Source organism: Undibacterium umbellatum (genome assembly GCF_014284125.1).
In the GTDB taxonomy this organism is placed as follows: Bacteria; Pseudomonadota; Gammaproteobacteria; order Burkholderiales; family Burkholderiaceae_D; genus Undibacterium; species Undibacterium umbellatum.
Window position 1 is genome coordinate 57,672 of record NZ_JACOFX010000005.1, and the last position, 115,343, is coordinate 173,014.

The window sequence follows — 115,343 nt, forward strand, 5'->3', positions numbered from 1 at the left end:
TTATCGACGGCAAACTGGATGCGACTATCTCCATCGTCAGCGATGGTGAAAAAATTCTTGATCTTTACACTATCCGCAATCCTGATAAATTGCAGGCTTATCAAGGTATGACGATACCTCTGCAAAATACTTAAGAAATTATTCAAGCAGACTGTCACAAAATGATTTTCTCCAGCGTCTTATGGATGAAGAAAGCAATCTCGCTGACTCATTTTAAAACTGGAGAATTATCATGACACTCAAACTCAATTTCCCTGGCCTGGCACCTGCTATTTATCAAGCCCTCGCAAGTGTAAATAGCGCGCTGGATGCTAGCAGTCTGGGCAAGTCCCTCATCGATCTGGTTTTTTTACGGATTTCGCAAATCAATGGCTGCGCTTTTTGCGTAGACAAACATGCGCATGACTTGCTGGAGCTTGGCGATAATTTCCAGCGCCTCAATAGCCTGGTGTGCTGGCGCGAAGCACCTTGTTTCAGTGAGCGTGAAAGAGCAGCACTGGCATGGAGCGAAGCCATGACTGGCATAGCAGGCAAGCATGTGGATGAAGGGCTGCAACAGAAATTGCCCATGTATTTCACGGAAATAGAACTGGTAGACCTGGCATTTGCCATTGGTCTCATGAATGCCTGGAACCGGGTGGCAATAGCTTGTGGAAAAAGTTTTAGCATGCGCAACTGATCTGTGTTTTCAGCGACTGTGAAATGCGGAATACAAAGCCAGGGATAATATTGACATTTATATAAAATTAACTATCCTTGGCAAAGCTTGCATCAAACAAACAATAGCCCAATAGATTTATTTCCTATGACCACTGTTCCTGAGTTGCAAATCCTTCCTTATCTTTTCTTGTATGCAGCTATCGCAGCCGCATGGCTACCCAAAGTAGCTGTGGCTGGCCCACTAAAAAACCTGGTTCCTGGACATTTGCTGGCAATTTTTGCGGTGCTCTCGGCTTTGTTCAGTGGCCTCATCACACCGATGGCAGTAGCTGTGCTTGCTGTGCTGCCACTTTTGCTATGGGCAAGCGTCAGAAATAACTTGCCCCTCGCCCTGCGCATACTGGCAGGTGTCTTGGCGCTGGTGGTGGCGCTGATACTTGCCATGCATAAAGCACCGGGTTTTCACAATATGCTGCTACTTGATAAAGTCAGGTTCAGCGATGATGCCATTCCTTTTACCCTGTATGCCAATTTCGACAAGGGTATGGCAGGTTATCTGATGCTGAGCCTGTTTTGCTCACGCGCAAGCAGTTTCAAGCAATTCCTGGCTGATGGCAAGCGCATTGCCTTGCCTGCCTTGCTGACTATCGTGGTCTTGACCGGTTTGGGGCTGGCGACACAGTTCTTCCGCTTTCATCCAAAACTGCCGGAAGCGACTTTGTTGTTCCTGGCCGTGAATCTGGTATTGACTTGCGTTGCAGAAGAAGCTTTTTTTCGGGGACTGATACAGGAAACGATCTATCGCCTGGGTAACAAGCCTGTCTTTGGTTATCTGGCGATTGCTGTGTCGGCAGTCTTGTTTGGTCTTGCACATCTGGGTGGAGGGACCCAGTATGCTGCCCTGGCGACAGTTGCCGGGCTGGGTTATGCCATTGTCTATCATCGGACACGCAGGCTGGAGTGGGTGATACTCACGCACGCAGCATTTAATTTATGTCATTTCATCTTGTTCACGTATCCTCGATTGGCTTGATTTTTTGGATAGTCATGAGGTGCTTGAATGATGTCGCTAAATGATGTTGCTAAATGAGGCAGGCGGCAGTATTGCCATGCAAAAAAGTCGGCGTGATACCGCGCAGTTTTCTTATCCAGTGATTTGAGCACGAGTGCTGGTGAGCAGCCTGAAACGTTGGATGAAAGCTAGAAGATAGTCGTATGCGATTCCGGGTGTCACCAGCAATTCTTGCAGGCGGTCATCCTGATAGAACATGGTGACGGTACTGCCATCAAGGGTAGATTCCCAGATCGACGTATCAGTCGTGAAATTCATGTAATGCCATGCGCCATCCGCTTCCGACAAACCATCCCAGATCAGTTGAGACAGTTCATCGGCTTCGGCAAAATCAGCCCAGCTTGTGCTTGGCTTGATTTCTAAAGTAGCTGTCATCAGCCCCGGCTTTGATAAACCACTTTATCCAGGCTGGCTTCCCCAAAGGCATCGGCATTGCTGAGATAGTCATCAAAAGGTCCAAGTTTGCTGATTTCTGCACCATTACGGAATACCAGTTGCAAGCCGTTTTCTTCATCCCAGTCGCAATCACATTCCAGTGAGACATAGATGGTCTTGTCACCACCCGGGCGCTGGCATACCAGGGCTTCGTAGCCATATTGTATGTGTTGCCAGACGTCGGCTGGCTGGGCTATCTGTACCACATCCAGTTTTTCAGATTTGCGGTAGTTTGCCACGTCCTGATAATAGGCAAAGATGTCTGCTTCTGCTTTGACCAGTACGGCTGGGTCCAGTTTGATGAAGTTGGCAATGGCATCGTGAAAATCAGCCTTGCTGGCTTCGTCGGCTTCATCATAGCCTTCCAGCAAGAATTCATATTCTTGCTCTTGTAAGGCAGGGATGAGTATGGGTTGGCTTATATACCAGCCATTTTCATCATCTTTTTCTACTAGCCCAAGTCCGGGGATATTCATGGTGAGTTTTCTTTAGTGGGTGGGGCAGTATTTGCCGTAACCCCTATTGTCCCACACTACATGCTTAAGTTTGCGCTTCAGGATGTTGTTGCACTCCTGTCGTGTCATATAACTGGATTTCATTCAACAAATCAAAGCAACTGACTTCAGCCGGGTTCAGGCCCAGCCTGAGTTTTTTATCGCTGCTATTCAATTGACTGTGATTGACCAGCAAGCGCATCTTGGCAATCAGGTCGGCGGTATGCAGCAAATGGCCTAGCGGGCTCCATTCTATGGCTTTGCGGCCACCAGCTTGCTGTTGCAAGGCCAGGATCACATGTTCAGGGAATTCCCAGCGCTGGGCGATGCGGTAAGACAGGGTCGCAGCGACGGAAGAGAAGATAGGCTGGAACGCGGGCGAATACTTGAATTTGCCATGCTCGCAAGTCTGGTCCAGCAAACGGAAAGCGATAATGAGACCAACATTTTTCATCAGGCCAGTCAAAAATGCGTGGAAAGGGTCCATATCGCGTGCCAGAGTATGGCAGGCAACCGCGCATTTTTCTGACTGGGCCCAGATATGCGGCGCGGCGCGGCGGGTGAACTGCCCGGCATTGAGGTTGATAATGGGGCGGAAAGCAACCTTGGCGATCACCAGGCGCAGACCTTCTTCGCCCAGTATCATAACGGCTTTTTCCAGACTGTTGATACGATCAGCCGGGTTGTACAGGGCGCTGTTGACGGTGTTGATGACTTCTCCAACTAGGACCACATCTTTGACGATCTGGCGCGACAAATCACCGGCAGAAATGGTTTTACTGCGCAGGCTGTTCAGCAATTGCGGGATGACACTGGGCACGCGTGGCACGATAACGGCGTCATTCAGATCAGACGCCAGCAATTTGTACAGTGCTTGCATGACAGTCTGTTCGGTTTCAACATTACCGCCTTCACCTGGGTAACCCATTATCCAGTCAAAGAACAAGCTTTCGACAGGCAGGACCGGTTTCCAGGCGATGAGTTTTTCTGTATTGGCAGTGTTGTTTGCGGGGGTATCTGGCGCGAGAACTGGTTCAGCCTGGTGTACTGCGATCAGTGGTTCGGAGGCGGCCTTTTCTACAGGTTCAGCCGCTTTGGGCGCTGCCACAATTTCAGGTGCAGCTTGGGGTGGGCTGATCACGGGCGTGCCCTGCTCAGCACCGAACAGGCGGTTAAAGAACTTGCTCAGGGTATTCGCCACGGCTGACCTTTCGGTTCAAACTGAAATAGCGCATCTTGATGCTCCAGATGCTCATTATGTGCCAGAAGTTTCAGTGTGTATATTTGCAGCTGGCATGTCAATCCCGGGCCTGAACTATAGACAGTTTGTTGCCCGTTTTTAACTTAAGTTGTCATTCATCGGCTGCCAGCTGGGCATTCAAGATGGCAATTTCTGCCATGATTTCGGCAGGAAATTCTTCTCTGGCCCATTCTCTATATTCACCCCGCGCATAAGCCAGGCCATTCTTGTAATACATGTAGGCATTCAGGCGGTTGCGCACATAATTGTTTTGCGAACGTATGACCTTGCCGGGTGTACCCATGACGATGGAATTGTCAGGAATGATAGTGCCTTCCTTGAGGAAAGTATGCCCGGCAATAATGCAGTTATTGCCTATCACACAGCCATCCATGATGGTGGAATTGATGCCTATCAGGCAGTTGTCACCTATGGTGCAGCCATGGATGGTGCAATGATGGGTGATGGAGCAATGGCTGCCTATGATGGTCGGGGTCTGGTCACCTATGTGCAGCATGACAAAGTCCTGGATATTGGTATAGGCACCAATGATGATTTCCTTATGCTCAGACCTGGCCACCACATTCATCCAGATTGAGGCATGTTGCCCCACGCTGATCTTGCCATAGAGTTGCGCCGTGTCATGGATATACGCAGGATGATCAAGTTTGACATCTGGACCGATGAAAGCCATTTACTCCCCCGAGGCAGGTAAAAATAACAGAATACTGCTTTATAGATGGATTTGCAGGAATATTCTGTAGGCTATCTCCCAGCATATGGCCATGCCTGACAAGTACAGGATTGTACGCAAGGGTTGCATGCCACGCAGGTAAATCAGGGTATGCAAATAGCGTATTACTACATAACTGCCAAACAGCCAGTTGGCTGCCGACTGTTCTGCACCCAGCAAGACATAGCAAATGGCCAGCGCCAGGAACAGTGGCAGGTTTTCCACGTCATTGCGCCAGACACGGGCGCAGCGTTGTACCAGATCAGATTCTGATTCAACCGGGCGTACTCCAGCCAGGGCTGCATCTTCTGGCAAGAGATAACGACGGCTGCGTATACGGCTGATAACCTGGAATACACTTAGCACGCTGGCTTTCAGGAACAGCGCCAGCAAGGCCAGTACAAAACTGGACAGGGCAGGGTAGTTCATCATGCTGGCACCTCGTTGTTTTGTGCACTGGGACGTGCATCTCTGACCGCCGTAAATTGCGCGATTTGCTGGCTCGATGGGCGTAGGCCACTCATGGACCAGCCTTCTGCCTCGCTTTCCTGGATATTGATCCAAATGGATTTCTTGAATTCCGGGTTACTGCCTCCTTCAACTTCTACTAGTGCATCGGCAATTTTTTCCAGCAAGCGCTGTTTTTGCTCGGTGTTTAACATTCCTTGAATCGTATTGATTTGAACGTAGGGCATGTCGTACTCCTTATGTGAATGCTTGTGAGAGACTTCATTGTGCAGCTAATGAAAAAGCAGTACCATTGGCTGAATCGACAAAAAAAGGTGTTAAATGGACGGGACGGCCAAGTGACGATGAAGTTGACGACAAAGGATGGAATCATACGCATCGGCATACTGGTTTATCCCGGTTGCCTGCGTAGTGGGGCGGTGTTGCCGCTGGATGTCTTCACCATTGCCAATACTTTGGCAGGGATACGTCCTGCGGGTAGCAAACCTGTGCAGTTTGAAGCTTTCTGGGTCAGTGCCCGTGGCGACATCATGCAAGAAGTGAGTGGACTACATTTTCAGGCGCGTGACATATACACGCAAATGCATACTCAGGAACTCGATGCACTTATGGTTCCTGGTGTTGATCATAAAGACAACCAGCAACTTGATGATTTGCTCAATGCACTGGCACCTGAACAAGCCTTGATGGAAAGTTATATTCAGCAAGACAGACTGTTGATCTCCAGTTGTTCCAGCACCAGCCTGCTGGCGCGTACCGGCAAGCTTGATGGCCGGCGCGCCACCACCAGTTGGTGGCTGAGTGCTTACTTCCGCAAGAATTTCCCTCAGGTTTTATTGGAAGCTGATGAGCTCATCGTGCAGGATGGCAAGCTGGTGTCATCTGGTGGCGTGACTTCTTATATCGATCTGTCGCTTTGGCTGGTGGGGCATTTCGCCGGAGAAGAATTGCGTCAGATGACGGCCAAGATACTGGTGGTTGATGCGAATAGAAACAGCCAGGCACCCTATGTCGCCAAGGCCATCATGCAGGATCAGGGTCATGCCGTAATTGAACGTGCGCGGCGCTGGCTGAACAAGCGCCTGGACCAGCACTGGGTAATGGCTGACCTGGCCAGCTATTGCAATGTCAGCCAGCGCACCCTGCTCAGGCGCTTCCAGGAGTCAATGAATCTCAGCCCCATCCATTATGTGCAACAATTAAGGGTGGAGCGCGCCAAGGCCTTGCTGGAAACTACCCGTTTGTCGCTGGAAGATATCACTACTCGTTGCGGTTATGAAGACGTCTCCAGTTTCAGTAAAATCTTCAAGCAGTGGGCGCAAGTGACGCCCAAGGATTACCGGCGCAGGTTTGGATTACGGTTTTAAGGACTGAAATGGATAACAGGCATGTAGTGATAGTAGGCGGTGGCGTCATCGGCAGTGCGGTGGCTTATTTTCTGGCAGCACATCCACGCTTTCAAGGCCGGGTCACGGTGCTGGAGCGTGACCCCAGCTATACCCATGCCTCGTCGGCCCTGTCGGCCAGCTCCATACGCCAGCAATTCAGTACGCCGTTGAATATACAGATGTCGCAATTCGGCATCGCTTTCTTGCGCGACCTGCATCAGCACCTCGCTGTTGACGGTGAGTTGCCGGAACTGGCGCTCAGCGAACATGGCTACCTGTATCTGGCCACCGATGGCGGTGCTGCCACTTTGCGTGAAAATCATGAGATACAAAGAGCAGCGCAGGTAGATGTTGCCCTGTTAAATCAAGATGCACTGAAACAGAAATTCCCCTGGCAGAATGTTGATGACCTTGCCATAGGTTCGCTAGGTCTTAGTGGTGAAGGCTGGTTTGATGGCTATGCCTTGTTGATGGCATTTCGCCGCAAGGCACGTAGCCAGGGCGTCACTTATCTGCAGGCAGATGCACAAGGTTTTGAGCATGAGAAGGGCAGAGTAACTGGCGTACGTTTGCAGAATGGCACAGTCATTAAATGTGATGTTGCCGTCAATGCAGCCGGTGCCTGGGCGCGGCCCTTATTGGCTGGCACTGGTTTTGATTTGCCGGTAGTTGGGCGTGTACGCACGGTGTTTGTCGTATCCAGCCCTGCGCAAACGCCTGCTTGTCCGCTCATCATTGATCCATCCGGTTTGTGGTTTCGGCCAGAAGGCCAGCACTGGATATGCGGTTTGCCACCGGACAATGATCCCGATGACGCAGCGCTGGAAGCAGACTATGAACAGTTCGATACGGCATGGCAAATCATGGCCAATCGCGTTCCAGCTTTTGAAGCCCTGCGCATGCAAAGAGCCTGGGCTGGCTATTATGAATATAATGTATTTGACCAGAATGCCGTCATTGGCCCACACCCACAACTGCCGAACCTGATGCTGGCGAATGGCTTCAGTGGCCACGGCATGCAACACGCACCCGCTACCGGGCGCGGTATTGCAGAATTACTGGTGGATGGTGCTTACAGCAGCCTGGATTTGTCGCCATTGTCAGCCCAGCGACTACTTGATGGCAGGCCGTTGCTGGAAAAGAATGTGATTTAATTCAGATTGCTCAGGCGGCTTTGGCAGCATAAGCATCCAGCTCATCCAGCCATATTTGTTTTTGCTCAGGCGTGACAAACGAGGCTTCAAAAGCATTGCGGGCCAGTTGCAGCAATTCTTCCTTGCCCAGTTCCAGCGCATCGGCAGTGGCGATGTAATTCGCGTTCATATAGCCACCAAAATAAGCCGGGTCATCTGAATTGATGGTCACGCACAAACCTGCGCGCAGCATGCGTGCCAGGTTATGTTCACGCATATCCTTGACCACGCACAGCTTTAAATTCGACAAGGGGCAGACTGTCAGCGGCATGCGGCTTTGCTGCAGCCTTGTCATCAGGGCAGGGTCTTCCTCTGCACGTACGCCATGGTCTATGCGTTCGACTTGCAAGACATCCAGTGCGCTATGGATATAGGCTGGCGGGCCCTCTTCACCCGCATGTGCAACCAGCCGAAAACCCATGGCCTGTGCAATCGTGAAGACATGCGCGAATTTTTCTGGCGGGTTGCCGACTTCTGCTGAATCCAGACCGACACCTGTCCACAGGTCTGCATATTCATCGCGCAAGGGTAGGGCAGCTTCCAGCGTGGCAATGGCATCTTCTTCACTGAGGTGACGCAGGAAGCACAGTATCATTGCACCAGAAAACCCTTGTTTGGCACGCGCTTCGCGCAAGGCGCGGGCGATACCAGAGAATACGGTAGTGATATGTATGCCGCGTGCTGTATGGGTTTGCGGGTCAAAGAACAATTCTACATGGCGCACATTGTCAGCCTGGGCGCGTTCTATATAGGCATGGGTCAGGTCAAAAAAATCCTGCTCGGTTTGCAGCACGGCAGCACCGGCATAGTACAGGTCCAGGAAAGACTGCAAATCTGCAAAATCATAGGCAGCGCGTACTTCTTCAACGCTGGCGTATGGCAATTGCACACCATTTTTTTGCGCGAGGGCAAACATCAACTCAGGTTCCAGTGAACCTTCTATATGCAAATGCAATTCTGCCTTGGGCAGGCCACGGATAAAGTCGTGCAGTTGAGTACTCATAGTTTTGAACCTGATAGGGATAGTGCTGAATAATAGAATGGCAATGGTCTGGCGAAGATATCACCCTGTCCCTGTCAGCATATCAAAATCAGGTGATGTTCTGTATAGATGGTCACATATTGATACGAACCAGCGCTGGATTTGTTTGGGATCTGTTTGGAATTTGCAAAGTCAGTATGAAGATGACCGCACAGCGGTACAGACGAGGGCCAAAGCCATCGTCCATACTTATCGCTGTTTCGCTGTCATTGCCTGAGCTGTGATGCAGTGATGCCTGTTCAATGCGGATTAATGCAGTAAAACGCTTTGACCCATATAGCCATCAAACTGACCAAGGAAGTCATCGATTTCTTCTATGCTGGGTTCACTGGCGATGAGGTCAGTCACGTCCTTGCGGAAATTGATGGCCAGCGGGCCACCAATAAACCATTCACGGCGTACGGCCTTGTCGGTAATTTCATAGCCGCCAAAGCGCAGGGCTTCGTGGTCAGTATCTGCGCCATATTCGATGACGCTATATTGCTCGCTGTTATAGATGAGATTCATTTTATGCATCCTTTCTGGCTGGAGGATATTTCCTCGGGTTACCGTTCATGGTGCTTACATGATGTTGCATACAGCGAATTTCAAGCAATTGCCGCTGATGAAGCTACTGCACGACTCTTCCTCAACGACAATTGCCAGCTCGTTACTGTGCTGTTACTAAGTATTACGGCATGGCAACGTCTGGACTTTAGCGACTTAACATTGGTTCACAAGCTAGTGTCCTGAATTATTGATTCTCGCCGGATTTACTCAGCGAATTAATAACTCAGGACACTTGTACTGTTGATCTCAAGTAGATTGGTGTAGGCAGGTCCCTGAAGTGTTAGCAGGAGTTTATCCAGATGGGCATCACTGGCAATGCCTAGATATATATTAGCGGGTTTTTGCCTGAGGGCGCGGTTTAGTGTTACGCGCAGGCTGAGGTTACCTATGCAGCAAAAGCAGCCGGGTGCAATCCGGCTAATGTGTAACAGGTCGGTGGCTTGCAGGATATCTTGCCCATCAGGCAAGCCTTCGAGGATGACGACATTCTTGTCAGTCGCAGCGCTATTGCCATCTAAACGGGCAAGGGAGGCTGCAATTGCCGCCTCCCTCTGGGTATAACTTGCGCCGTGTACCAGGTGTAATTGCGCTTTTGCTGCACTCACATGGTACTCACATTGCGCTGTGCTGCAATATTACTCGCCACGCTTTGCGTACTTCATGGACTCAACGCCCAGTTGCTTCAGTTTGCGGTATAGGTGCGTGCGTTCAAGGCCGGTTTTTTCTGCCACCCTGGTCATGCTGCCACCTTCGCGGTTCAAGTGGTATTCAAAGTAGATGCGCTCGAAGGCATCTCTGGCTTCACGCAGGGGCAAGTCAAACGACAGGCTGGCAAACTGATTATTTGGCGCCGCAGCGACAGGCTGGGCAGCAGAAAAATGTCTGGCTTCGTAAGACGGTGCAGTATTGCCAAAACTGCCGGATGTATTGGCGCTGACGGAATTGTCATTGCTGATCACGCGCAAGGCCGGGGCAGCCGGTTTTGGTGCCTCCGTGCTGCGTGTCAGGCCCTGCTGTACTGCTTTCAGCAATTTTTGCAGGGCGATGGGTTTTTCCAGGAAATTCAAGGCACCTATCCGGGTCGCTTCGACCGCAGTATCTATCGTGGCATGACCTGACATCATGATCACGGGCATGGTCAGCAAACCATCGCGCTGCCATTCTTTAAGCAAAGTAACGCCATCTGTGTCCGGCATCCAGATGTCGAGCAAGACCAGGTCTGGCCTGGCTTCTTGCCTGGACTGACGCGCCTGCTGAGCATTTTCAGCGAGCTGAACGACATGACCTTCATCGCCGAGAATTTCTGACAACAATTCCCGGATACCCATTTCATCATCTACGACCAATATATTTGCCATAAATCTACCCTATTACCGCCTCTATGTTTTTTTGGGTGCTTCTTACCGTTCGATGTTCAAGCTGGCTTATTGCTTACTCCAGTCTGGCTGGTGAAAACGATATGCTTGTGCTGAATGACAATTTCAAAGTGCCCCTTCTGCTTTTATCCGTATTCCTCTTTTGGGAACATCAGAACAACTACCTGCTACAGAACTACTACCGCAAGTACGGCGAACTTATACCGTATTTGCATCCGGTGCTAACTTTAACAGCAAAATCGCTACTTTTGCACCGTTTGTATCGCTGCGATTTTGAATATCTATCCTGCCACCATGTTCATCAATGATTTTCTTTACCATTGCCAGTCCCAGACCTGTACCACGTGGCTTGGAAGTGGCATAGGGTTCAAAGGCGCGTGCCAGGATTTTGCTGGAAAATCCCGGGCCGTTATCGATAATTGACAGGCGTACCGCAGAGTGAGCAATCTGGTCAGTGCCAGTGTAGCGCACGACATCAGTGATGACATCAATTCGTGGCACAAAACCGGCAGTGGTATTGTCAGCCACGGCATCCTGGGCGTTTTGTAAAAGATTGTGAATTACCTGGCGCATCTGGGTGGCGTCACCCATGACCTTGGGTAAATCTGCCGCCATGGTCAGCTTGATGGCATCCCTGCCATCACCGGCAATATACAAATGCAGCACTTCATCAATCAGGCCAGCCAGATTCAATGGCATCAATACAGCAGGCGGTGTACGCGCATAATCGCGGAAATCATCGACCATGCGTTTCATCGACGTCACCTGGTTGACGATGGTGGTCGTACTTTTATTGAGTATCAGCACATCGGTTTCGCTGAGCTTGTCCTGCAACTTCATTTGCAGGCGCTCTGCTGACAATTGTATAGGTGTCAGCGGGTTCTTGATTTCATGTGCCAGGCGGCGCGCCACTTCACCCCAGGCGATAGAGCGTTGGGCGGAAATGATATTGCTGATGTCATCGAACACCACCACATAGCCGCTGCCTGAGGCCACCGGCAAGTGCGAGCCACGCGCCAGCAGGGTAATACTCTGTTCATCTTCAGCGACCACCACTTCGCCAGGAGTTGCAGAGGTGACGCCTTTTTTACCGACATTTGGACGAGGCACTTCAATTTGCTGTTGCCAGTGTTGTTCGCGTTCGTTTTCACCACCAGCAGCTGACTGCGCATGCTGCTCTGAAAAAGCTTTGGAAATAGCAAAGGCAAAAGCCTGCATGCCATCAATATCTGCCAGGGGTTTATTGATTTCGCTTTCCAGCCTGCGCTGCAAGATACGTTCTACCGACTCATTACAGGTCACCAGATTGCCATTTTGATCCAGCACCATCACTCCAGCTGACATGTTGGCCAGCACTGATTCCAGATAGGCTTTGGCGTTTTCCAGTTCATTGCGGTTTTTCTCCACTGCAGCACGGGCGTCAAATAACTGCCTGGTCATGGTATTGAAAGACTTGGTCAGGCTACCGAGCTCATCAGTGCTAGTAACGATAGGGCGAGGCGAGAAATTACCTTCGGTCACGGCCTTGGTACCTTCTGCCAGCAGCAGCAATGGTCTCGCCAGTTCGCCCGAAATCAAAAAGGCACTGGTGATGGCGGCGACAATTGCCAGCAACAGCGTCAGTGTCAGGGTGATGATGTACATCTTTTTTAGGTTCACGCGGCCTATCGAGCGCACCTGGTATTCTCGCGATGCATTGCTCAGTGCTTCAGCATGCATGGCCAGGTTGATGGGGACGGGTTGTATCAATTGCAGGTACAAAGCTTCATTTTGCAGGGATATCCAGCCTGTGCTCATACGCAAAGGCACGATCACGCGGGAACGCAGTATGCGAGCAGGTTCTGGTGCCAGTGCCGGACGGGTTGCTCCACGGGTTTCAGGGATACCGCTGCCTGTACTTGCTGCACTGGTGCTACTTGCTGAAGCAGTAGCCGGGTCGCCATCACTGCCAGGAGCAGGGACGAGTTTTTCATCCCTGGCGGCATAAAAACGTGACAACTTGACTTGCCTCAGCATGTCCGGGGTTGGCAACTCTGGCAGCAGGCTATTGACGTTTTCATTGGCAGAAGCAATCAGGCGGCCTTTGCTATTGACGATGGTGGCTTCCTGTACCTGCATACGTTCGCGCAGGCGTGACAGGTGGATGGACATCGAGCTTTCAGACGGATCAGACAATTCCGAAGCCATGTCCTTGGCCTTGGACTGTAAATCTGCCAGCAAGAAATCCAGTGCGGTCAGGCCCATGTTCTTGCCGGAATCGAGGGCAGATTCAACCTTGACATCAAACCAGGATTCGATAGAAAGGGAAACAAAGCGAACCGACACCACATAAATCACCGTTCCTGGCAAGATGCCTACCAAGGCAAACAGCACCACCAGACGGGTCATCAGTTTGGAGCCAAATTCCCTGGCACGGTAGCGGCGGAACAGCCGCCACACCAGGGTCAGTACCAGGATCAGCAGGGCCAGGGCGACAATGGCATTGGCATCCAGCAGCCATTCGTAATAACGCTCAAAGCGCGAAGAGTTTTCGGAGACTGTAGTCAGGAAAAACAGCAGGATGCTCATCAGAGCACCACCGATAATCAGTGCATACCGCAAAAATCTTGTCACTTGTCTTCAGCCTTGAAGGAAAAACGCTTCCACTCGGTTTTCTGACTCCAGTGACTGTCGTTGAAGCTGGGTATTTGCAAATGCATGGAGATCTTGCTCAAACCCATGCGCAATTGCACTGCTGCGTTGTAGGTGGCTCCGGCAGTTAACTGGGATTTATCTGCTATCAGCCAGCGATTTGGCCGTGTCACCAGATTGAGCGCGGTATCGAGAGAGGCAAAATTCTGTTGCAAGCCATTATTAATAGTGACGTTGTATTGCTGCGTCCATTCATTATAAGAAATTCTGACCAGATATTCACTACGCACCACCTTTTCGTCTACCCAATACCAGCGTGAGCGGGTCAGTTCTACTTCTGTGGTGAATGAGACCGGGATGCCATCCCGGATAGCCTTGCGCAAGCTGTCACTGAGGTCCAGGGAAAAAGTGGCAGCCAGGCGGTAGCCTTCGTCGCTGGCTTCTATCCTGGCCGTTTTGACTTCCACGTCGGCGGCCTGAACTACAGGTGCCGCCGCCATTGCCAGCAGCACCAACATCAAAGTCAGCGATATCTGGCGCAGCAGGGAGGTAAAACGTCTGAACATGCAATCAATACGAAATCAAAAGTCTGCTAATGATAGCTTGAACTTGTTGGCATTCGTTAATTTTGCATTGGTTTTTGAAACAAAGCATAGAACAAACCGTCATGTTCGTTGTTGCTTTCGGACGTCTTGGTCAAGCTGGGCAGTAATTGCCCCGGTGCATCAAGGCGTTGCGCGCCATTACGTGTAGCAAAAGCGGCAGCCTGAGCTTCGGATTCCAGCGGCCAGATCGAGCAGGTGACCATCAGCATCTTGCCACCCGGTTTCAGCATACGCCACAGATTATCGAGTATGCGGGCTGACAAGGCCGCCAACTGGGCAGCATCGGTCTTGCGGCGCAACCAGCGGCTGTCCGGGTGACGTCTGACCACGCCAGAGGCAGTGCAGGGCACATCTGCCAGGATGCGGTCATAGGGCTGGCTATCCCACCAGTTGTTGCGGCAGGCATCGCCTTCCTTGATTGTCGCAAATAACTTCAAACGCGCCAGATTTTCATGGATACGCTGGATACGGGCCGGGTCAGTATCAACCGCAGTCAGTTCGATATCAGCCAGTTCCAGCAAATGGCCAGTCTTGCCACCGGGGGCGGCGCAAGCATCCAATACCCGCATGCCTGTCTGTACATCCAGTAAAGGCGCTGCCAATTGGGCGGCGGCATCCTGCACCGACACAACACCCGCTTCAAAGCCGGGGATGCTGAACACTGGCAGTGGCCGGTCCAGGCGCACAGCAAACGGGCCTATCTGGCTGGCACCGATCTGCTGGCTGGCCAATAACTCCAGATAAGCAGCGACCGTGCTGACACGTTGATTCACACGCAAAGTCAAAGGCGGGGCATGGTTGCCGCAGCTCAGTATCGCTTGCCAGTCTTGTGGATAAGCTGTTTTGCACTGGTCTACCCACCATTGCGGATAATTCCAGGCAGCTGCCGGCTGTTTCATGACCAGTTTTAACAATTCTTCTTTTTCACGCAGATAGCGGCGCAGCACGGCATTCACCATACCTTTGGCAAAAACCATATGCGGGCTGGAAGTGGCGGCTGTCACTGCCTGGTCCACCACGACAAACTCTTCATAGGCCTTTTCATCATCACCTTCATTACCAACCAGCAGGGTAAGTGCACAGCACAGCAAGCCATATAACAAGGCTGGTTCCGGCGTCTTGTTGGTCATGATTTTGAGCAGGGCATCCACCCGGCCAACCTGGCGCATGGTGCGGTAGGCAATATCCTGGATTGCCCCGCGCGCCTGTGGCAAGGCATTGGTTTGCGTAAATACCCTGGTCAGCGCTTGCGGCAAGGCTGTACCTTCCAGCACATAGGCGACAGCCTGTGCTGCACCTACAAGGCTGAATGCCAGGGAATCTGCCTTGATTTCTATGGTTTCAAACTCCACCTGTGGCTTGCTGAGGACGTGGGATGTGCTGCCCGTAGTGGCGCTGCGGGCAGGTTTGGCTGGTCGGCCCAGGGTTTTTCTTGGTTGATCTTGCATATTTCCGGATAATTTTGCTTATTGCAGTAAATTGCATTTTCAGCAATTTAACATGGTCAGCCTGATAAGGCGAGAGGGCGCTAGTGTAACAGCCTTGCTGGCTGCTTCCGCTTTCTGTAGCACGCCACCACTTCAGACTATGCTGTTTTATTCTATCCAACTTCAGAAAATTTGCTGTTTCAGGCCGCTTCTTGTATCTGTTCCAAAGGGGTGAATTGCTGGAGTTCCAGCCAGGTTCGCAAGTCATCGAATACCCTGGTGGCATCCAGTTCATTGAATATTTCGTGATAAAAGTCGGCATAAAAATGCGCGCTAAGCTGGTCATTTCCCAGCTTTTCCAGGAAGCGGCGGCTACCTGCCGGGTCGACCAGATGATCGTCATCCGCCACCATCATCAACAGGGGCATGCTTAATTCTGCGGCATGTGCATGGCAATAATCCATGGCCTGCAACATACTGGTCAGCAGGCGCGCACTCAGGCGTGAGTGCACCAGGGCATCATTTTCATAGGCGAGTACCACTTCGCCATCGTGAGACAGATAGCGAGTTTGCAAGCCGTTCGGCAAACCCACACCAGGTATCAGGTTGGATGCAACCTTCAACAAACCATGCTGCAAGCTGGACATGCGTATTGCCAGCGCGGGGGAAGACAAGATCAGGGCGCGCAGCGGTGTCAATTGCTCAAGTGCATAGCGGGCAGCAAACAAGCCACCCATGCTATGTCCTAGTAATATGGGCGGCCCCGCCAGTTGCTGGCTAAAGTCGCTAATGACCATCTGCGCATCACGCAAGATGCACATGGAGTCTGGAACATCACCGCTGCCACCGTCAGATTGTCCATGGCCGCGATGGTCATAGGTGCGCACGACAAAACCCAGGGCGTTGAAGAACCTGGCGACATGGGCATACCGCCCGCAGTGCTCACCCAGACCATGCATGATGACTATACCTTGCTGTGGTTGAGCCATGACTGCATCCGCCAGCGGCCAGTCGCGCACAAAAATTGCCTTGCCATCTGCGGTCCGGAGTTCGAATTCCCTGGTATTTTCTACGTGGGAGGTCATGGTTTTATACGCCCCACATGACTTCGCGCTGCATCTTGTGGGCGGCGTGCAACATTTCAAGCACGGGGAAAGCTCTGGTAGCAAAGCTTACTGGCTCTGGTGTTTCGTGCTCATTATCATCACCATTTTCATTGTGATGGGCGTTCACATCGCGGCTGACTTCTTCAGAAATTGGGTGAGCCTTGCTTTCGGCAACCGCAGCTTCGATTTTTTGTATGGCTTGTGGCAATTCGGGAGGGGTAATGATGCCGCGCTCCACATCCTTGTGCAGCAGTTCCAGGATGCGGCGTGCATGCTCTTTGTACATGGTTATTTCTGTAGCCGCTTTGGACTTGAATGTGATCAGCATGGACACGTCTCCTATTTTTCTATGATGTGCGAAGATAAAGCGGCTAAACACCAGAAGTGCGCTAGCGTCACTGATCTGGCCGCGCTCACTCATATAATAATCCCAAATTGGCCGATTGTCGTTTCAGATTGTTTTCAGATTGTTGCTTCAGTTGGATTTGAAAGACGTCATATAGGTGTCGATGACCTCCTGCTTCATGTCTTTTTCCTGCCCCAGCATGATAATTTGATACACCCAGGGGCCGCGTATCAAAAAGCGGGCCAGCATCACGATGGGTTGGCCATTGCGCAATTTGCCACGCACTTCCAGCATATCTGCGCCTTTACTGGTGGTGGTTTCCGGCGTTCCCTGAATATTCATGAGCATGCCTTTTTTCATGGCTTCCATGACCAGCCCGGTCTTGCCGGGATCGTCTACTTTGGTGCTGCCAACGGCAAAACTGATGCCGCCAGCTTCCCCGGCCAGCATGTCCATTTTTACAGTGATGCCTTCCAGCTGCATGTCCTTGCTGTCACCCAATGGTTTGCCCGGCATTAATATGGAGAACGGTGCATTACTGCCGCGCGCATCGCGCCAGTCAAATTTAGGGCTGCATGCAATCAGCAGTATCAGAGAGGCAAGCAGTAAAAAGCGATGGATGGTGGATTTCATGGAAATTGAATCGATAAGATTGCGGAATAGCATTCATGTTTACGGCTTTCTTGCCGTCAACAATACGCATGGACAAGTGCTACATGATAAGTCCTTTGGTCAAATTGCGTCTGTTTTTGCACTAGAACGCCCCTTGCCTGGAAAATAGGCTGGTGTTTCCATCTCCGTCCAGAGCAACAAGGCATTTTGTCCAGCCACACACTGGGTTATCATAAACAGATCTACCTGAACGTTTTCACTTATTTTTTTTTGGTGCTGTGATGTCACTTTCCAAGTTTTCCGGGATTTTTTTGCTGATGCTGACGTCCTTGACTGCCTGCGACCGCCTGGGTCTGCCTGATCCAGCCAAGGACGCAGCAGCGCGCGAATCGGATGCCCGTGCGACTGGCAGTGCCTGCCGCCACGCTGGCCGCGCCATTGAAGACTGCTATGCCCTCAATCCCGATGCTGCCAGGGCGGCAGTGTATGCGGGGTGGAAGGAAATGAATGACTATATGCGTGAAAACAAGATCGACGTCGTCAAGCCAGAGCTGGCAAAGCCAGACGCGTCGGCCAGTGCCGAAGAAGGCAGCGCCAGTGCCAAGGCCACGAAATAGCTGTATATGACAGTGTTGCTGCGTGCCATGCAGACAGCGGATCTGGCGGCGGTTTATCAGATACAGGCCAAGGCTTATGTGGCTGAGATGGTGGAGGCACCAGCCTTGCTGGCAGCCCGCCTGGCCACCGCACCCGATTGCGCCTGGGTTGCGGCGCAGGATCGTCAGGTGCTTGCCTATCTGGCCGCTTATCCTACGGTCAAAGGACGAATTTCTGCTTTGGGACAGGACTTTCAAGTAGCTGAGCCTGCCAATGCCCTGTATCTGCATGACATGGCAGTTGCACCGGATCACACTGGCAAGGGTTTGGCGCGAGCCATGCTTGAATTCGCCCTGGCACATGCCAGGCGACAGGGCTGGCAATATGCCTGCCTGGTGTCAGTGCAAAGTACCAGGTCATACTGGCAGGGTCTGGGTTTTATTGAGCAGACTGATTTGAGTGCGGAGCAAAAAGCCAAATTGGCAAGTTATGCTGGACAGGCTCATTACATGCTGATGAACTTGTAAGAACCAGTTCACGATCTTACTGCGCGTGCGCAACCTGAGTACCCGCGGGGCTCATGTGCTGCTCAAATTGCTCATGTACTCAAGTACATTCCGCTTTTTGCGCTGCTCCTCTCCTCCGCTGACACCCGCTCTCTACAGGTCGTGACCAGACTCTAGGCGGCAAAAAGAAAAGCGAATCTTGCCTGATTTTTGCATGCAGGCAGATCCGCTTTGCAGTGTAGTAGCAGGCTTATTCTTCAGCCTTGCTGCTCGCCTTTTCTTTTTTGTAAATGATCTTTTTCTTGCCACCTTCGCAGCTACCGACGACTCTGTACTTGGTTTCGGTATCCCTGGAAACGACTTGCAAGCTGTAATTGTTGACTCCTTTGCGTTCCAGTTTTGCTGCTACTTTGTCTTTAATGGTTTCACAAGACGTTATCTCGGCCCACGCCGGGGCGCTGCTGAGCAAGAAACTGATGACCAAACCTTTGACCAAAACGCTTTTACTCATTTTGTTTGCTCCCTTTCTGTTTTAGCTTGGTTACTAATTGATGGCAAGCTTGTCGTCACATGGACACTCACTTAGCTGTATAAAACCGTAACATCCCCCCGGTATTTTTGATAGAAATAAATAGTTACTTCCATGAAAGCGTGGTAAATCGTCTGCAAACTTGCTGTCTTCAGAGTAATTCTTTCGATTTTTCCTAGTTGGCCAACGCTAGGATAGAATGTGTTTTAGTTTGCTTTACTTTATCATTCTGGTAAGTTTGCTATATCTGACAATACGACTTTAAATTCGGGCGACATGCAGTTGCAATCAACTTGCCAGACTTGAGCACAAGGATGAGCTTTGAGCAAGACCGGACCAAATGAAATGAAGCCAGCAGGATTGCCTACCAGTCGTTTAGCTATTGCGCTGGCAGCCAGCCTGGTGCTGGCCATTATCGTCGGTGCCGCGACGGCGATCTGGATGCTGCGTATCCAGGAAATTGGCAAGTGGGAAAAGCAGACTGAAACCTTCAGCATCGTGCTGGCCGAAACCGTCAGCCAGCAAATGGACTTTGCCTACACGGCACTCGACAGCATTGCCGAGCGCATACAAGACCGCTGGAGTGTCAGCGCCGAATACCTGAGTGGTAAATTATCTACGCATGATTTTCATCAGTTCCTGCGAGAAAAGGCTTCGCTGTCACCTGCTGTAGAAGTGATTTCCGTGCTCGATGTCGATGGCAATGTCATTAATACATCGCGTAATTTTCCCGCGCCTACCTACAGCCTGGCAGACCGCGACTACTTCATTGCGCAACGCGATAATCCAGTACAAGGTATTTACCTGAGCTCTTCCGTGCGCAGTAAGACCACGGGGAAATGGATGTTTTTCCTCAGCCACAGGCTGACAGGCAGTGACGGGGAGTTCATTGGCGTCGTCATACTAGGTATGTCTCCCTCGTTTTATTCTCAGTTTTATGAAAAACTCAGTGCCGACGGCCATGCCTCTATAGGCTTACTGCGCAATGATTTCACTTATTTGGCACGCTGGCCAGAACGCGGCGATGTCATGGGCAAGCGTAACCTGACAGGAAGCACCTATGAACTGGTGCACAGGCACAATAAAAAATCAGGCGTCATCATTGGCAATAATCCGCGCATGGCCGAGGGTGGCAAACAAATCACCCGCATGGCCGCCATACAGTCGCTGGAAAAATACCCGCTGATCGTCAATTTTTCTGTGGATGAAGACTTGTATCTGGCTGACTGGCGCAAAATCAGTACCGGCATCGTCGTTATCGCCATGAGTGGTATCCTTGCTATCGTGGCGGCTTTTAGCGTGTTGGTTAATTTGCTGGAAAGACGAGAGCAGGATTTGCTGGTGACCACTGAGCTCAAGCAACAGGCAGAAGTCATCAACCGCAATCAGGCCCACTTGCTGAAAAACCTGACGGAGCAGCAGATCGCTTTGAAAGATTCTTCAGACAGACTGCAGGCCATTTTCCAGAACGCGGCGGACGGCATCATCATGATCGATGACACTGGCAAGATTGAGGCACTGAATCCGGCTGCCGTGGCCATTTATGGTCATCCAGCCAATGAAGTGGTGGGCAAGAATGGTAAATTTTTCTCCCCGCCAGGACAACCCGATTTGCTGGGGCTGGCCATGAGCCGCAGGGAGTTTCTGGAAACCGGTTGCCTGCGCACTGAGGCCGAGCGCATGCGCAAGGATGGCAGCCTGTTCCCCGCAGAGCTGGCGATTACCGAGTATTATCATGCTGGAAGGCGCAAACTTATCGTCATCGTGCGCGATATTTCAGAGCGGCGCAGGATGGAACGCATGAAGAGTGAATTCATCTCCACCGTCAGCCACGAATTGCGCACGCCATTGACAGCCATCCGTGGTGCCCTGGGGCTGGTGGTCGGCGGGGCCATGGGCCTGGTGCCGGAAAAAATCTCTGCCCTGCTGGGCATGGCGCACAAGAATAGTGAAAGCCTGACCCGCCTCATCAATGACTTGCTGGATATTCAAAAAATAGAAGCCGGCAAGATGGATTTTGTTTTTGAGCGACTGAATTTGCAAAGCCTCTTGCAGACGGCAGTGAATAATAATCAGGCTTTCGCGCAAAGCATGGATACTGAAATCGCGATGGGCAAACTGGCAGATCAGACAGAAGTCATGGTCGATGCCGGACGTTTCCAGCAAGTCATGGCTAATCTCTTGTCGAATGCCTGCAAGTATACGCCCGGAGGGGAGACCGTCAGGGTTATCAGCGCGGTCAGGGACGAAAACATGGTGCGTGTAGAAGTGATCGATCAGGGCACAGGCATACCGGAAAGTTTCCGTGAACGTCTGTTCCAGAAGTTTTCCCAGGCAGATTCTTCAGACACACGTGCCAAAGGTGGTACTGGCCTGGGTTTGGCAATATCGCAGGCCATCATCCGGCAAATGCATGGCGACATTGGTTATTATATGAGTGAAGATCCGGCGCAACCAGGTACACATTTCTATATAGACCTGCCTTTGCACCGGGAAGGCCAGACTGGTCTGGAAGCGATTACAGCAAGGCCAGATCACGTGCTTTGACACCAGCAAACACCTGTTCTACCTCGCCAGCATTCAAACCATATAGACGGCTGAACAAGCCACCGAGCACTGCGCGATATTCGTTCAGCACCGGGTAGTCACGGTTCTGGAATAATTTGCCAGCTTCCAGCGCAATTTGTTCCCCGACGATTTGCCCGCCTTTTATACCGCCACCCAAGACCCAGTACACCGTGCCATGGCCATGGTCAGTACCGCGTTTGCCATTTTCGCGAAAGGTACGGCCAAATTCACTGATCACCACCACCGTGGTATTGCGCCAGGCACTGCCCATTTCAGTACGATAAGCGGCCAGCCCGCGACCGAGTTCTTCAAACTTGACGGCCAGTGTGCCTGTTGCCCCGCCCTGGTTAACATGTGTGTCCCAGCCACCGACATCAATAAAACCCAGTGCGTATTTATCGCGCATGAGTTTGGCGATACGTTGGGCTTCCAGCTCAAAACCTTTGGTCGAGATCGCATTGCGATTGGCACTATTCATTTCTTCTGCCATTTCACGCGCCACTTCATCGCGCATGGCAAAGCCATCCTTGACGGCTTGCGACAGATTTGTATTGGCATACATTTGCATGATCAACTCACGCTGGCGCTGATCAACATTGGCCTTGCTGACATTGCGCAATGCGGTGTTGGCAATGTGGGCCTGGCCCTGCATGGCCAGTGGTAACTGGTCAGTAAAGGACATGGCACTGACTTTGCCGTTATTCCCCAACACTTTCGCCAGGCGATTCAAGAAACCAGAATGGAAATCCCGGCTGGCATTCAGGGGCTGGCCCATTTCTATACTGTCCTGGGTTTCAAAATGGCTACGCGATAAATCATCTGTTCCAGCAAAGGGGATGAATGCTGCTTCACCCTGCTGGAACATGGGATAAATCGTGTCACGCAAGGCCGGATGAAGGCCCCAGTCTGCATTCAGTGCCAGTGCCGCATCCGGTATGGAACCCGGTCTGGCAATGGCAATATTTGGCCTGGTTTCATAATAGAAGTTGCTGTAAGTAGGCACCAGTAAATTGCTGGCATCATAGCCGCCGCGCAAAAACACCAGCAGCAAACGATTTTGAGTGGCTGGTGCCGCCATCACCTGGCTGCTCATTCCCAGCAAGGCAGACGATGGCAGCAGGGCCATTGCTTTCAATAAGTCTCTACGGTTCATGGTAGACCTTTCCGTAATAATTGGCAGACGTTCAGTTAGCGACGCATCATTTCAGGCGAGGCCAGGAACAAAGTGTTCCATTCCTGTGGCGTGCGTGTTTGATTCAAGACGGTCTGGGTAGCAGGGCTGAATTGTGTACTCCATTTTTTTACATAGGGCGATGCAGCCAGTGCAGGTGGCTGCGGCTTTTCTTGTGTGCCTGGCAATGTTGCGGGTGTAGTCTGCGCTGGCACGGAAGTTTGCATGCCTTGCATGGCTTGCGCAGCTTGTGGAGTTTGATTCTCCGCCCGAAACAGGGCCGGGTTGCCACCCGCAATTGACCGGGCAATATCAAAGCGCACCGTCATCTGACCAGAACTGGCCCATGAACTTTCATTGAGTGCATAACCATCCGGTGTCTGGCGACCATTCAATTGCTGGCCCATCATGTTCAGCCAGTTCAGCATGGGGCCGGTATTGACAATGGTATTGCCGTCATACGCCAGGCGTACCGAAGCCAGCATAAAGTGCAACGGATCTTTGAATTTTTTTCCCAGCGAAGCAATAAATTCCTGGCTATTAAACATGGTACGCAAAGTGGCTGCGATATCGCCATCGGTTTGCAGGAAACGCTGCGCCATTTTATCGGTCAGGTCTTTTGAGGGCGTATCAGAGACAAAAAAAGTCGCCAGCTTCTGGCTGACAAAACTGGCTGTAGCCGGTTGTCGGGACAGCAGTACCAGCACCTCATCGAGTTCGGCCATACCTCGGCCCTTGATGGTCTTGCCCAACACCAGCTTGTCACCAAAATCATGACGTTGCGGGTTGAATTCAAACAAGCCTTGCCTGAGATAAATTTTCTCCAGCTCAGGCTTCATGCGCGGCGCATCCTTGCTCAAATTAATGCCCACGCCGGTCAGCACCCTTGCCAGTTCCTGTACATCTTTCTGGCTATAGCCGCCATTCACCCCCATGGTATGTAATTCCATCAACTCACGCGCATAGTTCTCATTGATGCGGTTGGCTGCATTATGTTCATTATCCAGATACCTGAGCATGGCAGGGTGCGTCACAGTGGCACGCAGCAAGTCACGGAAATTGCCCAGGGCATATGGGCGTATTGCGTGTTCTTCAAAATCTCCCAGCATGGCACGTACATTGGCTTTGCCATTATGGATATTGAAGTGATTCATCCAGAACCAGCTCATTTGCTCCTGCAACTGATTCGGCGAATAAATGTCACGCAAAAGTGCGCGGGTAGACGCTTCCCTGGCCAGGCGTGTCAATTCTTGCTGATATTCCTTGCGTAGCGTGTCATCTGTGCCTTTTTGCTGCTCAGAGGCAAGGCGGCGAGCTTCAAGGTCACGCATGAGTTCAGGCAATGGCTGGCGCGAAATGGTCATCGCATCAATCTGGCTTTGTATCGCTGGTGGCAAGACGGTACTACGCGCGCGCAATTGCTGGTCCAGGTAGCGGTCTGGGCCAACGGCTTGCAAGACCTGCAGGCTGGAGGGATTGCTACCCCAGGTCAAACGGTTCAGCAATTGCTCTGGCACTAGCGCAGCCTGTGCCAGCGTCTTGCCTGGCTGGCTGCTGTTATCTGCATGTTGCTGGGGTAGGTTGCTGCATGCTGCCAGCAAGACCAGCAGGCTGGCACCCAGCACTTGCTGCAGCTTGGATTGAATTTTCATGCTCGCCCTCACTTGTGTATCTGTCTAGAAGGTTTCTGACAGTGGATTGTGATAGCAAGTTTAGGCTTATTTTGCGAAATTTTCGTAACGTGCTGTAACAGTGAGGAAAAACTATGTAACTGCTTCCAAGCTAAAAAAACAGCAAGTGTCTTCACTGGTCTCTGAGCGCCCGCCTGTACTGTATGGCTTCCGCCACGTGTGGCGTCGCTATGTGTGCTGAACCAGCCAGGTCAGCTATGGTACGGGCGACTTTTAATACGCGATGGTAGGCACGGGCTGACCAGTTGAGCTTGTTCATGGCATTGCGCAAGAGCAGCCCTGCCTGTTCATCCGGTTTGCAGTGCAGATCAATTTCAGTCGTGGACAAGAGATTGTTCGCCTTGCCCTGACGCTGCTGTTGCCGCTCAAAGGCAGCTTCTACTCGCGCATGGATAGCGGTGCTGCGTTCACCATCGGCCTGCTTGAGCAAATCGGTATGTGGCAAGGCCCCCACCTGTATCTGCATGTCTATGCGGTCCAGCAAAGGGCCGGATATCTTGTCCTGATAGCGGGCGATAATGTCTGGTGTGCAGCGGCATTTGCCATTGGAGTGACCAAAATAGCCGCAAGGACAGGGATTCATCGCAGCAATTAGCTGGAAGCGCGCCGGGAAATCAGCCTGCCTTGCCGCCCGTGAGATGGTAATGTGACCCGATTCCAGCGGTTCACGTAACACCTCCAGAACTTTGCGGTCAAATTCTGGCAATTCGTCGAGGAACAGGACACCTCTATGTGCCAGGGAAATTTCGCCTGGCCTTGGCGTGCCTCCACCACCCACCAGAGCCACCGCAGAAGCTGTGTGATGAGGTGAGCGGTAAGGTCGTAGCTTCCACTTCTCTATGGAAAAGCCGGAAGTAAGTGATTGTACGGCTGCTGATTCCAGTGCTTCCTGGTCGGTCATGGTGGGCAAAATGCCAGGGAAGCGGGCGGCCAGCATGGATTTTCCGGTACCTGGAGGCCCGATTAATATCACGGAATGCGAGCCTGCCGCTGCCACTTCCAGTGCGCGTTTGGCCTGGATCTGGCCTTTGACTTCGGCAAAGTCAGCATAATGCGGACGGGCCGCTTGCGATGCTGGCTTGTGGCGCACCAGTTTTTGTTCAGCATCTACGCCAGCGAAGTGGGCACATACTTGTAACAGCGAATCTGCCGGATAAATGGCGGCCTCGCTGACCAGGGCAGCTTCATCGGCATTGGCTCGCGGCAAGATGAAGGCAGGTTCCTGTTGTGAATGCTGCTGGCTTTTGCAAATTGCAAAAGTCATGGCCAGGGCACCGCGTATCGGGCGCAATTCGCCAGACAGTGACAATTCACCGGCAAATTCATACTGCTCAAGCGCATCTGCCGGTATTTGCCCGGATGCCGCCAAAATGCCCAGGGCGATAGGTAAATCAAAGCGGCCAGATTCCTTGGGCAAATCAGCCGGGGCCAGATTCACGGTAATGCGCTTGGCCGGGAATTCAAACCTGGCATTTTGCAAGGCAGCCCTGACCCTGTCCTTGGATTCCTTGACCTCGGTTTCAGGAAGTCCAACGATAGTGAAAGCGGGCAGGCCATTTGCCAGATGCACTTCCACCGTGACCTGCGGTGCATCCATGCCATTCAAGGCGCGGCTTTTGAGGACGGCTAATGACATGCGTACTACTTAAGCGTCTTTTTGCGGTGCTTCCAGAGCGGCTACCCTGGCTTCCAGGGCTTCCAGTTTGGCGCGGGTCTTGGCCAGGACTTGTGCTTGTATATCAAATTCTTCGCGCGTTACCAGGTCCAGCTTGGAAAAGCCCTGGCTCATCATGGCTTTGACATTTTTTTCGATATCTTTGGCGGGTGAGTTTTCCAGTGCCTGGCTGATTTTGACTTGCATGTCATTAAAGAAATTTTGCTTATCCATATTTATCCTCTATTTTGTAGTTGCACGCTTATGGTGCAAATTAGGTTCTGCCACTTATTTGTGCAAAATCTGATACTGCTCTTTATTGGTGCGCAAACTTGATTATTCGCTTGCAATTTTACCTATGGAGCAATGATAGCGCATCTTACCCAGGCAGCCACTGGTATTGCGCTGCAATATTAATACTGGGCCGTAGCCTTAGCTTGTCTGACTGTATGCGTATGTATACAGCGATCTACGACAGCTTATACCAGGTTAAATGAATAGATGTTCATGGTTGGCACGACTCCTGCTAACAGGTAAGGGAAAGAAGAATTTAAGTGTCCTTCAGATGTAATTCATGACCTTAAGAAGTCACTGATGCGCAAAAAGTGGATGCTGTCCCGGTTTCAATCAAATCAAATCTTAATTCAATAGGGGGAAGCGCAATGAAAAAATTAGTAATCGCCGCTGCTGTAGCCACAACATTCCTGAGTGGTTTTGTCCACGCAGCAGATGCCAAGCCAGACAATGAAGTCAGCTTCAATATTGGCGCCGTCAGTGAATACCGTTATCGCGCCATTTCACAATCGCGCCTTGATCCGGCTTTGCAGGGTGGTGCTGACTACGTGCATAACCCTAGCGGCTTCTACGCTGGAACCTGGCTCTCCACGATCAAGTGGACCAAGGATGCCGGTGGTAGCGGAGATATTGAATGGGATATCTATGCCGGAAAAAAAGGCGAGATCGTCAAGGATGTTTCGTATGACGTTGGTGTATTGACCTATGTTTATCCATCCAATGGCTTGAACAAGGTACCAGGTTTTGCGGATGCCAACACCACAGAAATCTATGGTCAGGTAGGCATGGGACCTTTCTATGCCAAGTATTCGCATTCTGTGACTAATCTGTTCGGCTTTGTCGATAGTAAAAATAGCGGCTATCTGGATCTGGGCGCGAATGTGGAACTGCCAGACGGTTATAACCTGGCGTTGCATGTAGGCCGCCAGACCGTCAAGAACAATGGTGCCTATTCTTATTCCGACTGGAAAATCGGTGTGACCAAAGAATTCTTTGGCGTCAATTTTGGCCTTGCAGCCCTGGGCACCAATGCCGAGAGCAAACTGTATGTGACACCGAGCGGCAAATTCACTGGCAAGACGACTTTGCTGCTGTCTGCAGTTAAAACATTTTAATTATCCGAGGTCAGCATGAAACTGATTACAGCAATTATCAAACCCTTCAAGCTCGATGAAGTACGCGAAGCCTTGTCTGCCATCGGTGTGCAAGGGATTACCGTGACTGAAGTCAAGGGCTTTGGCCGTCAGAAAGGTCATACCGAGTTGTATCGTGGTGCTGAATATGTGGTCGATTTTTTGCCGAAAACAAAGATCGAAGCAGCGGTGGATGATGCGATCGTTGACCGTGCCATTGAAGCGATAGAAACTGCGGCCCGCACCGGCAAGATTGGTGACGGCAAGATCTTTGTCTATGACTTGCAACAAGTAGTGCGTATTCGTACCGGTGAAACCGGCAACGACGCACTCTGATAGCCTACCAGGGAGTTCACATGAAAAAACTGTTGAAGAACATACTGGCAGGGGCGGCCTTGATGGTCACTGTTGGTTTTACCTCTGTGGCATCAGCCCAGGACGCGTCAGCCAAAGCTGAGCCTGTGGCAGCCTCGGCCGCAGTGGCGACTGCATCCGCACCAGCGGCTGCTGTAGCGGTAGTCACCCCGGCATCTGCTCCAGCCGCAGCAGCAGAACCTGCTGCTGCCAGTGCCGCAGCGCCAGCACCGGCACCTACACCCAATAAAGGCGACACCGCCTGGATGATGGTTGCCACCTTGCTGGTTATCTTGATGACCATACCTGGCCTGGCCTTGTTCTATGGTGGTCTGGTGCGCTCCAAAAACATGCTGTCGATACTCATGCAAGTCTTCATGATCTTTGCCGTGATTATTGTATTGTGGTGTATCTATGGTTACTCGCTGGCCTTTACTGAAGGCAGCAAGTTCATCGGTTCGTTTGACCGCATGTTCCTGAATGGTATCTGGGATCCGGCCAAGGCCAGTTTCAGTGTGGCAGCAACCTTCAGCAAAGGCGTGGTGATTCCTGAGTTTATCTACGTGGCCTTCCAGGCGACATTTGCAGCCATCACTTGCGGCCTGATTATCGGCGCATTTGCAGAACGTGCCAAGTTCACTGCCGTACTCTTGTTTGTAGTTCTGTGGTTCACTTTCAGCTACCTGCCTGTTGCTCATATGGTCTGGTTCTGGACTGGTCCTGATGCGATCAAGGATGCAGCAACGCTGGCAACCGAGTCTGCCAAGGCTGGTTTCCTGTTCCAAAAAGGCGCGCTCGACTTCGCTGGTGGTACTGTCGTACACATCAATGCAGCGGTGGCTGGCCTGGTGGGTGCTTACCTGATCGGCAAACGCGTGGGCTACGGTAAAGAATCCATGGCACCGCACTCCCTGACGATGACGATGATAGGTGCGTCCCTGTTGTGGGTGGGCTGGTTTGGTTTCAATGCCGGTTCTGCTCTGGAAGCAGGTGATATTGCCGCACTGGCCTTCATCAATACATTGCTGGCAACGGCGGCAGCTACTGTGTCATGGGTATTTGGTGAGTGGATGTCGAAAGGCAAACCTTCCATGTTGGGTGGTGCATCCGGTGCGGTAGCTGGTCTGGTAGCAATTACTCCTGCTTGCGGCTTCGTCGGCCCCATGGGCGCCCTGATCATCGGCTTGCTGGCAGGTATCATCTGCCTGTGGGGTGTGAATGGCCTCAAGCGTTTGCTGGGGGCGGATGATTCCCTCGACGTCTTCGGTGTGCATGGCGTGGGCGGTATCCTCGGTGCCTTGTTGACAGGTGTATTTGCTGCACCATCCCTTGGTGGTCAGGGTATATTCGACTACGTCACCAACAAAATGTCGGCTGATCCCTACGACATTTTCGGCCAGGTCATGACGCAGGCAACAGCGGTAGGCACAACCATCATCTGGTCAGGCGTGGTGTCCTTCGTGGCATACAAGTTGGTTGATCTGGTGGTAGGTCTGCGTGTGCCGGAAGATGAAGAACGTGAAGGTCTGGACATCACCAGCCATGGTGAGTCTGCTTACCACTCTTGATTCGATTCTTGATTCGATTCATGATGGTGTTTGAAAGTTTTTGCCCGGCTTTTCATTGAGGCCGGGGCAGTAAGAGTATCCAAAGGAGTACCGTCAGTACCGTAATCAGAGCTTGCGGTCCTGAACTTGACAGGCTGTTTTGCATTGCGCAAAACAGCCTTTTTTTATCCCGTTGCATCTTTAATGCAGAGGCAAAGATTTACGCCACCCGCAGGTGGCGTAAATCTTTGCACTGATGAGCTATCAGCCAGTTTATTTTGCCGCAGGTGCGAATTTATCAGCAGGGACCAGCAACCACAAACGCGCCAGGTCAGCAGAACCATCACGGCCTTGTACTGATTTCAGGGTTTCAACGGCTTTGTCGCGCTTGCCCGCTTTCAGGTACGCCATGCCCAGATGCAGTTTTGCTTCATCTGGGGATTTCAAGCCACCTTTTGCGATACCTTGTTCCAGTAAGGCCAAGCCCTTGTCGTACTGGCCGTTGATCACATAGTTGTAACCAATGTTGACCATACCGATACCAGTCTTGGCATTTTTTGCGGCTGCTTCGCCTGCATCCAGATTCTTGACGTCATCAGCTGCCTGCTTATTGACGCGATCGCGCAATTGCTTGTGTTTGGTGGCTTCCTTGCCGGCACCCAGCAGGTTTGCAGCATAACCTGCATCAATTGCGGTTTTGGCTTCGACTGGCAAGCCTGACAACAAGGCCAGTTCTGCCATATCGACAAACTGAGCGCCATCTTCAAATTTGTCAGTGACGATCAGCAGGCGATAGTAGTCCAGCAGCAAGCGATCAGAAAAACCGGGCTTCTTGGTGACGCGATACAGCAGGTCAGCCCAGAATTCTGGTTTTGGGTAATGTGCCACCATGCGTTCCAGTGCCACTGTATAACCATCCCAGTCTTTCAGTTGTTGATAGCTGCTGGTCAGTAAGCGCAAATTCTCTTCTGTAGACTTGCGCTGAGCTTTCTCATCTTCTGCAACTTGCGCATTCAATACCTTGATGGTATTGGCGTAATCGTTTTCCAGGTAATAGGTGCGGGCGACCAGATTGGTCATGCCTGGATTGCCTGGGTCTTTCGCCAGTTTGCGGTTCGCCCATTCACGTGACTGTGCATACTTCTTTTCATTGAACAAAGTACCGGCAACTGCTTCCATGAAATGCTGTTTTTCGGACTCTTTCAAGAATTCTGTGGCAATCATGGCATCCATTGCCTTGACCATCATGGCAGAGTCATTGGTACTGGAACCAATGACTGCACGTATGCGATTCAGTGCAAAATTTTCAAAAGGAGTTTTTTTCTCCATTGCTTCCAGAACGACCAGCTTTTCCAGTGCCTGTGAAAATTGCTTGGCAGTCACCAACTCCATGACTTCATTGATTGGCTTGCCCATTTCTGCGCGTACAGTTGGCTGCTTTGCAGGATCAGCCGCTTCTTGTGCCAGAGCGGTATTCACAGTCACGGGAGAGAAGCCAGATCCAAGTGCTGCCATCAGCATGGCGGCGAACAGGTAAGAAGTTTTTTTCATGAATGGTCCAGGTAAAAAATGAAAATTGTCGTGTTGATATTAAATATGCAACAGGCGTCAATATGTCAACAACAAATCAACAACACAAAAGAGCAGCATGATTAATGGGGAGCTGGTAATTCTTCCCCATGCCCTGTCCAAGCAAGATAGCCTTGGTCTTTCCGTGCCAGCTTTGTTCACATTGTGGAATCCGGCATTATAGCCGAGCTGGTAACAGCATTACCATTTGCATCCAGTATCCACAACGGTGCTGACTGCCAATGGGATGACAGCCAGCAAACCTATGCCGGAATACGCCTTGAGGCATTCCTTCTTTTCTGCTCTTTTCGTGCCTTCAGCAAGGCGCTTTTCCAGGCTCTCAGCCTGTCGGTGGCTGGCCTGTATTTGTTCGATTTCTGTGGGTTTGCGCTGTTTTTCTATCGCCAGGGCAGAGCTACGCAAAGCGTCCAGGTCCAGCCCTTGCCTGGCGACTGGTTGTTCACTGATTGTTGGTGGCGCCGGCGGGCTGATCACATCTGCTGTCGCAGGCGGCTGTACTGACATTGCCGTGGTCGTGCGCTGACGCTTGCTCACCGTGTTTGGCAGTGCGCGTTCAGGCTTCACCTGCGGCGGGGCAGTTGGCTGGGTTTCAAGAACTGGCGGTGGCGGCACTATCTGTAAAAATTGCAGATAATGCACCACAGGATTATCACTTGCATGACGTGGAATACCGTTTTGCTGGTGCAATAATTGCCAGAAAAGAATATGAGCAACAATAACCAACATGATCGCCAAGAGCGGGCGACCTGGTTTGTTAGCCGGTGTCAGTGAAAAGTGCATCTTGGCTTTCCAAAGCGAAATCTCTGGTTCTGACCAATGGGGCTTGTGAAAAGTTCAAGGGCGTTGAGGAAGCTCGCTTGCTCCTTATGCTACCGTTCCTGTACCAGTATCCAGGGCTTGACGACTACGGTCCAGTGCTGCGCGTCCTGTTCCAGCCAGGCCTGGGCTTGTTCATCGCTGACCTTGGCCAGGTAACCTTCTCCAAGCAAGGCAGCAATTTCATCTGCATGATCTTGCGCCATCAGTAAGGCCACCTCCACCAGATCCAGCCCTGGCTGGACCACCAGTACTGCACCGCTGGCAAAGTGGCGCAATAATTCACTCCATGGGTAAGCCGCCGTCTCCAGATTGATCCTGGTGCGCAAAATATCGGTATTGGACATATGAAATTTATTAAAATACATTGAAAGAAATAAAACCCGGTGAAAACTCACCCTAAACACGATTTTAAGTAAAACTTGAAATAAAGTAGAAGAAATAAGCGATAAAACCTATTTTCTTGTTAAAGTCACCATGGGCAAGTAAAACACTGCAATTAAATAGACTTACCCAACATGGCCCCATTGTGGTGCTAGTGACGAGACAATTCTTTAGTCGCGGCTCCTGTGAGAGACGCTGCAAGGCAGTCGGGGTGGTTTTACGCAAGTCTTAATACAAACAGAGGCAGAGTCAGGGAATGAAAACATACAAAGAGACGCTATGACACTGAGACGACAACTCCTGCTTGCCATATCCATTATCTTTTTTGCCGTGTTCCTTGGCTTGCAGACTTTGTCGGTGCTGACCACACGGGATTATCTGCAACAGCAACTGGCCTCGCACGCACAGGATGCCGCCACGGCCTTGTCGCGGCCACTGGAAGAAGCCTTGGTCAAAAACGACCAGACCCTGGCCAATATACAAATCTCCACCCTGTTTGACCGCGGCTATTATAAGAAAATCGTGGTTCTTGATCCAGCCGGCAAAGTTATCATCAATAAGGAGCTGGCTGGCAGCAAAGACAATGTACCGACATGGATGCCCGCGCTGTTTGATTTGCAGACACCGGCGGGGGAAGCCTTTATCTCATCAGGCTGGCGGCAGTTGGGCAAGCTCATCGTCATCAGCCATCCGGCTTATGCCTATGAGTATCTGTGGCGTTCGATGAAAGAAATGGCCTTGTGGATGTTTGCCATGTACCTTGTCGTCCTGGGTTTAACCGTTGTCTTGTTGAGAATCATACTCGGCCCGCTTGAAAAAATTGAAGAAGTCGCCATCGCCATACAGGCCAAGCGTTTTCAACGCATAGAAGTGGTGCCACAAACCCGTGAGCTAAAACGTGTGGTCGTCGCCATGAACCATATGACAGAACGCATCTCCAGCATGCTGGATGCAGAAATCAGCCGGGCCGACAATTTCAGACGTGAAGCCTTCATCGACAAAGTCAGTGGCCTGGAAAACCGCCATGGTTTTGACCTGCGCTTTAATCATTTGCTGTCAGAAGACGGGCGCTTTGAAAGCGCCGTCATTTTTGTTTTCGAATTCGATGGCTTGAAAGAATACAATCGCCACTACGGCTATCAGCAGGGCGATGCCTTGCTGGCCGATGTCGCCACTGTGCTGACGGAAGTGGCGAGCAAATACAGCCATATGCTTGGCCGCATAGGTGGCAGTTCCATGGCCCTGGTTTGTATTGATGTCGATCAGGCAGCCATGAACCTGTTGATTGATGCCCTGCAATACAGATTGAATCAAGTCCTGCTGCGCGCAACCCGGCAAGTCAGCCTGGCGGCGGGTGCCGTGGTGTTTGGTCCGGCACAACAGCGTGGTGATATTTTTTCCCATGCCGACCTGGCCATAGAAACCATGCGCCAGTCCGGCAATGGACAAATCACGCTTACCCACATGGAAGACAGTGAGGCAGCGATGGCAGGTTCACATGGCTGGCGCACCATGATCAGCGATGCCCTGGCAGAAAACCGCTGGGTCCTGTTTGCCCAGCCTGTCATGCGTCTGCAATTGCGTCAGCTGGTGCATCATGAAGTATTCTCGCGCCTGCTTGATAGCCAGGGCAATCTGGTGCCTGCCAATCAATTCCTGCCCATGGCCTTGCGCCATCAGTTGATGCCAGAGATAGACCAGGCCGTGGTCACTCTCATCCTGGACCTGTTGCAAAAAAATCGTGGCAGCTACAAAAGTATCGCCGTCAATGTTTCGCTGCAATCCATGGAAAGCAAGGAATTCTGTGAATGGCTAATGGCACGCCTGAAATACTCCCCAGAACTGGCAGCCCGCTTGTCAGTAGAGATCAGCGAATCTGCCTGCGCCAAGGACCATGCCGTGACCAGGAAATTTTTCAACACCTTGCGTACTGCCGGTGTACGCTTTGGCGTCGATCATTTTGGTCTGGACCCGCATGCCCTGAACTTCATCCGCGAAGTGCCGCCGGACTACATCAAGCTTGATGGCGGTCTGGTGCAAGAAGTGGCTGAGAACGAAAACAGCCACGCCCATTTACGCGCCATCGTCAAATTCGCGCAATCCCTGGGCATATCCCTGGTGGCACAAAATGTAGAGACAGAAGCCAGCCTGCAATTATTGATAGCCGACCAGATAGAATGCGGGCAGGGCTTCTATTTTGGCGCGCCCGAAAAAGTCATCATGGCTGCGGTAGAGTGAGGCATAAAAGGGCTTACGGAAAATTGTTCCAGCAAGGCTATCGCCTCGGGAAACCACCCTTGCAAGGGTGGTTCGCTACGTCGGCAGACAACATCTTGTCCGAAACCCCGACTACACCGTAGCGACGAAGACAGTACTTTAGTACCGAATCTTGTTAAATACAGAAGCTGCAACGCAACTGGAGCAATTTTCCGTAAGCCCGTCACATGCGTTTTTCCTTGGCCATCTTCTCTATCAAATCCTTCCACAAGCGCACCGTTGATGCGCCGCCCTTGCGGGTATTGCCGCTGGCCAGCCATAAGTCATCATCGTTGAAACTGTAGACAGGCACCAGATCAGTCCGGGCTGAGGCGGGCTGTATGTCATCTTCCAGATTGTCCATGATCCACGGTTCTGCCGCCGGGCTGGGATAATACGCCAGTACCATATGGGTTTCACCTATGCGCGTCGCCCTGACATAAGTGATGCGCAAACGCTCGGCTGGTATGCCCAGATCCTTCAGCGTCATGTACTTGGCCACGGCATAGTCTTCGCAATCAGCGCCCCATGAAGCAATCATTTCTACAGGCGTAGCCCAATAGTCGTTGACACCCCAGTGTTCCTGATCTGTCAGATACGGCACACGATTATAAAAGTCATTCACTTGCCGCAGTACTGCCATCTCATATTGCCCATCGCTAGAACGCGCAACATTCCTGGCAAAGTCCTTGCCAGCGGCGGCCTTGATCTTGTTGATGGCAACCTGCATTTGCGCCAGGCGGCGCGGCCCCTCCACACCAAAGCGCTTGCCCGCGGACTCAATCAAGCCAGGCGAAAAATCCACCAGGCCAGATATCACCACCGGGCTGATAAAGCCCAGCAGCACAAACAGACTGGCAGCGAATTTGGCCGTGCGACTGCGCATGAGTGGTTGATCTGGTAAGCATGAACAAGAGCAACAGTGTAGCGGTTTATGCTGCACAGATAGGCGCATTTTTGCTTTTAAAAATTGTCAGATGAAAATTGCTAAAATGCATGCACTTAGCCAGATTAGAGGAAAACCAATGTCAAAAAGTCAAAGCAACTGGATAGATTTGCGCAGTGACACCGTCACCCGTCCCAGCCCGGCCATGCGTGCCGCCATGCAGGCTGCCGACCTGGGTGATGATGTCTATGGCGATGACCCCAGCGTCAACCGCCTGCAAGACTATGCTGCCGACTTGTTTGGCTACGAGGCCGCCCTGTTTGCCCCCTCCGGGACACAAAGCAATTTGCTGGCCCTGCTCAGCCATTGCGGGCGCGGCGATGAATATATTGCCGGGCAAGAGGCCCATACCTATAAATACGAAGGCGGTGGTGCCGCCGTGCTCGGCAGCATACAACCGCAGCCCTTGCAAAACCAGGCCGATGGTACGATAGCACTGGAAGACATTGCCGCCGCCATCAAGCCTGATGATTTTCATTTTGCCCGCAGCCGTTTGCTGGCGCTGGAAAACACCATAGGTGGCAAGGTCTTGCCGATGGAATACACGCGGGCCGCCACCAGCCTGGCCCATCAGCGTGGCCTGGCTACTCACCTGGATGGGGCGCGTATCTGCAATGCCATCGTCAAGCTCGGCATCAGTCCCAGAGAGGCGGTCAGGGGTTTTGACAGTGTCTCGGTGTGCCTGTCCAAAGGACTGGGCGCGCCAGTAGGGTCCGTACTCTGTGGCGACAAGTCACTCATCGCGCAAGCAAGACGCTGGCGCAAGATGCTCGGTGGTGGCATGCGCCAGGCCGGTGGCCTGGCTGCCGCAGCCCAGTATGCGCTTGAACATAACGTGGCACGCCTGGCAGAAGACCATGCCCATGCCGAACGCCTGGCGCATGGCCTGCGCCAAATCGAGCTTCTCAAAGTACAAACACCGCAAACCAATATCGTCTATGCCGACATGCCTGCCGCAGCTTGCGCTGGCCTTGACGGTTTGCTGCGCGAGCACGGCATTCTGGCCAGGGTGACACCCCATATGCGCATGGTCACCCACCTGGATGTCAGCGCTGCCGACATCGACAAAGTGCTCACAGTGTTCCAGACATTCTTCAATACCTGGAATGCGCCGACCAGCGAGGGCGCAGCATAAGCTGCTCACTCCCCTGCATGCATCATGGGGTTGTACAAAACGATGCGCCCTATGTGCAGGCAGGTCTGGTCATCACTGAGCCTGGCGTTGTCTATGTAGGGCAATTGGTTCAGGTCTTGCCCCAGCTGACTTTGCGGATAGGTGAGCCTGGCAATGACATTGAACAGACTCAGGCATTGATGCAGAAGCCGACTGTGCTCATGCCGGGCTGGCAGCAATTTTTCCAGGCAAAATCCCAGCATGTTTTTCTCAAGCGCCTGCCCGGTTTTTTGTTTTGCATTCATCGGGAAAATGACACTATCCTTGTTGCTGCAATTGGTAATCGTTTGCAGCCAACTGTGATTGGCGGCATCATAGACAATGCGGCAGCTTAGTATGTCGCCAGGCGCGACTGCCATATACGGGCCACCAAAGCAGGTTTGCTCTGCCTGTAGTTTTCCACCCGCATGAACATATTGCCCGCACACCCACCAACCCCCTTGCGCAAACGGGTGTTCAGAAACTTCATCGGTGACCTCATGGGGCGGACAATAACAAAGCACAGCCTGCAAACCGCCACCTTGCAATTCAGCGCCATGCGCCTGGCCAGGCAGAAGGCAAGGCCAGAGATAAGCATGGGCTTGTGTACTGCTCAAAAAAGGCACCTGCATATGCGCCTGTATGCTGACCCAATGATTGCCCGGCGCGGCGGTGATGCTAAAACGGCTGCCCGGTGCAGCAGGTTTTTCAAAACTGTCTGCCCCGGCTTCTGCCACCAGAACAGGCGTGCCAGAAAAAAACACCACATCACCCGCATGCAAGACCTGGTGACGGCACATGATGGCGTAATGTTTGACATAAAAGAAAAAAGTGATACGGTCATCCGCCGCTGCAAAAGACTTGGCTTCTGCCAGCGTCATGCAAGTCTTGCGACAAATTTCCAGTTCCCAGTTGGCATCACCATGCACAGCCATGCCCATGATCCTTTGCCATTGCAGTCCAGGTTCTTCTGGCGCAAATGCAAGCAGAGGATCTTCTTCATGCGGAACGAGCAGCGTTTGTTCTTTCATCATAGGTGATCCTGAATTCTCATGGCTCTGGGTTGTGTGTGCTGCTGTGTGCTGTAATGTGTGTGGTGTGCAGTTATATGCCGTTATTACGATCGTCACCCTTACGGCGCTGGTAGTTTGCTGCCCTGGCCAGCCTGGCCGGGTCCAGTCGCCTGTCTGTCTTGCGCCTGTCAAAACCATTTCTGGCCATACCATACAAAGTACGAAAAGTATCCAGTGCTGCCGCCTCTTCTGCCTCAGTCGGTATGCGTTCGCCAAACAGATTGGCTTGCAATCTCAGCATGGGTGGCAGGCAATCCTGGTACAAATCAAAGTCACCAACCGGGTCAAGCTTCAATAACATGTCTGCAGTCGTGTATGGCTGTGCGGGCTTCATAGATAACTCCTGAAATACGGTTGGCATGCTTCAGTGCTCCAGATATTTAAAAGGCAGCGCGCTGCATCATCCCCATTTCCAGCAAGTCTTGCGCAGTCTTGCCAGGCTTGAGTACCAGTTTGCGTGCAGGTTTTTCTTTGACCACGTCCACAGCCACTACCGCAGTCGCTTCTACTGCAACTTCTACTGCAACTTCTGCCGCAGCTTCAGGCTGCGTTTCCTGCTTCAGGCTTACTGTGGTAGACCAGGGTGTGTCTTTCGAAGCCCAGGTCGTGGCCCATAAGGCATACGGCACTTCCAGCACCGACGGTGCGGCTTCTGGCAAAGGGCGCAGGCGCATGTGGGTAGATGTGTGGACTGCCGCAAACCAGGCCACTTGCGGGTCTTGCTTGCGTGTTGCAGGGATTTTGGCGATGCTGCTGATCCGGACGCGGCCGCAAGACAATTTGGCGCTCTCCATATTTTTTTGTATCAGCACGCCACGGGTTTCATGGTAATACACGTCATCGGTCAGCAAACGCATGGCTATGTTGCGGGCCAGCCTGGCTTTCAGCGCCATTTTGCTGAGCAGCATGAACAACAGCAGATTAAGTACAGCAAGCAAGATTTGAGTGGTTGGCATGATTCTCTCCTTCAGATGGCAAGCAGGTTCACTTGCGCTATGCATGTCTATTTGCAAAGCCCGTGCCAGCATCGTTTCCCTAGGGAGAGAAGGTTTTTTCGACCACAATTGACATGTAAAGCATACAAATTTACATTGGCGCTTTACACTGTCGCTTACATTCAAGTACCAGCTAAGTTTCAGCTAAGTTCCAGCTTCACCGCAAACACAATGACCGATACCGACTACACCCTGACCTCACCCCTGGCCAAGCTGGCCGACAATGCCTCGGCCCTGCTGGGCCTGACCATCATCTGGCATCCAGACAGCCAGCGCATAGGTGAACAGTTCATGGCCAGCAACCCTGATGGCCAGGTTGAGATCAATCGCTTCTTGCCGCTGTTCCGTCACCCCGGCAAAGACGGCCTGCCGCTGGGCTATGGCGGCATCTCGCGTGACCCCGTTCGTATCAGCCGCGATGGGTATGACAATATCCTCATCACGCCACCAACCAGCCGCATGGTGGTCGAGGTCAATGGGGAAGAGATCAATGCACCTGTGGCCTTAAACCGTGAACAACTGGAAGCAGGCGTCATCCTTGGCCTGGGCCGCGCCATCATCATCTGCCTGCACTGGATGCGCTGCCTGCCTAAGCACAATCCTGCCCTTGGTTTCATCGGCGTAGGCAGTGCCGCCATCGTCGCCCGCGACCAGATACGCCAGGTCGCCGGGACTGAGCTGCCGGTCCTGCTGCTGGGTGAAACTGGCACAGGCAAAGAAATCGCCGCCCGCGCCATTCATGCCTATAGCAAGCGAGCTAGTGCAGAGCTGGTCAGTGTCAACATGGCCGCTTTGAATGAAGCCCTGGCGGCGGCTGATTTGTTTGGTGCCGTCAAAGGTGCCTACACAGGCGCACAAAACGCCCGCAAAGGCCTGTTCGCCGAGGCAGAAGGCGCAACGCTTTTCCTTGATGAGATAGGCAATACCCCGGGCAGCATACAACCCATGCTCTTGCGCGTACTGGAGAGTGGCGATTACCGCCCGCTCGGTGCTCAGCAAGACCAGAAATCCAGCGCCCGCCTGATAGCCGCGACTGACCAGGATTTATATAGCGAAGGCTTCAACCAGGCCCTGCTGCGTCGCCTGGAAAGCTTCATCATCCACCTGCCACCGTTACGCGCCCGCCGTGAAGATATAGGCGTCTTGCTGCTGCACCTGCTCAGCACCAGCAAACTGTCGAACGAAATAGGCACCAGCCTGCCAGTGGCACTGGTCAGCGAATTTGCCAATTACGACTGGCCAGGCAATATCCGCCAGTTGGCCCACGTCCTGCGCCGCGCTCTGCTGGCCCTGCAACTGGGTGAAGTGCCACAACTCGCCAGCCTGGTCAAAACCACGCACAAAGCTCCATCCAGCGTGGCACAAGCCAGCATAGTCACAGACAGCAAATTTCCGCAGCCAGCCAGCCCCCGCAAAAAACTGGCCGAGCTCAGTGACGACGATGTTTTACGCGCGATGGAAAACAATGACTGGTACATACAGGGCGCAGCGCAAGAGCTTGGTGTCTCGCGCCCATCCATGTACAAGCTGCTCGACAACCACAGCCAGATACGCCGCGCCGAACAGATACCCACAGAAGAAATTCGCCAGTCACTGGAAACCAGTGCTGGCGATGTAGAGGCTTGCGCCGCCTTATTAAAAACGCCTAGTGAGGCTTTGAGGCGGTATTTGAAGTTGGTAGAGATTAAGAAGGATTAGCCTCCGGACCCTACGTCGCATTCAGGATCCCATTTGACCACCACACCTGGGTTTGTTAATGAAGATATGAAGGAACCTTGAATTCTCCATTTTTCAGTCTGTGTTGTCGTATTACCCAAAGCCACTGTGAAATTGTTAGTGTTGTCTAAGTTGTAAGTGTAAGCACCATCAGGAAATGGACCTCCACCATTTTGAACAGGACTTGCTGAAATCTGGCTATTGTTTATTACGGATGAATTTTCACCTTGTGCAATACCGTGACTGACAAAATTATATTGATAACTAATTGAATCACCATCAGCAAAATCTGGTACGCCATTTAAAGTCAGAGGTGGAATTGGACTAAGAAACTCACCAACGGCATTGCCCCGGCGGTCATAATTGATCATAAAAACGTAAGTTGCCAAGTTTTTTCTCCTTGTTGATTAGAAGGTGCAAGTTGCTTAGCTTGCACCTTTCATGGGTAAAATGCTTATTTCGAAATTCACGATCTTCTACAATAGAAAATCACGCAAGCAATCCTCTACTTTTTTTTGTAGAGAGCGTCACGCCTTAAAGCAAGTAAATCAGGTTCTGCTTCAATTAACTTCACCGGATATCCTAATTCCAGAGCTTTGTGTATAGCATCCAGCGCCAGTGGTCTGTTGTCTAGCAATTCATATGCCAGACCAGCCCGAAAATGAATGTCGCCACTTTTAGGAGCTAACTCAATTGAATGTTTTATCAATTCTTCCGATTTACTTTTATTCCCAACTCTTGCTGAATAAAGGCCCATACGTGACATCAATGTGACATCGTTTGGAGAACGGTCCAATCTAGGTTGCAGGAGTTCTATTGCTTTGGCATAGGCAGTTTGCGCTTCAACTTTCCGACTTGGAATCCATAGGAGGGTATCTGCTAAATTAGCCCAACCAAAGTAATTGTTTGGGTTCCCTTTATCGTTAGATACAGCTTGTTGGAAGGCTTCTACGGCTGCTAAATAATCTCCTTTTATGAACAGAGCATTTCCAAGATTTGTGTACAAAGCAGCGCTTGGTCGTATTTGTAATCCTTGCTGCAGAATTGTCAGTGCCTCATCATTGCGATTTAATCTTAGAAGTGCAGCATTTAGATTTGCGTATGGTTGTACTGCATCAGGTTCCATCTTTATTCCTAATCGGAATACCTTTTCCGCACCCTCGTAATCACCTTTTAGATACTTTGCAGTGCCTAGTTCACTGGCGAATACTGAATTATGCGGAAATTTTTGAATCCCAAGCTCTGCGAAATTTATTGCCTCATCGAATCGACGAGCTTTTCTTAGTACGGTAGTCTTTATGAACCAGGCGAAGTAGTTTTCTGGATCTAATACCAGTGCCCGTTCTAAATCAGCAAAGGCTTGATCGTGGGCATCCTTTCTCGAAGTTGCTGCCCCCCGGGCGACATAGCTCAATGCTAATTGCCCATTCATTTTGACGGCTTGCTGAGCACTTGCATCTGCTTTTTGCAACCAAATTTCGTCTTGCCCGTCTGTGGTATAGCGAAAACTGTACACCAGCGATAAACCTGCTACTGCTGCTGCGCTATTTGCATCGTGCTTTAAGATCGTTTCAAAATACTGTGTAGCCTTGTCCAGACTGCCAGGCCTATCAAACTGCTTTAATGCTTCCAAGCCTTGCTTCATAGTCAATGATTCGGAGTAAGGCTTCAACGACATTTTGTCAATTTCAAGATAAGGCGTAGCCTGCCAGGCGACATATCCCAGAGCGATAATGGCAGCAATGACGATGGCAAAGCGTTTCGGCTTGCTCAGCGCCTTCCATCCTTTGCCTGAAATGCTGCTTACATTCCCAGCAACACCTGTTGCCACTAGTGCTGGCACACTCATCAACCCACGCAATTGTTCATGCACTTGCTGCATACTGTTCAGACGTTTCTCAGTCTGCCGCGCCGTCATTGCCAGCACCAGCTTGATCAGTTCTGGCTTACATCCTGCCGGAAATTCCCAGGTGTCGGAATTCGATTGCATGAGGGCGGCGGCCAGGGCCAGGCCGCTGGCGTTGGCGAAGGGACGTTGGCCCGTCAGGGTTTCGTAGAGGATGACGCCGAGGGCGTAGATGTCGCTCTGGGCGTTGGCCGGGCTGCCCATCATGCGTTCCGGGGCCATGTAGGCTATGGTGCCTTGCGGGTCGAGCTGGCTCATGGACGTGGTGGCCTGGGCATCGGTTTGGGATGCCAGGCCAAAGTCGAGTATGCGTACTTTGCCGTTGGGTTCCACCATGAGGTTGGATGGTTTCAGGTCGCCGTGAATGAGGCCGCTGGCATGGGCCTCTTGCATGGCTTCGGCGACCTGGCTGATGATGTTGATGGCTTGCTGTTCTGGCAATGGCTGCTGCGGGTGTTGTTGCAGCAGTTGTTTTAGTGTCAGGCCGGGCACCAGTTCCATGACGATGGAATGGCTATTGTCTTCTTCTTCAATGGCGAATATCTTGACGAAGGCGGGGTGCTTCAATGATGCCGCCAAGCGGGCTTCCTTGAGCAGGCTGGTGGTCTGGATTGTGCTTCCTGAGCTTTCCGTGCCCGCTATGACTTTGAGCTGTTTGATGGCGACAGGGCGGCAGAGTTTGCTGTCCCAGGCTTCATGGACTTGCCCAAAGCCACCTTCACCCAGACGCTTTTTGAATTCGTAATGTCTGAGACTGACGCTTTCTTCTTCTGTTTTTGTATTGTCGTTGCTAGCCAGATTGGTATTTTGCATTGGTTTCTTGCATGGTTATTATTTTTTATGCCGCATTGGGTTACACGCAGCTATCTGTCCACGCAAGATAGTTGCTGGTCGTAACAAGATGTAACGGCAATAATATAGCGAACTTTATTACAAAACTGTGTACTCACAGTGACAAGCCAAGCTATTTTATATGTAAATGACATGTCAATTGACAGTAATTTACATGTAAAAAGCTGCTAGGTCCAAATGGGCTGGCGAGCGGGAAGATGAAGGCTTTTAGTCAGGTTTGATGATGCTGACTTGCCCTTTTAGCATTTCTATCAATTCGGCTTCAAAATTGCTGGCGAGTTTTTGCTTGATGCTGATGCTGATGGTGGTGGATTCTGTATAGGCCAGCTCGGTGACGCTGGCGGCAAACTTGTCGCACAGGCGGCGTACATGGGATTCGTCGGCATAGGCGCAGGTGATGTCCCAGTCAACCATGTATTCCACTTCTGTCAGTTCGGCCACCTTGAAGGCATCTGAAATGGCCTGGCCATAGGCGCGCGTCAGGCCGCCTGCACCGAGCTTGGTGCCGCCCCAGTAGCGCACAACCACGGCCAGCACATTGGTCACGTCCTTGTGTACCAGCACGTTGTACATGGGCTTGGCAGCGGTGCCTGAAGGTTCGCCATCGTCATCCAGGCCAGAGTCGCCAGTGCAGATCAGCGCCCAGCAGACGTGGACGGCATCCGGGTGCTGCGCCCGTATCTGTGCCAGTTGCTGGCGTGCTTCGGCGCGGCTGTTGAGTGGGTATAGCTGGCCCAGGAAACGGCTTTTCTTGATTTCTATTTCGGCAAAAGCAGGGGCGACAAGCTGGTACATGGGGTGCTGGATGGGGCAAAACCGCTATTTTGGCGGCTAATTGGGTCTGGGTATACATAAACTGTATTGCCCGTATTCTGAGCATAGTCTTGATGTCTGATGTATATCAAGCATTGCCATCCACATGCGCCGTATCTTTAACGTTTGTTTTTACCGGAGCAAGTACCATGTCTTCTACCCCAGATACGGCTTTGAAGCAGGCTGCCAGCCGCGCTCTGCGCCTGATGGATTTGACCAGCCTGAATGAGGATGACAGCAGGGAAAAGATCACGGCCTTGTGTAATGCTGCCAGCAGTGAGCAAGGGCAGGTGGCGGCGCTGTGCATTTACCCGCGCTTCATTCCGCATGCAAAAAAGATACTGCTTGAATTTGGTACGCCAGCCATCAAAGTGGCGACGGTGGTTAATTTTCCGTATGGTGAGGCAGACGTAGAGGTCGCAGTGGCCGAGACCAGGGCAGCCATTGCCTATGGTGCAGACGAGGTGGACCTGGTTTTCCCTTATGCCGCGCTGATGGCGGGTGACACCAGCACCGGGGCAGAGATGGTCAGGGCTTGCAAGACAGCTTGCGGCGACAAGCTCTTGAAGGTGATCATAGAAAGTGGCGAGCTAAAGACGGATGCCTTTATCCGCGCCGCCAGCTTGATAGCAATCACGGCAGGGGCAGACTTTATCAAGACTTCTACCGGCAAGGTGGCAGTCAATGCCACGCTGGCAGCGGCAGAAACCATGCTGACAGTGATCAAGGAAACCGGTGGTCATTGTGGCTTCAAGGCCGCAGGCGGGGTCAGGACGGCGGCAGAAGCCGCAGCCTATCTGGCACTGGCGGATAACATCATGGGGCCAGATTGGGTGAGCCCTGCGCATTTTCGTTTTGGTGCTTCCAGCCTCTTGAGTAATTTGCAGGCTTGCCTGCGCGATGTACCGGCACAGATCAAGGCAGGCTACTGAGATGCTGCTGGCGCAAGAGCTGATACGCAAGAAGCGCGCAGGCCTCGCTCTGGATCAGGCAGAGATACAGGCGCTAGTCGCTGGCATGGTGGATGGCGGCATATCAGACGCGCAACTCGGAGCGTTTTGCATGGCAACCTGCTTCCAGGGCATGACAGCGGCGGAGGGAGCTGCACTGACGCTGGCGATGCGTGATTCTGGCACGGTCTTGCGCTGGGATGATCTGGATTTGCCTGGCCCGGTCGTGGACAAGCATTCCACAGGTGGGGTGGGTGACCTGGTGTCGCTGGTGCTGGCCCCGATGGTGGTGGCTTGCGGCGGTTTTGTCCCCATGATCAGTGGCCGTGGCCTTGGTCATACTGGCGGTACGCAAGACAAGCTGGAAGCCATACCAGGTTATTGCACAACGCCTGATCTGGCGCGCTTTCGCCGTGTGGTCAGGGATTGCGGCATGGCCATCATCGGCCAGACTGCTGATCTGGCCCCGGCAGACAAACGACTGTATGCGATACGCGACGTGACAGCTACGGTGGATAGCCTGCCTTTGATTACGGCATCCATCCTGTCTAAAAAATTTGCCGCCGGGCTGGATGCGCTGGTCATGGATATCAAATGTGGCAATGGCGCGCAGACACCAGAGCTGGCGCAGGCGCAGGCATTGGCAAAAAACATCATAGACACTGCCAATGCAGCGGGCATGGCTTGCTCAGCCCTGATTACCGACATGAGCCAGCCGCTGGCACCGAGCGTTGGCAATGCGCTGGAAATACGCGAGGCGCTGGCGTATCTGCGCACCGATACTTGCCCGCAGCGCCTGCACCAGACCGTGTTGGCGCTAGGGACAGAGATGCTGCTACTGGCGGGCCTGGCTGACAATACCCTGGAGGCGCAGGTGCGCTTGCTGGATGCTCTGCACAGCGGCAAGGCGGCACAGGTGTTTGAGCGGTCTTGTGCGGCGCTGGGTGGCCCGCTTGATCTGCTCGCCAAATTTGACGACTACTTGCCTGGCGCGGCCTTGCAACAAGCAGTCTTTGCGCCCGCTGGCTTCTATCTGAACAAGATGGATACCCGCGCCATTGGTTTGCTGGCCTTGCAATTGAGTACTACAGGCCAGGGGCAACGGGATACCAGCACAGGCTTGAGCCAATTGGCGGAACTGGGCCAACTCATGGAGGGCGACACTCCACTGGCCATCATCCATGCCGTTGATGCAGATAGTCTGGCTCTTGCCAGCAAGAGCCTGCTGGCAGCATGCACATTTGGCGAAACAGCCGCACCACGACCACAACAATTACGGCAAAGCATGCGCGGTGGCTTGCGCCCAACTGCGCCAGCCCTCACGACAGAAACAGTATGACTACTCCCCATATCAATGCCGCCCCCGGTGAATTTGCTGACACCGTGCTCATGCCGGGCGACCCCTTGCGCGCCAAGATGATCGCTGAACAATGGCTCAGCGATGTCCAACTGGTGAATACCGTACGCAATATGCTGGGCTACACTGGCTGGTATCGTGGGCAGAAGATATCTGTGCTGGCGCATGGCATGGGTATACCTTCGATCAGCATTTATGCGACAGAATTGATACGCGAATACGGCGTGAAAAAACTCATCAGGCTGGGTTCTTGCGGCGCTTTGCGGGACGACCTGCAAATGGGGGATGTGATCATCGCGATGGGGGCCAGCACCGACAGTAAGGTCAACCGCATGCGTTTCATGGATCATGATTTTGCAGCGATTGCAGACTATGCCTTGCTGGCAAAAGCGGTGGACACGGCCAACAGTTTGCGCAAGCCTGTCAGGATAGGCAATGTGTTTTCTGCCGACCTGTTTTATAGCGTGCAGCCGCAGCTTTTCGATATCATGGAAAAAATGCAGATACTGGCGGTGGAAATGGAACTGGCAGGTTTGTATTCTGTGGCAGCCGAACATGACGTGCAGGCACTGGGTTTGCTGACGGTGGCCGACCATCTGCGCAGCGGGGCCAGCATGACGGCTGAACAAAGGCAAAACAGCTTTGGCGATATGGTGGAAATCGCGCTGGAAAGCTGTTGTGGAGGTATTGATTGCCGCTCTAAAATTACTGGATAACGAAGTTTTCAAAGAAGACATCGGTCACGCCATCGCGCTCTTTCAGCTCCAGCGTCTTGTTGACGCCGCTCTTGATCTCTTCCATCAACTGATGTTTGCCATCCAGGCTTTGCAATTGTTCACTGTCCTTGCTACTCAATAACAGGATCAGGGTATGCCTGACCTTGGGCATGAACATTTTTATCTTGTCGTTGACTTCTGCGCTGGCAATTTGCAGCGCCATGCTGAGTTGCAGGTAGCGCTCTGTACTGGAAAGATTAACCACAAAAGCTTCCAGTTTGGCAGTCGGTGCACCTGCGCTGGCTGAAGCACTGGCAGCTTTGTTTTCAGGAGCCGCCAGGAGCAATCCTGATTGCAGACTCAGAGCCAGGCAAAGCAGAACAGGGGAAAAATGTTTTTTCAGTATCATATTTTGCCTTTTGCTCATGTTTACTCAAGAAAAACCTATATTTTTCAGAAGCTTATCGCATAGCAACAAAACACACTGTTAAACAAATTTACAACGGCATGCCTGGTATTCTGCATTCACCCGTGAAACGACACAGGTGAATGCCTTGAACGCCAGGCAGGGGGGCTTACACAGTCAAAGGCTTGTAACGGATACGCTTGGGCTTGGCACCTTCTTCGCCCAGACGTTTTTTCTTGTCGGCTTCATATTCCTGATAGTTGCCGTCAAAGAAACTGACTTGTGAATTGCCTTCGAACGCCAGGATGTGGGTGGCGATACGGTCAAGGAACCAGCGGTCATGGGAAATGACCATGACGCTGCCGGCAAATTCCAGCAAGGCATCTTCCAGCGCACGCAGGGTTTCCACGTCCAGATCATTGGATGGTTCATCCAGCAGCAGGACATTGCCGCCTTGCAGCAGAGTCTTTGCCAGATGCAAACGGCCACGCTCACCACCAGAGAGGTTGCCAACGATCTTTTGCTGGTCACCGCCCTTGAAGTTGAAGCGACCCAGATAAGCGCGGGAAGGCATTTCAAAACGGCCTACTGTCAAAATGTCGGCACCGTTTGCCACATCTTCAAATACCGTCTTGGTGTTGCCCAGGTCTTCACGTGACTGGTCAACCAGAGAAATCTTTGCAGTCTGGCCCAGCACTACTTCGCCGCTGTCCGGTGTTTCCAGACCCTTGATCATCTTGAACAAGGTCGATTTACCGGCACCGTTAGGGCCGATGATGCCGACAATCGCGCCAGGCGGGATCTTGAAGCTCAGGTTGTCGATGAGCAGGCGGTCACCAAAGGCTTTGCTGACGTTTTTGAATTCGATAACTTCATTACCCAGACGTTCGGCCACAGGGATGAAAATCTCCTGGGTCTCATTGCGCTTCTGGTATTCATGCTCGCTCATCTCATTGAAGCGGGCCAGACGCGCCTTGCTCTTGGCCTGACGTGCTTTCGGATTCTGGCGTGACCATTCCAGTTCTTTTTGCAGGGCTTTCTGGCGGGCGGACTCGGTTGCTTCTTCCTGCTTCAAACGGGCTTGTTTCTGATCCAGCCAGGAAGAGTAATTGCCTTTCCATGGAATACCATGGCCACGATCCAACTCCAAAATCCATTCAGCAGCATTGTCAAGGAAGTAGCGATCATGGGTAATCGCCACGACGGTGCCAGGAAAGCGCAGCAGGAATTGTTCCAGCCAATCAACAGATTCAGCATCCAGATGGTTGGTTGGTTCATCAAGCAAGAGCATATCAGGCTTGGACAGCAGCAATTTGCACAGGGCGACGCGGCGTTTTTCACCACCGGACAAGACGCCTATCTTGGCATCCCATGGTGGCAGGCGCAACGCATCGGCAGCCATTTCCAGTTGCAGTTCTACATTGTCGCCAGAGGAGGTGGAGATAATCGCTTCCAGACGTGCCTGTTCATTCGCCAGCGCATCAAAGTCAGCATTTTCTTCAGCATAGGCGGCATACACTTCTTCCAGTTTGGCCTTGGCTGCAAACACTTCACCCAGCGCAGATTCAACCGCCTGACGCACAGTTTGTTCCGGGTCGAGTTGCGGTTCTTGCGGCAGGTAACCGATGTTCAGGTTAGGCATGGGCACGGCTTCGCCCTGTATGTCCTTGTCTAAGCCTGCCATGATTTTCAGCAGGGAAGACTTGCCTGAACCATTCACACCCAGCACGCCAATCTTGGCACCAGGGAAGAAGGACAGGGAAATATCTTTCAGAATTTGACGCTTCGGTGGGACGATTTTGCCGACGCGATTCATGGTGTAGACGTAATTGGCCATTTTTCTTGAATTTTCATAGGGAATAAGAATGTTTGCAAGGATACCTCAAGCCAGCACGGGACGGAATATTTCACCTGAAAATCTGAGGTATACGGCAAAGTTCAGACATTGCCATAGCGCATGTAGCGAGTTGGAATGCGTGCAATTTCAATGACAAGAACGCATATTTGGTGCCCTGCACCAAAGTTGATGTAGCTCAAGACCCTGCTACTAGTGTGGATTTACACTTTCTTCATCACTGTTGACTGATGAGAAAAGGAAATGAAAATGAAAAAGCTTGTAATCGCACTCTCCCTGGCCGCTATTGGTTTCACAGCAACCCAGGCAATGGCTCAAGAACAGAGCCCATGGCAAGTGCGCGCCCGTGTCGTCAATATCAGTACTGCAAATGGCTCTGATCCTGTGGGTGGCGCTGGTGCCGCTGACCGTATTACAGTCGATAACAAGGTAATTCCTGAAGTGGATATTACTTACTTCTTCACGCCTAACTGGTCGGCAGAATTGATTTTGACTTACCCTCAAAAACATGATGTCAAACTTGATGGCGCCGTTATCGGCAGCTTCAAACATTTGCCACCAACCTTGACTGCGCAATACCATTTTGCACCTGGTTCCCAAGTCAGTCCTTATGTTGGCGCTGGTCTTAACTACACCCGCATTTCAGATGTGAACCTGCTCAAAGGTGCAGGCGGTCTGGAAAGCAGCAGTTTTGGTCTGGCGATACAGGCTGGCGTCGATTTCAAACTCGACAAAAACTGGTCTTTGAATCTGGATGTCAAAAAAGTACAGATTCGTAGCGATGTCACTATCTCTGGCGCTAAAGTCAGTGCAGTCAAGGTTGATCCTTGGCTGGTAGGTGTAGGCGTAGGCTATCGCTTCTAAGAACCTGCTTCCGATCTTACTGCGCGAACGTGATCGGGGCTCATGCGCTGCTCAAAATGCTCATGTACTAAAGTACATTCCGCTTTTTGCGCTGCTCTTCACCCCGCTGACGCTCGCTCGCTACAGATCGTAAACAGGTTCTAAGCGGACATACGAAAACCGTCCCAGCTGCGTTGCAGCACCTTGCTGGGGCTGCTTTGCGTAAGTTCTGAGTCCTAAGCTCAAAAAGAATAAGCATCATGTTTTCCCCTTCCTTACAGAAAGGGGATTTTTATTTGGGCAATAGATTTGCTCTGCAATCACTGTGCTAATTCGCACACCAGCGTTCGCTGACGAACGGAATGTCTATATTTTTCTCCCTTCCCTTAATCCTTGAAGCTGATTAAGTATTTGATTTTAAATAGTTAAATCAAAATCTATGGGGCAGGCACGGTGCTTGCAAACCTGATCTGATAATTACTTACATCAGGTTTCAACATGGATCAGGCTCTCAGCCAGGACACACTTAAAAAGCGCAGGCGCAAGACTATCTTGCTGCTTGCCGTCATTGCCATTTCTGTCACGGGGGCAGCATGGGCGGTGAACCGCATCATCAGTCCCGGCGTCACTCTGGGCGAAATTCGTGTCGGCCAGGTGCGTGTGGGTGCCATCGACAATACCATCAATGCTGCAGGGGTCGTCATACCTGTACGTGAAGAGCAATTGTCCAGCCCTAATCAATCGCGCATCAGCAAAGTCATTGCCAAGGCGGGCCAGACCGTGCATGCCGGTGAATTGCTGATGGTGCTGGATGATCACACCATACGGTTGGCAATCGACAATTTGCGTGAACAGATTTCCCAGCAAGACATCAAGAGTCAGGTACTGGCGATGGAGATGGATGCCAATCTGAAAAAAATTGCCAGTGAAATTGAATTGCTGGAACTGGATTTGCAAAGCAATAAAGTCAAGCTGTCCCGTTATCAAAAACTGGGGGCGATAGGCATTACTTCTGCGGTTGATCTTCAGGCAGCAGAACTGGCCGTCAAACGCAATGAAGTGCAACTGCGCCAGCACAAAGAATCCCTGACAGATACCCGCCGCACTACCCTCAGCAATATCGAAGCTGCACGTTTGCAAAAATCCATCTTCCAGAAACAGATGGAATTGCAGCAAAGACTGCTGGAGCAAACCCAGGTCAAAGCACCTTTTGATGGTTTGCTGAGCTGGATGCTGGCGGAGGAAGGTGCCAGCCTGAATACCGGACAATTGATCGCCAAGGTATCTGAGCTGAATAACTTCAAGGTAGAAGCCACAGTCTCCGACTTTTATGCACGCTACCTCAATCCCGGTCAAAAAGTGCGTGTCGAATATAGCGGGCAAATCATGCCGGGTGAAGTGCAAACCATTTTGCCTGAGATACAAAATGGCACAGTGAAACTCATCGTGGTGCTGGATAAGGCGAACCACCCTTCACTGCGGCATAAACTCAGGGTGGAAGTGAATATCATCACAGAACAAAAAGCACGCAGCCTGATTGTTGAAAATGGACCAGCGATCAGCGGCAAGGGCAGGCAGGATGTGTATGTGCTGGAAGATGGCCGGGCAGTCAAACGCAGTGTGCAAATTGGTCTGGGTGACAGCAAGATGGTGGAAATCTTGCAAGGTGCAAAAGAAGGGGACAGGCTGGTGATTTCAGATATCAGCAACCTCAGGCATTTGAGCAGTTTCAGGGTGTCTCAGTAGACCTCAATAATAATTCAATGAAGGAAGCAATCATGATCAAGCTGGAAAACGTCAGCAAAACCTACCAGACCGATAAGGTTGAAACCCTGGCTTTGCGGGATATCAATCTGCATGTCAAAAAGGGCGAATTTGTCTCCATCATGGGACCCAGCGGCTGTGGCAAAAGCACGCTGTTGAATTTGATCGGTCTGCTCGACAGACCAGGCAAGGGCAAGATTGCGGTTGATGGTACAGAGATGAAAGTCTGGCGCGACAAAGAGCTTGCCAGCATGCGCAACCGTACTTTTGGTTTCATCTTTCAAAGCTTCCATCTGATCAATGATTTGCGTGTTATCGATAATGTCGAGTTGCCCTTGTTGTATCGCTCCTGCAGTGGCAAGGAGCGCCGCCGGCTGGCGGAAGAAGCATTGGCCAGAGTGGGCCTCTCTGCACGCATGGACCATTACCCCAATCAGTTATCCGGCGGTCAGCAACAAAGGGTGGCCATCGCCCGCGCCATGGTGGGACGCCCCAGTGTATTGCTGGCGGATGAGCCGACCGGTAATCTGGATAGCCAGATGGGGGCTGAGGTCATGGATATCTTGCTCAAGCTCAGTCATGAAGGCACGACCGTGATCATGGTCACCCATGACGAGCGCCAGGCCAAACAGGGTGGCCGCATAGTCCGGGTATTTGACGGCCAACTGGTCGTTTAGGAGCTATGCCATGTTAAAAAATTACTTCCAGATTGCCTGCAAGGTATATATGCGGCGCAAACTCTTCACCGCAATCAACCTGCTGTGCATTGTGCTGACCATGGTGGTATTGCTGACGGTGACGGCTATCTTGCAAACGACTTTCTATCCTACGGGTGTGGAAGGCAAGAGTGAGCGGTTCTTGCAAATTACTACTATCACACAGGCCAGTAACAACAACACGAGCAGAAGTCCATTAGGCTATAAGACGATTGATCAATATTTGCGCAAAATGAAGACTGTGGAAAAGGTAGCTGCAGTGACTGGGCCGGAGTCTGTTTCCGTCTATCAAAAAGAAAGTGTTAATGAAATCATGATGCGTCGCGCTGATGCAGAGTATTGGCAGATACTGGATTTCAAGCTCTTGTCCGGGCGCGTGCCTTCTGAAGATGACGTCAGGCAAGGTCGTTTTGTGGCAGTTGTCAATGAAAACACGGCGAAAAAATTATTTGGAACCGAATCCGCCGTAGGTAAGAAAATCAACACTGGTGGCCAGCAGTTTGAAATCATTGGCGTAGTCGAAGACGTCATCCATCTCAACGCTTATGCTGATATGTGGGTACCTGTAACAACTTTCCCTTCTTCACAATATCGTGAACAATATACGGGGGACTTCACAGCCTTGTTAATGGGTAAGAGCGCTGCAGACTTGCCTCTGATTAAAGATGAGCTCCTACAGATCGTCAAACAAGTAAATGCCGATGAACCCAACCATTGGGATCATACCTATATGTGGGCGGACGGCAAACTGGATTTCTTTGCAAGAGGCATACTGAATAACGATGAAGTTGCCGGTTCAGGCGCTGCCCAGCTACTGGCAGGAATCGTTTTTGCCATGTTGCTCTTTATGCTTTTACCTGCCCTGAATCTGATCAATCTGAATTCTGGCCGCATCATGGAAAGGGCAGCAGAGATTGGTGTACGCAAAGCCTTTGGTGCCAGCAATAGCGAACTGGTCAAGCAATTCGTCATGGAAAATATCTTGCTCTGCCTGTTTGGTGGCGCACTGGGATTGATATTCACCAAATTGACTTTGATCTGGCTCAGCAATATAAATCTGGTGCCGTACATGAAAGTGGATCTGAGCTTCGCGGTGTTTGCCTATAGCTTTGTAATGGCCATCGTGTTTGGTGTTTTGTCTGGCGTCATCCCTGCATGGAAAATGTCACGCCTTGACCCCGTGCTTGCACTGAAAGGAGCTGCATAATGTTTTTCCATATACTCAAACCTATCTGGAAGCGCAAGTTCAAGAATTTGTTGTTGAGCCTGGAAATTCTTTTGGCGTTTTGTGTCGTTTTCGGGTTGGCACTGATGAGTGCCCGTTATTTTCAGTTGTACCATTTACCCACGGGATTTGAATATCAGGATGTGTGGTCAATCAGGATGTTGAGTACAGGTCCGTTAGATGCAAAAAACGATTCCATTGTGACAGAAAATTTCCAGCGCAGTCTGGCAGCCTTGCCAGAGGTGGAGCAAGTTGGTTTTATTAATTATTCTCCTTATAGCAATTCCACCTGGCGCTCGGATTTGTATTTGCCTGACAGTCAATTCAGATATTCGGTCAACATGGCGGAAATGGCAGACGAAACCCCTGCGCTCTTGAAAATGAAGTTGCTGGATGGACGCTGGTTCTCAGCTGAAGATGAAGGCAGACCGGAGAGGGCCATCATGATTAATAAAAAACTGGCAGACAGCATGTTCCCTGGCAAGAGTGCAGTGGGGCAATTGGTCACTGATACTGAGCCAGACTCGAAAAAAGTCAAATTATTGCGCATCACAGGCGTTGTTGAGGATTTCCGTAATAAAGGCGAATTCATGGCGCCGACAAATTTTTCCATCATGCGTTTTTCCAAAACAACCGGGGCTAAGCGCATGGAAGTTGTCCTGATCAAAGTCAAACCGGGTACATCGCGGGCCTTTGAAGAAAAACTGAATCAGCAATTGAAACTCATACGCAGTGACTGGGGTTACAGAATTTCACCCTTGGTCGACATGCGCAAATCCAAAATGACCGAAGACACCATTCCTCTGATGATACTGGCTGTCATTGCCGTCTTCTTGCTTATCATGGTCGGTTTTGGTTTGTTTGGTGTGCTCTGGCAAAATACCACGCAACGTATTCCTGAGATAGGTTTGCGCCGTGCCGTTGGTGCCAGCAGCGGACATATCTATCAGCAAATCGTCAGCGAGCAATTATTGTTGAGTTCCATTGCCATGCTGGCAGGGATGGTAATCCTGATACAACTGCCACTGACCGGAGTTTTGGGAGATGCCATCAACTGGACAGTCTTCATTACCGCTACCGTAATCTCTATGGCGGTGATATATGTTATCTCTACGCTTTGCTCGCTCTACCCAGCCTGGCGCGCTAGCCGCCTGAGCCCGACGGAAGCTTTGCATTACGAATAAAATTATTCTTGATCACAGACCAAAACGTTTAAGATAGGTAGACGCAATCACACTCAAGGGTGTGAAGGCTGCATTCCTGTTTTCACCCATATGCAATAGATAAGGCCATGCCAGTAGCATTAACAAACCAACGTATCCTGATCATAGATGATGACAGCTCAGTGCTGGTGTCGCTGGCCTTGCTGTTGAAGCAAGCTGGTTATGCCAGCGTCAGTTGTGATGACCCGCAACAGGCCATGCAAGTACTGGCAACGCAGGAAATACACCTGGTTTTACAGGACATGAATTTTTCTTTGCAGACCACGGGTGAAGAAGGCCTGGCTTTATTGGCCGATATCAAACGCCTTTATCCAGCCTTGCCAGTGTTGCTGATGACGGCCTGGGGCTCGATTGCCCTGGCCGTGCGCGGCGTCAAACTGGGGGCAGCAGATTTTTTTACCAAACCCTGGAATAACACATCTTTGCTGGAGCTGATACGCGCTACGCTGGATATGGCGCAAGTCGCCATGCCTGCAAATACAAACCGTCAGGCGCTGGACCAGCAGTTCAATTTCAGTGACATTATCGGCGAACATTCAGAATTGCTAAAGGTATTGGCGACCATAGGCCGGGTCGCCAGAACCAATGCCTCGGTACTGATTTTGGGTGAGAGTGGCACAGGCAAGGAATTGATCGCCGATGCCATTCATCGCAACAGCCCGCGCGCCAGCAAGCCCATCGTCAAGGTAAATATGGGAGCGGTGACGACAAGCTTGTTTGAAAGTGAAATGTTTGGTCATGTCCGCGGTGCATTTACCGACGCCAAGAGTGATCGTAAAGGGCATTTTGCCATGGCCAGCCAGGGTAGTTTATTCCTGGATGAAATCGGTGAATTGAACCGCAATGACCAGGTGAAATTACTGCGGGTATTGCAAAACCAAAGCTATCAGGCGGTGGGTGCCAGCAAGACTGAGCATGCCGATGTACGCATCATCTCGGCCACCAACTGCGAACTGGCAGAACTGGTCGCCAGCAATGAATTTCGCGAAGACCTGTATTACCGTCTGAACCTGATCACCATACGTCTGCCGCCTTTGCGTGAACGCCGTTGTGATATTCCCTTGCTGGCAAACCGCCTGGTGGCTGCACTGGTGAATAGCTACGGCATGGAGCCAGTCAGTCTTGCCCCTTCTGCATTGCAATGGCTGGGCAGCAGGACCTGGCCCGGCAATATACGCCAGCTCAAACAATGTCTGGAACGCACTCTGCTCCTGGTGGGCAAGCCTGTACTGGAGCAAAACGATTTCCTGTTTGCCGAGCAGCACGAAGAAGCGCAAGGGCAGGGTATGAGCATCGCTGGCATGACGCTCGACCAGGTAGAAAAGTTGATGATAGAAAAAGCCATGGAGCAATATCAGGGCAATATCACCCGCGTGGCCAAGGCTTTGGGCCTCAGTAGATTTTCCCTGTATCGCAGGCTGGAAAAACATCAGATTAACATCAATGAACTGGATGATGGGGAGCAGCGATGAGCCTGAAGCGGCGCTTGCTGGTTTATCTGTTCCTTATCCACGGTATCTTTCTGGTGCTGGCTTTCAGTTTTTATCTTAGCCAGCCCTTGCTTATCGTCTGTCTTGAACTGGGCCTGGCTTGCAGCCTGGCCCTGGGGATCTACCTGGTTAACAAAGTCTTGCAACCACTGGATTTCGCCCAGCAATTTCATGACCTCTTGCAAGATGAAAATTATGCCAGCCGCATCAAGCCAGACAGCAACCAGGAAATCAATGAATTGGTGCTCTTGTTCAACCGCATGCTGGAAGCCCTGTATAAGGAAAGACTGGAATTGGGTGAGCAGCGCGGTTTTCTGGATCGCTTGCTGGAGGCGACACCGACTGCAGTCATTGTGTTTGATTTCGATGGCAAGATCAGTTTGCTGAATGCCAGCGCCCAGAATTTGTTGGACGTAACGGAAACTGCAGGATTGAGTTTGCCGCAGTTGATCCAGAAGTATGAAGCCACCAGTAACACTGAATTGCTGCAGCAACTGCAACAGTTATTGCCAGGTGAGAGCGCAGTGTATGGCGACACTGAAGGCAGGCGTTACCGCTGCCAGAGAAATCAATTCACAGACCGTGGCTTCAAACGTGATTTCGTATTGATCGATGAAATCACTGCAGAACTTGCCAGCTCAGAAAAAGCCACTTATGAAAAACTCATACGGGTACTCGCGCATGAAGTAAATAATACCGTCGCCGCCACAGGTTCTGTGCTCGAATCACTGCTGTTCTACAGCGGGCAATTGCAGGCTGAAGACAGCCACGATTTTGTCACCGCCATCGCCGCAGTCAGGAAGCGCAACGGCAACCTGGGTGAATTCATAGAAAGATTCACCCGTGTCGTCAAAATGCCAGAACCTGAATTGAAAGCGCATGACCTGGCTGCCATGCTCGATGGCATCATTTATCTGTATCGCCAGCAATGCAATGAACTGGGTATCAGCTTCAACTGGGTAGTGCGTGAAGACTTGCCCCTGCAAATGCTGGATGCACCTTTGATGGAGCAGGCATTATTAAATATCGTCAAGAATGCTATTGAAGCTGTAGAAACGTCCATCAAACTTGGCCTTCAACAGGCTGGCTATGTCAAACTCGAACTCAGGCGGGATGCAGACACGCGGGCCATACTTTTATCCATCAGGGACTCTGCCAATCTTTTATCAAATGTGCCGCATGGGCAATTGTTCACGCCTTTCTTCACGACCAAGAAAGGTGGTCAGGGCATAGGCCTGATGTTTGTGCGCGAAGTCTTGAACCGGCATGGCTATAGCCATAAACTCATGGCGAATGGTGAGGGGGAGACCAGTTTTGATATCCTTATCGAAGGCTGATTCATAAAACTTCCAGCCTCATACGCAAATTTTCTATACACCCTATAATGCAGCTCCATTCGGCTCTTTCTGCCAACTATTTAGGAGATTTCCATGTCTGTTTCCATGTACGCTGCCTCTGTTCCCGTCTTTAACCAGATGCTTGATAGCCTGAGCGATGTCCTGAAAAAAGCTGAAGCGCATGCGACAGCCAAGAATATCCCGGCGGAAAATTTCTTGCAGGCACGTTTGTTCCCTGACATGCTGGCGCTGACACGCCAGGTTCAGATCGCTGCAGATTTCGCCAAGGGCGTGACCGGCCGCTTGGCCCAGGTGGAATTGCCAGTATATGAAGATACTGAGCAGAGTTTTGCAGATTTGCAGGAACGCATCGCCAAAACCAAGGCTTTCATTGCGACTCTTGATGCATCCAAGTTTGAAGGCAGCGAAACCCGCAACATCGTCCTGCGCCCAGGTACACCGAAAGAACAGACTTTCTCAGGCCAGGCTTATTTGTTGAACTATGGCTTGCCGCAGTTCTTTTTCCATGTAACGACGGCGTATGCATTGTTCCGTCATAACGGTGTGGAAATTGGTAAAAAAGATTTTATGGGCCTGCGTTAATATTTTTTTCTCCGTAGGTTGGGCCGGGCCTCGCTAGGCTACGCTTCATCAGCCCATCCTATGACGACATAGCCAGCATGCGTGATTCACGCATGCTGGTTCTTTTATGCAGCCACAGTAAAACTCTGCACCGTCTTCAGCCTCAAATTAAACACCAGCAGTGCGACAGAAGTAATCACACCTATCCCGCCAAACAAACTCCACATCAGCATGGGCTGGTGCATTTGCCGTGCCAGCACGGTGTACGACCAGCCAGACAAAAGCCCGGCAAACAAATTGCCGAGTGCCATGGAGACGAAGTAATAACCCATGAACATGGCGGTTTTGCGTTTCGGTGCAATGGCCGCTACATATTCCTGGCTCTTGGGTGAGGCGATCATTTCCCCCAGGGCAAATACAAAGACTGCCATACTGACGCTGACACCGCCAAACAGCAAGGCATTCGACAGGCCCGCCATCCACAGGCTGAGGCTCAATACCAGCGTACCTATGACCAGGACGGGTAAGGCTTTCCAGCGTTGCACATAAGTGCTGATGGCAATTTGCAGGACCACGACTACGCCAAAATCCAGATTGACGATGTATTCAGGATTGACCTGCCGGTAAGCCTGGCTCCAGTTGGCGGCTAATTGTGAGGCACTGATTTGACCCGCATGCAATGCCTGCAAGCCAGATTGCAATTGCTCCAGCGGCGGCATGACTTTGTAGTTCACCAGTTCCAGTCGTAATTGTTCCAGCAACTTGGTATCCGCAAATGGCCCCAGCTTGGCGGCCAGGCCAGGCAAGACGGTCGTCAATTGTTCTACATTCACCGAGGCTAAAAAATTGACGGCCGAGGGGCTGAGTTTGCCTATCAACAGGACCAGGTCGGTGGTATCGACAAAGTCACGTATGTACAAGGGTAGAGTGATGAAGAGCTGGTTATAGATAGTCCAGAAGCCTGTCATGATCAGCAGGTAAATGACGAATTGCGCATTCCCTATGCATATGCCTTGCTGGTACCAGTGTTGTTGGCGACCAGATTTGTTTAGCGCACTCCATACCAGGTTGATGCCTAGCCAGCCCGCCATTGTCATGAAATATTGGGAGTAACTGATGCCACCTTTGGCGGCGATCATGATGCCGATGATGGCCGGCACCACCAACAGGGCCAGCCTGCCATTGCCCAATACTTCCTGGGTTTCCAGCAAGACCTGGCGCAAGCCGCGTTGGTCGGCTCCGCCTTCGTGATGGTCACCATCCTTGTACAGGAAAATCGCCGGTATGAAGTTCAATAAGATCCAGAATGAGGACATGATGAAAACCATGTCCCAACTGATGGCGCGCACATAACCGGCCACCAGTGGCCCAAGGAAACCACCTACATTCACCATGGTATAAAACACGCCAAAACCCAGGCCGCGATTGCTGTCATCAGTCGTGCGGCCTATGGTGCCGACTACCACGGGTTTGAAGCAGGCTGCTCCTATGGCCACAGCCAGGAAGGCGGCACAGAAGCTCCAGAAACCATGCACCTGACCCAGCAGGAAGTAAGCCGGGCACATGATGCAAAACGCAATCAGGAACATGCGCCGGTAACCATAGCGGTCTGCCAGTGCACCGGTAATCACCGGTAGCAGATATAGCAGGAAGGGGATCATGCCCTGCAAGAAGCCGCGTTCCTGATCATTCAAACCAAGACCACCTTGCGATACCGGGCTGGTCATATAGAGGGATGACAGGGTAAAGAAGCCATACCAGGCCAGGCGTTCAAAAATTTCCATGGTATTAGCGACATAGAAATTTTTATGGAAGGGGCTGCGGCCCGAAGAAAGTGGAGTAGTGGACATGAGTAAATGAGTTTCTTAAATTTCCAGCTCAAAATTCTTTGGTGCATGGCTGATAAAACTATAGCCATCTGACTGGATGACGACATCGTCTTCTATGCGCACGCCACCATAGCCAGGGATGTAGATACCGGGTTCTATGGTCACTACATAATTGGCTTGCAGAGTGTCCTGGCAAACCGGGCTGATAAAAGGCTGCTCATGCAACTGGATTCCTACACCATGGCCCAGGCCTGTGCTGGTATAGGCAGCAAATTCCGAAGCTTGCAGAATATCGCTGGCAGCGGCACTGGTGACGGTGGCTAACTGGCCTGCATGCAGACTTTGTAATGCGGCCTGTTGCGCGCGTTGCGCAGTGTCGAATATATTTCTTTGTCGTGTACTGGCCTTGCCTGCAACAAAGCTGCGTGTCATGTCCGAACGGTAGCCATTCACAACTGCACCAAAATCGATGACGACGAGATCACCTTCAGCCAGAGTCTTGCCTGAGGGGATGCAATGCGGCAGGGCAGAACGCGGGCCAAAGCCGACTATGCTGGGGAAGGACAGGCCCTCGGCCCCCAGTTTTTGCATACGGTATTCAAGTTCCAGCGCGAAGTCGCGTTCGCTGACGCCTATGCATAGCATTGGCATACAGTCATGCAAGGCCTGGTCGGCAATTGCTGCTGCCTTGCGGATTTGCGCTATCTCCCACTCATCCTTGATCTTGCGCAATTCTTCCACCAGACCTGTACTAGCCGTACATGTAATGCCGTTCAACTCTTGTGCAATTTCTGACCACATCTGCAGATGGATATGTCCGGCTTCAAACAGCAGGCTGGTGATGTGTGTTTCATCCAGCACTTGCCGTATCGCTTGCCCCAGGCTTTGCCGGTCGCGGTTGCGACATATTAACTGGCAACCAAAACACTCTTCTTCCGCCTGTTCGATAAAACGATAGTCGGTCATCAAATAGACTTGGTCCAGTGTGACGATGCCATACGCGGCTTCACCAGAATAGTTGGCTAGATAACGCAGATTGTCGAGTGAGAATATCAGCAGGGCTTGTTGTCCATCCACAGCCATGCGCTGGCGCAGTTTGTTCAGTCTTTGTGTGAATTCTGGCTTCATCGGAATATGAATCCTTGTATCAGTGGATCTTGTGGATCCAGATAAAAAGTGCTGCGTCCTGTGATGTGGGCACTGCCTTCGACGCGGGGAATGATGGCGCTATGGTAGCCATAGCTGTGCGGATGATAGGCAGCCACCTTGAACTGGCTGCCCAATATGCTTTCTATCGTAATGCTTTCACCCAGGCGCAATTGTCCGCGCGCATACAGGATGGCTGCCTGGCCAGAGACCCCGCTGCCAGTGGGGCTGCGGTCCAGCTCGCCATCGGCAAAGATGCAGACATTGCGACTATGTACGCCAGGTGTTAGGGATGGTGCAGAAAAAATGCAGCCATACAGAAAACCGAGTTCAGCATCATTGGGATGGTGTATGGCGATCTGTGCCTGCACTGCTGCCTTGATGTCACATCCCATGCGGATGATTTGGCGGTGATTGTCAGCCGCCAGTGACAAGCCCAGGCTTGGCGCATCGACATAGGCGTAGTAGGCACCGCCATAGGCCAGCGTGACATTCACCTTGCCCAGATTGGGTACCTCGACCTTGACATCCATGGCAGCGACAAATGACGGCACATTGTCAAAATAAGTGCGTGTGACCTTGCCATTGTCCATTTCGGCATAGGCAGTGATTTGCCCGGCAGGCACATCGATCTTGATGGTTGTCATGGGGCCGCTGCTGGCAACCACGCCAGCTTCCAGTGCCACGCGTGTGAGTGCAATGATGGCATGACCGCACATGGTGCTATAGCCCTCGTTGTGCAGGAACAGGGCACCAAAATCACTGTCTTCGCGTTCCGCCGCAACGATGAGGCAGCCATACATATCGGCATGACCACGCGGCTCAAACATCAGGGCGGTGCGCAAATGATCGTAGTGGGTATGGCAGTAAGCACGTTTTTCCAGTATGCGTTTGCCTGGCAAGACAGGAAAGCCACTGGTGATGATGCGCAGAGGTTCGCCACCGGTATGGCAATCCAGGCTGCTGATTTGCAAAACTTCAGGCGATGGTCTCCAGCTGGAAAAAGCCCTGGCTTGTGTTGCACTCGACATGTGCATGCTCCTGCTCTAAAAGCGTCAGCTTAAAGCGCATGAGAAAGCCTGTCTTGACGTTTTGCATGCCCCCTTTTGTGGAAATTGGCACAACAAAAAACTATTTGAAATTGCTTAAAATTTCCGCAAAAGTTTACGTATATTTAAAATATATTCGTGATATATTAAAAAACGGCATAGCGATTTTGTAACAACGCAGTGTAACGATGTCCATGAATTGGCAAGCCACTAGCGCTGATTGATGAAAGCTGGTAGCCACGCAGAAAGCAGGCAGCTAGTGATCTGGTCTTTCTGTCATTTGCATCAAGTGATTCATATGCTGAGCAGAGCAAATACGGAAACAGGCAGTTTTGCGTGTTTTCCTTGTTCAGCAAAAAACAGTCCAGGTTTTTCCGGATAAGTAACAAGCCAATCACAGGCCAGTACCAAGGCAACAATTAATACGCAAGACCCTTAGCAAGCAACAAGAAAATCAAAAAATATTTTTCAAATCCGGAGCAGACAAAATGAAAGAAAAAGTACTATCCCATTCGCTGAGACTGATGTTCGCCAGCGGACTAGGCTTGAGCATGATCGCCGGTAGCACGCAGGCGCAAGATGCTGGCCCAGCCATGCAGCGCGTTGAAGTGACGGGTTCGTCGATCAAACGCATCAATCAGGAAACCGCATTGCCTGTGCAAACCTTGTCGCGCGCCGATATAGAAAAAAGTGGTGCAACCAATGTGGAAAGCCTGATTGCGGCGCTCCCCAGCATGCAGGGCTTCAGCACCGCCAACCAGACGATCAATGGCGGCGGTGGTGGTTTGCAAACTGCTTCCATCCACAATATCGGCGCTGCATATACCCTGGTTTTGTTGAATGGACACCGACTGGCGTCCTATGGTGCGGGCAGTACAGTCAACCTGGCCAGCATTCCCTTGTCTGCAGTTGAGCGGGTAGAGATATTGACTGACGGTGCATCGACCTTGTATGGCTCGGATGCGATTGCCGGTGTCGTCAATTTCATCTTGCGCAAGAACCAGACGGAAGCTGCGGTTGACTTCAGTTACACTCATCCACAGCAATCTGGTGGCAAATCTTATCGTCTTGGTATTTCCAAAGGTTTTGGCGACCTGGAAAAAGATGGCTACAACGTCCTGGTGTCCTATAGCCATGACGAGCAAAGCATGCTGAACTCTTCCCAGCGTTCATTTGCTGATACCGGTGTCAGGAGATTTTCTGAAAATGGTAAAAATTATGCGACCTGGTTTTTGTCAGACAATTCCAGCCCATCCATCGCACAGTTGAATTTCAAGAATGGTGCAGATCCCATCCTGTTTTCACCAAGCTACATGAAAGACAAGACTTGCGGGCCGAACACCTTCCAGGTAGAAAATCGCTGCCGCTATGATTATGCATCGACAGTGCAGTTGATCCCTGAGTCCAAGCGTGACAGCCTGTTTTCATCACTGAACTACAAACTCAATAGCGATACCAATATTTTTGCCGAAGCAGTGTTATCCAAGTTCACGCAAACAGGTCGCTACGCGGCTGCTGCCCAGCCATTGAACCTGGGTCTGGACAGCCCTTTGTTTGCCAAATACGTGACACCTTACCTGGGTGCTCTGGGTGTCAACCCGGCCAACCTCGATTCAGCCAGGATGCGCCTGCGTATTTCTGACGCTGGTGGCCGCAATACTGCTTATACGACAGAGGCACAGCACCTGGTGCTGGGAGCGGACGGCAATGCTTTTGGTTTTGACTATAACCTGTCCTACACCCACTCCATCTCCAAGCGCAAGCGTGATTTTGCTGGTGGCTTCCTGAGCAAGGATAAGTTCTATGCCATCGTTGACAGTGGCAAGTACGATCCATTTGCGCCTGCAGGATCTTCTGAAGCGATACTGGCACCTGCAGTCTTGCGTGAAAACTGGTCCAGCTCCAAGAGTACATTGGATGTATTGAGTCTGCGCGGATCGCGTGAATTGTTTGTCATAGGCAGTGGTAAATCGCAATTGGGCCTGGGGGTGGATTTCAGCAAGCAGGGCTATGACTACACCGCGACACCGATAGGCATGGGCACGAATGCCCTGCAACCAAACTACACCGATGCGCCTTTGGGCGATTCTCCAGGTGACTTGCCGATTGCTGCCAGCCGTAAAAACTGGGGTACGTTTGCTGAGCTATTGCTGCCATTCAGCAAGCAATTCGATGTGACAGCTGCCCTGCGTTATGATGATTACAGCGCCGTCACCAATACCGCGAATTTCAACGAGCAAGGCAAGCCCATTGCATCTGCGACTCAGGGTAACAAGGCTGACAAGCTGACTTACAAGCTGTCTGCTGCTTACCGTGCTTTTGACAATGTCTTGTTGCGTGCGTCATATGGCACGGGTTTCAAGATGGCTAGCATGAGCGATATCACTTCACCACTGATACATAGTGGTAACACGGGTGGTACTTATCCTTGCCCGGTCAAGTCACCAGATCCACGCGCAGTAAATTGTATGGGTTCGACTCAGTATGACGTGCTGACAGGTGGTAATCGCCTGACTGGTGAAAATGGCTTGAAGCCTGAAGAGTCGAAACAATCCACTATCGGCATGCGCGTAGAACCTAGCTCCAACTTGTCTCTGGGTCTGGACTTGTGGGATGTAAAAATGGAAAACCAGATCGCGCAACTGCCGGAAGCCATCGTTTTTGGTCACCCTGAGCGTTATCCCAATCTGTTCTCGACTTTTTATGAACCAGGCCAAGGAGGCAATATCCTGGTGGGCACACTGCCTTCGTACAATATCGCCAGTGCCCATTATCGCGGCATAGACTGGGATCATAGCTTCAAGACCGCGACACCCTTGGGCAAGCTGGGTTTGAACTGGACTGGTACTTATATGCTGATGTCAGATCTGGAAATTCCAGGCAGCCCGACGGTGCGCAGTGTCGGTCGCTATGACGAAAACAATGCAGTGGCTTTTCGTGTCATCAGCAAACTGGTGGCAACGCTGAAAACTTCGGATGTATTCACGCACGCCCTTACCATGAATTATCGTTCTGGTTATCACGATGCCAGGGCTTCTGTGCGTGAAGTCAATGCCGATGGTAGTTTTGGTGATTTTGTCACCGTCAAGCGCGAAGTATCGCCTTACACCACATTTGACTGGCAAACCCGTGCGCAACTGCGCAAGAATCTGGCATTCACTTTCGGGGTTCGCAATCTGTTCAATGTTAGCCCCCCTTTGTCTTTGAAAGAAGGCAATGGTGACCAGGTTGGTTATGATGGCCGTTATACCGATGCACTGGGCAGGACGATTTACGTTACAGGTTCTTACAGCTTCTGATGCCAGATGACCTTACCCGTTCATAAAAACGGGTAAGGTTTGGCAAACTTAGTGCAAGCTGAAATAGGCGTAAGCCAGTGCTGCAGCAATACACAGGCTGATAAAAATGCCCAGCGGGAACGCCTGGTTTTCTGCCGGGTTGCCTGGTCGCCTGGACGAGCCTGACTGGTTGGCTTGCCGTTTTGATTTATCAGTATCGATCACGATCAATGCCAGAATGGGGTCAGGATCGAGTTTTACCAACTTCGCATATGCGCGTGTGAAGCCTTTGACTATCGCTGCCTCCGGCAGGGCGGGATAGTCGTCTTTTTCCAGTGCAATGATTTGCCGTGGTGCCAGTTTGAGCTGGGCGGCCACTTGCTCCACCGTCCAGCCCAGCGCAAGGCGCCCTGCCGCCAGTTTGGCACCGGGTGAAGCCGCCAGTCTTTTGGCTTCCGCCTCCAGTAAATCGGCGGCGATAGGCTGGCCCAGGCGGGATTCAATCAATTCCTGATAATGAAATGTGCCCGTAACTTCTGACGGAGCTGGCTCATTGTGCTCAGACTTGCTCATTACCATTGCCTCATATATAACAAATATCCAGACTAAATGCCGTTACAAAAACAGCGGCGAACTAAAACGCAGCGACTTGATTACGCAGAATGCCATGCAAGCACGCTCTGCGATACTAAATTTCGATGACTTAATTGATATCAAATGTCGTACTTTGTCCCAATGTATGCTGCAAACTGAAAAACTTGGTCTGGCTCAGTCGCCGATTTCATGATAATCGGGTAAGCTTCGAGTACGTGTTGACATGGCAAGTTATCAACTTGGGGCTGGACGCAAAATGGCGGAGCTTTTTTGCGTTAGCCTTTTGTTGTTTCGATAGAAATTTCAACATAAAAAAGCACTGTCGTAAGATTATCTCACACTGCCTGTTCAGGATACTTATTTTACAGGCGATACAAAATGGTTTTGGAGTGCCACTAATGATTAAAATTGCCGTTGTTTCTTATAATAACCAAGCACCAGACACACCTGTTTTTGCGGTATTTGGACCAGAGCCAGCGACGATAGGGCGTAATGTAGAGAATTTTCTGGCCTTGCCAGACCCTAAACACTTTGTTTCGCGTACCCAGGCTCATGTATGGAGCACTGGTGGACAGCACTTTATCAATAATCTCAGCCTGGCTAATCCAGTCAGCATCAATGGCAAGGAAATCAAGGCCGAGACAGCATTTGAAATTCATTCGGGTGACGAGATACAGATAGGATTGTACTTATTGCGCGCAGACGCGGTGCAGGCAGTAGTTGCCAATGATGCAGCACAGGCACCTGTAGTGTTTGAGGCTGCACCAGAGAGCAATGAAGTCGAAGTCATTGAAGAAAACAAGCGCCAGCATCAGGCAGTTGTGCCGGTTGGAAAAGAAGATGCGGCAGTACAACCGCCGCAATTCCTGCTGCGTCCTGAAGTCGCCAATCCACCAGTTGAAGCAGTGACTGAGGAGATTAGCAAACCAGTAGCCCAGACTGAAGCTACTGCCGCAGTCGATGCGTATGCTAATGCAGCCAAGGTGGCCGATGCTGGCAAAGCTGCCGGCAACGCCAATGAACTCATGCAAGCCTTTTTGCAAGGCGCAGGCCTGCAACAATTAAACCTGGCATCAGGCCTGACCGTGGAATTGATGGAAACACTGGGCAAGTTCATGGCTGCCTCTGTGCAGGGAGCCATGGAAGAGCTGTCACAACGAGCCTTGCTCAAGCGCGAAGTGAAAGCAGAAGTAACCATGGTTGTGCTGAGGGAAAACAATCCTTTAAAATTTTTCCCGGATAGTAAAACCGTCCTGACCCAGATGTTGCGCAAGAAGATGCCAGGCTTCATGGCACCGGCCGAGGCGATGGAAGATGCTTTTTTTGACATACGGACTCATCAGATGGGCGTGGCAGCAGGCAGCAAGGCGATCACCGATTCCATCTTGAAAAATTTGCAGCCTGCACATGTCGAAGCGCAACTGGGTGCACCGGGCTTGCTTGACCAGATTAACCCGGCACGACGTAAGGCGGCCATGTGGGACCAGTTCAATGAAATATTTGACACTATTTCGTCTGGTAAGAAAGATGAGTTCCAAGCCTTGTTTGGTAAAGAGTTTTTACTTGCCTATGAGAAAGAAGTTGAAAAAGCAGAACTGAACCGCTAGTCTTGTGCAAAATCTCATACTATCCCCAGTCATGCTTCTGGACACTGCGCAATTCACCGCCATAGGCGGTAGAAAGAACAATGAAGATGCGCTTGCCTGGGCCGATGAAGATGGCCTGGCCTGTTATGTGCTGGCTGATGGCACGGGTGGACATGCAGGTGGCGAGATGGCTGCCAAGGTGGCCATTGATGCTGTCGTGGAGAAATTTGTTCAGGAAGCCTCGTTCAGTGCCAGGGCTTTGCGCTCTTATCTGGACTGGGCCATCCTGAAGGTGGCGCAAAGCAAACGCGATCATCTCAGTCAGCGGCATATGAGTACCACCATTGCCACCTTGTTGATAGACAAGAGCAATCGTTGTGCCTTGTGGGCGCATATGGGGGATACCAGGATCTACCATTTTCGCAAGGGCAGGATCAAGATGGTATCGAAAGACCATAGCCAGGCCCAACGTCTGGTGGATGCCGGTATTGCGGACTACACGCGCATACGCCAGCACCCACAGCGCAATATGCTGTTTGCTGCAATTGGTGCTGAAGGTGACAGTAGCCCGGAAGTAACTTCAGATACGATGGATTTGCGTGATGGTGATGCTTTTCTCATGTGTACCGATGGTTTTTGGGAATGGGTATATGAGCATGAAATGGAATTTTGTCTGGCAACAACCGGCAGTAGTGAGGCCTGGTTGAGTAAAATGAATGCTATTGCAGAAAAAAATATTAGTACGTCAAAAGCAATTAACAGGGATAATTTCTCGGCTTTTGCTATTTGTCTGCACGACAAATAAGTAAATGGCTGAATTAATGCGTGAATCAGGAGCCCGGGACGTGAATATCATGCCGCTGCTGATTCAACCAAGAAACTACAATCCGAGTAAGCCTTGAACACAGAAAAAATACTCGCCACTGAAGCATCAACTGCAAAAAACGCAGGTACCGAGAATTGTCTCGCTATCGGCACGCGGCTAAATGACTTTGAAATCACCGGGATTTTGGGTGAGGGTGGCTTTGGTATCGTGTATCTGGCCTTCGATCATTCGTTGCAGCGCACGGTCGCCATCAAGGAATACATGCCTGGTGCCCTGGCGGGGCGTTCTGCCGATACCAGTGTGACCGTCAGGTCAGAGCGACACAAAGCCACTTTTGAAGCCGGCCTGAAGAGCTTTATCAATGAAGCACGCCTGTTGGCACAATTCGATCATCCTTCGCTGGTCAAAGTGTATCGTTTCTGGGAAGAAAACAAGACGGCATACATGGTCATGCGTCATTACGATGGCCACACACTCAAGCAAATCGTCAATAAACGCCCCAAACTGGTGACTGAAGCCTGGCTGAGATTTATCTTCAAGCAAATCCTTGAAGCGCTGGATACTCTGTACCGTTCAAAAATCCTGCACAGGGATATTTCACCTGACAATATCATCGTGCAAAAGAATGGCGTGGCCGTTTTGCTGGATTTTGGCTCTGCCCGCCAGATTATTGGCGACATGACGCAAGGCATGACAGTCATCCTCAAGCCCGGTTACGCGCCTATAGAGCAATATGCCGATGACGTGGAAATGCCCCAGGGTTCGTGGACGGATATCTATGCCCTGGCAGCCGTCATGTATTTTGCCATCATGAAATCTCCGCCTCCGATATCGGTAGGCCGGGTGGTGAAAGACACCATGCTGCCTTTGCAAGATGGCGAACATGCAGGTTTCAGTGCCAAGTTCCTCAAAGGCATAGACCTGGCGCTGGCAATCCAGCCGCAAGACCGCCCGCAAAGCATGGAAGAATTCCGCCAGCTTCTGGGCATCAGTTCCTTTGCCTCAGTACGCAAGTCACGCAAGGGCAGGGAAGAGCACACCGCCGGCATACAGGCGGACGGCCCGGATATCCTGAGTACCGTACCTGGCAAAGATGCAAATCCGGTAAAAACCCACAGGCCAGAACCGAAGGCGAAGCATGATCAGGACGCTGGGCTGGTGGCCAAGCTGCGTGCTCGTCCCTTGCCTTTTGTTATCGCTGGCGCTGCACTGGTGCTGCTGGCAGGCTACTTTGCCACGCGCCCAGGTACGAATAAATCTGACGACGCCGCTCTGGCGTTGGCGCAGCAGTCATTACCTGCTCCTGCCACGGCAGCAGTGGCGGTTCCAGTTGTAAAAGCAGAGGCTGCAACAGCCAGCAACGCTACTGCTGTGGCAGCCAGCGCGGCTGAGGCGAGTGGCAAGTCTGATCCTGAGCAACTGGCCTGGGACAGACTAAAGGAAGATAATACCGTCACCCCTGAGGCGCTGAATGCATTTTTACAGCAATATCCTCAGGGTAAGTTTGTTGACGCAGCGCAAGCGCGCCTGAAGGAAGTCAAGGCAGCCAAGGCTGCCGCCACCAAGCTTAACCTCAAGCTGTCAATCAAGCCCTGGGGTACAGTTTTTGTTGATGGCGTACAGCAAGGTGCCAGCCCACCTTTGAAAAATATCAGTTTGACTGCGGGCAAGCATAAGATCAGGGTCACCAATCCTGGTTTTCCCGATTTCATTACCGAAATCGATGCTGGAAAAAGCAATGCGGCAACCATAGAACATGAATTTACGAATAAATAAAGCTGAAGAAAAATGAAGAAATTAACCCAAGCGCTGTATGTGACGGGTCTGGTGATGGCATGTACCATCTTGCAGGGGTGTGAAACTGCACCCAAGCAGGCACCAGCACCCAAGCCTGTGGTGAAGCCGAAAGAAACACCGCCACCACCACCACCTCCTCCGACAGAACCAAGCAATCCTGCGCTCAGCCCGGAAATGCTGGCCCTGAAAGACGGTACCGCCTTGTATGACGGTGGCGACTACAATGGCGCCATCAAAAAGCTCAATGCTGCCACTGAAATCTGGAACGGGCATAACAAGGATGTGCAACTGGGTGCCCTGAAGATACTGGCTTTCAGCTATTGTGTGACATCCCGTACGCAATTATGTCGCCAGCAATTTGACAAGGCCTTGAAGCTGGACCCGGCGTTTAACTTGTCTGCTGCTGAAATTGGTCACCCTGTCTGGGGGCCAGTGTTCTTGAAATCCAAGAATGCGGTGAAAGCGCCTGCCCCAGTCAAGAAAAAGTAAGCACCAGGCTAATCAGGACGCAATTAATACCGGCAAACACGTTTGCCGGCATCTTCATCCTTTAGCCACGACCGAACGGCGCATCGACTGCGTGGCTTTGGCCGGTGAACCAGCGAGGCCCTCGTTCTGTCATATAGAAATGATCTTCCAGGCGTATACCAAATTCGCCTTCTATGCAGATCATGGGTTCATTGCTGAAACACATGCCAGCGGCCAGCGGACGCTGATTGCCTTTCACCAGATAAGTCCATTCATGGATGTCCAGGCCTATGCCATGGCCGGTCCGATGGGGCAGGCCGGGTAACTGGTAGTCAGGACCAAAGCCAGCCGCCGCCAATACTTTCCTGGCGGCAGCATCGACTTGCTCGCATGGCACGCCGATTTGTGCCGCATCAAAGGCCGCTGCCTGGGCAGTTTTTTCCAGTTCCCAGATATCACGCTGGCGCTGGCTGGGTTTGCCAAACACATAGCTGCGGGTAATGTCCGAGTTGTAGCCATGCAATTTGCAACCGGTATCGATGAGTACCATATCGCCTTCCCGCAGGAATTGTTCAGCATCCGGCCCATGCGGCATGGCAGTCGCTTCGCCAAAACTGACGATGCAAAATGTGGATGCGCTACCGCCATAGGCGCGATGAGCCTGGTCGATGAAGCGTGCTACTTCAAAAGAAGAAATGCCTTCACGCAGAATTCTTGCCGCTTTCTTTTGTACTTCCAGCGTCAGGTTCTTGACTGTTTGCATGATGGACAGCTCGGCCATAGATTTATGCATACGACATTCTGCAGTGATGCTGCTGGCATTGATGATTTGCGCTAATGGCAATACCTGGCGCAAGCCATCAAAGACAAAGAATGGCGCGTTTTCATCAAGCGCAATGACGGCGGTCTTATAGCCTGCATCCTGCAACAAGTTTTTGACCAGCAGGCAGGGATCATTTTCTTCCTGCCATAAACGGATATCGGCATCTGCCCCCAGTGTTTCACGCAGTTTGGAGTCTTCAAACTCAGGGCAGACATAAGTCAGTCTGGCATCTGGTGTGAGGATCGCAGCCGTCAGGCGCTCGCTGGGATACCAGCGCAATCCAGTGAAGTAATACAGGCTGCTGCCAGCAGGCAGGATCATGGCATCCACATCATTTTCTTGCATCAGTCTGGCAGCTTTTTCTACTCTGGACTGGCGTTCGGCAGCACTGATGGGGCTGACATCGCTCAAGTCTGCCTGGATGCTGGCTAATTCTAGGTCTGCAGTGGAACCGCCTATGCCTGATGTCATGCTGGAACTCCGGTGTGGGTTTTTATGGATGCGGGGGAGGATAGTATAAGGCGGGGATTGGGTCTTGATGGTTTGTGTTGGTGGGGATGACGAAATCGGCATAGTGGCTATGCTAGTGATGTATGACTAATGCAAGTATTTGCACGTTTATTAATTGCTGTGCACCATAATGTGCCGTGTGCATATTTACGTCATTCCAGCGTGGGGTTAGCTGGAATCCAGCGGCGTTCTTTGCATGCTGAGAAGTTTATTAGCGCCAGAATTGTAAAGTTTTGCGAGCTGGATTTTGAAATGCCTTCACACGTGTTTTGAAATTGCCGGCCGGTGGTAGACCGGCAGCTACCCACCTTTTTGTCTCGCCAAAAAAGGTGGGCCAAAAAGGCGACCCAGGCGTCGTCGCCCCCTGAAGGGGGTTCCCGTTTGTGCAAGACAAAAAATGGGAAGGCCCGAAACTCGCTTCGCTCAGACAGCGGTCCTTCTTTTTCCATTTTCTGTCCTGCACAAACGGCGTCGACACATGGGGAACTGCGAAAAGTCAAAATCAACTGCAACTGCAAAGCAAAATCAAAGGCCACTGCAACATCAAAACCGGTTGATTCACCGGTTTTGATGTTAATGCGATTGCCTTTGATCTTTTTAAATCACTGTCTTAAAACTTATGTTCCACCGACAGTTTCAACACACGTCCACGCAAAGGCAAAGAACTGCCTGGGCGCATTTGCATGACGGTGTCGCGGTTGAAGACGTTGAACAGGTTCATGGTCAGCAAGGTGTTTTTCCAGCCTTTGTAGTTCAGCGAGAAATCCACTGTGGTGTCGGCAGCGATCTTGCACTGGTCGGCAGCGATACCGCGGTCGCTACAGCCTTGTTCGGTGTTGGCGCTGTCCAGGTCACCCCAGCTCAATGTTGTGCCGCTGGTGTAGTAGATACGGGTGCCTGCGTTCCAGTCGCCTCTGGCCCAGCCCAGTTTGGCAATGGCGCGAATTTTTGGTACACCGCGACGGCCTACATAGTTTTCGCTATAGTCATTGGTGAATGAACTCCAGCTACGGTAGTCGGTCTGGTAATTCATTTCCAGGCCGGTATTGAGTTTGCCTGCTTCACCCAGATTCCATTTGCTGTTAACATCCACATCGACACCGGCGACCTTGGTCTTGGTCAGGTTGGCATATTGCGCACCGATGGTGGCGATAGGGCCAATGGCAAAGCCCAGGGGTTTGCCAGCCAACTCAGATGCACGCTGTGCCAGATCAATGTCTTGGGTCGTCATTGCACCACGTTCAACCAGGCCTGCTTTCTTGTCTTCATTGGCCAGGGTTTCGTCTACACCAAGTACAGAGATTTCATCGCGGCGCTTGATGCTGTAGTAATCGATGGTGATGCTGGTGTCTTTGCTGGCTTGCAAGACCAGACCCAGGGTGATGCTGTTTGATTTTTCTGGTTTCAAGTCCTTGTTCGGCAAAACACGCGCCGGGAAACTGACCGAGCAACCGAGGTTGTAGGCAGTGCTGGCATTTGCCTGGTCGATAGCGTTGCCTTTTTTCAAGGCGTCTGACATTTGTGTCGCCATCGAGCAGCGTTTTGGATCAAGGTAACCATTATTGAACCAGGATGCACCGCCATTACCTGTTTCTGGCAAGCTAGGTGCGCGGAAGCCTTCTGCTGCCGTGCCGCGCAACATCAGAAAATCTGTGGCCTTATAGGACAGCCCCAGTTTTGGCACGACGGCAGCCTCCGTCGTTCCTGATTTGTCCGCACGCAGGGCAAAACTGCCTTCCAGCTGTTTGGTGAACGGGGCGTTCAATTCGGCAAATGCGGCACTGACATTGCGTGAGCCTTGTATCGATACACCGCTGAATTGCACGATTTGTGCATTCAAGACATTGTCGCTGCTGGCTTGTTCAAATGTTTCGCGGCGCAGGTCGAAACCGGTTGCCAGTTGCAAAGGGCCGCCGCTCAATGCCATCAGTTCACGCGAGGCCTTGAAGTCAAAAAAGGTTTGTGTCGATGTGCCATGTGATCCCATTTCCGGGAACATCTTGTCAAGCACCGCCTGCGAGTTGGTCGCACCAAATTTGTATTCACCCTTGACGATGGCATCGTGATAGCCATAACGATCACGGTACAGACGTTGTTTCTGGGTAGCGGTAGAACTCATCCTGCCGATAGCACTATCCCATTCCCAGCCAAAGTGATTACCTTCCAGTCCCACTACGACGCGATATTGCCTGGCTTCACCGACATTTTTGAACATTTCGGGGTTATCAGCAAAGCGATAATTCAAGCCTACCGGGAAGGAGTAAGGATTGAAGGCATGGCCGACTGGCAGTTGCGGGTCTGTGAAGTATTGCATCTGCCCCTTGATGGAGTCATACCAGGTCAGCGGTACGCCTGTGATATTACTGCGAGGGACGGAGGTGTAATAAGTGCTCTTGGTGTTCGAGAAATTGACTTCAGCAAAACCGCTGAGATTTTCACCCAGCTTTTTCTTGCCCATGCTGAAAAAGGCAATACGGTCCGCAGCAGGATTGGCATCACTGTCTTTCCAGTAGTCATAGCGGCACAAGCCACCGATCAGCAATTCTGGTGCGCAACCAGGGGCAGCGGTGGTGAAGGATTTGCCCGCCAGGGTTTTGTCAGCATAATTGGCTGGGTAGCGGCCAGTATAGTTGCCTGGATAGGCACCAGTAGACAGGGCGGCACGATCCGGGTTCATTTTCAGGTACCAGTCCGGCAGCATGCCAAAGACATCGCGGTCCTTGTAGGCACCACGATGATAAGCCTCAAGGTGGCCGAACACATTGTAGCCATCTTTCTCATAATCACCTGTACCCATGGTGATGGAGGCAGTCTGGGATTTGTTCAGCATGCTGTTACGCAGCGATTGCTGGGCGCTGGCATTCAGGGTCACGCCCTTGAAGTCCTTGCGGGTGATGATGTTGATCACGCCTGCAACAGCATCGGAACCATACACCGCCGAGGCACCATCTTTCAGAATTTCTATGCGGTCTATTGCATTGGCCGGGATGGCATCAATGTTGACGAAAGTAGCCTGCAGGCCATCGGCAAAGCCATAGCTGGGCAAGCGCCGGCCATTCAACAAAGTCAAGGTGGCAGACAAGCCAAGATTACGCAAGGACACGCCGGATGCTCCACTGGCCCAGGAATTGGCACCACCCAGATCACTAATGGCGGTGCGGTCATTATTGCTGAGGTTATCGAGGATATCCTTGACGGTATTGGCACCGCTGTCCATGATTTCCTGACGAGTCAGGATCTGTACCGGGGATGCAGTTTCACTGTCCAGGCGTTTGATATTCGAGCCGGTCACGACCACTTTTTGTACAGGTGCAGCATCTTGTGCATAGCTGCTTTGCAATCCCATCAGTGCCAGAGAAATGGCTAGTGCGGATTTTTTCATATCGGGTAGTTTTTTCAAAATATGCTCCATAGTTTTGAGGTCGCCCTCAGTCTCACCATTCAATCCCTCGAATGAACAGCCACCTCCATTTCGGCACATAAGCCAGCGCTGAAATGGATATCTTCCGGGTCTGGCTCTTGCTTTTCTATTGCCAGGCAAGGCCAGCCTTCTCTTTATCTTGGGCAAATCCATGTGCAGTTTTTCACGCCGCACCGTTAGTGCAGTAGTGCTTTTCGCTGCTGACATGTATTGCTGCTCGCCACCGGAATCGATACAGGAAATAAGGAATGTAAATTCCGGCGGGACTCAAATGTACCAATATAAATATATTTAAGGTATATTAATAAAATATTTTCGACATATTTACAACGAACCGATATCAAGATATAAATCTTGTTTGCAATAGAGAAATGAAAAAGGAGACAGAGTTGAAAATCAGAAATAGCGGCGCGCTGGCATTGATGGTGATGTCAGCAGCTGGACTGACAGCTTGCAGTACCAATCCATCACAAAAGATCAGTGAGCGTGACCAGCAAATACAAAAAGTGTTGACGCATGTGCACCAGTGCAGTCCAACGCTAAGCCTGCGTTCGCAGGCATTGACAGCGGAAGATGAAAGTAAGTCTTGCCAGATGCTGGGGGCGCTGGAGCGGCAGTTTCATGGCATCTTCGGTACTGCAGGCAAACCAGTCAGAGATGATGGCAACAGCAGCCTGAGAGCAAATATTTATCAGTCCAAAGAAGACTATCAAAAATATGCGCCCCAGCATTTTGATATGCCGACCGATAATGGTGGCATGTATCTGGAGGGTTACCCTGAGCGTTTGGGTAACCAGGCAGAGTTTGTCGCCAACCAGAAAAAAGATGGTAGCATCCTCAATCTGGGTCATGAATATGTGCATTATCTCGATGGCCGCTTTAATCTGTATGGCGACTTTTGCGCCAACCTGCACGACTCGCATGCGCCGCCAGAAAACTGCGCCAAGCCTGCGCCGCTGACGCCTTACCTGGTATGGTGGACCGAGGGCATCGCTGAGTATGTCTCCAAGGGAAAGGATAATCCGGCGGCTATCAAGGCTGCTACTGAAAAGACCTATGCATTGAGCCAGTTATTCGACACCGGCTATGAAAACAATAATGGCACGGCCAGGATATATAGCTGGGGTTATCTGGCGGTACGTTTCATGATGGAAAAACACAGGCCAAAGATAGATCAGATGCTGGTGTTTACCCGTAGCGGTGATTATCCGCGCTATCAATCCCTGGTCAGGTCCTGGGGCACGAGCATGGATGAAGAATTTGCAACATGGCTCGAGAGTCTGAGCAAAACTTAGCGGCAAAAAATGAAGCCGGGCACTCGCGCCCGGTTTCATTTTTATTACTGCATCTATAGTTATCAGCCTATTTTGACTTTCTAGGCGCAGGCACAAAATCAAATTGCCACTTGACTGGTGCGGACTGATCACTAACTTTGACAGTCTGGCTCAGTGGTGGTTTGATACTGCCCATATTGGGATGCCAGGCTTTGACCTCGTAATTACCTTCCGGCAGTTTATCCAGCATGGCTGTACCACTCTGGTCAGTCTTGACAAAATAAGGCGTGTCCAGCACCAATACATAAGCGCGCATCCAGTTATGCAAGAGGCAGTAGACGATGACGATGCCTGGCTTGTCGAAGATGACGGGTGGTGGAACCACGCCACGTTCATAGGTCTTGATTTCAAACTCCTTGGCTGCCGAGAAGGATTTCACATGGTGCTCCATCTTGTCGTAGTTGGGAAACTTGACTTGCGAGCCTGTGTGTATTGCCGTCACATACGGTGAAAACTGCATATCGTTTTGCGATATTGTTGCTTCGGTTTTTTCTGAGGGTGGCAAGGGCATACCTATCGGTGTTGCATACACGACGACATCACTCATGGCATTGCCATTTTTATCGACCGCCTGGAAATTCAGTTTGGCTGCATGCGCCTGCATGGGCGAGCTTACTGCCAGCGTCATCGCCAGGGCGAATAGGGCAGGAAACTTTTGCATAAATAATAGTTTCATTATTTTTCCTGTCGTTACATTATTCATTTGGTGACGATCGGCCGCTGCATAGGTGCCAGCCTGGCAATCAGCTTGTTTTGCACTGATGATGGCACATCATGCTTTTCCATGGCGATTTGCAAGTCTTCCGCCAGGGCGTTGAAATGAGCGTTTGTCACCTGCATATCCTTGTGCGCTTCATACATGTCGCGGCCACTGTATTTGCAAGGACCTCCACTGAGTTCGCAGAATTGTTCGGTCAGCAAGCTGGCCAGTCTTTCCGTATCGGTATCCTTGAATGCTTTGTTGATACGGGCATCTTCCAGCACGATGGTAATAAAAGAATTGACGAAAGTGCTGATACCGGTTTTACCTCCCAGGCTCTGATACAGTGCGTCGTTACCACTTTGTGCATGGGCAGACAAGCTGGCAAGCAAGAAGAGGCTGACAGTGATTTTGCTGATACGGGAAAGCATAGTGTTCATGACGTGATCTTTCTATAATTTGTAGCTGTCTATGGAGGCTCAGAATCCGGCTTGCAGGGACAAATACCAGCCACGCTGATTTTTTGGATTGAAGATAGTGATATCGCCCAGGGTTGCATAGGCAGCCGTGACAGACAGATTCTTGCTCGGGAACCAGGCGACAAAGACGTCGTAGTAGTCTTTTTCATTGTCGACGCTGAGATTGCGCGGTTTCATGCGATATTCCGCACCGATGGCCAGTTTGCGGTTCAGCAGATAAGCGACCGAGGTTTCCAGCATGGGTTTATAGCTATCCTTCTTGTCGCCACCAAAGCCCAGTATGCCCATCTGGTTGGCTTTGGTCATGCGCAAGGTACCGTTCAGCAGCAGACTTTGCTCCAGCAGGATTTTGGTTGCTGAGACATAGTAGTCAACGCCGCTGTCGTCCTTGGCACCCAGTTGTTTGACATTCGTCACACCCAGGGCGCCCAGACCGCCTATGCCTTTATTGCGCTTGTACATAGCACCGACAGCAATTTGTGGCATCCAGCTACCTTGGTCGTACACGGCGTCACCAGCGACTTTGACTTTGACACCAAAAATATCCTGTTTGATATTCAAGGCATTCAGGGGCGCGAGTGAACCTGTAAATTCCTGGCTGGCCAGTGACAACTCTACCAGGTCAGCGATACCAACTGCCACACCATAGGCCCTTAGACTGTAATCCTGAGTATTGACCTGGGTGTAATGAGCGTTGGCACCATAGCTGTCGCGCGTACCGTAGCCTGTAATGAGTGCCCATGGGGTCAAACCGCCACCGCCGGCACCTTCAAGCTGGCTGACTCCGCCAGTGGCGGTAAGTTTCCCCATGTCGGGTTTCAACATATCCTGAGCCTGAGCGACGTGCATACAGGTAGTGCTAATCCCCAGCAGTGTCAGGGTAAGGATCTTGTTCTTCATTTGCATCATATCTCCTCTTGTTTAAGCGGCAATGTCGCACGGAAAACCGTGCACCTGCTTTTTGTACGTGGGCTACTGAAAATCAGATTCAGATTTGATGCAAGAAATAGGAAAAAATCTCAGGGCCGGGTTTGGGGCATAACGATATCGCGTTTCATCGGTGCCAGTTTCGCCATCAGGCGATTCTGGGTGGCAGGGGGGATCGCCAGTTTATCCATGGCGATTTGCACATCTTCAGCCATTGCATAAAATTGCGCGGCATTGATGCCCAGGCCCTGATGCACGGTTTTCATATCGTCGCCCGTGTATTTGCAGGGGCCGGCACTGATGACACAAAATTGCTCTTTCAGTAACTGTGCCAGTCTGGGGATATTGGTCTCCTTGAACGAGGCTTTGATACGCTCATCCTGCAGGATGATGAGCAGACTTTCATCGACTATCTGGCTGATACCAGCTTCACTTCCCAAATCCTGAAACAAACTGGCTGGACCGGATTGGGCATAAACTGCAGTATTGAAGGTTAATAAAGTCACCAGAATGCAAGTGTGTATTTTCATGCGTATCTTCTCACTGGCCAATTTGTAGCGACAGATACCAGCCGCGCTGGTTTTTCGGATTGAAGACTGTGATGTCACCCAGATGCGCATAGGCCAGGGTCAGTGAAACTGACTTGCTGGGGAACCAGGCCAGGAAAGCATCGTAATACGCTTTTTCGTTATCGACTGCAAGATTTTGTGGCTTGCTGCGATATTCCACGCCAGCAACCAGCTTGCGGTTGATCAGATAGCCAAGCGAAACCTCAGGCAAGAGCTGGTAGCCTTTGCGCTTGTCGCCACCAAAACCCAGCAAGCCCATCTGGTTTGCTTTACTCAGGCGCAAAGTACCATTCACAAGCAGGCTATGTTCCAGTAGCAGCTTGGTGGCAGACAGGTAGTAATCCACGCCGCTATCATCCACAGCGCCAAGTTGTTTGACGTTGGTGATTCCCAGAGCTTCCAGGCCCTGGACTGCGTGATTACGTTTATACATGGCACCGATGGCGACTTGGGGTTGCCAGCTATCCTGGTCAGTGACCAGGTCACCGGCAATTTTGAGTTTGATACCGACGATATCCTGTTGCAATTCCAACTGATCCAGTGGTGCCAGATTGCCGGTAAATTTCTGCTTTGCTAACGAAAATTCCAGTTTGTCAGCGATGCCTAAGGCGACACCGGTGGTTTGCAAGCGGTAATCCTGGGTAGCAACCTGGGTGATATGGGCATTCACGCCATAGCTGTCTTCACTGCCGTAGCCGGTGATCGTTGCCCAGGGTGTCAGCCCGCCGCCGCCGGCACCCTCCAGTTGTGTGACTCCAGCAGTTGCCAGCAGTCTGCCCTTGTCTGGCATGGGCAAGTGTTGAGCACTGGCCTGGTTGGCTGCTAGCAAACTGAGCAGAGCCAGGCTGGAAATGAGTCGTTGTAATAAGGGCTGCATGGGAGATCGTTACGGCTGATATTGATTGACCAGCATCTTGCTGGCAGAAAACCTGCGCAAGAGTTATTTATACAAGCTGGACACGGCTTGCACAAGTGGAATTAGCGCTTTGCAGCAAGTGCTGCAGACTTATTATTGGCAGTCTCGCGTAGGGGGGACTTGAGTTTGGCCTGGGCCCTGGCTTGGCCGCGAATGGCGGTTTCCTGCAAGTCAGCCTGTTCTTGTGCGCCTGGCAGCATGCTGAGTTGGGTGAACAAATTCAGGGCCAGGTGATAGTCACGCCTGTCCAGTGCCACATCAGCCAGTACGCTGATGGTCAAGGCATAATTGCGCGAATTGGTGAGTTTGGCCAATTGCTCCAGAGCTTCATGCAGCATATGTTCTGCTGCATCCAGAGAACCCATTTTGCGCAAAGTGTCTCCAATTTGCATCAGGCAATTTCCTATGCTGGGCGACCAGCCTGTAGGTTTCGCCAGCTTCAAGGCTTTCTGCAACCATTCCAGTGCAGATTCAAAGTCGTTTGCGATGCTATAGTTATAACCAATATTGGCGGCGGTCAGGATAGCCCGGCGTATTTGGCCAGAGTCCAGGCATAGTTCGAAAGCTTTGTTCAGAAAAGCACCAGATTCTTCCAGATGCCCGTTCAAGCCCGCATGCAAGCCAAGAAAATCATTCATCAGTGCTGCCAGTCCAGGATGAATATCCTTCGGAGTATTCCTGGAATCAAAATGGCGGTCGAAGTAAGATTTTGCCAGCTTGTCATCACGCAAGACGGCAACTCTGGCCAACGCAGCAGCGGTGCTTTGCTTGCGCAGCATGTCGTCGGCCTTGCTGGCTTCATCGATGGAGATAGCCATCTCTATGTCGCACTCAACGTGCTTGCCCTGGTCAGAAAATATAAAGCCCAGCATGCGGTGGGCATCACTCAGACTGGCGCGGTCAAGGTGGACATCCGGATGCCTGAGTATGGCCTGGACTATGGCGGCAGCACCATCAAGGTCGGCATGCAACCATTTTTCTTCCGCCCTTATCAATTGCATGCGCAGATAAATTAGTGCTTTGTCAGTGTCACTCCGGCTTGAAGTGTTCAGCAATTTGCTGATATCTTCACAAAGCACCAAGGCACGACCGCTATCACGCTGTCGTAGATGCCACGCCAGCGTCAGCGCTTCATGCAGTTGCTCCTGTGTCACCTGACCAGTGAGTCGCTGCTCAAGCTGCCTGACTTCGCTTTCGGTGACGTATAAGTCCATAATGTGTTGTTTGCTCAAAAGAAATTTTCTTAAGGCTAAACGATTCAAGTTATAAAAGAAATGGATGAAAAGCTAAGTTGAACTTAGTATCTTGCTTTGGCGTATGCGTCCCTTTACCACAATACGCAAGATTTAATTTCTGTGTTGCTGCATAAGTTGGTTTTAACAATTTTTAACGGTATATACTTAAGCCCCTGATTTTTCTTCCGGGAATAATTCCTGACCAATTTCAAGCGCAACAGCTGTAGGCGGTCAGTCGGAAGAGACTGGAGTCAGCAAGAGATAATTACCGATTGTTTTTTTTGAGCCCAAGTATGAGTCGTTCGTCTTTGCGTCGAGAATTGGTGATACCGATTACAGTGCTGGTGATCGGTGTATCTGCCGCTATAGGTTGGGTCTCCATGAAGGCCGGGACGGACGCCGTCTATACCCTGACCCAGCGTATCCTGGTGGACATGGTCAACCGCATCAACCATGCGACTGAAAAACATCTGGATGGGGCCTTGATAGCACTGGAATCCGTGGCTCCCAGCTCCATCAATTTGCCCAAGGTGCAGAGCTTTTCTGCTGACATGAAAGCCCTGGAAGAGAAATTCTGGGCTGCCAGTGGTTTGTTCATGGATGTCAATAATTATGTCTATTTCGGTGGTAGCGATGGGCGTTTTGTCGGTGTCTACAGGGTTTCCAGAGAAACCGTGCAGCTATTCTGGCGTGAGCCTGATAGTGACAAGCGCACGGTATTTCGTGTCAGTCATGTGGGTGACCGTTCGAATATCTTGCGCAGCGATGATTTTGATCCTCGATTGCGGCCATGGTACAAGACGGCGCAAAACTCAGAGAAGCCGGTTTGGTCAAAAATCTATAATAATTTCTCTTTCCACTATCCGACCATCACCCTGGCCAAGTCAGTCTATCAAAAGAACCATGAATTTGCCGGTGTCATGGCGACAGATTTGACACTCAAGGAATTATCGAATTTCCTGCGTAAGCTGGAAATCAGTAAAAACAGTGTCGCCTACATTGTCGATGCTGATGGCTATATCGTCGCCACTTCTGGCCAGGAGCTGCCAGAACGCACCGTCAATGGCACGCCCGAGCGCATGCGTGCTATCGACATGAAGACTCCCCTGATCAGCGAAACCTTCCAAAAGGTGGGGAATCTGAAATTGCCAGCTACCCAGACCCAGTCCATAGAACTCAGCAGTGGCACCATCGATGTGGCAATTTCACCGCTAGGCAATAAGCAGGGCTTGAACTGGCTGACTGTGGTAGCGGTGCCGCGTGCTGACTTCATGAGCAGTATCAACCAGGGTTTCATGCAAAGTATGGTGGTTGCCCTGGCTTGCATCATCTTTGCATTGACCATAGGCTTGACCATTGTCGAGCGCGTTATACGCGACATCCGCAAGCTGACTTCAGCGGCAGAAAAATTTGGCAATGGCGAACCCATGCCTAGTCTGCAAATCTGCCGCACTGACGAAATAGGCATGCTGGCCCAAACTTTTATCGAGATGGAGAACAAGCTGCGCTATGACAAGCTGACCCAGGTGGCAAATCGTGAATCCTTGTTCACTCAGATTAACTACCTGCAAAAACAGGCATTGGAAAACCCAGGCGCCAGTGAAGGCTTCAGCTTGTTGTTTATCGATCTGGACCGATTCAAGTACATCAATGATAATCACGGCCACGATGCTGGTGACAAGGCACTGGTGATTATTGCCGCTCGCCTGCGCTCTGCCATACGCGATACCGATGAAGTGGCACGCTATGGCGGTGATGAATTTGTCTTGCTGCTGAAAGACACAAAGAACTCCATAGACATCAATAATATGGTGGAAAAAATCTGCAATATTGTTGAGCAACCCATTTCGCTTGACGATATCGTGGTCAGTGTCGGGGTGTCGATAGGCTGGGCCAGTTTTCCGGAAGATGGCTGTGACTATGTGCGCCTGATCAAGATTGCCGATAGTCGCATGTACAACCGCAAGCGTGACCGCAAATCAGGTCAGTTCGTTCACCTGGCCTGATCAGGCTTTCTGAGATTGCGCATGCTGATCTTGCCATTTACACAGCCAGGCGGGTAAGTCAGCTGAGGGCATGGGTTTGCTGATGTAATAACCCTGGGCCTGGTCGCAGCTCAGTTCTTTTAGCAAGTGCATGACTTCGATGTTTTCCACTCCTTCAGCAACCACCCGCAAGCCCATGTTGTGGCCCAGGTCGATAGTGGACTTGACGATCTTGGTGTCGTCTATATCCTTTTCCATTTTCAGCACGAAAGATTTGTCGATTTTCAATTCATGGACGGGCAGGCGTTTCAGATAGGCCAGCGACGAATAGCCGGTACCAAAATCATCGATCGATAACTCCAGCCCCATGGCATGTAATTTGTCCAGGGTCTGAAAAGCCCTGATCGGGTCATCCATGATGGCACTTTCAGTGATTTCCAGGCAAAACGAGGCTGCTTCAACTTCATTGGTGTGCAATATCTGGGCAAATTTGGCTGGCAAGTCCTGATCCAGCAAATCGCGGGTAGAAATATTGACCGAGATTTTCAAGTTGATACCTTGCTCTTGCCAGACACGGCATACTCGTGCTGCTTCATTCATGACCCAGTGGGTGAGTTGCCGTATGAAGCCGGTTTGCTCGGCAAAGGGAATGAATTGATCGGGAAAGATAAAGCCACGCTCAGGATGTATCCAGCGTACCAGTGCTTCAACCGCAACCACCTGGCCATGGATCAGGTCGACCTTGGGTTGTACATACAGGCGGAAGGCTTGCTGCTCCAGCGCCGCCCGCAACTCGCTCAGCAGAGACAGACTCTGCTGGCTGGATTTATCGATATCCGGCGAATAAACGATGGCGCCACTATTGCCGAGTTTTGCGGCATACATGGCGACTTCGACACGGCTCAGCAAGGTCTGGGCATCGCTGGCATGTTCTGGGAAGCCAGCGATCCCTATGCCTGCGCCCAGATCGACAGTCTGGTCTTCTATGGAAATAGGTTTTTCCAGCGAGCGCAAGATGCGGTTCGCCAGATCCAGCGCATCTTCTTTTGTGCTGTGCGGCAGGAGTATGGCAAATTCATCGCCACCAAGGCGGGCTGGTTTAGTGCCGCCGGCGCCGAGTTCCGCAGACAGGCGTATGGCAACCTGGTTCAGCAGGATATCGCCAAAACGGTGCCCCATGACGTCGTTGACATGTTTAAAACGATCCAGATCCATCATCAGCACATAGCAGGACTTTTCATGGGAGCGTGCACTGGCAATGGCTTCTTCCAGCATGTCGGTGAACAGGGCACGGTTAGGTAAATTGGTCAGGGTATCCCAGTAAGCCAGCCGGCTGATTTCCTTCTCACGCTGGGCAATACCATCGCGCATAGTCATGAAGGTGCGCGCCAGATCGCCAATTTCATCTTTTTGTTTGACGTTGATGGTGGCCGTGTAGTCACCGGCACCCAGGCTGCGTGCAGTTTCTGCGAGCTGACGTACTGGCCCGGTAATGCGGCGTGCCGTGATGGCACTAATAATGCTGGCAACCACAGCACCCAGGACGGTTAGTATCAGGATGTTGCGTTGTAATTCCTTAAAGGGCGCAACTGCCTCGCTGATGGATAATTGCAGCACGGCGATGGTGCTGAAGTCTTCATTTTGTGCCAGTTTGAGTATGCGGGCGCTGTATTGATCATCATCGATTTGTAAGGCGGGCAGATAACTGACCTGTTTTTCAGCACTGGGCAATTGTTGCGCCAGTTTGCTGGCATTTTCGTCGCTCATGCTGGAGACATTCGCTGCCCAGCGCCCTTGTTTTTCCGAGGTCAGCAAAGTGATTTGCATACGTGACAATGCATGCATATCACTCACCAGGGCTTTGCCTATGGGAATAGCCATGACCACCCAACTGATCGTGACTGGAGCTTCAATAGGTACAACGACCATTTGATAGGGCTTGCCATCGACAATAGCAGTCCTGGCAGCACTGCCGGACTTTTCTGCAGTCTGTATCAGCGTGGCGACTGATTGTTGCAGGCTGTTGCTCAATTCATTATTCACACCGTTACCATTGCCAGTGCGGTTGTTTTTGCTGGTGTTCGAGAATGCCGTGATTTTCCTGTCCAGGCCAACCAGCATGGTCAGGTCTGAACCTATGCGATTGCCGTGGTTGGATAATGTGGAAACGATGGTTTCAGTATCATGCGTGCCTATGGCTTCGCGAAAGGCATATTCCTTAGCCAGGACAATGGCACCCTGTATAAGGTTTTGTGCATTTTGATCAAGCAGGCGTAGCAGGAATTTCTCATTGATTATCAACCTGTCTTCAACGGCATCGCGTGCATTTCTGTCGATGGCATTGCCAATGGCAAAATAAGCTGCTAGTTGTACCGTCAATAGCAAGCCTATGAAGAGGGTAACGACACGGCTTTCCAAACTATGCAAACGCATGAACTTTCCTCAAAATGTGCATGGAAAAGTAATCTTATACAGCCTTGTAATTCAGTTTGACTGTGACAGCAGGATTGTTGCTATCCATTTGCAGACTTTGCTCCTGCACGCTGGCGGTCGTAGGCTGTTTCGGATGCCAGGTCTTCAGGACATATTTGCCGGCGGGCATATTGGGCAGGCGGGCCGTACCGGCGGCATCGGTCTTGGCAAAGTAAGGGGTGTCCACGATATGAATATAGGCCACCATCTGGTCGTGGATGTTACAGCCAACAACTACCGTTCCCGCTTTGTCAAAGACGATAGGGGCAGCAGGTTTGCCAGAGTACAGCTTCAATTCAAAGGGCTTGGCTGGTGAAAATGAATATGCGTGATGCCTGACAGTGTCATTGTTGGGGAATGAGACCGAGGTGCCAGTTTGCACCACCGTGACAAAGGGCATGAACTTCTTGTCTTTTTGCTGTATCTCGGCATTGGCCATTTTGGCAGGCTGTGGCACGCTGGCTAGTTCTGCATAGACCACCGCATCCAGAACTGGCTGACCACTGCTGTCCGTAACCTGGACGACAGACCCGGCATATGCCGCACTGCTAACCATCATTGCAGGCATCAGTATCGCCATCATGGCTGGGGTGGATAACTTCACTTGTGGTTTGCACATGGTTTCATCCTGCCAATAAAAAAACGGTTGAAATAATCTCTTGTTATTTGGGCTTACGCAAAACCCCCCCAACTGCGTTGCAGCTCGTCGCCGTACTAAAGTACTGTCTTCGTCGCTACGCCTTGCTGGGACAATTTTGCTTAAGCTCTGTTTATATTACTTTAGTTCTGCGCAGGACAGAAAGCTTGTCGTTATTTACAAAAGTTTTTGTCTGAATATTTAGGACTTTTTACCTAAAACATGGCCGTACTGGAATTGTTTGCAGAATATCAGGTAAAGCCAGCCCTGTTTGTTATACTATTGCATAAGGGTAATTTGCGCACTTGAGTCAAGTGCCGTGTTGTTTATTGCTGGCGAGTTCGTATTGGTAATGATGCAGGGATCGGCTGGAATCGGCAGGAAGATGCAGGAATACGGGGCATGGAATCAATCATTAAACACCTGGTAGAAATTACCGGGCATCGCGATCACGATTTACTGAATATTTCAGTGATTACTGCGCTGCGTCAATTGACCAACGCAGAGTCGGCGCGGGTACTCGATGTAGTTTCTGTTGGTCAGCAAGTCTTTATTAAGCCACATATCTGCATACAAGATGGGAATGTCGCAATTACCGATGAGACCCAGACTGCCCCCTCATCAAGTGACTCCATAGAACTCTTCCCTCAGTTGAAAGAGGGTATTGCATTGCAGCAGCAAGTCATTGAACATTCCATTGAGGGCGGCAAGATTATCTGGTTGCCCATCTGGATCAATGAAAAGCTGCACACCTGTCTGGAAATCTACAAGCCCGCCAATTACACGACGACGACCATGGAAGTCGTCAGCGGCATGCTGATTGTCTACCGCAACTTCCAGAACCTGCTTGACTATAGTGAGCGCGATTCACTGACAGGTTTGCTTAATCGCAAGACTTTTGATGACAATTTTTCTAAAGTGCTGCGTAGCAGCGCTTTGCAGCAGCGCGCCAGCACCGAAGCCGAGCGTGAAGAAGAAGAGCGCCGCAGCCATGAACCTGAACGTCAGCACTGGCTTGCCGTACTGGATATTGATCACTTCAAGCGAGTGAATGACCAGTTTGGCCACTTATATGGTGATGAGGTCCTGATCCTCATTGCCAATCTTTTGCGTAGTTCTTTCCGGCCTTCAGACCGCTTATTCCGTTTCGGTGGAGAAGAGTTTGTGATTTTGCTGCGCTCTACTTCGCAAGAAGATGCCCATAGCATTTTTGAGCGGTTTCGTCAGAATGTGGAGCAGCACCATTTCCCGCAGGTGGGGACGGTGACCATCAGCATAGGCTATGCCCGCATAGACCCGTTTGAACCAGCCGTTGCCATCGTTGGCCGGGCCGATCAGGCCCTGTATTTTGCCAAGACGAATGGACGTAACCGCACTTGTTTTTATGAAGCACTGGTGACCAGCGGGGACTTGCATACGGAAGTGTCCAACGATACTGCCGAATTCTTTTAAAGCAGGAAAAGCAAGTGTCCCCAGACTTTTGCTGTTCCGCTGTTTCTTTTTCAAGTTGCCTTCAATCTTTAACTGGCAGTCTGCTCCTTGGGCTTTTGATGCGCACTCGTCAATACGACCACACTGCCAAGGATGATGCTCATGGCAAGCATCTCGCGCACGGACAAATGTTCACCCCCAAACGCCACGCCCAGGGCAACAGCAATAACGGGATTAACATAGGCATAACTTGCGGCCAGTCCAGCTGGTACTTTGGATAGCAAATACATATAGGCCGTGAACGCCAGCAAGGAGCCTGCCACTACCAGATAAGCCCAGGCAGCCACCGCATTTATGGTGACTTCACCCGTCAGTTGCTCGCCCTTAAACAGGCTGACAATAAACAGAAATAAGCCGCCTACCAGCATTTCACTGGCAAAACCCATGCCGCCTGCTGCCATCTTGAGTTTCTTTTGCGACAAAATTGAACCCACGTCCCAGCACAGGATCGCCCCCAGCAAGAACAGTATGCCCAAAGGTTGAGCCGAGAACTGGCCGTCTGATGCCAGCAGCATGGCTCCGGCAAAACCGCAGAATATGCCGACCCATTCACGGCGTTTGGGCCAGTCACCAAACAGGCCGGACAGGCCAGACAAGATCATGGGCGAGCACGCAATGAAAACCGCAGTGAGGCCAGAAGAGACATATTGTTGTGCCACTGCTGTCAAACCGGTGCCGCCACCCAGCATCAGGATGCCGACAATCCCGCCATCGCGCCATTCACGCAAAGTCGGGTTGGCTGCACCGCGCCATTTTTGCCATGCATACAGGCTAGCCCCTGCGACTAGAAAGCGTGTACCTATCATCATGAAAGGCGGGAAAGCCTTCAGTGCCACTTGTATGGCAAAGTAAGTGGAGCCCCAGACTATATAGACGGTGAGCAGGGAGAATAAGACTTTACGTGGCAAATCGCGCATGACTGGGGAGGCTAAAATTAATTTCAAGTAAACAGTGTATGTTAGTGACATTGAATTTTAAATGGATAATCAAAGGTAAATCAGGTACATTTCTTTTAATCTCAACGAAAAAACAGGTTTTTCCCATGAAGATAGAATTGGACCTGATGGATGGCAAAATCCTCGAGATTTTGCAGGCCGATGCCAGGGTCACCATGGCCGAGATAGGTCGGCGCATACATCTGAGCCAGCCTGCCGTGACTGAAAGGATCAAGCGCATGGAGGCGGCGAATGTCATCACTGGTTACCATGCCAGGGTCAACCCTGAAGCGCTGGGTTATGGCATCACTGCCTTTGTCCGTATTGCCAGCCGTGCAACCGATACGCCGGTATTGAAAATTGCCGAACAAGTACCAGAAGTAGTTGAATGCCATGCCATTACAGGAGAAGATTGCGTGATCGTCAAAGTCGTTGCACCTTCGGTGCGCGAGCTGGAGCGAGTGATCACCAGCCTGGCACGTTGCGGTGTGACCTCGACTTCCCTGATCCTGTCTTCATCAATAGAAAGACGGGCTATCAAGCCTGTGGAATAAAAAAATGGAACTGCGCCAGCTACGTTATTTTATTGCTATCGTCGATCACGGCTCGCTGTCGCGTGCTGCTCGGGTGCTGCATATCGTGCAGCCCGCCCTGACCCAGCAATTGCAGCAACTCGAAGAAGAACTGGGCGCAACTTTGTTGCACAGGTCTGCTCAGGGCATGCAAGCTACCGATGCCGGTAGAATATTCTATGAGCACGCGCTGGCGATTTTGAAGCAAGTCAGCGATGCCAAGTCGGCAGTCGCGCAGTCGACCGATAAACCCAGCGGCACAGTCGCGCTGGGCATACCGCAAAGTGCTTCAGGCGCGCTGGCTTTTCCCCTTTTGAAAGCAGTACGTACTGCATACCCAGATATCGTGTTTCAACTGACAGAAGAATTGACAGGCAACCTGACTGAGCAATTGCGTTCAGGTCGTTTGAATCTCGCCATCCTGTTTGATGATGGTCAATTGGGTGGCTTCACCACTAAGCCGCTGGTGGAAGAAGAAATGATGTACATCACGCGCACGGATTCGCAATTCGCCTGTAAACGTAAATCGATTACCCTGGCGCAGTCCTTGGAGGCTACGCTGATTTTGCCCAGCATACAACATGGTGTGCGGCCGCGCATCGAGCAGGTGGTCCGGCAGCAGGGAATGCGCATAGAAAATGTCATCGACATCACTTCGATCGCAATTCTAAAGTCTGCACTGCTGGCTGATATGGGCGCAACCATCTTACCTGTCTCTCCCATGCTGGCAGAAATTGAACGTGGCGAAATGCGCGCCTGCCCCATCAGCGATGTACAACTATCACGCACTGTGACACTCTGCGCATCAAAAAATATCCCTTTGACGAATGCTGCCATGGCAGTGGAAAAACTGGTGCTGGAACTGACCCGGGATTTGAGCGCGAGCGGCAAATGGCTGGGCACCAGCAATCTTGTGGCGCAATGATGAGCGAACAAGCTTACTGGAGCAAGATCAAAACTCCCGCTTTGGCAGGCTGGCTTTTATTCTGGCTACTGATGGTGACAGTCGCCGTGCAAGACCACATAAAAGGTGGCGGCAAGCATATCTGGGAACCCATATTCTGGGAAAGCTCTTCTGCTCTCGTTGGCACATTCCTGCTCTTGCTACAAAAGCGAAAACTGACTGACAGGCGTTTGCTGCAGACGCCAGCCAAATGGTTCTGGCAACAAATACGGTCTCTGCCTTTGTTCAGCACATTATTTGTTGTGCTGGTATATAGCCTGCGCCACTCGGTATATGCCTTGCTGGGACTCAGCTACCAACATGATGGCTGGCTCAAGGTTTATTTTTATGAATGCAGCAAGATATTCCTGTTTTTTGGCATGTTCTATGTCGTCATATTTGGCCTGCAAGCTTATGCCTCTTTGATGGAAGAAAAAGAAAAAACAGAAAAATCCCAGGCTCTGTTGCGCGAGGCGCAATTGCACAGGTTGACACAACAGATGCAGCCGCATTTCCTGTTCAATGTACTCAATACCATTTCATCGCTGATGTATAGCGATGTCAAACTGGCTGACACTGCACTAAGCCAGATCGCCTCACTCTTGCGCGCCAGTATGGACTTGGGCCAGCACAGCGAAACCAGCCTCGCAGATGAGCTGAATCTGCTGCAAGCCTATGCGAAGTTGATGAGCCTGCGCTTTGTCGACAGGGTTGAAATCCACTGGGACATTGCTGACGAAGTGCTGGCCAGTAAAGTACCCGTGATGAGCCTGCAGACCATACTCGAAAACAGTTTCAAGCATACCGTGGAAAAACGTAGCCAGCTTACTAAGCTAAAGATCAGTGCATATAGGGAGGAAGGGCAAGTCATCATACGCATTGCGGATGATGTCGGGCATTTGCATGAGAGTGATCAAGGCCCAGGCCTGGGCATCAGTAATCTGCGACAGCGGCTGCAAGTTTTGTATCAAGATAAAGCTAGCCTCCAGATGAGCAACCTGGTACCTGCTGGTGTTATGACCGAGCTGCGCTTGCCTTTGATGTCGGGGGCTTAGCGACATGAAAATCCTCATCGTCGATGATGAAGCCTATGCCAGAGACAAGCTCAGACGCCTGGTGGCCGAGCATTTGGCAGGCGCAGTTGTATCGGAAGCACGGGATGGCAAGGAAGCGCTGGAGTGTATACACAAGCAGCAGCCAGATCTCGTCTTTCTCGATATACAGATGCCGGAGATGGATGGTATTACCGTCGCCAGTCAATTGACAGCGCCTGTGCCTATGATCATCTTTGTCACCGCCTATGACCAGTTTGCCCTGCAGGCATTTGATGCGAATGCGATAGATTATTTGCTTAAACCCTTTGATGAAACGAGGTTCTTGCGCTCTCTCCAAAAAGTTCAGGAACGCAGGAGCGGCGCAAAAAAAATCCAGACAGATCAGCATTTGCTCTTGAATGAAAAAGGCCGTGTCACCGTCATCAAACTGACCGACATCATACGGCTGGAAGCGGCGGACAATTATGTCGTCATCCATACCGCTCAACAACAGCACATGATGAGGCAAACCTTATCTGGTTTGCAGGAAAGGCTGGGCAATGGCTTTGTGCGGTGCCACCGCAGCCATATTGTCAGGCTGGACCAGATTACCCAGGTCGTGCCGGCACAAAAGGGCGATGCAGAGCTGCTACTGCTGAACGACATACGACTGCCATGCAGCCGTCAACACCGGGATGAAGTGGTACAAGGCTTAGCCAGATAGATCTGGAGAGTGCGAATTTTCCATTTTACCCCTGCCCACATCCAGTCTGCCACATTTTTCTGGTACGAATCTGATCATGCTCTTAGCATGACACCTGTGTTCATCAACGCCAGAAAATAGCCATGTCAAATTCAAGCCTCGTATTGCCAGGTTTGCCGTCCCAGCGGCTATACTTTCTTGACTGGGTCAGGATCATTGCCTTCTTCCTGCTGATCCTGTATCACGTTGGCATGTACTATGTCGAATGGGGCTGGCATGTCAAAAGTTCGCATGCAAGTAGTGCGATTCAACCGCTAATGATGCTGACCAGTCCCTGGCGCCTGAGCCTGTTGTTCTTCATCTCTGGTGTGGCATCTGCCTTCATGCTGGAAAAAATCGCTACCGGGAAATTCCTGCGCAGCCGCAGCCTGCGTCTTTTGCTGCCATTGATCTTTGGCATGTACATCGTGGTGCCACCACAGGCTTATCTGGAAGTCGTGGAAAAACTGGCCTATGCAGGCAGCTATAATGAATTCATGCAGTTATACCTGCATCGCTTCCGTGGTTTCAAGATCGAAGGCAAGGTACTGGACCTGCCTACCTGGAACCATCTGTGGTTTGTGTCCTACCTGTGGGTATATAGTGTGTTGCTGTGGTTCTGGCTGGCTTATAAACCAGCTTGGTTCCAGGCCGCCCGTAGCTGCTTGCAAAAACAGATGAAGGGCTGGCGCATCCTGGTTTTTCCTGCCGCTTATCTGGCGATGGTACGCATGGGCTTGCTCAGTTCTTTCCCGCCCAATAATGGCCTGACGGGCGATTGGTATAACCATGCCTGTTACTTGTTTATCTTTACGTTTGGTGCGTTGGTCGCGAATTCATCGACCTTCTGGCAAGAGCTGGCTGCCATGCGCTGGTTAGCCCTCAGGATAGCCGCATGTGGCTGGCTCTTCCTGATCATTTATTTCAATATCGATTATCCCGAAGCACCAAAATGGCTACTCATGCTCCAGCGCTGCGTATGGGTTTGCATGGGCTGGTCAGCGATTATTGCAGCCTGTGGCTATGCAAAAGAGTATCTGAATGTCGACAGCCCGGCGCGACGCTATCTGACGCAGGCTGTGTTTCCTGTGTACATCCTGCATCAGACTTATATCGTCATCATGGCACATAGCATGAAGCCGCTGGCGCTGCCTGCGCTCACAGAAGGAATCTTGTTAATTGCCCTGACGGCAGCAACTTGCTTCTTCAGTTATGAAATCATACGTCGGGTATCTTTCCTGCGCCCTCTGTTCGGACTGGATATCGGGTTTGCTTATAAACCCAGATCACTGAGTCCAGGGTGATCATCTGGCCGCTTACCCTGGGGCCAGTGAAACAGGCGTTGATCTGTGCTGATGCGCAGATCATTAATGCTGGCAATGCGTCTGTGCATTAAGCCATTATCAGCAAATTCCCAGTTCTCATTACCGTAAGAACGTGTCCAGTTACCGTCATGATCGCAACTCTCATAGGCGAAGCGCACGGCAATGCGATTGTCGCGAAAAGCCCATAATTCCTTGATCAGGCGGTATTCGCGTTCAGCCGCCCATTTACGCTGCAAAAATTCCCTGACTTGCTCACGACCTTGCGGGAATTCATGGCGGTTACGCCAGGCCGTATCCACGGTATAGGCCAGCACCACCTTGTCCGGGTCGCGGCTATTCCAGCCATCTTCTGCCATGCGCACTTTTTGCATTGCTGTTTCAAGTGTAAAGGGAGGCAAGGGAGGGCGGGCAATTTCTTTTGACTTATCCATATTTATTCATCCTTTAAGTGACGAGTGCGAATTTGTAAAGGAGCAATTTACGCAATATCGTTTGTCTGAAGAATAGCCATCATTTACAATTGATTATTGTAAATTGCGGAATAATTGCTGGAGTGCTATGGATAAGCTGCATCTGATGACGGTTTTTGTGGCAGTCGCTGAAGAAGAGGGCTTTGCTGCCGCTGCCCGTCGATTGGCCATGTCGCCACCGGCTGTCACCCGTGCCATCGCCGCGCTGGAAGCCAGGCTCAGTGTCAAGCTGCTCAATCGCAGTACCCGTTTTGTCAGGGTCACAGAAGCAGGGCAGCGTTATCTGGAAGATGCGCGCCGCATCATTGCTGATGTTGAGGCCGCTGACGAGGCCACGGCTGGCATCAATGCCGAACCGCGTGGGCATTTGACTGTCACTGCTCCCGTGATGTTTGGCAAAATGTTTGTCATGCCCGGCATCGTTGAATATTTACAGCGCTACCCAGCCATGGATGTGTCTGCGCTATTCCTCGACCGTGTCGTCAATTTGCTGGAAGAAGGTGTGGATGTTGGTGTACGCATAGGCGAGCTGCCAGATTCCAGCATGAAAGCCATACGGGTAGGGCAGATACACCGCGTGCTGTGCGCCTCACCCGTTTATCTGCAGCAACATGGCACGCCAGCCAATCCGGATGAATTAAGCAGGCACAGTATCATTGCCGCTACTGGCGTCACCCCCATGGTGGAATGGCGCTTTGCCCATGCCGGGCAGAACATGGCTGTCAAGGTCAAGCCGCGTCTGACGGTCAGCAGCAACGATGCTGCCATAGTAGGCAGCCTGGCTGGCCTGGGCATCAGCCGGCTTCTTTCTTACCAGGTGGGCGGGTATTTTGATGACGGACAATTGTGTCGGGTCATGCAGACATATGAAACCGCTCCCTTGCCAGTGCATGTGGTACACAGAGAGGGGCGTTACGCGAATGTCAAGGTGAGAAGTTTTGTCGATCTCATCGTTGCGCAATTACGTGAAAAAATGCTGCAACGCTGAAACCGACATTTATCCAGCAACAAAAATTGCCAGTATGGATACCGCATTGTTTGTTCTCGACGACAATTTGTTGACACTTGAAAACCCAGGGTGTTATATTTTGCCAGGATTTATGGTAACGTTTCCAATTGTGTTAAATTAACACAAGCAAGAATAGAACACTGGAAAGCCACCAGAAAAAAGCAGGCCAAGAACTGCTGTCTGGATACCGTCAACACGGAGACAAAATGCGTAAACTGAATAAACCGGCGCTGGCCATGGTATTGGCCAGCCTTGCGTCTGTCCATCTGCCTGCGCAGTCAGCCGGACAAAAGACGGAAGTCATGCACTGGTGGACTTCCGGCGGTGAATCAGCCGCCGTCGCCAAGTTTGCTGATGCCTATCGCGCCGCAGGCGGCACTTGGGCTGATACTGCCATCGCTGGCGGCGACCAGGCCCGCTCTGTCGCTATCAACCGCATGGTGGGCGGCAATCCGCCGACGGCGGCGCAGTTCAATATTTCCAGACAATTTCAGGACGTGGTCGAGCAAGACATGTTGAACAATGTCGATGAGATCGCCGCCAGAGAAAACTGGGACAAGACTTTGCCTGAGCCGATACGCAATGTGCTCAAGATCAAGGGCCACTATTATGCCGTGCCAGTGAACATTCATATGCCGACCTGGATATGGTATTCCAAGTCAGCCTTCAAAAAAGCGGGCATAGACAAGGAACCCGTGACACCGGATGAAATGTTTGCTGCGCTAGACAAGCTCAAGGCAGCCGGTCTGATACCGCTGGCGCATGGCGGCCAGGCATGGCAAGAAACTATCGTCTTCATGGCCATGCTGGCGAATGTGGGCGGCAAAGACCTCTATCTGAGCGTGATACGTGACCGTGACACCGCAGCGATGAACTCGGAAGCCTTTCGTAAAGTGCTGCTGAGCTTCAAGCGTCTGCATTCCTATGTCGATACTGCATCACCAGGGCGCAACTGGAATGACAGTACAGCCTTGCTCATCAATGGCAAGGCTGGCATGCAAATCATGGGTGACTGGGTCATGGGTGAATTTGTCGCCGCCAAACAAGTTGCTGGCCGTGAATATGGTTGCATGCCAGGCCTGGGGCCAAAAGCGCCTTACCTGATACAGGGCGACGTATTTGTCTTCCCCAAGAGCCGCAATGCGGAAACCATCAAGGCGCAAAAACTGCTGGCCAGCATCATGGTCGCCCCTGGACCGCAACTGGAATTCAATAAACTCAAAGGCTCCATTCCTGTCCGGAATGACGCTGATCCTACACAAATGAATCTATGCGCCAAGGCCGGGATGGAAATCATGAAGGACAAAAGCCGCCATGCCGGCATAGGTGAGATCTATCTGACGCCTGATCAAAACGGTGCTTTGACCGATGTCCTGACTGCTTACTGGAACACCAATATGACAGTAGAAAAGGCGCAAAAGAATATCATCGCCGCACTGAAAAATTGAGCATAAGCTACCAACGACAAACTACATACGCACACATGCAAGCTACTTCTCGCTACGCCAGATCCAAAGGCAAGCTGCATCTGAAGCTCATACCTCATGCGGCCCTGTTGCCCATGAGTTTGACTGTGGTATTCGGCTATCTGGCAACAGTGCTGTGGACATTGAAAATATCACTGAGCAGCTCGCGCACTTTACCTATAAATAATTTCGTCGGCCTGACGCAGTATGAGCGCCTGTTTGAGAGTGAGCGCTGGTTGTTGTCGCTGAATAATCTGGCAATGTATGGCGTGCTTTTCATTCTTGCCTGTGTTGTCATCGGTTTTCTATTGGCAGTTTTCATCGACCAGAATGTTACCGGTGAAGGTGTCTTGCGCACTATCTTCCTGTACCCTTATGCCATGTCCTTCGTCGCCACTGGCCTGGTGTGGCAATGGATGCTGACACCCGGCATAGGAATACAGCAAGGCATACGCCAACTGGGTTTCAAGGACTTTCAGTTTGACTGGATCATCGACCAGGACATGGTTATCTACACTGTCGTCATTGCCACGGTCTGGCAAGCCTCGGGCCTGGTCATGGCCATGTTGCTGGCAGGTTTGCGTGGCATCGACGAAGATATCTGGAAAGCCGCCCGCATCGATGGCATACCGGCCTGGCGGGTTTACCTGTCCATCATCATCCCCATGCTGGCGCCAAATTTCGCCACCGTTTTTTTATTGCTGGCAACTGCCGTCGTCAAACTGTTTGATGCAGTCGAAGCCATGACCCAGGGTGGCCCTGGCACAGCCAGTGAAGTACCAGCCAAGTTCATCATGGACCATTTATTCGGGCGCGCCAATCTGGCGCTGGCATCTGCCGGTGCCATCATGATGCTTTTGCCAGTGCTGGCCTTGCTGATACCCTATGCTTATGCGCGCGCCCGTACCCGTACCATCGAGGGGAAAGTATGAAGCGAGAGGCAAGGCGCACATGGACACCAGCTCGCATTGGCATTTATGCTTTCCTGCTAACTGCTGCGGCATTCTTTTTATTGCCGTTGTATATCATGCTGGTGACTTCGTTCAAGTCCATGGATGAAATTCGCCTTGGGAATATCTTTGCCTTACCCACGGACATCACCATGGAACCATGGCGGCAAGCCTGGAGTACCGCTTGTACAGGTGTGGCCTGTGAAGGTATCAGCGGCGGTTTCTGGAATTCGGTAGCGATTACCTTGCCCAGCACCGTGCTGGCGATTTTCCTTGGCGCCTTGAATGGCTATGCGCTGACTTTCTGGCGACCGCGTGGTGCGCAAATCCTTTTTGGCATTTTGCTGGCAGGGGCTTTTATTCCCGTACAAGTCATGATGTTCCCGCTAGTGCGTGTGCTGGCTACTCTGAATATATTCAGTACCTTGCCCGGCATAGTCATGGTGCATGTCATCTTTGGCATGCCCATCATGACTTTGTTGTTCCGCAATTATTATCTGGGCATACCGCAGGAATTGTTTCATGCAGCACGCATAGACGGCGGCGGGTTTTTCCGTATCTTTGTGCAACTGATGTTACCTATGTCCCTGCCCATGATAGTGGTGGCAGCCATCATGCAGGTCACAGGCGTATGGAATGACTACATCCTCGGCCTGGTATTTGCCGGGCGTGAGCATTTGCCCATGACGGCGCAACTCAATAATGTTATCAACACGACGACTGGCACCAGAATGTACAACGTCAATATGGCAGCAACCATATTGACTGCCTTGCTGCCGCTCGCCATCTATTTCATATCAGGCCGCTGGTTTGTACGCGGAATTGCCGCTGGCGCGGTCAAGGGTTAAGGACGAGTGCATGGCATATGTAAGTCTCAAGAATCTGGGTATAGAGTTGGGTGGTCAAAAGATCATAGAGCAACTGGATCTCGATGTTGAAGAAGGCGAGTTCCTGGTCTTGCTGGGACCGTCTGGTTGCGGTAAATCAACCTTGCTGCACAGCATTGCCGGCTTGATCGATATTGCAGCAGGCAGCATAGAAATTGCTGGTATCGATGTCAGCGATGCAGAACCCAGTGACAGGCAAATAGGCATGGTGTTTCAATCCTATGCCCTATACCCTACCATGACGGTGGAAAAGAATATGTCTTTTGGTTTGCGCATCAATGGCGTGCCAAAAGCGGAGATACAAGAGCGTATAGCACGTGTAGCCGAGATGCTGCAATTGCAAAGTTTACTGCAACGTAAGCCTGCGCAATTGTCCGGTGGCCAAAGACAAAGGGTGGCTATAGGCCGTGCACTGGTCAGGGAAGCCAGGGTCTTTTTGTTCGATGAGCCACTCTCCAATCTGGATGCCAAGTTGCGTACTGAACTGCGGCGTGAACTCAAGCTCTTGCATCAGAATCTGGGTTCCACCATGCTGTACGTCACGCATGATCAGGTAGAGGCAATGACGCTGGCCAGCCGCATCGTCGTCATGCGGGCAGGAAAGATACAGCAACTGGGTACGCCCACAGAGGTGTATGAACGTCCGGCCAATATGTTTGTGGCTGGCTTTCTGGGCGCACCTGCGATGAACTTCATTCCGGGCAAACTTGGCGCTGACAAGAGTTTCATCAGCGAGCACATGGAGCTGAACATGTCGGCTTATGTCTGCGATGCGCAAAAGCCAGAACCTGAAAGGGTGGTGCTGGGCATCCGGCCAGAGCATATGCAAATGCGGGAAAATGGCGCATACAGTGGCCAATTGAGCCTGGTCGAGCCTATGGGAAACCACCAATTGCTGTGGCTGAATGTGGGTAGTCAGCAACTGTGTTTGCTGGATCATGACAACCGCAACTTCAGCGTGGGTGAGGTCGTGAGTTTCGATATTGATGCTGGCAGGGTGTCTCTGTTTGAGGCGACATCAGGCTTGCGCTTATAGTCGCTGAAAATTGTTCACAACAGGCAGGGTAAATATTTTATATACTGGGCTAATCAATAATTTGGGAAAAGAATCAAGTGGCGACAATCAAGGATGTGGCCCGCCTGGCGGGTGTGGGATTGGGGACGGCTTCGCGCGTGGTCAGTGGCAGGGGGTCTGTGTCGGCCAAAACCGGGGAACGTGTCAGAAAGGCGATAGCCGAGCTCGATTTTCGTCCTTCTCATGCGGCCCGTAGTCTGTTGTCTGGTAGCTCGCAAATGATAGGGGTGTATATCCCTGTGCTCAAGGGCACCTTCTACATGCCCATCCTGCAATCCATCGATACAGAATTACGCCTGGCTGGTTTGCATATGGTGGTTGCCTTTGGTGTCGGCATAGGCGATGAACGGCGTCAGGGTATAGAGGGCATAGAATTTTTGATGGAGCGTGGTTGTGATGGTCTCATCGTCATGAGTAATGTGCTCACGGATGAGGATTTTTCCATCCTTGGCACCAAGCGTGACCGTCTGGTAGTCCTGAACCACGAATCAGAAACCATCGCCGAACAGTGTTTTTCTGCCGACCATGTCTATGGTGGTGTTATGGCTGCTCGTGCATTACTCGAATACAAACACAAGAAAATCGCCGTCATTGCCGGGCCCGCAAGCTCACCGGATAACGTGGAGCGTATCAACGGCTTCCTTGGTGAGTTGAGCCGGGCAGGCATCAATACCGCAGACATGTGGATAGCCGAAAGTGATTTTTCGCCAGAAGGTGGCTGGAATTGCACCAAGGAATTACTGGATTCCGGCCACGCCTTCACAGCCTTGTTTTGCGCCAATGATGAAATGGCCCTGGGAGCTTTGTCTTACTTCCAGCAAGCCGGTATTTCAGTGCCGCATGACGTGTCTGTCATAGGCTACGATGACACCATGAGCGCAGCTTATGCGGCGCCACCGCTGACTTCTGTGCATATACCATGGAGTGATGTCACCCTCAGCGCCTTAAATGAATTGTTGAACCGATGTTATGACATGAAACGGCCGGTGGTGCGCGACTACCCTATCAAGCTAACCATGCGCGCTTCCCTTGCCAAGCCAGCACCACAGAAGCGCAAAGCCGGTTGAGACGACTGTTTTTTATCATTTGGAATGGGTTAAAAATGGCCTTAATCAGAGCTTCCCTCATTTCGCAGGAGCGGTTTTAGCCGCGAACAAATTGTTTTGATCTGGGCTTTTCAGATGATTGAAATTTCCCTGCGGAATGTGTTGTGGAAATGCTGCAAATAAAATAAAAAGAATGAATGGAATTTCTTGACTGTTCATTTTTTTTATGAAAACATGGAAACCTTTCCATAAGAATTAATATGTAATTAATGAAGGATGCAGATGCTGGAAATCCAGTTTTCCATGCGGTAAGTAGCTGGATGCTTAAAAGCTGTCTGACTGTTCAATAAATAGAACAGGAAGGGCGGGTAGTGAGGCCAAAAAAGCGCTGTCCTGCAACAATGTCTAGCGTGCGGACAAGAGTTTGTACTATATGAAAAATGATGAGCAGCGAATGCTCAAAATTTTTTAATTGCAATTGGAAACGTTTCCAATAACTTGGATTTTAAATTACTAATTTGATTCACCTTTAGTGAGTACGCAAAATATGAGCAAAAGTCTTCTTCATCCTGGCGCGGCACCTGGTTTGCAATTGCGACGCACAGATTTTACTAGCGACTTCTTGTGGGGTACGGCAACTTCTGCTTACCAGATAGAAGGGGCCGCAGCCGAGGGTGGCAGGGTTGCTTCCATCTGGGATAGTTTCTGTGAGCAGCCTGGCACCATACGTGATGGCAGCAATGGCTCCATGGCCTGTGACCACTATCATCACTGGCCTGAAGACCTGGACATAGCGCAGGATTTGGGAAGCAATGCCTATCGATTTTCCATTTCCTGGCCACGCATATTTTCCGGCCCTGGCAGTGCTCCCAATCCAGAAGGGCTGGCATTTTATGCACGTCTGGTGGATGGCATGCTGGAACGCGGCCTGCAACCATGGGCAACCCTCTACCACTGGGATTTGCCGCAATACCTGCAAGACCAGGGCGGCTGGCTGGAGCGCGACACCGTGCATGCCTTTGTTGAATTTGCCGATGTCATGAGCAAGCATCTGGGTGACAGGGTCAAGCACTGGATTACCCATAACGAACCATGGTGTACTGCCATGCTGGGTCATGCCGATGGCATACATGCACCGGGCATCAAAAACTTCAAGACAGCCATCCAGGTTTGCCACCATGTGTTGTTATCGCATGGCCTGGCGACGCCCGTCATACGCGCCAATGTCCCGGATGCCAGTATAGGTCTGGCTCTGAATCTGCACCCTATCTCGGCAGCCAGCGACAAGCCGGAAGATTTCGCAGCGGCGCGTCTGCATGATGGCTTGCGTAACCGCTGGTATCTGGATCCATTGTATGGACGTGGTTACCCCCAGGATGTGTGGAAAGCGCTGGGGGATTATGCCCCAGCGGTGCACGAAGGTGATATGCAGGCAATGGCAGTCGCCACCGATTTTTTGGGAGTGAATTTCTATTTCCCAGAAATCATAGAACATGCACCCGGTGCTTCCCCGTTGAATACACGCCTGGTTGATGCTGTTGGTGTAGAGCGCACCGCCTTCGGCTGGGAAATCGCACCAGAGGGCATGACCAGCTTGCTGAAACGCATACAAGATGACTACCAGCCGCATGCCATGTACATCACTGAAAACGGGGCCACCTATGATGATCATATCGACGCCAATGGCGAAGTGCGGGATGAACTGCGCCGTGACTACCTGATACGCCACTTGCTGGCCGTAAAGGAAGCCATTCGTCTGGGTTGCCAGGTGAAAGGATATTTTCTCTGGAGTTTGCTGGACAACTTCGAATGGGCAGAAGGTTGCTCCCGGCGCTTTGGCATCGTCTACGTAGATTTTGCTACGCAAGAGCGCACGCCCAAACTGAGTGCACATTGGTACAAAGATTTTTTGCGGAAAGCAGATACAGCAGCAGAAACCAGCAGGTCAGCTACACCAATCAGGGCATCTTCTGTCGCATGACGCGTCCAAGCAGACATCAACACATGGCGCAGTGCAGGGTGCATTTTTATTGACAAATAGAAACGGGGGTTGCACTATGTTTTTTCAGTAAAATTGGAAACCTTCCCATTAAATGGGATTAGCAAGACAGTATTTCAGCAAGATGTGTGCATGGCACGAAAGATGCCAGCCAAAAAATATCAGTAATAAAAAATACCAGTAAAACCGGCATGTAAATCCATGCACGGACCACGGCGACCACTGTTACAGTTCACTACTGTCCGCCGATAACTGAAAATAATATGGGAGACATGATGTTTCATCAAATAACCAAGCGTACCCTGATCAGCCTGGCAGTCGCCAGCGCCTGCGCACAACTGACTACATACACCTGGGCACAAGATCAGGAAAGCAGCAAAACAGCAGAAGTCGAAAGCAAATCCAAAGCAAAAAAATCAGATGCAGATAAATCTGAAGTGCAGGAAGTTACCGTTACCGCTACTCGCCGTGCCACATCCTTGTTGAAAACGCCATTGGCAGTGACTGCCTTCAGCCAGGAAAAACTGAGCAAACAAGGCATCACAAATCTTGCTGGCATCTCTGGCGAATTGCCAAATGTGCAGATGGATGGCCAGGCCAATGACTCCGCCGTCAAGATCACCATACGCGGTATTACTGCCACCAATTTCACCGAAATTGGTGATCCTTCAGCAGGCTTGCATATTGATGGCCTGTACTCGCCACGCCCACAAGGCGCACAGGCGCTGATGTTTGACCTGGACCAGGTAGAAGTCTTGCGCGGCCCGCAAGGTACTTTGTTTGGCCGCAATTCGACCGCAGGCAGTATCAATATCATCCCGGCCAAACCAGAATTTGGATCTACCTATGGCAGTGCTTCATTTGAAACCGGCCGCCTGAACTTGCGCAATATCAATGTCATACAGAATATTGCAGTCAGTGATAACCTGGCCCTGCGTGCCACCTTAATGAAAGTCACCAGGGACAGCCCGTTCAATCAGATGCAGGATTTCTCGGAAGCGAATATCCCGGCACTAGGCTGGAAACCGGATGGCATACCTGACGTGACCCAGCGCTTCAATAGTAAAGTTTCCAAGGCGGATGGTTACAATAACCAGAACCAGTGGGCAGGGCGTCTGGCTGCCAGGCTGAAAATCAATAATGACCTGGAATGGCAACTCGCCTATGAACATTTCCAGGATTCTGGCGCAGGCTACATCGGCATGCGTGACTGCGATCAGTCCGCTGGCACGCGCTGGGCTTGTGTACGTGGTCAATATGATGTGCTCATCAATGTGCCAGGCAAAGTGGATATGTCGATAGACACAGTGCGCTCCAAGGCTATCTGGAACATGAACAAGAACACCACGCTGGAATATGGCTTTGTCTACGCGAACCAGAAACGCAGCCAGTTGCATGACGATGATGGTGGTGTCTCACCCTATGCCTTTGAAGTCACTGGTCGCAATCCGGTAGATGGCAACTGGTCAGTCTGGCCTATCTCGGATAACCTCACGCGCACGCTGGATTCTAAATACCTCTCTACCGTGCATGAGCTTCAACTGAAACAGAGTTTTGATAACTGGCAGTATGTGGCTGGCGCTTTCTGGATGCATGAAAAGAATGCCATCAATTTTGGCCAGGAACAAATGCACTATGGCCCCAACAACATTCCTATCAGCCAGTTCTACGCCCAGCCTGACCGTCAAATCGATTCCAAGGCCTTGTTTGCACAGGCTGACTGGAAATTCACCCCAGTCCTGACGGCCACGGTGGGTGCACGTTACACCCGTGATACCAAGACCGACGTAGGCGGCATGAATTACGGTGGCAATAGCTGGGGCGGCCAAAGCTATGGCTACTACAATGGCATGTTTAATTACGGCATCCCAGGTACTGATAGTTACCGTACACCGAATGGTAACCAGATCACGCCGCAAATGGGGTCCATGGGCGGTGCTGCGGCTTACGCAGGCTATGGCCCTGGCACCAATAATGACCATAGCGACAGCTGGAGCAAAGGCACCTATCGCCTTGGCCTGCAGGCACAACTGACACCAAGCGACATGGTGTATGCAGCCCTGGCTACCGGTTATAAATCCGGCGGCTTTGGTGACCGTACGAACAAGTGCGGCCAGACTACCTGCGTGTATGGTGACAATAAAAAAGAGCAGATTACCTATCTGACCTACAAGCCAGAAACAGTCACCAATTTTGAATTGGGCTACAAAGGCAAATTGCTGGATAACCGTCTGGCCTTGTCCGTGGTTCTGTTTGCCATGCAGTATAAAGACATGCAGCAAACCGGCAGCAACTTCCTGGCCAAGGTCACGACACCAGACAACTTGCCTTGCCCATCATGGGCGCCGACTTGTGATGTGGCAACCGCATGGCAAACCGTCAACGTCGCCAAGGTCAATTTGTCGGGTATAGAAACCGAGTGGGATTATCGTCCATGGCCCGGTGCCAAACTTGGTGGCTTCTTCAGTTACCTGAAAAGCGTGATCCATGATTATGATTCTTATGATGATGGCTATGCCTGTGACCAGCGTGCAGAATTTGGTGCGGTTCCTTGTCCGGCAGTTTATCTGGGTACCGATGACAGATTGCGTGGTCGCCGTGCCTATAACCTGGAAGGCAATCAAATGCCGAATGCGCCCAAGTTCACCTTTGGCATGAACTTCTCGCAAGAGTTTGCACTCGACAATGGTTATACCCTGACACCATGGATAGGCATGCGCTGGCAAGACAAGGTTTATTTTGATTTGCGCAATTTTGAAAATGCCCATATCGGTCTGACACAAAAAGCCTATGCCAAGGGCGATGTATCACTCAAGCTGGTGGCGCCAAATGACAAATGGTTTATCGAGGCCTATGTACGTAACTTCACCGATGCCAAAGCCAAGACCAATGGCTGGAATGCAGGCGGTGGAAAAATGGGGGCCAGCTTTATAGATCAGCGTTCTTATGGCGTGCGTGTGGGTATGAGTTACTGATCATTAGCCAGTTGCTGGTCAGACGGGCGAGTCTGGGAAATCAGTCCCGCCCTATTTCTGGAGAGATAGCATCAATGAAGAATTTTTTTTCATTCATTAGTTTGCTTGGTGCCCTGGCTATAAGCGCTTGCGGCGGTAGCGCCAGCCAGGCTGCCGCACCTGTGGTGGATGTTGCAGTTGTCAGTAAGCCAGCCTGGGAATTGCTCTGGCAAGACGAGTTCGATGGCAACTCGCTGGATCAAGCAAAATGGCAAGAAGAAATTGGTGGTGATGGCTGGGGTAATCATGAACTGCAGTTCTACACCAAACGGCCCGACAACCTTCGTCTGGCAGGTGGAAAACTGATACTGGAGGCCCGAAAGGAAAACTATTCCGGACGTGAATTTACTTCTGCACGCATCAAGACTGCAGGTTTGCGGGAAAGCACTTATGGCCGCTTTGAGGCCCGCATAAAAATTCCAGCCGGCCAGGGTATCTGGCCTGCTTTCTGGATGCTGGGCAATAATATGAATGCCGCAGGCTGGCCAGGTAGCGGCGAAATCGACATCATCGAAAACATAGGAAAAGAGCCTGCAAGCATCCATGGTACGGTGCATGGCCCTGGATATTCTGGTGCGAATGGTCATGGCAAGGCCTACCACCTGAGTAGCGGCAGGTTTGCCGATGACTACCATCTGTTTGCAGTAGAGTGGGAAACGACAGAGATACGCTGGTATGTCGACGACCAGCAATACCATAGCGTGCGCCCCGATCAGCTGGCCGGGAAATGGGTATTCGATCATCCATTTTTTATCATACTCAACCTGGCCGTCGGTGGTGACTGGCCTGGTACGCCGGATGCGGGTACTGTTTTCCCGCAACAGATGCTGGTGGATTATGTGCGCGTATATAAGCGCAAGAATTAAGCGAAAAAGTTGGCTTATAAAATTGAATGCCGGCTATAGACACGATTATTGGCATACATATTGATAATTAAGTAGTCCTCATCAACAAAGAGACAAAAAGCGAATCCACCGATTCCTTCTATAAAAGAGCACACCATGATGAAATTGAAAAACAACGTAGTTGGACTAAGTTCTGCACTCTTGCTGGGATGTATGGCAGGCAATGTCAGCGCGGCGGATACTGCAACAAAGTATGGACCGGGTAAGATGCCTGCCAATGATCTGGCCGCCTGGCCGTCTATCAAGAGTGTAATTGGCAAAGACCCGGCAATTGAGGCAAAAGTCGCAGCCATCGTCGCGGGCATGACTCTGGAACAGAAGATAGGCCAGATGACGCAACCGGAAATCAAGTCGATCACACCAGATGATGTGCGACGCTATTACCTGGGCTCTGTCTTGAACGGTGGTGGCAGTTGGCCAGATCGCGACAATAAACGTGGCTCGGCGGCTGATTGGGTGGCTCTAGCTGATAAATATCATGCAGCTTCGATGGCAACTGATATGCCAGTCAAGATCCCCGTCATCTGGGGCATAGATGCGATACATGGCAATAGCAATGTCTACGGTGCCACGCTGTTTCCGCACAATATAGGTCTGGGTGCAGCCCGCAATCCACAACTGGTTGGCCAGATAGGGCGCTCCATGGGCAAGTCTGTGCGAGCCACCGGCATCGCCTGGGTGTTTGGGCCTACGATAGCGGTGGTACGTGATGACAGGTGGGGGCGTACTTACGAAAGTTTTTCAGAAGACAGTGCGCTGGTGCGCCAGTATGCGGGTGAATATGTCAAGGGCCTGCAAGGCTCATTCATGGATGAAGCTAATGTCGTGGCCACGGCCAAGCATTTCATGGGTGATGGTGGCACTGATCAGGGTAAGGACAGAGGTGTGAACCTTTCCACCAATGCGCAGATGCTCAATACGCACGCACAGGGCTATCTGACTGCATTGGCTGCTGGCGCTCAAACCGTCATGGCTTCTTACAATAGTTGGAACGATAAAGCCGCGGGTGCAAACTACGGAAAAATGCACGGCAGCAAGGCGTTACTGACGGATGTGCTGAAACAAAAAATGGGCTTTGATGGTTTCGTCGTCACGGACTGGGATGGCATAGGTGAAGTACCAGGCTGTCGTAATGACAGTTGTCCACAAGCGATCAATGCCGGTATCGACATGGTGATGGTGCCGGATGCCTGGAAGGCGTTCATCAGCAATACCATCGCCCAGGTCAAGTCGGGTGAAATCCCCATGAGCAGGATAGATGATGCGGTGATGCGTATCATCCGCGTCAAATTGCGCGCTGGCTTGTTCGGCAAAAAACCTTCTGACAATATCTATGCGGGCAAGCAGGAAGCCTTGCAAGACCGTGAACTGGCCAGACAGGCAGTGCGTGAGTCCCTGGTTTTGTTGAAGAACGACAGCGCAACTTTGCCACTGGCACGCAACAAAAAAATCCTGGTCGTTGGCAAGACCGCTGACGATATCTCCAACCAGACTGGCGGCTGGTCGCTGACCTGGCAGGGAACTGACAATAAGAATACTGATTTCCCGAATGCTGATTCGATACTGACAGGCATCAAGGCAGCCGTGGGTGAAGCCAATGTCGAGTTCAGTGCAGATGCCAAGGGTGTGGACGTTAGCCGTTTTGATGCCGTGATTGCCGTTATCGGTGAAACACCGTATGCAGAAATGTATGGTGACATAGGACCGGCTGGTACGCTCCGACATAGTGGCAGTTATCCTGAAGACCTGGCCGTCCTACGGGCCGTGGCAGGCAAAGGCAAGCCGGTAGTGACGGTGTTTGTCTCTGGTCGCCCCTTGTACGTGAATGACCTCATGAACTTGTCTGATAGCTTTGTGGCTGCATGGCTGCCAGGTTCGGAAGGTAAGGGTGTGGCGGATGTCTTGTTCCGTGCAGCAGATGGCAAAGTGGCGCATGACTTCAGGGGCACGCTGTCATTTTCCTGGCCCAAATCTGTCTGCCAGACCAGCCTGAATTTTGATGAGCCAAACTACTCGCCTCTGTTCAAATTCGGCTATGGACTTACCTATTCCAGCAAGACAAAATTAGGGAAACTCGACAGCAAATATCCATCTGGTGGCTGTGGCGTGACCAACGCCTATCCAGTATTTAATCAGGCTGACCGTGCAACTTATCCTCTGTATGTCGTCAGCGGCACTGAACAGCAAGCAGTCGGTGCAGATTTGAACCGGGTATTGAACATGCCAGGCATCAGTGTCCAGACTTCACAGGTGAATAGCCAGCAAGATGCCAAACTCGTTAGCTGGAGTGCTGCGGCAAGAGTGGAGGCACGTGCTGCCCATGCCAGAGCTCTGCCGGCTTTCGCCAGCAAGGATGGGGCGCTGACATTTGATACTATCGTTGCGACTGCACCCGCAGCTGCGGTCAGTCTTTCCATGCACTGTGGGAATAACTGTGTCGCTACGCTGGATGTGACAGATGCCTTCAAGCGCCTGGCTGGCAAAAAAGAAAAGCAGACGGTCAAGATACCACTCTCCTGCTTCGTTGCCAAAGGTGTGAAATTGCATCATGTTGATGTTCCATTCAGCATCAGTACCACATCGACATTTAGCGCCGCTTTCACGAATATACAAATTGTCGGCGGTGCGGCCAAGGACCAGGATGCGTTAAATTGCACAGAGTTGAAATGATGGGCAATCAGACCTACCCACGCTTGCTGGCAGACATAGGTGGCACCAATGCCCGTTTCGCACTGGAGACGGCTGAGCGCCAGTTTGTTGCAGTCAGGGTGCTGGCCTGCGCTGACTTCCCCGGTTTGTCTGATGCCATGCAAAGCTATCTTGCCAGCCCTGAAGTTCAACAGGTGTCGGACAATGCTGAGCTGCGCATCAGGCATGCGGCGATTGCCATCGCCAACCCTGTCAATGGCGACAGCATCCGCATGACCAATCATCACTGGAGTTTTTCAATTGCTGCCGTGCGCCAGCAACTGGACTTCAGTACCCTGTTGGTCATGAATGATTTTACTGCCCTGGCCATGGCTTTGCCTTACCTCGGTGCCAGCCAGCGCCAGCAAATCGGTGGAGGCGTAGAGCAGCCTGAACGTACCATCGGTCTCATTGGCGCTGGCACTGGCCTGGGTGTGTCAGGCATTGTCCCGGCTGGCAAATCATGGGCACCTTTGGCCAGCGAAGGCGGGCATGCCAGTTTTGCACCCGCCAATAATGAAGAGGTGCAGATATTGCAAAGCCTGTGGCAACAGTATCAGCATGTGTCGGCAGAGCGTCTCTTGTCTGGCAAGGGCCTGGAGCTGATTTTTGCTGCCATCTCCGGCAAGACCCTGAGCGCTGCCGAGATTACGCACAGGGCGCTGGATGGCAGTTGCAGTGCATGCCTGCGTACGGTAGAGCACTTCTGCGCCATACTCGGCAGCATGGCTGGCAATGTTGCCCTGACTTTGGGCGCTACTGGCGGCATGTATATAGGCGGTGGCATAGTCCCCAAGCTGGGGCCACTGTTTGCCGCATCTGCCTTCCGGGAACGCTTTGTTGCCAAAGGCAGGCTGGGCAACTACCTGGCACAAATACCGACTTATTTGATTACTGAAGAATATCCCGCTTTCCTGGGTGTTTCAGCCATGCTGGCCAGGCATCTTGAGCAAGAGAATAATAAATAACTGGAGACCATGATGGAAAATTCCTTATCCGTTACCTCGACGGCATTACCTGACAGCCAAGCCAGGAGCCAGACCAGCTCTCTGGTCATCGTGACTATCCTGTTCTTCATGTGGGGTCTGCTGACTTCACTCAATGATGTGCTGATCCCGCATCTGAAATCCATTTACACTCTCAGCTATGTGCAAGCCACGCTGGTGCAATTTTGTTTCTTTGGTGCTTACTTCATTGTCTCCGTACCGGCAGGCATGCTGATCAGGAAGATAGGTTATCAAAATGGTGCTGTCACTGGCCTGGTCATCGCCGCGGGTGGCTGCGCCATGTTTTATCCAGCTTCCATGGGTAGCTATGCCTTGTTCTTGCTGGCATTTTTTGTGCTGGCGTCGGGCATCACGATCTTGCAGGTGGCGGCTAATCCCTATGTTACGGTACTGGGCGATGCCAGGACAGCATCCAGTCGTCTGACGTTGACGCAGGCTTTCAACTCTCTTGGGACAACGGTAGCGCCGATTTTTGGTGGCATCCTGATCCTGTCTGGTGCGGCACTTACTGTTGTGGAACTCAATGCATTGCCCGCAGCAGAGCAAGCCGCTTATCACGGCAGAGCTGCCGCTGCTGTACAAATGCCTTACCTCTTGCTGGCTGCGGCCTTGCTGTTGCTGGCGATTCTGTTTGCCTTTGCCCGCTTGCCCAAAATCACCCATACGGAAGAAGTCAACACTGACACCAGCAGTGACAATGCATCGGTGTTGTCGCATCGTCATCTGGTGCTGGGCGCCATAGGCATTTTCCTGTATGTCGGTGGCGAGGTCAGCATAGGCAGCTTCCTCATCAATTTTCTGGGTGAACCCAACATAGCAGCCCTGACGCCAGCGGCTGCAGCCCATTACGTGAGCTTCTACTGGGGCGGTGCCATGGTGGGGCGTTTCATCGGCTTTGCTGTCATGCGCAAAGTCAGCCCAGGTAAAACCCTGGCCTTCAATTCTGCTGCCGCCATCATCTTGATTTTAACTGCCATCTATAGCCAAGGTTCGCTGGCAATGTGGGCCATATTGGCGGTGGGTTTGTGCAATTCCATCATGTTCCCTACCATCTTCAGCATGGCCTTGAACAAGCTCGGTAAATTCACTGGTCAGGGTTCGGGCATATTGTGCATGGCGATAGTTGGTGGTGCCCTGGTCCCTTTCCTGCAGGGCTATCTGGCGGATACCCTGGGCCTGAGTCTTTCTTTCTATGTGCCGGCGGCTTGCTATACCTTCATCCTGTATTTTGGCGTACGCTATGCGGGCATGTATTCCACCAAAGCCGAATAGTATTTCTTCCTTACAGGGGAATTCGGGAGCTTGATGCTCCCGTTTTTTTGCATGCCCCGACATAATGAATAATAATGTGCGTTCTTTATTTGGATACTGGCGACTGGGAAAATGACTACAGCTAGAAAAGAACGCTGGGCGACACTGGCAGGCATCTCTGCCTTTCTTGGAGGCTTGCTGCATGTCATTGCCCTGATAGGCGGTGCAGACTGGATCTATTTTTTCCACGCACCACCTTCCGTGGTTGAGTCAGCACGCCTGGGCACCTGGCTTGCCCCGGTGAGTACTTTGCTGATCACAGCCCTGATGTGGTTATGCAGCCTGTACGCATTTTCTGCCGCCGGTTTTGTGCGCCGCCTGCCATTGCTAAGAACTGGTTTGTTTGTGGTAGCTTTTATCTGCATAGTGCGTGGCCTGATCTTTTTCCCGCTGATCATGATTGACCGTGTCTGGTTGAGTCGTCTGGATACTTTTGAATTAGTCGCTTCCGTGATCTGGCTGGCAATCGGGATTTTCTTCGCACTGGGCTTGCGTGCTGCATGGAAAAAGACTTAGCAAATTTTTGAGTACATCGCCCATTTTGTCCTGAGCGTAGATTTGCACTTGTATTGGAGGGGCATCATTTTTCATGATACCCCTATTTTAATTCCATATTTTCCACAAAGACGTATTCCAACTACACTGTGAACACAGCAGATTTCAAAGGAAGTCGAAGAAGCGCTGCAGCGAAATTTCGAAAGCTTCTTTTGATGTCTCTTTGATCCGGATGAAAGAAAATGCAGGCATGGCCGTTGTATTTGACATAATCAAATACGACAGGCGTAATGTCTTGACATCGAATTTTGTCCAGGATTCGAATAAAATGGTAGTTATCACTACCAACGCAACGAGAGCCTATCTCTGATACCTCGCTATAGGCTCCGAGCAAAATTGTGTCTTACCGGATACAACGCATGCTCTTTGCGATCTAAATCACAAATTTTGGAGCCACCTTATGTCATCCGACACCACCATGGAGTCTGCTGGACTCTCGTCCCTGCCGTCCCCGTCGTCTTCTGCTAAAGAAGTTCACACCGAGCCTGTCCAGGATGCGCTCGAAGCCAGCCAGATCACCAGCCCCCCGCAATTGAATGATGTGCAACTTGACGATAAATATACGTCGAACAGCGGCACGATCTTTTTGTCAGGCATACAAGCTTTGGTAAGATTGCCCATGATGCAGCGCCAGCGCGACCAGGCTGCGGGACTGAATACGGCGGGATTTATTTCCGGCTATCGTGGCTCCCCGCTGGGTGGTCTGGATGAAACATTGTGGAAAACCAAAAAACTGCTGGAGCAAAACCATGTGCAGTTCGTGCCCGGCGTCAATGAAGACCTGGCCGCAACGGCAGTTTGGGGCTCGCAAACAGTAGATTTGATAGGCCCGGCCAAATACGATGGTGTATTTGGCATGTGGTATGGCAAAGGCCCGGGTGTCGATCGTAGTGCTGACGTATTCAAGCACATGAACCATGCGGGCACATCGAAACACGGTGGTGTCCTGCTGGTGGCCGGTGATGACCATGGCGCCTATTCATCAACACTGCCGCACCAGTCTGACCATATTTTCTCTGCCTGCATGATCCCCATGCTCTACCCCAGCAATGTGCAGGAATACCTGGACCTGGGTCTGCATGCCTGGGCCATGTCGCGCTTTTCTGGCTGCGCAGTCGGCTTCAAGGCACTGGCCGATACCGTGGAATCGACCTCGTCGGTCGATGCTGATCCTTTCCGCCTGCAAATCAAGCTACCGCAAGACTTTGTCATGCCTGAAGGTGGCCTGAACACTCGTTTATCACTGGATACCCTGGGCATACAGGCACGCAAGCAAGAAGCTCTGATGCAGGATTACAAAATCTATGCAGCCCTGGCCTATGCCCGTATCAACAAACTCAATCATGTCACCATAGACAGCCCGACGGCGCGCCTCGGTATCGTCGCCTCCGGCAAGTCTTATCTCGACGTGCTGGAAGCGCTGGAAGAACTGGGTATTGATGAAAAATTTGCTGCCGAGATAGGCATACGCCTGTTCAAGGTATCCATGCCCTGGCCGCTGGAGCCTGATGGTGTGCGTGAATTTGCCCAGGGTCTCGATGAGATACTGGTAGTGGAAGAAAAACGCCAGATGGTGGAGTATCAGCTTAAAGAGCAGCTATATAACTGGCGCGACGATGTACGTCCGCGCGTCATCGGAAAGTTCGATGAAAAAGGCGAATGGGTACATCCGCGTGGGGAATGGCTGCTGACTTCCAAGGCTGATTTCTCGGTGGCACAAATTGCCCGCGTGATTTCTTCACGCATTGCCCGTTTCCATACCAGCGACCTTATCAAGGCGCGCCTGGCATTTCTGGAAGCCAAGGATGTCGTCCTTAGCAAGCAAGTCAATACACCGGCGCGCCCAGCTTACTATTGCTCGGGCTGTCCGCACAATACTTCCACCAAGGTGCCGGAAGGCAGCCTGGCACTGGCCGGTATTGGTTGCCATGTCATGGCGACTGCGATATACCCTGAATTCAATAAACTGACGACACACATGGGTGGCGAAGGTGCGCCGTGGATAGGCCAGGCAGCTTTCTCGACTTTGCCGCATGTATTCCAGAATCTCGGTGATGGCACTTATTTCCATTCCGGCTACCTGGCAATACGCGCAGCAGTCGCTGCCAAGGTCAATATCACCTACAAGATTTTGTATAACGATGCAGTAGCGATGACAGGTGGACAACCCGTCGATGGCATCATCAGCGTGCCGATGATGGCGCAACAGATGGCCGCAGAAGGCGTCAAGCGCATCGCCCTGGTGACTGAGGATTTGTCACGTTACACAGACCGCTCCAACCTGCCCAGCTTTTTAACTCTGCATGACCGCAAGGACATGGATGCGGTGCAACGTGAATTGCGCGATATCCCCGGCGCGACCGTACTCATTTACGATCAGACCTGTGCCGCCGAGAAACGCCGTCGCCGCAAAAAAGGCGAATTCCCTGACCCTAACCAGCGCATGTTCATCAATGAAGCAGTCTGCGAAGGCTGTGGAGATTGTGGTGTGCAATCCAACTGCACGTCCATCATGCCGGTGGAAACAGAATTTGGCCGCAAGCGCAGCATAGATCAGTCGTCCTGCAACAAGGATTATTCCTGCGTCAAGGGTTTCTGCCCCAGCTTCGTTACGGTAGAAGGTGGCAAGCTGGTCAAGTCCAAGACAGGTACGGCAAAGACAGATGACTTCGGCGCACTGCCAGAACCGCAATTGCCAGCCTGTGAAAGCTCATACAACATCCTGTTGAACGGCATAGGCGGCACTGGTGTGATCACGGTCGGTGCCTTGCTGGGCATGGCGGCACATCTGGAAGGCAAGGGCGCGTCTGTGCTCGACATGACAGGCATGTCGCAAAAAAATGGCTCAGTGACTTCGCATATACGCATCGTCAACCAGGCTGGCAAATTGCGCGCACAGCGTATAGCAACCGGTGAAGCTGACCTGATTTTGGGCTGCGATATCCTGACCGCA

At 51.4% G+C, this 115,343-nt stretch carries 102 protein-coding genes (2 of these 102 cut by a window edge); 52 read left to right on the forward strand and 50 right to left on the reverse strand.

Annotated features, from left to right (window positions below):
- From sigJ to H8L47_RS11985, 3 genes are all read left to right on the forward strand, one after another.
- Window positions 1-134, forward strand: partial view of an RNA polymerase sigma factor SigJ gene (gene sigJ, locus H8L47_RS11975; RefSeq protein WP_408057694.1) — the 3' portion only. Its footprint begins 763 nt before the window's first position; only the last 134 of its 897 coding nucleotides appear in the window; its start codon lies off the left edge, out of view; its stop codon occupies window positions 132-134.
- Window positions 135-232: 98 nt separating this feature from the next.
- Window positions 233-679 carry a carboxymuconolactone decarboxylase family protein gene (locus H8L47_RS11980; protein ID WP_186953827.1) on the forward strand — a complete coding sequence of 149 codons (447 nt, stop codon included), beginning with the start codon at window positions 233-235 and terminating at the stop codon, window positions 677-679.
- Window positions 680-805: 126 nt separating this feature from the next.
- On the forward strand, window positions 806-1,693 hold the full coding sequence (locus H8L47_RS11985; RefSeq protein WP_186953828.1) for a CPBP family intramembrane glutamic endopeptidase: 888 nt from the start codon (window positions 806-808) through the stop codon (window positions 1,691-1,693).
- A 111-nt stretch (window positions 1,694-1,804) separates the two neighbouring features.
- Here H8L47_RS11985 and H8L47_RS11990 read toward each other — a convergent pair whose 3' ends face one another.
- The 6 genes from H8L47_RS11990 to H8L47_RS12015 all read right to left on the reverse strand — a co-directional run bounded on the left by H8L47_RS11990 (window position 1,805) and on the right by H8L47_RS12015 (window position 5,329).
- Window positions 1,805-2,107 carry a hypothetical protein gene (locus tag H8L47_RS11990; protein WP_186953829.1) on the reverse strand — a complete coding sequence of 101 codons (303 nt, stop codon included), beginning with the start codon at window positions 2,105-2,107 and terminating at the stop codon, window positions 1,805-1,807.
- A complete protein-coding gene (locus tag H8L47_RS11995) occupies window positions 2,107-2,643 on the reverse strand; it encodes a DUF6985 domain-containing protein (protein ID WP_186953830.1) in 537 nt (178 codons plus the stop codon). The genes H8L47_RS11990 and H8L47_RS11995 overlap by 1 nt, the downstream gene beginning before the upstream one ends.
- A 64-nt stretch (window positions 2,644-2,707) precedes the next feature.
- Window positions 2,708-3,862 (reverse strand): HDOD domain-containing protein, encoded by a 1,155-nt coding sequence (locus H8L47_RS12000; RefSeq protein WP_186953831.1) that lies wholly within the window; start codon window positions 3,860-3,862, stop codon window positions 2,708-2,710.
- 151 nt (window positions 3,863-4,013) lie between these two features.
- Window positions 4,014-4,595, reverse strand: coding sequence for a gamma carbonic anhydrase family protein (locus H8L47_RS12005; protein WP_186953832.1), 582 nt, complete (start codon window positions 4,593-4,595; stop codon window positions 4,014-4,016).
- A gap of 39 nt (window positions 4,596-4,634) precedes the next feature.
- A complete protein-coding gene (locus tag H8L47_RS12010) occupies window positions 4,635-5,066 on the reverse strand; it encodes an MAPEG family protein (RefSeq protein WP_186953833.1) in 432 nt (143 codons plus the stop codon).
- The gene (locus H8L47_RS12015; protein WP_186953834.1) at window positions 5,063-5,329 is read right to left on the reverse strand and encodes a tautomerase family protein; all 267 of its coding nucleotides are present in this window, start codon (window positions 5,327-5,329) and stop codon (window positions 5,063-5,065) included. Before H8L47_RS12015 ends, H8L47_RS12010 begins: the two co-directional genes overlap by 4 nt.
- A 117-nt stretch (window positions 5,330-5,446) precedes the next feature.
- Here H8L47_RS12015 and H8L47_RS12020 point away from each other — a divergent pair, with 117 nt between their 5' ends.
- Window positions 5,447-6,469 (forward strand): GlxA family transcriptional regulator, encoded by a 1,023-nt coding sequence (locus H8L47_RS12020; protein ID WP_186953835.1) that lies wholly within the window; start codon window positions 5,447-5,449, stop codon window positions 6,467-6,469.
- A gap of 8 nt (window positions 6,470-6,477) precedes the next feature.
- The gene (locus H8L47_RS12025) at window positions 6,478-7,644 is read left to right on the forward strand and encodes an NAD(P)/FAD-dependent oxidoreductase (RefSeq protein WP_186953836.1); all 1,167 of its coding nucleotides are present in this window, start codon (window positions 6,478-6,480) and stop codon (window positions 7,642-7,644) included.
- Window positions 7,645-7,654: 10 nt separating this feature from the next.
- On the opposite strand, the gene H8L47_RS12030 is transcribed toward H8L47_RS12025, so the two are convergent.
- The 10 genes from H8L47_RS12030 to H8L47_RS12075 form a co-directional block, all read right to left on the reverse strand.
- Window positions 7,655-8,686: an adenosine deaminase gene (locus H8L47_RS12030; protein ID WP_186953837.1), complete on the reverse strand. Its 1,032-nt coding sequence runs from the start codon at window positions 8,684-8,686 to the stop codon at window positions 7,655-7,657.
- Between the two features lie 288 nt (window positions 8,687-8,974).
- Window positions 8,975-9,232 carry a BTH_I0359 family protein gene (locus tag H8L47_RS12035; RefSeq protein WP_186953838.1) on the reverse strand — a complete coding sequence of 86 codons (258 nt, stop codon included), beginning with the start codon at window positions 9,230-9,232 and terminating at the stop codon, window positions 8,975-8,977.
- 257 nt (window positions 9,233-9,489) lie between these two features.
- Window positions 9,490-9,879: a GTPase gene (locus H8L47_RS12040; RefSeq protein WP_186953839.1), complete on the reverse strand. Its 390-nt coding sequence runs from the start codon at window positions 9,877-9,879 to the stop codon at window positions 9,490-9,492.
- A gap of 30 nt (window positions 9,880-9,909) precedes the next feature.
- Complete coding sequence (locus tag H8L47_RS12045; protein WP_186953840.1) at window positions 9,910-10,632, reverse strand: response regulator; 723 nt, start codon at window positions 10,630-10,632, stop codon at window positions 9,910-9,912.
- A gap of 216 nt (window positions 10,633-10,848) precedes the next feature.
- Window positions 10,849-13,218, reverse strand: coding sequence for a sensor histidine kinase (locus tag H8L47_RS12050; protein ID WP_186953841.1), 2,370 nt, complete (start codon window positions 13,216-13,218; stop codon window positions 10,849-10,851).
- A 41-nt stretch (window positions 13,219-13,259) separates the two neighbouring features.
- Complete coding sequence (locus H8L47_RS12055; RefSeq protein WP_186953842.1) at window positions 13,260-13,847, reverse strand: DUF4390 domain-containing protein; 588 nt, start codon at window positions 13,845-13,847, stop codon at window positions 13,260-13,262.
- A gap of 56 nt (window positions 13,848-13,903) precedes the next feature.
- Window positions 13,904-15,334 carry a 16S rRNA (cytosine(967)-C(5))-methyltransferase RsmB gene (gene rsmB / locus H8L47_RS12060; RefSeq protein ID WP_186953843.1) on the reverse strand — a complete coding sequence of 477 codons (1,431 nt, stop codon included), beginning with the start codon at window positions 15,332-15,334 and terminating at the stop codon, window positions 13,904-13,906.
- A gap of 179 nt (window positions 15,335-15,513) precedes the next feature.
- Window positions 15,514-16,398 (reverse strand): alpha/beta hydrolase, encoded by an 885-nt coding sequence (locus tag H8L47_RS12065; protein WP_186953844.1) that lies wholly within the window; start codon window positions 16,396-16,398, stop codon window positions 15,514-15,516.
- Window positions 16,399-16,402: 4 nt separating this feature from the next.
- On the reverse strand, window positions 16,403-16,747 hold the full coding sequence (locus H8L47_RS12070; RefSeq protein ID WP_186953845.1) for a DUF1840 domain-containing protein: 345 nt from the start codon (window positions 16,745-16,747) through the stop codon (window positions 16,403-16,405).
- 147 nt (window positions 16,748-16,894) lie between these two features.
- A complete protein-coding gene (locus H8L47_RS12075) occupies window positions 16,895-17,398 on the reverse strand; it encodes a hypothetical protein (RefSeq protein WP_186953846.1) in 504 nt (167 codons plus the stop codon).
- 260 nt (window positions 17,399-17,658) lie between these two features.
- On the opposite strand from H8L47_RS12075, the gene H8L47_RS12080 reads away from it, so the two are divergent.
- The gene (locus tag H8L47_RS12080) at window positions 17,659-17,994 is read left to right on the forward strand and encodes a hypothetical protein (RefSeq protein ID WP_186953847.1); all 336 of its coding nucleotides are present in this window, start codon (window positions 17,659-17,661) and stop codon (window positions 17,992-17,994) included.
- A 6-nt stretch (window positions 17,995-18,000) separates the two neighbouring features.
- Window positions 18,001-18,501 carry a GNAT family N-acetyltransferase gene (locus H8L47_RS12085; protein ID WP_186953848.1) on the forward strand — a complete coding sequence of 167 codons (501 nt, stop codon included), beginning with the start codon at window positions 18,001-18,003 and terminating at the stop codon, window positions 18,499-18,501.
- Between the two features lie 229 nt (window positions 18,502-18,730).
- Here H8L47_RS12085 and H8L47_RS12090 read toward each other — a convergent pair whose 3' ends face one another.
- Window positions 18,731-18,991 carry a DUF1161 domain-containing protein gene (locus H8L47_RS12090; RefSeq protein ID WP_186953849.1) on the reverse strand — a complete coding sequence of 87 codons (261 nt, stop codon included), beginning with the start codon at window positions 18,989-18,991 and terminating at the stop codon, window positions 18,731-18,733.
- Between the two features lie 363 nt (window positions 18,992-19,354).
- On the opposite strand from H8L47_RS12090, the gene H8L47_RS12095 reads away from it, so the two are divergent.
- Window positions 19,355-21,556 (forward strand): ATP-binding protein, encoded by a 2,202-nt coding sequence (locus H8L47_RS12095; RefSeq protein WP_186953850.1) that lies wholly within the window; start codon window positions 19,355-19,357, stop codon window positions 21,554-21,556.
- On the opposite strand, the gene H8L47_RS12100 is transcribed toward H8L47_RS12095, so the two are convergent.
- From H8L47_RS12100 to H8L47_RS12115, 4 genes are all read right to left on the reverse strand, one after another.
- Entirely contained in the window at window positions 21,528-22,730 is a 1,203-nt protein-coding gene (locus tag H8L47_RS12100; RefSeq protein ID WP_186953851.1) for a DUF1501 domain-containing protein, read from the reverse strand. The two genes, H8L47_RS12095 and H8L47_RS12100, sit on opposite strands and share 29 nt — an antisense overlap.
- Window positions 22,731-22,765: 35 nt before the next feature.
- Window positions 22,766-24,400, reverse strand: coding sequence for a DUF1800 domain-containing protein (locus tag H8L47_RS12105; RefSeq protein ID WP_186953852.1), 1,635 nt, complete (start codon window positions 24,398-24,400; stop codon window positions 22,766-22,768).
- A gap of 151 nt (window positions 24,401-24,551) precedes the next feature.
- Entirely contained in the window at window positions 24,552-26,075 is a 1,524-nt protein-coding gene (locus H8L47_RS12110) for a YifB family Mg chelatase-like AAA ATPase (protein ID WP_186953853.1), read from the reverse strand.
- Between the two features lie 9 nt (window positions 26,076-26,084).
- Window positions 26,085-26,327 carry an accessory factor UbiK family protein gene (locus H8L47_RS12115; RefSeq protein ID WP_186953854.1) on the reverse strand — a complete coding sequence of 81 codons (243 nt, stop codon included), beginning with the start codon at window positions 26,325-26,327 and terminating at the stop codon, window positions 26,085-26,087.
- Window positions 26,328-26,755: 428 nt separating this feature from the next.
- On the opposite strand from H8L47_RS12115, the gene H8L47_RS12120 reads away from it, so the two are divergent.
- Genes H8L47_RS12120 through H8L47_RS12130 form a run of 3 tightly spaced genes read left to right on the forward strand, consistent with a single transcriptional unit; the run spans window position 26,756 to window position 29,442 of the window.
- Window positions 26,756-27,502, forward strand: coding sequence for a TorF family putative porin (locus tag H8L47_RS12120; protein WP_186953855.1), 747 nt, complete (start codon window positions 26,756-26,758; stop codon window positions 27,500-27,502).
- A gap of 15 nt (window positions 27,503-27,517) precedes the next feature.
- Window positions 27,518-27,856 (forward strand): P-II family nitrogen regulator, encoded by a 339-nt coding sequence (locus H8L47_RS12125; RefSeq protein ID WP_186953856.1) that lies wholly within the window; start codon window positions 27,518-27,520, stop codon window positions 27,854-27,856.
- Between the two features lie 20 nt (window positions 27,857-27,876).
- On the forward strand, window positions 27,877-29,442 hold the full coding sequence (locus tag H8L47_RS12130; protein ID WP_186953857.1) for an ammonium transporter: 1,566 nt from the start codon (window positions 27,877-27,879) through the stop codon (window positions 29,440-29,442).
- A 252-nt stretch (window positions 29,443-29,694) separates the two neighbouring features.
- On the opposite strand, the gene H8L47_RS12135 is transcribed toward H8L47_RS12130, so the two are convergent.
- The 3 genes from H8L47_RS12135 to H8L47_RS12145 form a co-directional block, all read right to left on the reverse strand.
- Window positions 29,695-30,972: a tetratricopeptide repeat protein gene (locus tag H8L47_RS12135; protein ID WP_186953858.1), complete on the reverse strand. Its 1,278-nt coding sequence runs from the start codon at window positions 30,970-30,972 to the stop codon at window positions 29,695-29,697.
- Window positions 30,973-31,191: 219 nt separating this feature from the next.
- Complete coding sequence (locus H8L47_RS12140) at window positions 31,192-31,791, reverse strand: hypothetical protein (protein WP_186953859.1); 600 nt, start codon at window positions 31,789-31,791, stop codon at window positions 31,192-31,194.
- Between the two features lie 89 nt (window positions 31,792-31,880).
- A complete protein-coding gene (locus H8L47_RS12145; RefSeq protein WP_186953860.1) occupies window positions 31,881-32,174 on the reverse strand; it encodes a DUF2288 domain-containing protein in 294 nt (97 codons plus the stop codon).
- A 316-nt stretch (window positions 32,175-32,490) separates the two neighbouring features.
- Here H8L47_RS12145 and H8L47_RS12150 point away from each other — a divergent pair, with 316 nt between their 5' ends.
- Entirely contained in the window at window positions 32,491-34,449 is a 1,959-nt protein-coding gene (locus tag H8L47_RS12150; RefSeq protein ID WP_186953861.1) for a bifunctional diguanylate cyclase/phosphodiesterase, read from the forward strand.
- A gap of 202 nt (window positions 34,450-34,651) precedes the next feature.
- Here H8L47_RS12150 and H8L47_RS12155 read toward each other — a convergent pair whose 3' ends face one another.
- A complete protein-coding gene (locus H8L47_RS12155; protein WP_186953862.1) occupies window positions 34,652-35,353 on the reverse strand; it encodes a transglutaminase-like cysteine peptidase in 702 nt (233 codons plus the stop codon).
- 139 nt (window positions 35,354-35,492) lie between these two features.
- On the opposite strand from H8L47_RS12155, the gene ltaE reads away from it, so the two are divergent.
- The gene (ltaE, locus tag H8L47_RS12160) at window positions 35,493-36,548 is read left to right on the forward strand and encodes a low-specificity L-threonine aldolase (RefSeq protein ID WP_186953863.1); all 1,056 of its coding nucleotides are present in this window, start codon (window positions 35,493-35,495) and stop codon (window positions 36,546-36,548) included.
- Window positions 36,549-36,553: 5 nt separating this feature from the next.
- Here ltaE and H8L47_RS12165 read toward each other — a convergent pair whose 3' ends face one another.
- From H8L47_RS12165 to H8L47_RS12175, 3 genes are all read right to left on the reverse strand, one after another.
- A complete protein-coding gene (locus H8L47_RS12165; RefSeq protein WP_186953864.1) occupies window positions 36,554-37,600 on the reverse strand; it encodes a hypothetical protein in 1,047 nt (348 codons plus the stop codon).
- Between the two features lie 70 nt (window positions 37,601-37,670).
- Window positions 37,671-37,973, reverse strand: a complete 303-nt coding sequence (locus H8L47_RS12170) for a hypothetical protein (protein ID WP_186953865.1) — start codon at window positions 37,971-37,973, stop codon at window positions 37,671-37,673.
- A gap of 46 nt (window positions 37,974-38,019) precedes the next feature.
- Window positions 38,020-38,595: a hypothetical protein gene (locus H8L47_RS12175; protein WP_186953866.1), complete on the reverse strand. Its 576-nt coding sequence runs from the start codon at window positions 38,593-38,595 to the stop codon at window positions 38,020-38,022.
- Between the two features lie 210 nt (window positions 38,596-38,805).
- Between H8L47_RS12175 and H8L47_RS12180 the strand changes: the two genes are divergently transcribed.
- Window positions 38,806-40,332, forward strand: coding sequence for a sigma-54-dependent transcriptional regulator (locus H8L47_RS12180; RefSeq protein WP_186953867.1), 1,527 nt, complete (start codon window positions 38,806-38,808; stop codon window positions 40,330-40,332).
- On the opposite strand, the gene H8L47_RS12185 is transcribed toward H8L47_RS12180, so the two are convergent.
- From H8L47_RS12185 to H8L47_RS12195, 3 genes are all read right to left on the reverse strand, one after another.
- Window positions 40,329-40,739 (reverse strand): hypothetical protein, encoded by a 411-nt coding sequence (locus H8L47_RS12185; RefSeq protein ID WP_186953868.1) that lies wholly within the window; start codon window positions 40,737-40,739, stop codon window positions 40,329-40,331. The genes H8L47_RS12180 and H8L47_RS12185 overlap by 4 nt on opposite strands.
- 116 nt (window positions 40,740-40,855) lie before the next feature.
- The gene (locus H8L47_RS12190; RefSeq protein ID WP_186953869.1) at window positions 40,856-43,069 is read right to left on the reverse strand and encodes a serine/threonine-protein kinase; all 2,214 of its coding nucleotides are present in this window, start codon (window positions 43,067-43,069) and stop codon (window positions 40,856-40,858) included.
- A 246-nt stretch (window positions 43,070-43,315) separates the two neighbouring features.
- Window positions 43,316-43,903, reverse strand: coding sequence for an IMPACT family protein (locus H8L47_RS12195; protein WP_186953870.1), 588 nt, complete (start codon window positions 43,901-43,903; stop codon window positions 43,316-43,318).
- Between the two features lie 167 nt (window positions 43,904-44,070).
- On the opposite strand from H8L47_RS12195, the gene deoC reads away from it, so the two are divergent.
- The 3 genes from deoC to deoD are packed head-to-tail and all read left to right on the forward strand — an operon-like array spanning window position 44,071 to window position 46,944.
- Window positions 44,071-44,853 (forward strand): deoxyribose-phosphate aldolase, encoded by a 783-nt coding sequence (deoC, locus tag H8L47_RS12200; protein ID WP_186953871.1) that lies wholly within the window; start codon window positions 44,071-44,073, stop codon window positions 44,851-44,853.
- A gap of 1 nt (window position 44,854) precedes the next feature.
- On the forward strand, window positions 44,855-46,210 hold the full coding sequence (locus tag H8L47_RS12205; protein WP_186953872.1) for a thymidine phosphorylase: 1,356 nt from the start codon (window positions 44,855-44,857) through the stop codon (window positions 46,208-46,210).
- Entirely contained in the window at window positions 46,207-46,944 is a 738-nt protein-coding gene (gene deoD, locus H8L47_RS12210) for a purine-nucleoside phosphorylase (protein ID WP_186953873.1), read from the forward strand. Before H8L47_RS12205 ends, deoD begins: the two co-directional genes overlap by 4 nt.
- Here the strand turns inward: deoD and H8L47_RS12215 are convergent.
- Together H8L47_RS12215 and ettA are read right to left on the reverse strand one after the other, a co-directional pair.
- Window positions 46,934-47,371, reverse strand: coding sequence for a flagellar basal body-associated FliL family protein (locus H8L47_RS12215; protein ID WP_186953874.1), 438 nt, complete (start codon window positions 47,369-47,371; stop codon window positions 46,934-46,936). The genes deoD and H8L47_RS12215 overlap by 11 nt on opposite strands.
- 148 nt (window positions 47,372-47,519) lie before the next feature.
- Window positions 47,520-49,187 carry an energy-dependent translational throttle protein EttA gene (gene ettA, locus H8L47_RS12220; RefSeq protein ID WP_186953875.1) on the reverse strand — a complete coding sequence of 556 codons (1,668 nt, stop codon included), beginning with the start codon at window positions 49,185-49,187 and terminating at the stop codon, window positions 47,520-47,522.
- A 267-nt stretch (window positions 49,188-49,454) separates the two neighbouring features.
- Here ettA and H8L47_RS12225 point away from each other — a divergent pair, with 267 nt between their 5' ends.
- The 8 genes from H8L47_RS12225 (at window position 49,455) to H8L47_RS12260 (ending at window position 58,406) form a co-directional block, all read left to right on the forward strand.
- Window positions 49,455-50,069 (forward strand): OmpW/AlkL family protein, encoded by a 615-nt coding sequence (locus tag H8L47_RS12225; RefSeq protein ID WP_186953876.1) that lies wholly within the window; start codon window positions 49,455-49,457, stop codon window positions 50,067-50,069.
- A gap of 477 nt (window positions 50,070-50,546) precedes the next feature.
- Window positions 50,547-51,794 carry an efflux RND transporter periplasmic adaptor subunit gene (locus H8L47_RS12230; RefSeq protein WP_186953877.1) on the forward strand — a complete coding sequence of 416 codons (1,248 nt, stop codon included), beginning with the start codon at window positions 50,547-50,549 and terminating at the stop codon, window positions 51,792-51,794.
- Between the two features lie 32 nt (window positions 51,795-51,826).
- The gene (locus tag H8L47_RS12235; protein WP_186953878.1) at window positions 51,827-52,489 is read left to right on the forward strand and encodes an ABC transporter ATP-binding protein; all 663 of its coding nucleotides are present in this window, start codon (window positions 51,827-51,829) and stop codon (window positions 52,487-52,489) included.
- A 10-nt stretch (window positions 52,490-52,499) separates the two neighbouring features.
- Window positions 52,500-53,735 carry an ABC transporter permease gene (locus H8L47_RS12240; RefSeq protein ID WP_186953879.1) on the forward strand — a complete coding sequence of 412 codons (1,236 nt, stop codon included), beginning with the start codon at window positions 52,500-52,502 and terminating at the stop codon, window positions 53,733-53,735.
- The gene (locus tag H8L47_RS12245; protein WP_186953880.1) at window positions 53,735-54,937 is read left to right on the forward strand and encodes an ABC transporter permease; all 1,203 of its coding nucleotides are present in this window, start codon (window positions 53,735-53,737) and stop codon (window positions 54,935-54,937) included. The genes H8L47_RS12240 and H8L47_RS12245 overlap by 1 nt, the downstream gene beginning before the upstream one ends.
- Window positions 54,938-55,044: 107 nt before the next feature.
- Entirely contained in the window at window positions 55,045-56,448 is a 1,404-nt protein-coding gene (locus H8L47_RS12250; RefSeq protein WP_186953881.1) for a sigma-54-dependent transcriptional regulator, read from the forward strand.
- Complete coding sequence (locus H8L47_RS12255) at window positions 56,445-57,803, forward strand: sensor histidine kinase (protein WP_186953882.1); 1,359 nt, start codon at window positions 56,445-56,447, stop codon at window positions 57,801-57,803. Before H8L47_RS12250 ends, H8L47_RS12255 begins: the two co-directional genes overlap by 4 nt.
- 93 nt (window positions 57,804-57,896) lie before the next feature.
- Window positions 57,897-58,406 carry a DUF1993 domain-containing protein gene (locus H8L47_RS12260; RefSeq protein ID WP_186953883.1) on the forward strand — a complete coding sequence of 170 codons (510 nt, stop codon included), beginning with the start codon at window positions 57,897-57,899 and terminating at the stop codon, window positions 58,404-58,406.
- 104 nt (window positions 58,407-58,510) lie between these two features.
- Here H8L47_RS12260 and H8L47_RS12265 read toward each other — a convergent pair whose 3' ends face one another.
- The 3 genes from H8L47_RS12265 to H8L47_RS12275 are packed head-to-tail and all read right to left on the reverse strand — an operon-like array spanning window position 58,511 to window position 62,391.
- Window positions 58,511-60,235: an MFS transporter gene (locus H8L47_RS12265; RefSeq protein ID WP_186953884.1), complete on the reverse strand. Its 1,725-nt coding sequence runs from the start codon at window positions 60,233-60,235 to the stop codon at window positions 58,511-58,513.
- Between the two features lie 15 nt (window positions 60,236-60,250).
- Window positions 60,251-61,342, reverse strand: a complete 1,092-nt coding sequence (locus H8L47_RS12270) for a M24 family metallopeptidase (RefSeq protein ID WP_186953885.1) — start codon at window positions 61,340-61,342, stop codon at window positions 60,251-60,253.
- Window positions 61,339-62,391, reverse strand: a complete 1,053-nt coding sequence (locus tag H8L47_RS12275) for a proline racemase family protein (RefSeq protein ID WP_222616512.1) — start codon at window positions 62,389-62,391, stop codon at window positions 61,339-61,341. The genes H8L47_RS12270 and H8L47_RS12275 overlap by 4 nt, the downstream gene beginning before the upstream one ends.
- A 506-nt stretch (window positions 62,392-62,897) precedes the next feature.
- Between H8L47_RS12275 and H8L47_RS12280 the strand changes: the two genes are divergently transcribed.
- Window positions 62,898-65,708: a TonB-dependent receptor gene (locus H8L47_RS12280; RefSeq protein WP_186953887.1), complete on the forward strand. Its 2,811-nt coding sequence runs from the start codon at window positions 62,898-62,900 to the stop codon at window positions 65,706-65,708.
- 48 nt (window positions 65,709-65,756) lie between these two features.
- Here H8L47_RS12280 and H8L47_RS12285 read toward each other — a convergent pair whose 3' ends face one another.
- Window positions 65,757-66,260: a helix-turn-helix domain-containing protein gene (locus tag H8L47_RS12285; RefSeq protein WP_186953888.1), complete on the reverse strand. Its 504-nt coding sequence runs from the start codon at window positions 66,258-66,260 to the stop codon at window positions 65,757-65,759.
- 419 nt (window positions 66,261-66,679) lie between these two features.
- Between H8L47_RS12285 and tagH the strand changes: the two genes are divergently transcribed.
- From tagH to H8L47_RS12305, 4 genes are all read left to right on the forward strand, one after another.
- A complete protein-coding gene (gene tagH, locus H8L47_RS12290) occupies window positions 66,680-67,888 on the forward strand; it encodes a type VI secretion system-associated FHA domain protein TagH (RefSeq protein ID WP_186953889.1) in 1,209 nt (402 codons plus the stop codon).
- A 31-nt stretch (window positions 67,889-67,919) separates the two neighbouring features.
- Window positions 67,920-68,672: a PP2C family protein-serine/threonine phosphatase gene (locus H8L47_RS12295; protein ID WP_186953890.1), complete on the forward strand. Its 753-nt coding sequence runs from the start codon at window positions 67,920-67,922 to the stop codon at window positions 68,670-68,672.
- A 93-nt stretch (window positions 68,673-68,765) separates the two neighbouring features.
- On the forward strand, window positions 68,766-70,469 hold the full coding sequence (locus H8L47_RS12300) for a serine/threonine protein kinase (protein WP_186953891.1): 1,704 nt from the start codon (window positions 68,766-68,768) through the stop codon (window positions 70,467-70,469).
- A gap of 12 nt (window positions 70,470-70,481) precedes the next feature.
- Window positions 70,482-70,979: a TssQ family T6SS-associated lipoprotein gene (locus H8L47_RS12305; RefSeq protein WP_186953892.1), complete on the forward strand. Its 498-nt coding sequence runs from the start codon at window positions 70,482-70,484 to the stop codon at window positions 70,977-70,979.
- 61 nt (window positions 70,980-71,040) lie between these two features.
- Here the strand turns inward: H8L47_RS12305 and H8L47_RS12310 are convergent, their stop codons facing one another.
- The 3 genes from H8L47_RS12310 to H8L47_RS12315 all read right to left on the reverse strand — a co-directional run bounded on the left by H8L47_RS12310 (window position 71,041) and on the right by H8L47_RS12315 (window position 75,691).
- Window positions 71,041-72,252 (reverse strand): M24 family metallopeptidase, encoded by a 1,212-nt coding sequence (locus tag H8L47_RS12310; RefSeq protein WP_186953893.1) that lies wholly within the window; start codon window positions 72,250-72,252, stop codon window positions 71,041-71,043.
- Between the two features lie 191 nt (window positions 72,253-72,443).
- Window positions 72,444-72,740: a hypothetical protein gene (locus H8L47_RS29430; RefSeq protein ID WP_222616513.1), complete on the reverse strand. Its 297-nt coding sequence runs from the start codon at window positions 72,738-72,740 to the stop codon at window positions 72,444-72,446.
- A gap of 161 nt (window positions 72,741-72,901) precedes the next feature.
- Window positions 72,902-75,691 (reverse strand): TonB-dependent receptor plug domain-containing protein, encoded by a 2,790-nt coding sequence (locus H8L47_RS12315; RefSeq protein ID WP_186953894.1) that lies wholly within the window; start codon window positions 75,689-75,691, stop codon window positions 72,902-72,904.
- A gap of 410 nt (window positions 75,692-76,101) precedes the next feature.
- Here H8L47_RS12315 and H8L47_RS12320 point away from each other — a divergent pair, with 410 nt between their 5' ends.
- The gene (locus tag H8L47_RS12320; RefSeq protein ID WP_222616514.1) at window positions 76,102-77,007 is read left to right on the forward strand and encodes a collagenase; all 906 of its coding nucleotides are present in this window, start codon (window positions 76,102-76,104) and stop codon (window positions 77,005-77,007) included.
- Between the two features lie 67 nt (window positions 77,008-77,074).
- Here the strand turns inward: H8L47_RS12320 and H8L47_RS12325 are convergent, their stop codons facing one another.
- From H8L47_RS12325 to H8L47_RS12350, 6 genes are all read right to left on the reverse strand, one after another.
- The gene (locus H8L47_RS12325; protein ID WP_186953895.1) at window positions 77,075-77,722 is read right to left on the reverse strand and encodes a cupredoxin domain-containing protein; all 648 of its coding nucleotides are present in this window, start codon (window positions 77,720-77,722) and stop codon (window positions 77,075-77,077) included.
- Window positions 77,723-77,745: 23 nt separating this feature from the next.
- Window positions 77,746-78,186: a group I truncated hemoglobin gene (locus H8L47_RS12330; protein WP_186953896.1), complete on the reverse strand. Its 441-nt coding sequence runs from the start codon at window positions 78,184-78,186 to the stop codon at window positions 77,746-77,748.
- A 39-nt stretch (window positions 78,187-78,225) separates the two neighbouring features.
- Window positions 78,226-79,074: a DUF3034 family protein gene (locus tag H8L47_RS12335; protein WP_230413723.1), complete on the reverse strand. Its 849-nt coding sequence runs from the start codon at window positions 79,072-79,074 to the stop codon at window positions 78,226-78,228.
- Window positions 79,075-79,244: 170 nt separating this feature from the next.
- A complete protein-coding gene (locus H8L47_RS12340; protein WP_186953897.1) occupies window positions 79,245-79,682 on the reverse strand; it encodes a group I truncated hemoglobin in 438 nt (145 codons plus the stop codon).
- Between the two features lie 10 nt (window positions 79,683-79,692).
- Window positions 79,693-80,598 carry a DUF3034 family protein gene (locus H8L47_RS12345; protein ID WP_186953898.1) on the reverse strand — a complete coding sequence of 302 codons (906 nt, stop codon included), beginning with the start codon at window positions 80,596-80,598 and terminating at the stop codon, window positions 79,693-79,695.
- A 101-nt stretch (window positions 80,599-80,699) separates the two neighbouring features.
- Window positions 80,700-81,851: a tetratricopeptide repeat protein gene (locus tag H8L47_RS12350; RefSeq protein WP_186953899.1), complete on the reverse strand. Its 1,152-nt coding sequence runs from the start codon at window positions 81,849-81,851 to the stop codon at window positions 80,700-80,702.
- Between the two features lie 314 nt (window positions 81,852-82,165).
- On the opposite strand from H8L47_RS12350, the gene H8L47_RS12355 reads away from it, so the two are divergent.
- A complete protein-coding gene (locus H8L47_RS12355; protein ID WP_186953900.1) occupies window positions 82,166-83,878 on the forward strand; it encodes a diguanylate cyclase domain-containing protein in 1,713 nt (570 codons plus the stop codon).
- On the opposite strand, the gene H8L47_RS12360 is transcribed toward H8L47_RS12355, so the two are convergent.
- Both H8L47_RS12360 and H8L47_RS12365 read right to left on the reverse strand, forming a co-directional pair.
- Window positions 83,879-86,290 carry a bifunctional diguanylate cyclase/phosphodiesterase gene (locus H8L47_RS12360; RefSeq protein WP_186953901.1) on the reverse strand — a complete coding sequence of 804 codons (2,412 nt, stop codon included), beginning with the start codon at window positions 86,288-86,290 and terminating at the stop codon, window positions 83,879-83,881. It lies immediately after the preceding gene.
- 34 nt (window positions 86,291-86,324) lie between these two features.
- Window positions 86,325-86,948 carry a methylamine utilization protein gene (locus H8L47_RS12365; RefSeq protein ID WP_230413705.1) on the reverse strand — a complete coding sequence of 208 codons (624 nt, stop codon included), beginning with the start codon at window positions 86,946-86,948 and terminating at the stop codon, window positions 86,325-86,327.
- A gap of 420 nt (window positions 86,949-87,368) precedes the next feature.
- Here H8L47_RS12365 and H8L47_RS12370 point away from each other — a divergent pair, with 420 nt between their 5' ends.
- Complete coding sequence (locus H8L47_RS12370) at window positions 87,369-88,418, forward strand: GGDEF domain-containing protein (protein ID WP_186953902.1); 1,050 nt, start codon at window positions 87,369-87,371, stop codon at window positions 88,416-88,418.
- Window positions 88,419-88,486: 68 nt separating this feature from the next.
- Here the strand turns inward: H8L47_RS12370 and yedA are convergent, their stop codons facing one another.
- Entirely contained in the window at window positions 88,487-89,401 is a 915-nt protein-coding gene (gene yedA, locus H8L47_RS12375; RefSeq protein ID WP_186953903.1) for a drug/metabolite exporter YedA, read from the reverse strand.
- A 98-nt stretch (window positions 89,402-89,499) separates the two neighbouring features.
- Between yedA and H8L47_RS12380 the strand changes: the two genes are divergently transcribed.
- The 5 genes from H8L47_RS12380 (at window position 89,500) to H8L47_RS12400 (ending at window position 93,987) form a co-directional block, all read left to right on the forward strand.
- Window positions 89,500-89,946, forward strand: a complete 447-nt coding sequence (locus H8L47_RS12380; RefSeq protein WP_186953904.1) for an Lrp/AsnC family transcriptional regulator — start codon at window positions 89,500-89,502, stop codon at window positions 89,944-89,946.
- Window positions 89,947-89,950: 4 nt separating this feature from the next.
- Entirely contained in the window at window positions 89,951-90,889 is a 939-nt protein-coding gene (locus H8L47_RS12385; RefSeq protein WP_186953905.1) for a LysR substrate-binding domain-containing protein, read from the forward strand.
- On the forward strand, window positions 90,886-91,962 hold the full coding sequence (locus H8L47_RS12390; RefSeq protein WP_230413706.1) for a sensor histidine kinase: 1,077 nt from the start codon (window positions 90,886-90,888) through the stop codon (window positions 91,960-91,962). Before H8L47_RS12385 ends, H8L47_RS12390 begins: the two co-directional genes overlap by 4 nt.
- Window positions 91,963-91,966: 4 nt before the next feature.
- Window positions 91,967-92,665, forward strand: coding sequence for a LytR/AlgR family response regulator transcription factor (locus tag H8L47_RS12395; protein WP_186953906.1), 699 nt, complete (start codon window positions 91,967-91,969; stop codon window positions 92,663-92,665).
- 122 nt (window positions 92,666-92,787) lie between these two features.
- Window positions 92,788-93,987 carry an acyltransferase family protein gene (locus H8L47_RS12400; RefSeq protein WP_186953907.1) on the forward strand — a complete coding sequence of 400 codons (1,200 nt, stop codon included), beginning with the start codon at window positions 92,788-92,790 and terminating at the stop codon, window positions 93,985-93,987.
- On the opposite strand, the gene H8L47_RS12405 is transcribed toward H8L47_RS12400, so the two are convergent.
- On the reverse strand, window positions 93,957-94,439 hold the full coding sequence (locus H8L47_RS12405; RefSeq protein ID WP_186953908.1) for a nuclear transport factor 2 family protein: 483 nt from the start codon (window positions 94,437-94,439) through the stop codon (window positions 93,957-93,959). The two genes, H8L47_RS12400 and H8L47_RS12405, sit on opposite strands and share 31 nt — an antisense overlap.
- Before the next feature lie 127 nt (window positions 94,440-94,566).
- On the opposite strand from H8L47_RS12405, the gene H8L47_RS12410 reads away from it, so the two are divergent.
- The 14 genes from H8L47_RS12410 to H8L47_RS12475 all read left to right on the forward strand — a co-directional run.
- Entirely contained in the window at window positions 94,567-95,466 is a 900-nt protein-coding gene (locus H8L47_RS12410) for a LysR substrate-binding domain-containing protein (RefSeq protein WP_186953909.1), read from the forward strand.
- 227 nt (window positions 95,467-95,693) lie between these two features.
- The gene (locus H8L47_RS12415) at window positions 95,694-96,935 is read left to right on the forward strand and encodes an ABC transporter substrate-binding protein (protein ID WP_186953910.1); all 1,242 of its coding nucleotides are present in this window, start codon (window positions 95,694-95,696) and stop codon (window positions 96,933-96,935) included.
- A gap of 113 nt (window positions 96,936-97,048) precedes the next feature.
- Complete coding sequence (locus tag H8L47_RS12420; RefSeq protein ID WP_230413724.1) at window positions 97,049-97,885, forward strand: carbohydrate ABC transporter permease; 837 nt, start codon at window positions 97,049-97,051, stop codon at window positions 97,883-97,885.
- Window positions 97,882-98,751, forward strand: coding sequence for a carbohydrate ABC transporter permease (locus H8L47_RS12425; protein WP_186953912.1), 870 nt, complete (start codon window positions 97,882-97,884; stop codon window positions 98,749-98,751). The genes H8L47_RS12420 and H8L47_RS12425 overlap by 4 nt, the downstream gene beginning before the upstream one ends.
- A gap of 10 nt (window positions 98,752-98,761) precedes the next feature.
- Window positions 98,762-99,826 carry an ABC transporter ATP-binding protein gene (locus H8L47_RS12430; RefSeq protein WP_186953913.1) on the forward strand — a complete coding sequence of 355 codons (1,065 nt, stop codon included), beginning with the start codon at window positions 98,762-98,764 and terminating at the stop codon, window positions 99,824-99,826.
- 77 nt (window positions 99,827-99,903) lie between these two features.
- A complete protein-coding gene (locus tag H8L47_RS12435; RefSeq protein ID WP_186953914.1) occupies window positions 99,904-100,932 on the forward strand; it encodes a LacI family DNA-binding transcriptional regulator in 1,029 nt (342 codons plus the stop codon).
- A 526-nt stretch (window positions 100,933-101,458) separates the two neighbouring features.
- On the forward strand, window positions 101,459-102,892 hold the full coding sequence (locus H8L47_RS12440; protein WP_186953915.1) for a GH1 family beta-glucosidase: 1,434 nt from the start codon (window positions 101,459-101,461) through the stop codon (window positions 102,890-102,892).
- Window positions 102,893-103,185: 293 nt separating this feature from the next.
- Window positions 103,186-105,885: a TonB-dependent receptor gene (locus H8L47_RS12445; protein WP_186953916.1), complete on the forward strand. Its 2,700-nt coding sequence runs from the start codon at window positions 103,186-103,188 to the stop codon at window positions 105,883-105,885.
- Window positions 105,886-105,959: 74 nt separating this feature from the next.
- Window positions 105,960-106,790, forward strand: coding sequence for a glycoside hydrolase family 16 protein (locus H8L47_RS12450; protein ID WP_186953917.1), 831 nt, complete (start codon window positions 105,960-105,962; stop codon window positions 106,788-106,790).
- A gap of 135 nt (window positions 106,791-106,925) precedes the next feature.
- Window positions 106,926-109,499 (forward strand): glycoside hydrolase family 3 protein, encoded by a 2,574-nt coding sequence (locus H8L47_RS12455; protein ID WP_230413707.1) that lies wholly within the window; start codon window positions 106,926-106,928, stop codon window positions 109,497-109,499.
- Complete coding sequence (locus H8L47_RS12460) at window positions 109,496-110,485, forward strand: glucokinase (RefSeq protein ID WP_186953918.1); 990 nt, start codon at window positions 109,496-109,498, stop codon at window positions 110,483-110,485. Before H8L47_RS12455 ends, H8L47_RS12460 begins: the two co-directional genes overlap by 4 nt.
- Before the next feature lie 12 nt (window positions 110,486-110,497).
- A complete protein-coding gene (locus H8L47_RS12465; protein ID WP_186953919.1) occupies window positions 110,498-111,796 on the forward strand; it encodes a sugar MFS transporter in 1,299 nt (432 codons plus the stop codon).
- Window positions 111,797-111,907: 111 nt separating this feature from the next.
- Window positions 111,908-112,351 (forward strand): hypothetical protein, encoded by a 444-nt coding sequence (locus H8L47_RS12470; protein ID WP_186953920.1) that lies wholly within the window; start codon window positions 111,908-111,910, stop codon window positions 112,349-112,351.
- A 439-nt stretch (window positions 112,352-112,790) separates the two neighbouring features.
- A protein-coding gene (locus H8L47_RS12475; RefSeq protein ID WP_230413708.1) for an indolepyruvate ferredoxin oxidoreductase family protein crosses the window boundary here: on the forward strand, window positions 112,791-115,343 show its 5' portion. The gene runs 1,077 nt beyond the window's last position; the window shows 2,553 of its 3,630 coding nt (coding positions 1-2,553); it begins with the start codon at window positions 112,791-112,793; the stop codon falls past the right edge of the window.

Bases quoted from the DNA above. Each gene is read 5' to 3' on its own strand.
- H8L47_RS12050 (WP_186953841.1), bottom strand. From the start codon at position 13,218: ATGAGCATCCTGCTGTTTTTCCTGACTACAGTCTCCGAAAACTCTTCG.
- H8L47_RS12255 (WP_186953882.1), top strand. From the start codon at position 56,445: ATGAGCCTGAAGCGGCGCTTGCTGGTTTATCTGTTCCTTATCCACGGT.
- H8L47_RS12105 (WP_186953852.1), bottom strand. From the start codon at position 24,400: ATGAAAATTCAATCCAAGCTGCAGCAAGTGCTGGGTGCCAGCCTGCTG.
- H8L47_RS12460 (WP_186953918.1), top strand. From the start codon at position 109,496: ATGATGGGCAATCAGACCTACCCACGCTTGCTGGCAGACATAGGTGGC.
- H8L47_RS12015 (WP_186953834.1), bottom strand. From the start codon at position 5,329: ATGCCCTACGTTCAAATCAATACGATTCAAGGAATGTTAAACACCGAG.
- H8L47_RS12235 (WP_186953878.1), top strand. From the start codon at position 51,827: ATGATCAAGCTGGAAAACGTCAGCAAAACCTACCAGACCGATAAGGTT.
- H8L47_RS12345 (WP_186953898.1), bottom strand. From the start codon at position 80,598: ATGCAGCCCTTATTACAACGACTCATTTCCAGCCTGGCTCTGCTCAGT.
- H8L47_RS12180 (WP_186953867.1), top strand. From the start codon at position 38,806: ATGACCGATACCGACTACACCCTGACCTCACCCCTGGCCAAGCTGGCC.
- H8L47_RS12470 (WP_186953920.1), top strand. From the start codon at position 111,908: ATGACTACAGCTAGAAAAGAACGCTGGGCGACACTGGCAGGCATCTCT.
- H8L47_RS12010 (WP_186953833.1), bottom strand. From the start codon at position 5,066: ATGATGAACTACCCTGCCCTGTCCAGTTTTGTACTGGCCTTGCTGGCG.
- H8L47_RS12270 (WP_186953885.1), bottom strand. From the start codon at position 61,342: ATGAAGCCAGAATTCACACAAAGACTGAACAAACTGCGCCAGCGCATG.
- H8L47_RS12045 (WP_186953840.1), bottom strand. From the start codon at position 10,632: ATGGCAAATATATTGGTCGTAGATGATGAAATGGGTATCCGGGAATTG.
- H8L47_RS12065 (WP_186953844.1), bottom strand. From the start codon at position 16,398: ATGACCTCCCACGTAGAAAATACCAGGGAATTCGAACTCCGGACCGCA.
- H8L47_RS12250 (WP_186953881.1), top strand. From the start codon at position 55,045: ATGCCAGTAGCATTAACAAACCAACGTATCCTGATCATAGATGATGAC.
- H8L47_RS12080 (WP_186953847.1), top strand. From the start codon at position 17,659: ATGTCACTTTCCAAGTTTTCCGGGATTTTTTTGCTGATGCTGACGTCC.
- H8L47_RS12020 (WP_186953835.1), top strand. From the start codon at position 5,447: ATGAAGTTGACGACAAAGGATGGAATCATACGCATCGGCATACTGGTT.
- H8L47_RS12115 (WP_186953854.1), bottom strand. From the start codon at position 26,327: ATGGATAAGCAAAATTTCTTTAATGACATGCAAGTCAAAATCAGCCAG.
- H8L47_RS12305 (WP_186953892.1), top strand. From the start codon at position 70,482: ATGAAGAAATTAACCCAAGCGCTGTATGTGACGGGTCTGGTGATGGCA.
- H8L47_RS12440 (WP_186953915.1), top strand. From the start codon at position 101,459: ATGAGCAAAAGTCTTCTTCATCCTGGCGCGGCACCTGGTTTGCAATTG.
- tagH (WP_186953889.1), top strand. From the start codon at position 66,680: ATGATTAAAATTGCCGTTGTTTCTTATAATAACCAAGCACCAGACACA.
- H8L47_RS12110 (WP_186953853.1), bottom strand. From the start codon at position 26,075: ATGTCATTAGCCGTCCTCAAAAGCCGCGCCTTGAATGGCATGGATGCA.
- H8L47_RS12400 (WP_186953907.1), top strand. From the start codon at position 92,788: ATGTCAAATTCAAGCCTCGTATTGCCAGGTTTGCCGTCCCAGCGGCTA.
- H8L47_RS12455 (WP_230413707.1), top strand. From the start codon at position 106,926: ATGATGAAATTGAAAAACAACGTAGTTGGACTAAGTTCTGCACTCTTG.
- H8L47_RS11995 (WP_186953830.1), bottom strand. From the start codon at position 2,643: ATGAATATCCCCGGACTTGGGCTAGTAGAAAAAGATGATGAAAATGGC.
- ettA (WP_186953875.1), bottom strand. From the start codon at position 49,187: ATGGCCAATTACGTCTACACCATGAATCGCGTCGGCAAAATCGTCCCA.
- deoD (WP_186953873.1), top strand. From the start codon at position 46,207: ATGACTACTCCCCATATCAATGCCGCCCCCGGTGAATTTGCTGACACC.
- H8L47_RS12275 (WP_222616512.1), bottom strand. From the start codon at position 62,391: ATGTCGAGTGCAACACAAGCCAGGGCTTTTTCCAGCTGGAGACCATCG.
- H8L47_RS12150 (WP_186953861.1), top strand. From the start codon at position 32,491: ATGACACTGAGACGACAACTCCTGCTTGCCATATCCATTATCTTTTTT.
- ltaE (WP_186953863.1), top strand. From the start codon at position 35,493: ATGTCAAAAAGTCAAAGCAACTGGATAGATTTGCGCAGTGACACCGTC.
- H8L47_RS12100 (WP_186953851.1), bottom strand. From the start codon at position 22,730: ATGAACCGTAGAGACTTATTGAAAGCAATGGCCCTGCTGCCATCGTCT.
- H8L47_RS12175 (WP_186953866.1), bottom strand. From the start codon at position 38,595: ATGCCAACCACTCAAATCTTGCTTGCTGTACTTAATCTGCTGTTGTTC.
- H8L47_RS12135 (WP_186953858.1), bottom strand. From the start codon at position 30,972: ATGAAAAAAACTTCTTACCTGTTCGCCGCCATGCTGATGGCAGCACTT.
- H8L47_RS12145 (WP_186953860.1), bottom strand. From the start codon at position 32,174: ATGTCCAATACCGATATTTTGCGCACCAGGATCAATCTGGAGACGGCG.
- H8L47_RS12350 (WP_186953899.1), bottom strand. From the start codon at position 81,851: ATGGACTTATACGTCACCGAAAGCGAAGTCAGGCAGCTTGAGCAGCGA.
- H8L47_RS12070 (WP_186953845.1), bottom strand. From the start codon at position 16,747: ATGCTGATCACATTCAAGTCCAAAGCGGCTACAGAAATAACCATGTAC.
- H8L47_RS12095 (WP_186953850.1), top strand. From the start codon at position 19,355: ATGAAGCCAGCAGGATTGCCTACCAGTCGTTTAGCTATTGCGCTGGCA.
- H8L47_RS12205 (WP_186953872.1), top strand. From the start codon at position 44,855: ATGCTGCTGGCGCAAGAGCTGATACGCAAGAAGCGCGCAGGCCTCGCT.
- H8L47_RS12430 (WP_186953913.1), top strand. From the start codon at position 98,762: ATGGCATATGTAAGTCTCAAGAATCTGGGTATAGAGTTGGGTGGTCAA.
- H8L47_RS12055 (WP_186953842.1), bottom strand. From the start codon at position 13,847: ATGTTCAGACGTTTTACCTCCCTGCTGCGCCAGATATCGCTGACTTTG.
- H8L47_RS12390 (WP_230413706.1), top strand. From the start codon at position 90,886: ATGATGAGCGAACAAGCTTACTGGAGCAAGATCAAAACTCCCGCTTTG.
- H8L47_RS12380 (WP_186953904.1), top strand. From the start codon at position 89,500: ATGAAGATAGAATTGGACCTGATGGATGGCAAAATCCTCGAGATTTTG.
- H8L47_RS12420 (WP_230413724.1), top strand. From the start codon at position 97,049: ATGAGTTTGACTGTGGTATTCGGCTATCTGGCAACAGTGCTGTGGACA.
- H8L47_RS12025 (WP_186953836.1), top strand. From the start codon at position 6,478: ATGGATAACAGGCATGTAGTGATAGTAGGCGGTGGCGTCATCGGCAGT.
- H8L47_RS11990 (WP_186953829.1), bottom strand. From the start codon at position 2,107: ATGACAGCTACTTTAGAAATCAAGCCAAGCACAAGCTGGGCTGATTTT.
- H8L47_RS12450 (WP_186953917.1), top strand. From the start codon at position 105,960: ATGAAGAATTTTTTTTCATTCATTAGTTTGCTTGGTGCCCTGGCTATA.
- H8L47_RS11980 (WP_186953827.1), top strand. From the start codon at position 233: ATGACACTCAAACTCAATTTCCCTGGCCTGGCACCTGCTATTTATCAA.
- H8L47_RS12410 (WP_186953909.1), top strand. From the start codon at position 94,567: ATGGATAAGCTGCATCTGATGACGGTTTTTGTGGCAGTCGCTGAAGAA.
- H8L47_RS12030 (WP_186953837.1), bottom strand. From the start codon at position 8,686: ATGAGTACTCAACTGCACGACTTTATCCGTGGCCTGCCCAAGGCAGAA.
- H8L47_RS12170 (WP_186953865.1), bottom strand. From the start codon at position 37,973: ATGAAGCCCGCACAGCCATACACGACTGCAGACATGTTATTGAAGCTT.
- H8L47_RS12195 (WP_186953870.1), bottom strand. From the start codon at position 43,903: ATGTACCAGCTTGTCGCCCCTGCTTTTGCCGAAATAGAAATCAAGAAA.
- rsmB (WP_186953843.1), bottom strand. From the start codon at position 15,334: ATGCAAGATCAACCAAGAAAAACCCTGGGCCGACCAGCCAAACCTGCC.
- H8L47_RS12285 (WP_186953888.1), bottom strand. From the start codon at position 66,260: ATGAGCAAGTCTGAGCACAATGAGCCAGCTCCGTCAGAAGTTACGGGC.
- H8L47_RS12415 (WP_186953910.1), top strand. From the start codon at position 95,694: ATGCGTAAACTGAATAAACCGGCGCTGGCCATGGTATTGGCCAGCCTT.
- H8L47_RS12125 (WP_186953856.1), top strand. From the start codon at position 27,518: ATGAAACTGATTACAGCAATTATCAAACCCTTCAAGCTCGATGAAGTA.
- H8L47_RS12090 (WP_186953849.1), bottom strand. From the start codon at position 18,991: ATGAGTAAAAGCGTTTTGGTCAAAGGTTTGGTCATCAGTTTCTTGCTC.
- H8L47_RS12005 (WP_186953832.1), bottom strand. From the start codon at position 4,595: ATGGCTTTCATCGGTCCAGATGTCAAACTTGATCATCCTGCGTATATC.
- H8L47_RS12360 (WP_186953901.1), bottom strand. From the start codon at position 86,290: ATGCGTTTGCATAGTTTGGAAAGCCGTGTCGTTACCCTCTTCATAGGC.
- H8L47_RS12365 (WP_230413705.1), bottom strand. From the start codon at position 86,948: ATGTGCAAACCACAAGTGAAGTTATCCACCCCAGCCATGATGGCGATA.
- H8L47_RS12085 (WP_186953848.1), top strand. From the start codon at position 18,001: ATGACAGTGTTGCTGCGTGCCATGCAGACAGCGGATCTGGCGGCGGTT.
- H8L47_RS12340 (WP_186953897.1), bottom strand. From the start codon at position 79,682: ATGAAAATACACACTTGCATTCTGGTGACTTTATTAACCTTCAATACT.
- H8L47_RS12330 (WP_186953896.1), bottom strand. From the start codon at position 78,186: ATGAACACTATGCTTTCCCGTATCAGCAAAATCACTGTCAGCCTCTTC.
- H8L47_RS12295 (WP_186953890.1), top strand. From the start codon at position 67,920: ATGCTTCTGGACACTGCGCAATTCACCGCCATAGGCGGTAGAAAGAAC.
- H8L47_RS29430 (WP_222616513.1), bottom strand. From the start codon at position 72,740: ATGGAAAAAGAAGGACCGCTGTCTGAGCGAAGCGAGTTTCGGGCCTTC.
- H8L47_RS12130 (WP_186953857.1), top strand. From the start codon at position 27,877: ATGAAAAAACTGTTGAAGAACATACTGGCAGGGGCGGCCTTGATGGTC.
- H8L47_RS12225 (WP_186953876.1), top strand. From the start codon at position 49,455: ATGAAAAAGCTTGTAATCGCACTCTCCCTGGCCGCTATTGGTTTCACA.
- H8L47_RS12310 (WP_186953893.1), bottom strand. From the start codon at position 72,252: ATGACATCAGGCATAGGCGGTTCCACTGCAGACCTAGAATTAGCCAGC.
- H8L47_RS12355 (WP_186953900.1), top strand. From the start codon at position 82,166: ATGAGTCGTTCGTCTTTGCGTCGAGAATTGGTGATACCGATTACAGTG.
- H8L47_RS12035 (WP_186953838.1), bottom strand. From the start codon at position 9,232: ATGAATCTCATCTATAACAGCGAGCAATATAGCGTCATCGAATATGGC.
- H8L47_RS12465 (WP_186953919.1), top strand. From the start codon at position 110,498: ATGGAAAATTCCTTATCCGTTACCTCGACGGCATTACCTGACAGCCAA.
- H8L47_RS12155 (WP_186953862.1), bottom strand. From the start codon at position 35,353: ATGCGCAGTCGCACGGCCAAATTCGCTGCCAGTCTGTTTGTGCTGCTG.
- H8L47_RS12425 (WP_186953912.1), top strand. From the start codon at position 97,882: ATGAAGCGAGAGGCAAGGCGCACATGGACACCAGCTCGCATTGGCATT.
- H8L47_RS12260 (WP_186953883.1), top strand. From the start codon at position 57,897: ATGTCTGTTTCCATGTACGCTGCCTCTGTTCCCGTCTTTAACCAGATG.
- H8L47_RS12120 (WP_186953855.1), top strand. From the start codon at position 26,756: ATGAAAAAATTAGTAATCGCCGCTGCTGTAGCCACAACATTCCTGAGT.
- H8L47_RS12230 (WP_186953877.1), top strand. From the start codon at position 50,547: ATGGATCAGGCTCTCAGCCAGGACACACTTAAAAAGCGCAGGCGCAAG.
- H8L47_RS12140 (WP_186953859.1), bottom strand. From the start codon at position 31,791: ATGCACTTTTCACTGACACCGGCTAACAAACCAGGTCGCCCGCTCTTG.
- H8L47_RS12385 (WP_186953905.1), top strand. From the start codon at position 89,951: ATGGAACTGCGCCAGCTACGTTATTTTATTGCTATCGTCGATCACGGC.
- H8L47_RS12215 (WP_186953874.1), bottom strand. From the start codon at position 47,371: ATGAGCAAAAGGCAAAATATGATACTGAAAAAACATTTTTCCCCTGTT.
- H8L47_RS12165 (WP_186953864.1), bottom strand. From the start codon at position 37,600: ATGATGAAAGAACAAACGCTGCTCGTTCCGCATGAAGAAGATCCTCTG.
- H8L47_RS12075 (WP_186953846.1), bottom strand. From the start codon at position 17,398: ATGAAATCCACCATCCATCGCTTTTTACTGCTTGCCTCTCTGATACTG.
- H8L47_RS12405 (WP_186953908.1), bottom strand. From the start codon at position 94,439: ATGGATAAGTCAAAAGAAATTGCCCGCCCTCCCTTGCCTCCCTTTACA.
- H8L47_RS12245 (WP_186953880.1), top strand. From the start codon at position 53,735: ATGTTTTTCCATATACTCAAACCTATCTGGAAGCGCAAGTTCAAGAAT.
- H8L47_RS12395 (WP_186953906.1), top strand. From the start codon at position 91,967: ATGAAAATCCTCATCGTCGATGATGAAGCCTATGCCAGAGACAAGCTC.
- H8L47_RS12280 (WP_186953887.1), top strand. From the start codon at position 62,898: ATGAAAGAAAAAGTACTATCCCATTCGCTGAGACTGATGTTCGCCAGC.
- H8L47_RS12240 (WP_186953879.1), top strand. From the start codon at position 52,500: ATGTTAAAAAATTACTTCCAGATTGCCTGCAAGGTATATATGCGGCGC.
- H8L47_RS12190 (WP_186953869.1), bottom strand. From the start codon at position 43,069: ATGCAAAATACCAATCTGGCTAGCAACGACAATACAAAAACAGAAGAA.
- H8L47_RS11985 (WP_186953828.1), top strand. From the start codon at position 806: ATGACCACTGTTCCTGAGTTGCAAATCCTTCCTTATCTTTTCTTGTAT.
- deoC (WP_186953871.1), top strand. From the start codon at position 44,071: ATGTCTTCTACCCCAGATACGGCTTTGAAGCAGGCTGCCAGCCGCGCT.
- H8L47_RS12370 (WP_186953902.1), top strand. From the start codon at position 87,369: ATGGAATCAATCATTAAACACCTGGTAGAAATTACCGGGCATCGCGAT.
- H8L47_RS12265 (WP_186953884.1), bottom strand. From the start codon at position 60,235: ATGTCCACTACTCCACTTTCTTCGGGCCGCAGCCCCTTCCATAAAAAT.
- H8L47_RS12445 (WP_186953916.1), top strand. From the start codon at position 103,186: ATGTTTCATCAAATAACCAAGCGTACCCTGATCAGCCTGGCAGTCGCC.
- H8L47_RS12335 (WP_230413723.1), bottom strand. From the start codon at position 79,074: ATGCACGTCGCTCAGGCTCAGGATATGTTGAAACCCGACATGGGGAAA.
- H8L47_RS12325 (WP_186953895.1), bottom strand. From the start codon at position 77,722: ATGAAACTATTATTTATGCAAAAGTTTCCTGCCCTATTCGCCCTGGCG.